Annotated in this window: 99 protein-coding genes, 3 tRNA genes and 1 riboswitch (1 of these 103 cut by a window edge); of the genes, 36 read left to right on the forward strand and 66 right to left on the reverse strand. The window is 73.2% G+C overall.

From position 1 onward, the window contains the following. The 23 genes from ACFU9E_RS15720 to hisC form a co-directional block, all read right to left on the reverse strand. On the reverse strand, nucleotides 1-1,447 hold a 1,447-nt coding region (locus ACFU9E_RS15720; protein WP_380715067.1), incomplete at its 3' end, for a phosphate ABC transporter substrate-binding protein PstS. 38 nt (nucleotides 1,448-1,485) lie between these two features. Further along, complete coding sequence (pstA, locus tag ACFU9E_RS15725) at nucleotides 1,486-2,772, reverse strand: phosphate ABC transporter permease PstA (protein ID WP_380689104.1); 1,287 nt, start codon at nucleotides 2,770-2,772, stop codon at nucleotides 1,486-1,488. Between the two features lie 71 nt (nucleotides 2,773-2,843). Further along, a complete protein-coding gene (gene pstC, locus ACFU9E_RS15730) occupies nucleotides 2,844-3,863 on the reverse strand; it encodes a phosphate ABC transporter permease subunit PstC (protein WP_380689106.1) in 1,020 nt (339 codons plus the stop codon). Nucleotides 3,864-4,024: 161 nt separating this feature from the next. Beyond that, entirely contained in the window at nucleotides 4,025-6,739 is a 2,715-nt protein-coding gene (locus tag ACFU9E_RS15735; RefSeq protein ID WP_380689755.1) for a hypothetical protein, read from the reverse strand. A 297-nt stretch (nucleotides 6,740-7,036) separates the two neighbouring features. Further along, nucleotides 7,037-7,636 (reverse strand): hypothetical protein, encoded by a 600-nt coding sequence (locus ACFU9E_RS15740; RefSeq protein ID WP_380690169.1) that lies wholly within the window; start codon nucleotides 7,634-7,636, stop codon nucleotides 7,037-7,039. Between the two features lie 185 nt (nucleotides 7,637-7,821). Then, a complete protein-coding gene (locus tag ACFU9E_RS15745) occupies nucleotides 7,822-8,868 on the reverse strand; it encodes a PstS family phosphate ABC transporter substrate-binding protein (protein WP_380690167.1) in 1,047 nt (348 codons plus the stop codon). Nucleotides 8,869-8,987: 119 nt separating this feature from the next. Further along, entirely contained in the window at nucleotides 8,988-10,049 is a 1,062-nt protein-coding gene (locus ACFU9E_RS15750; RefSeq protein ID WP_380683815.1) for a PstS family phosphate ABC transporter substrate-binding protein, read from the reverse strand. Nucleotides 10,050-10,427: 378 nt separating this feature from the next. Further along, nucleotides 10,428-10,835: a hypothetical protein gene (locus ACFU9E_RS15755; RefSeq protein WP_380683816.1), complete on the reverse strand. Its 408-nt coding sequence runs from the start codon at nucleotides 10,833-10,835 to the stop codon at nucleotides 10,428-10,430. Next, entirely contained in the window at nucleotides 10,825-11,247 is a 423-nt protein-coding gene (locus ACFU9E_RS15760) for a DUF1508 domain-containing protein (protein ID WP_380683817.1), read from the reverse strand. Before ACFU9E_RS15760 ends, ACFU9E_RS15755 begins: the two co-directional genes overlap by 11 nt. A gap of 232 nt (nucleotides 11,248-11,479) precedes the next feature. Next, the gene (locus ACFU9E_RS15765; RefSeq protein ID WP_380683818.1) at nucleotides 11,480-13,306 is read right to left on the reverse strand and encodes a GAF domain-containing sensor histidine kinase; all 1,827 of its coding nucleotides are present in this window, start codon (nucleotides 13,304-13,306) and stop codon (nucleotides 11,480-11,482) included. A gap of 66 nt (nucleotides 13,307-13,372) precedes the next feature. Further along, the gene (gene cydD / locus ACFU9E_RS15770) at nucleotides 13,373-16,864 is read right to left on the reverse strand and encodes a thiol reductant ABC exporter subunit CydD (protein ID WP_380683819.1); all 3,492 of its coding nucleotides are present in this window, start codon (nucleotides 16,862-16,864) and stop codon (nucleotides 13,373-13,375) included. Between the two features lie 4 nt (nucleotides 16,865-16,868). Continuing rightward, nucleotides 16,869-17,894, reverse strand: coding sequence for a cytochrome d ubiquinol oxidase subunit II (gene cydB, locus ACFU9E_RS15775; protein WP_380683820.1), 1,026 nt, complete (start codon nucleotides 17,892-17,894; stop codon nucleotides 16,869-16,871). A 31-nt stretch (nucleotides 17,895-17,925) separates the two neighbouring features. Next, on the reverse strand, nucleotides 17,926-19,470 hold the full coding sequence (locus tag ACFU9E_RS15780; RefSeq protein ID WP_380683821.1) for a cytochrome ubiquinol oxidase subunit I: 1,545 nt from the start codon (nucleotides 19,468-19,470) through the stop codon (nucleotides 17,926-17,928). Nucleotides 19,471-19,824: 354 nt separating this feature from the next. Next, complete coding sequence (locus ACFU9E_RS15785; protein ID WP_380715069.1) at nucleotides 19,825-21,237, reverse strand: oxygenase MpaB family protein; 1,413 nt, start codon at nucleotides 21,235-21,237, stop codon at nucleotides 19,825-19,827. Between the two features lie 97 nt (nucleotides 21,238-21,334). Next, nucleotides 21,335-22,231: an oxidoreductase gene (locus ACFU9E_RS15790; RefSeq protein WP_380683823.1), complete on the reverse strand. Its 897-nt coding sequence runs from the start codon at nucleotides 22,229-22,231 to the stop codon at nucleotides 21,335-21,337. 39 nt (nucleotides 22,232-22,270) lie between these two features. Next, nucleotides 22,271-22,882, reverse strand: coding sequence for a Uma2 family endonuclease (locus ACFU9E_RS15795; protein ID WP_380683824.1), 612 nt, complete (start codon nucleotides 22,880-22,882; stop codon nucleotides 22,271-22,273). A gap of 127 nt (nucleotides 22,883-23,009) precedes the next feature. After that, nucleotides 23,010-24,575 (reverse strand): sensor histidine kinase, encoded by a 1,566-nt coding sequence (locus tag ACFU9E_RS15800; protein WP_380715071.1) that lies wholly within the window; start codon nucleotides 24,573-24,575, stop codon nucleotides 23,010-23,012. Between the two features lie 20 nt (nucleotides 24,576-24,595). Further along, the gene (locus tag ACFU9E_RS15805; RefSeq protein WP_380690397.1) at nucleotides 24,596-25,351 is read right to left on the reverse strand and encodes a response regulator transcription factor; all 756 of its coding nucleotides are present in this window, start codon (nucleotides 25,349-25,351) and stop codon (nucleotides 24,596-24,598) included. Between the two features lie 293 nt (nucleotides 25,352-25,644). Then, nucleotides 25,645-26,244, reverse strand: coding sequence for a hypothetical protein (locus tag ACFU9E_RS15810; RefSeq protein ID WP_380689345.1), 600 nt, complete (start codon nucleotides 26,242-26,244; stop codon nucleotides 25,645-25,647). A 16-nt stretch (nucleotides 26,245-26,260) separates the two neighbouring features. After that, on the reverse strand, nucleotides 26,261-27,472 hold the full coding sequence (locus ACFU9E_RS15815; protein ID WP_380689347.1) for an ABC transporter permease: 1,212 nt from the start codon (nucleotides 27,470-27,472) through the stop codon (nucleotides 26,261-26,263). Continuing rightward, nucleotides 27,469-28,299 (reverse strand): ABC transporter ATP-binding protein, encoded by an 831-nt coding sequence (locus ACFU9E_RS15820; RefSeq protein WP_380689350.1) that lies wholly within the window; start codon nucleotides 28,297-28,299, stop codon nucleotides 27,469-27,471. Before ACFU9E_RS15820 ends, ACFU9E_RS15815 begins: the two co-directional genes overlap by 4 nt. Continuing rightward, a complete protein-coding gene (locus tag ACFU9E_RS15825; protein ID WP_380715073.1) occupies nucleotides 28,299-29,843 on the reverse strand; it encodes an efflux RND transporter periplasmic adaptor subunit in 1,545 nt (514 codons plus the stop codon). The genes ACFU9E_RS15820 and ACFU9E_RS15825 overlap by 1 nt, the downstream gene beginning before the upstream one ends. 281 nt (nucleotides 29,844-30,124) lie before the next feature. Beyond that, nucleotides 30,125-31,195, reverse strand: coding sequence for a histidinol-phosphate transaminase (gene hisC, locus ACFU9E_RS15830; protein ID WP_380683713.1), 1,071 nt, complete (start codon nucleotides 31,193-31,195; stop codon nucleotides 30,125-30,127). A gap of 333 nt (nucleotides 31,196-31,528) precedes the next feature. On the opposite strand from hisC, the gene ACFU9E_RS15835 reads away from it, so the two are divergent. Together ACFU9E_RS15835 and ACFU9E_RS15840 are read left to right on the forward strand one after the other, a co-directional pair. Next, the gene (locus ACFU9E_RS15835) at nucleotides 31,529-32,686 is read left to right on the forward strand and encodes a LacI family DNA-binding transcriptional regulator (RefSeq protein ID WP_380683712.1); all 1,158 of its coding nucleotides are present in this window, start codon (nucleotides 31,529-31,531) and stop codon (nucleotides 32,684-32,686) included. A gap of 147 nt (nucleotides 32,687-32,833) precedes the next feature. Further along, the gene (locus tag ACFU9E_RS15840; protein WP_380683711.1) at nucleotides 32,834-33,967 is read left to right on the forward strand and encodes a metallophosphoesterase; all 1,134 of its coding nucleotides are present in this window, start codon (nucleotides 32,834-32,836) and stop codon (nucleotides 33,965-33,967) included. Between the two features lie 113 nt (nucleotides 33,968-34,080). Here the strand turns inward: ACFU9E_RS15840 and ACFU9E_RS15845 are convergent, their stop codons facing one another. Next, the gene (locus ACFU9E_RS15845) at nucleotides 34,081-35,391 is read right to left on the reverse strand and encodes a hypothetical protein (protein ID WP_380683709.1); all 1,311 of its coding nucleotides are present in this window, start codon (nucleotides 35,389-35,391) and stop codon (nucleotides 34,081-34,083) included. Nucleotides 35,392-35,610: 219 nt separating this feature from the next. On the opposite strand from ACFU9E_RS15845, the gene ACFU9E_RS15850 reads away from it, so the two are divergent. Next, entirely contained in the window at nucleotides 35,611-36,006 is a 396-nt protein-coding gene (locus ACFU9E_RS15850; RefSeq protein WP_380683708.1) for a VOC family protein, read from the forward strand. A gap of 127 nt (nucleotides 36,007-36,133) precedes the next feature. On the opposite strand, the gene ACFU9E_RS15855 is transcribed toward ACFU9E_RS15850, so the two are convergent. Then, nucleotides 36,134-36,331 (reverse strand): type II toxin-antitoxin system VapB family antitoxin, encoded by a 198-nt coding sequence (locus tag ACFU9E_RS15855; RefSeq protein WP_380683707.1) that lies wholly within the window; start codon nucleotides 36,329-36,331, stop codon nucleotides 36,134-36,136. A 126-nt stretch (nucleotides 36,332-36,457) separates the two neighbouring features. Here ACFU9E_RS15855 and ACFU9E_RS15860 point away from each other — a divergent pair, with 126 nt between their 5' ends. Beyond that, entirely contained in the window at nucleotides 36,458-36,940 is a 483-nt protein-coding gene (locus ACFU9E_RS15860) for a nuclear transport factor 2 family protein (protein WP_380683706.1), read from the forward strand. A 33-nt stretch (nucleotides 36,941-36,973) separates the two neighbouring features. Here ACFU9E_RS15860 and ACFU9E_RS15865 read toward each other — a convergent pair whose 3' ends face one another. Beyond that, nucleotides 36,974-37,759, reverse strand: a complete 786-nt coding sequence (locus tag ACFU9E_RS15865) for a helix-turn-helix transcriptional regulator (RefSeq protein WP_380683705.1) — start codon at nucleotides 37,757-37,759, stop codon at nucleotides 36,974-36,976. Nucleotides 37,760-37,872: 113 nt separating this feature from the next. Here ACFU9E_RS15865 and ACFU9E_RS15870 point away from each other — a divergent pair, with 113 nt between their 5' ends. Both ACFU9E_RS15870 and ACFU9E_RS15875 read left to right on the forward strand, forming a co-directional pair. Continuing rightward, nucleotides 37,873-38,229, forward strand: coding sequence for a VOC family protein (locus ACFU9E_RS15870; protein ID WP_380683704.1), 357 nt, complete (start codon nucleotides 37,873-37,875; stop codon nucleotides 38,227-38,229). Nucleotides 38,230-38,246: 17 nt separating this feature from the next. After that, nucleotides 38,247-38,693, forward strand: a complete 447-nt coding sequence (locus tag ACFU9E_RS15875) for an SRPBCC family protein (protein WP_380683702.1) — start codon at nucleotides 38,247-38,249, stop codon at nucleotides 38,691-38,693. Nucleotides 38,694-38,772: 79 nt separating this feature from the next. On the opposite strand, the gene ACFU9E_RS15880 is transcribed toward ACFU9E_RS15875, so the two are convergent. Continuing rightward, entirely contained in the window at nucleotides 38,773-39,783 is a 1,011-nt protein-coding gene (locus ACFU9E_RS15880) for a DUF5937 family protein (RefSeq protein WP_380683701.1), read from the reverse strand. Between the two features lie 104 nt (nucleotides 39,784-39,887). Between ACFU9E_RS15880 and ACFU9E_RS15885 the strand changes: the two genes are divergently transcribed. Next, nucleotides 39,888-41,180: an MFS transporter gene (locus tag ACFU9E_RS15885; RefSeq protein WP_380683699.1), complete on the forward strand. Its 1,293-nt coding sequence runs from the start codon at nucleotides 39,888-39,890 to the stop codon at nucleotides 41,178-41,180. Between the two features lie 63 nt (nucleotides 41,181-41,243). On the opposite strand, the gene ACFU9E_RS15890 is transcribed toward ACFU9E_RS15885, so the two are convergent. The 3 genes from ACFU9E_RS15890 to thiC form a co-directional block, all read right to left on the reverse strand. Continuing rightward, on the reverse strand, nucleotides 41,244-41,396 hold the full coding sequence (locus ACFU9E_RS15890) for a thiamine biosynthesis protein ThiC (RefSeq protein WP_380683698.1): 153 nt from the start codon (nucleotides 41,394-41,396) through the stop codon (nucleotides 41,244-41,246). A gap of 45 nt (nucleotides 41,397-41,441) precedes the next feature. After that, nucleotides 41,442-41,960: a ferredoxin gene (locus tag ACFU9E_RS15895; protein ID WP_380683697.1), complete on the reverse strand. Its 519-nt coding sequence runs from the start codon at nucleotides 41,958-41,960 to the stop codon at nucleotides 41,442-41,444. A 96-nt stretch (nucleotides 41,961-42,056) separates the two neighbouring features. Then, entirely contained in the window at nucleotides 42,057-43,883 is a 1,827-nt protein-coding gene (gene thiC / locus ACFU9E_RS15900) for a phosphomethylpyrimidine synthase ThiC (protein WP_380683696.1), read from the reverse strand. Next, nucleotides 43,879-44,013: riboswitch (TPP riboswitch) on the reverse strand. (Overlaps the previous gene by 5 nt.) Nucleotides 44,014-44,175: 162 nt before the next feature. Here thiC and ACFU9E_RS15905 point away from each other — a divergent pair. From ACFU9E_RS15905 to ACFU9E_RS15935, 7 genes are all read left to right on the forward strand, one after another. Then, on the forward strand, nucleotides 44,176-44,382 hold the full coding sequence (locus ACFU9E_RS15905) for a hypothetical protein (RefSeq protein ID WP_350560485.1): 207 nt from the start codon (nucleotides 44,176-44,178) through the stop codon (nucleotides 44,380-44,382). 125 nt (nucleotides 44,383-44,507) lie between these two features. Continuing rightward, the gene (locus ACFU9E_RS15910; protein WP_380683695.1) at nucleotides 44,508-46,025 is read left to right on the forward strand and encodes a flotillin family protein; all 1,518 of its coding nucleotides are present in this window, start codon (nucleotides 44,508-44,510) and stop codon (nucleotides 46,023-46,025) included. A gap of 78 nt (nucleotides 46,026-46,103) precedes the next feature. Continuing rightward, nucleotides 46,104-47,117, forward strand: a complete 1,014-nt coding sequence (locus ACFU9E_RS15915) for a 3-oxoacyl-ACP synthase III family protein (RefSeq protein WP_380688311.1) — start codon at nucleotides 46,104-46,106, stop codon at nucleotides 47,115-47,117. Beyond that, a complete protein-coding gene (locus tag ACFU9E_RS15920) occupies nucleotides 47,114-47,854 on the forward strand; it encodes a glycosyltransferase family A protein (protein ID WP_380688313.1) in 741 nt (246 codons plus the stop codon). The genes ACFU9E_RS15915 and ACFU9E_RS15920 overlap by 4 nt, the downstream gene beginning before the upstream one ends. A 96-nt stretch (nucleotides 47,855-47,950) precedes the next feature. Then, complete coding sequence (locus tag ACFU9E_RS15925; RefSeq protein WP_380688315.1) at nucleotides 47,951-49,438, forward strand: class I adenylate-forming enzyme family protein; 1,488 nt, start codon at nucleotides 47,951-47,953, stop codon at nucleotides 49,436-49,438. After that, nucleotides 49,435-50,517, forward strand: coding sequence for a cytochrome P450 (locus ACFU9E_RS15930; RefSeq protein ID WP_380688317.1), 1,083 nt, complete (start codon nucleotides 49,435-49,437; stop codon nucleotides 50,515-50,517). Before ACFU9E_RS15925 ends, ACFU9E_RS15930 begins: the two co-directional genes overlap by 4 nt. 76 nt (nucleotides 50,518-50,593) lie before the next feature. Further along, entirely contained in the window at nucleotides 50,594-51,499 is a 906-nt protein-coding gene (locus ACFU9E_RS15935; RefSeq protein ID WP_380715075.1) for an NAD-dependent epimerase/dehydratase family protein, read from the forward strand. A 57-nt stretch (nucleotides 51,500-51,556) separates the two neighbouring features. Here ACFU9E_RS15935 and ACFU9E_RS15940 read toward each other — a convergent pair whose 3' ends face one another. From ACFU9E_RS15940 to ACFU9E_RS15950, 3 genes are all read right to left on the reverse strand, one after another. Next, complete coding sequence (locus ACFU9E_RS15940; protein ID WP_380684650.1) at nucleotides 51,557-51,757, reverse strand: DUF5326 family protein; 201 nt, start codon at nucleotides 51,755-51,757, stop codon at nucleotides 51,557-51,559. 254 nt (nucleotides 51,758-52,011) lie between these two features. Then, complete coding sequence (gene tenA, locus ACFU9E_RS15945) at nucleotides 52,012-52,683, reverse strand: thiaminase II (protein WP_380684649.1); 672 nt, start codon at nucleotides 52,681-52,683, stop codon at nucleotides 52,012-52,014. A 36-nt stretch (nucleotides 52,684-52,719) separates the two neighbouring features. Continuing rightward, the gene (locus ACFU9E_RS15950; protein WP_344338921.1) at nucleotides 52,720-53,037 is read right to left on the reverse strand and encodes a cupin domain-containing protein; all 318 of its coding nucleotides are present in this window, start codon (nucleotides 53,035-53,037) and stop codon (nucleotides 52,720-52,722) included. A 99-nt stretch (nucleotides 53,038-53,136) separates the two neighbouring features. On the opposite strand from ACFU9E_RS15950, the gene ACFU9E_RS15955 reads away from it, so the two are divergent. After that, nucleotides 53,137-53,511, forward strand: coding sequence for a phage holin family protein (locus ACFU9E_RS15955; RefSeq protein WP_380684648.1), 375 nt, complete (start codon nucleotides 53,137-53,139; stop codon nucleotides 53,509-53,511). 96 nt (nucleotides 53,512-53,607) lie between these two features. Here ACFU9E_RS15955 and ACFU9E_RS15960 read toward each other — a convergent pair whose 3' ends face one another. Then, on the reverse strand, nucleotides 53,608-54,027 hold the full coding sequence (locus ACFU9E_RS15960; RefSeq protein ID WP_380684647.1) for an SsgA family sporulation/cell division regulator: 420 nt from the start codon (nucleotides 54,025-54,027) through the stop codon (nucleotides 53,608-53,610). 215 nt (nucleotides 54,028-54,242) lie between these two features. Continuing rightward, the gene (locus ACFU9E_RS15965) at nucleotides 54,243-55,043 is read right to left on the reverse strand and encodes an IclR family transcriptional regulator (protein WP_380684646.1); all 801 of its coding nucleotides are present in this window, start codon (nucleotides 55,041-55,043) and stop codon (nucleotides 54,243-54,245) included. A gap of 328 nt (nucleotides 55,044-55,371) precedes the next feature. On the opposite strand from ACFU9E_RS15965, the gene ACFU9E_RS15970 reads away from it, so the two are divergent. Continuing rightward, nucleotides 55,372-55,899, forward strand: a complete 528-nt coding sequence (locus tag ACFU9E_RS15970; protein ID WP_380684645.1) for an NUDIX domain-containing protein — start codon at nucleotides 55,372-55,374, stop codon at nucleotides 55,897-55,899. 43 nt (nucleotides 55,900-55,942) lie between these two features. Here the strand turns inward: ACFU9E_RS15970 and ACFU9E_RS15975 are convergent, their stop codons facing one another. The 4 genes from ACFU9E_RS15975 to pdhA all read right to left on the reverse strand — a co-directional run bounded on the left by ACFU9E_RS15975 (nucleotide 55,943) and on the right by pdhA (nucleotide 61,111). Further along, nucleotides 55,943-57,343 (reverse strand): globin domain-containing protein, encoded by a 1,401-nt coding sequence (locus ACFU9E_RS15975; RefSeq protein WP_380684644.1) that lies wholly within the window; start codon nucleotides 57,341-57,343, stop codon nucleotides 55,943-55,945. A 299-nt stretch (nucleotides 57,344-57,642) separates the two neighbouring features. Further along, a complete protein-coding gene (locus tag ACFU9E_RS15980) occupies nucleotides 57,643-58,956 on the reverse strand; it encodes a dihydrolipoamide acetyltransferase family protein (protein ID WP_380684652.1) in 1,314 nt (437 codons plus the stop codon). 5 nt (nucleotides 58,957-58,961) lie between these two features. After that, nucleotides 58,962-59,972, reverse strand: coding sequence for an alpha-ketoacid dehydrogenase subunit beta (locus tag ACFU9E_RS15985; protein ID WP_380684643.1), 1,011 nt, complete (start codon nucleotides 59,970-59,972; stop codon nucleotides 58,962-58,964). After that, nucleotides 59,972-61,111, reverse strand: a complete 1,140-nt coding sequence (gene pdhA / locus ACFU9E_RS15990) for a pyruvate dehydrogenase (acetyl-transferring) E1 component subunit alpha (RefSeq protein ID WP_380684642.1) — start codon at nucleotides 61,109-61,111, stop codon at nucleotides 59,972-59,974. Before pdhA ends, ACFU9E_RS15985 begins: the two co-directional genes overlap by 1 nt. Nucleotides 61,112-61,274: 163 nt before the next feature. Here pdhA and ACFU9E_RS15995 point away from each other — a divergent pair, with 163 nt between their 5' ends. Then, nucleotides 61,275-61,721 carry an Lrp/AsnC family transcriptional regulator gene (locus tag ACFU9E_RS15995; RefSeq protein WP_355362418.1) on the forward strand — a complete coding sequence of 149 codons (447 nt, stop codon included), beginning with the start codon at nucleotides 61,275-61,277 and terminating at the stop codon, nucleotides 61,719-61,721. Nucleotides 61,722-61,745: 24 nt separating this feature from the next. On the opposite strand, the gene ACFU9E_RS16000 is transcribed toward ACFU9E_RS15995, so the two are convergent. Further along, nucleotides 61,746-62,327, reverse strand: coding sequence for a TetR/AcrR family transcriptional regulator (locus ACFU9E_RS16000; protein WP_380684641.1), 582 nt, complete (start codon nucleotides 62,325-62,327; stop codon nucleotides 61,746-61,748). Between the two features lie 124 nt (nucleotides 62,328-62,451). Between ACFU9E_RS16000 and ACFU9E_RS16005 the strand changes: the two genes are divergently transcribed. From ACFU9E_RS16005 to ACFU9E_RS16015, 3 genes are all read left to right on the forward strand, one after another. Beyond that, nucleotides 62,452-63,720, forward strand: coding sequence for a glycosyltransferase family 39 protein (locus ACFU9E_RS16005; RefSeq protein WP_380684640.1), 1,269 nt, complete (start codon nucleotides 62,452-62,454; stop codon nucleotides 63,718-63,720). Between the two features lie 151 nt (nucleotides 63,721-63,871). After that, the gene (gene paaN / locus ACFU9E_RS16010; RefSeq protein ID WP_380681559.1) at nucleotides 63,872-65,572 is read left to right on the forward strand and encodes a phenylacetic acid degradation protein PaaN; all 1,701 of its coding nucleotides are present in this window, start codon (nucleotides 63,872-63,874) and stop codon (nucleotides 65,570-65,572) included. Between the two features lie 193 nt (nucleotides 65,573-65,765). Further along, the gene (locus ACFU9E_RS16015) at nucleotides 65,766-67,259 is read left to right on the forward strand and encodes an FAD-dependent monooxygenase (RefSeq protein WP_380681557.1); all 1,494 of its coding nucleotides are present in this window, start codon (nucleotides 65,766-65,768) and stop codon (nucleotides 67,257-67,259) included. A gap of 52 nt (nucleotides 67,260-67,311) precedes the next feature. Here ACFU9E_RS16015 and ACFU9E_RS16020 read toward each other — a convergent pair whose 3' ends face one another. Then, complete coding sequence (locus ACFU9E_RS16020; protein WP_380681555.1) at nucleotides 67,312-67,878, reverse strand: CGNR zinc finger domain-containing protein; 567 nt, start codon at nucleotides 67,876-67,878, stop codon at nucleotides 67,312-67,314. A gap of 315 nt (nucleotides 67,879-68,193) precedes the next feature. Here ACFU9E_RS16020 and ACFU9E_RS16025 point away from each other — a divergent pair, with 315 nt between their 5' ends. The 4 genes from ACFU9E_RS16025 to ACFU9E_RS16040 all read left to right on the forward strand — a co-directional run bounded on the left by ACFU9E_RS16025 (nucleotide 68,194) and on the right by ACFU9E_RS16040 (nucleotide 72,487). Further along, nucleotides 68,194-69,216: a hypothetical protein gene (locus tag ACFU9E_RS16025; protein WP_380681553.1), complete on the forward strand. Its 1,023-nt coding sequence runs from the start codon at nucleotides 68,194-68,196 to the stop codon at nucleotides 69,214-69,216. Between the two features lie 199 nt (nucleotides 69,217-69,415). Beyond that, nucleotides 69,416-69,883, forward strand: a complete 468-nt coding sequence (locus ACFU9E_RS16030) for a VOC family protein (protein WP_380681551.1) — start codon at nucleotides 69,416-69,418, stop codon at nucleotides 69,881-69,883. 25 nt (nucleotides 69,884-69,908) lie between these two features. After that, entirely contained in the window at nucleotides 69,909-70,874 is a 966-nt protein-coding gene (locus ACFU9E_RS16035) for a pyridoxamine 5'-phosphate oxidase family protein (RefSeq protein WP_380715077.1), read from the forward strand. 245 nt (nucleotides 70,875-71,119) lie between these two features. Beyond that, nucleotides 71,120-72,487, forward strand: coding sequence for a peptidoglycan-binding protein (locus ACFU9E_RS16040; protein WP_380681547.1), 1,368 nt, complete (start codon nucleotides 71,120-71,122; stop codon nucleotides 72,485-72,487). 33 nt (nucleotides 72,488-72,520) lie between these two features. Here ACFU9E_RS16040 and ACFU9E_RS16045 read toward each other — a convergent pair whose 3' ends face one another. Further along, nucleotides 72,521-73,285, reverse strand: coding sequence for a TrmH family RNA methyltransferase (locus ACFU9E_RS16045; protein ID WP_355362438.1), 765 nt, complete (start codon nucleotides 73,283-73,285; stop codon nucleotides 72,521-72,523). Between the two features lie 5 nt (nucleotides 73,286-73,290). Beyond that, the gene (locus ACFU9E_RS16050) at nucleotides 73,291-73,968 is read right to left on the reverse strand and encodes a TetR/AcrR family transcriptional regulator (RefSeq protein WP_380681545.1); all 678 of its coding nucleotides are present in this window, start codon (nucleotides 73,966-73,968) and stop codon (nucleotides 73,291-73,293) included. A gap of 36 nt (nucleotides 73,969-74,004) precedes the next feature. Here ACFU9E_RS16050 and ACFU9E_RS16055 point away from each other — a divergent pair, with 36 nt between their 5' ends. Next, entirely contained in the window at nucleotides 74,005-74,274 is a 270-nt protein-coding gene (locus ACFU9E_RS16055; protein ID WP_380681543.1) for a hypothetical protein, read from the forward strand. Here the strand turns inward: ACFU9E_RS16055 and ACFU9E_RS16060 are convergent. From ACFU9E_RS16060 to ACFU9E_RS16080, 5 genes are all read right to left on the reverse strand, one after another. Further along, a complete protein-coding gene (locus tag ACFU9E_RS16060; protein ID WP_380681541.1) occupies nucleotides 74,271-76,445 on the reverse strand; it encodes an FUSC family protein in 2,175 nt (724 codons plus the stop codon). The two genes, ACFU9E_RS16055 and ACFU9E_RS16060, sit on opposite strands and share 4 nt — an antisense overlap. Before the next feature lie 5 nt (nucleotides 76,446-76,450). Beyond that, nucleotides 76,451-77,722, reverse strand: a complete 1,272-nt coding sequence (locus ACFU9E_RS16065; RefSeq protein WP_380681539.1) for an HTTM domain-containing protein — start codon at nucleotides 77,720-77,722, stop codon at nucleotides 76,451-76,453. After that, entirely contained in the window at nucleotides 77,719-78,495 is a 777-nt protein-coding gene (locus ACFU9E_RS16070; RefSeq protein WP_380681537.1) for a DUF5819 family protein, read from the reverse strand. The genes ACFU9E_RS16065 and ACFU9E_RS16070 overlap by 4 nt, the downstream gene beginning before the upstream one ends. A gap of 61 nt (nucleotides 78,496-78,556) precedes the next feature. After that, the gene (locus ACFU9E_RS16075) at nucleotides 78,557-78,814 is read right to left on the reverse strand and encodes a hypothetical protein (protein WP_380681535.1); all 258 of its coding nucleotides are present in this window, start codon (nucleotides 78,812-78,814) and stop codon (nucleotides 78,557-78,559) included. 18 nt (nucleotides 78,815-78,832) lie between these two features. Beyond that, nucleotides 78,833-80,014: a rhodanese-like domain-containing protein gene (locus tag ACFU9E_RS16080; RefSeq protein ID WP_380681533.1), complete on the reverse strand. Its 1,182-nt coding sequence runs from the start codon at nucleotides 80,012-80,014 to the stop codon at nucleotides 78,833-78,835. Between the two features lie 243 nt (nucleotides 80,015-80,257). Between ACFU9E_RS16080 and ACFU9E_RS16085 the strand changes: the two genes are divergently transcribed. Beyond that, nucleotides 80,258-83,059: a SpoIIE family protein phosphatase gene (locus ACFU9E_RS16085; protein WP_380681531.1), complete on the forward strand. Its 2,802-nt coding sequence runs from the start codon at nucleotides 80,258-80,260 to the stop codon at nucleotides 83,057-83,059. A gap of 206 nt (nucleotides 83,060-83,265) precedes the next feature. Here ACFU9E_RS16085 and ACFU9E_RS16090 read toward each other — a convergent pair whose 3' ends face one another. Next, complete coding sequence (locus ACFU9E_RS16090) at nucleotides 83,266-84,036, reverse strand: hypothetical protein (RefSeq protein WP_355362454.1); 771 nt, start codon at nucleotides 84,034-84,036, stop codon at nucleotides 83,266-83,268. Nucleotides 84,037-84,240: 204 nt separating this feature from the next. After that, a complete protein-coding gene (locus ACFU9E_RS16095) occupies nucleotides 84,241-86,010 on the reverse strand; it encodes a phosphatidylglycerol lysyltransferase domain-containing protein (protein ID WP_380681565.1) in 1,770 nt (589 codons plus the stop codon). 365 nt (nucleotides 86,011-86,375) lie between these two features. Here ACFU9E_RS16095 and ACFU9E_RS16100 point away from each other — a divergent pair, with 365 nt between their 5' ends. After that, on the forward strand, nucleotides 86,376-87,026 hold the full coding sequence (locus tag ACFU9E_RS16100; RefSeq protein ID WP_380681563.1) for a response regulator: 651 nt from the start codon (nucleotides 86,376-86,378) through the stop codon (nucleotides 87,024-87,026). Then, nucleotides 87,023-88,165 (forward strand): sensor histidine kinase, encoded by a 1,143-nt coding sequence (locus tag ACFU9E_RS16105; protein WP_380681528.1) that lies wholly within the window; start codon nucleotides 87,023-87,025, stop codon nucleotides 88,163-88,165. The genes ACFU9E_RS16100 and ACFU9E_RS16105 overlap by 4 nt, the downstream gene beginning before the upstream one ends. Before the next feature lie 102 nt (nucleotides 88,166-88,267). Here the strand turns inward: ACFU9E_RS16105 and ACFU9E_RS16110 are convergent. After that, a tRNA-Leu gene (locus ACFU9E_RS16110) sits at nucleotides 88,268-88,351 on the reverse strand. A gap of 418 nt (nucleotides 88,352-88,769) precedes the next feature. On the opposite strand from ACFU9E_RS16110, the gene ACFU9E_RS16115 reads away from it, so the two are divergent. The 6 genes from ACFU9E_RS16115 to pknB all read left to right on the forward strand — a co-directional run bounded on the left by ACFU9E_RS16115 (nucleotide 88,770) and on the right by pknB (nucleotide 97,328). Next, a complete protein-coding gene (locus tag ACFU9E_RS16115; protein ID WP_355362458.1) occupies nucleotides 88,770-89,636 on the forward strand; it encodes a DUF3662 and FHA domain-containing protein in 867 nt (288 codons plus the stop codon). Between the two features lie 13 nt (nucleotides 89,637-89,649). Continuing rightward, on the forward strand, nucleotides 89,650-90,195 hold the full coding sequence (locus tag ACFU9E_RS16120) for an FHA domain-containing protein (protein ID WP_380681526.1): 546 nt from the start codon (nucleotides 89,650-89,652) through the stop codon (nucleotides 90,193-90,195). A gap of 53 nt (nucleotides 90,196-90,248) precedes the next feature. Then, entirely contained in the window at nucleotides 90,249-91,910 is a 1,662-nt protein-coding gene (locus ACFU9E_RS16125; RefSeq protein ID WP_380681524.1) for a PP2C family protein-serine/threonine phosphatase, read from the forward strand. Between the two features lie 112 nt (nucleotides 91,911-92,022). Beyond that, nucleotides 92,023-93,444: an FtsW/RodA/SpoVE family cell cycle protein gene (locus ACFU9E_RS16130; protein ID WP_380681561.1), complete on the forward strand. Its 1,422-nt coding sequence runs from the start codon at nucleotides 92,023-92,025 to the stop codon at nucleotides 93,442-93,444. Continuing rightward, the gene (locus ACFU9E_RS16135) at nucleotides 93,441-94,898 is read left to right on the forward strand and encodes a peptidoglycan D,D-transpeptidase FtsI family protein (RefSeq protein WP_380681522.1); all 1,458 of its coding nucleotides are present in this window, start codon (nucleotides 93,441-93,443) and stop codon (nucleotides 94,896-94,898) included. The genes ACFU9E_RS16130 and ACFU9E_RS16135 overlap by 4 nt, the downstream gene beginning before the upstream one ends. A 261-nt stretch (nucleotides 94,899-95,159) precedes the next feature. Continuing rightward, the gene (gene pknB / locus ACFU9E_RS16140; RefSeq protein ID WP_380681519.1) at nucleotides 95,160-97,328 is read left to right on the forward strand and encodes a Stk1 family PASTA domain-containing Ser/Thr kinase; all 2,169 of its coding nucleotides are present in this window, start codon (nucleotides 95,160-95,162) and stop codon (nucleotides 97,326-97,328) included. A gap of 247 nt (nucleotides 97,329-97,575) precedes the next feature. Here pknB and ACFU9E_RS16145 read toward each other — a convergent pair whose 3' ends face one another. The 5 genes from ACFU9E_RS16145 to ACFU9E_RS16165 all read right to left on the reverse strand — a co-directional run bounded on the left by ACFU9E_RS16145 (nucleotide 97,576) and on the right by ACFU9E_RS16165 (nucleotide 101,571). Continuing rightward, nucleotides 97,576-98,451, reverse strand: coding sequence for a class E sortase (locus tag ACFU9E_RS16145; RefSeq protein WP_380687386.1), 876 nt, complete (start codon nucleotides 98,449-98,451; stop codon nucleotides 97,576-97,578). Nucleotides 98,452-98,503: 52 nt separating this feature from the next. Beyond that, complete coding sequence (locus tag ACFU9E_RS16150; RefSeq protein WP_380687378.1) at nucleotides 98,504-99,817, reverse strand: class E sortase; 1,314 nt, start codon at nucleotides 99,815-99,817, stop codon at nucleotides 98,504-98,506. Nucleotides 99,818-99,831: 14 nt separating this feature from the next. Then, entirely contained in the window at nucleotides 99,832-100,494 is a 663-nt protein-coding gene (locus tag ACFU9E_RS16155; RefSeq protein ID WP_355362470.1) for an aminodeoxychorismate/anthranilate synthase component II, read from the reverse strand. 55 nt (nucleotides 100,495-100,549) lie between these two features. Continuing rightward, on the reverse strand, nucleotides 100,550-100,732 hold the full coding sequence (locus ACFU9E_RS16160) for a hypothetical protein (protein WP_350560556.1): 183 nt from the start codon (nucleotides 100,730-100,732) through the stop codon (nucleotides 100,550-100,552). A 74-nt stretch (nucleotides 100,733-100,806) separates the two neighbouring features. After that, nucleotides 100,807-101,571 carry a DUF881 domain-containing protein gene (locus ACFU9E_RS16165; protein WP_380687380.1) on the reverse strand — a complete coding sequence of 255 codons (765 nt, stop codon included), beginning with the start codon at nucleotides 101,569-101,571 and terminating at the stop codon, nucleotides 100,807-100,809. A gap of 114 nt (nucleotides 101,572-101,685) precedes the next feature. On the opposite strand from ACFU9E_RS16165, the gene crgA reads away from it, so the two are divergent. Then, nucleotides 101,686-101,934 carry a cell division protein CrgA gene (gene crgA / locus ACFU9E_RS16170; RefSeq protein WP_355362474.1) on the forward strand — a complete coding sequence of 83 codons (249 nt, stop codon included), beginning with the start codon at nucleotides 101,686-101,688 and terminating at the stop codon, nucleotides 101,932-101,934. 363 nt (nucleotides 101,935-102,297) lie between these two features. On the opposite strand, the gene ACFU9E_RS16175 is transcribed toward crgA, so the two are convergent. After that, complete coding sequence (locus ACFU9E_RS16175) at nucleotides 102,298-103,209, reverse strand: rhomboid family intramembrane serine protease (protein ID WP_380687382.1); 912 nt, start codon at nucleotides 103,207-103,209, stop codon at nucleotides 102,298-102,300. A gap of 296 nt (nucleotides 103,210-103,505) precedes the next feature. Here ACFU9E_RS16175 and ACFU9E_RS16180 point away from each other — a divergent pair, with 296 nt between their 5' ends. Continuing rightward, a complete protein-coding gene (locus tag ACFU9E_RS16180; RefSeq protein ID WP_380687384.1) occupies nucleotides 103,506-104,192 on the forward strand; it encodes a DUF5324 family protein in 687 nt (228 codons plus the stop codon). Between the two features lie 72 nt (nucleotides 104,193-104,264). Here ACFU9E_RS16180 and ACFU9E_RS16185 read toward each other — a convergent pair. The 9 genes from ACFU9E_RS16185 to ACFU9E_RS16225 all read right to left on the reverse strand — a co-directional run. Beyond that, nucleotides 104,265-104,337: transfer RNA gene (locus tag ACFU9E_RS16185), tRNA-Ala, on the reverse strand. 190 nt (nucleotides 104,338-104,527) lie between these two features. Beyond that, nucleotides 104,528-104,656 (reverse strand): DLW-39 family protein, encoded by a 129-nt coding sequence (locus tag ACFU9E_RS16190; RefSeq protein ID WP_014137031.1) that lies wholly within the window; start codon nucleotides 104,654-104,656, stop codon nucleotides 104,528-104,530. Between the two features lie 256 nt (nucleotides 104,657-104,912). After that, nucleotides 104,913-105,284 carry a DUF6191 domain-containing protein gene (locus ACFU9E_RS16195; RefSeq protein ID WP_380715079.1) on the reverse strand — a complete coding sequence of 124 codons (372 nt, stop codon included), beginning with the start codon at nucleotides 105,282-105,284 and terminating at the stop codon, nucleotides 104,913-104,915. 140 nt (nucleotides 105,285-105,424) lie between these two features. After that, nucleotides 105,425-105,501, reverse strand: a tRNA-Ile gene (locus tag ACFU9E_RS16200). Between the two features lie 16 nt (nucleotides 105,502-105,517). Beyond that, complete coding sequence (locus ACFU9E_RS16205) at nucleotides 105,518-106,912, reverse strand: class I SAM-dependent methyltransferase (protein ID WP_380684283.1); 1,395 nt, start codon at nucleotides 106,910-106,912, stop codon at nucleotides 105,518-105,520. Nucleotides 106,913-107,191: 279 nt separating this feature from the next. Beyond that, nucleotides 107,192-107,917, reverse strand: a complete 726-nt coding sequence (locus tag ACFU9E_RS16210) for a DUF3566 domain-containing protein (protein WP_355362484.1) — start codon at nucleotides 107,915-107,917, stop codon at nucleotides 107,192-107,194. 158 nt (nucleotides 107,918-108,075) lie between these two features. Beyond that, entirely contained in the window at nucleotides 108,076-110,616 is a 2,541-nt protein-coding gene (gyrA, locus tag ACFU9E_RS16215; RefSeq protein ID WP_380684284.1) for a DNA gyrase subunit A, read from the reverse strand. A gap of 121 nt (nucleotides 110,617-110,737) precedes the next feature. Beyond that, the gene (gene gyrB / locus ACFU9E_RS16220; RefSeq protein WP_380684282.1) at nucleotides 110,738-112,768 is read right to left on the reverse strand and encodes a DNA topoisomerase (ATP-hydrolyzing) subunit B; all 2,031 of its coding nucleotides are present in this window, start codon (nucleotides 112,766-112,768) and stop codon (nucleotides 110,738-110,740) included. A gap of 250 nt (nucleotides 112,769-113,018) precedes the next feature. Continuing rightward, a protein-coding gene (locus ACFU9E_RS16225; protein ID WP_355362490.1) for a DciA family protein crosses the window boundary here: on the reverse strand, nucleotides 113,019-113,224 show its 3' end. The gene runs 316 nt beyond the window's last position; the window shows 206 of its 522 coding nt (coding positions 317-522); the start codon falls outside the window, past its right edge; the stop codon is at nucleotides 113,019-113,021.

Genomic DNA, 113,224 nt, shown 5'->3' on the forward strand with positions numbered 1-113,224 from the left:
CCGCAGCGCCGCCGGTCCCACCGCCGGTGGCACCGCCGGTGCCCGCGCCGCCGGCCGCCGCCCCGCCGGTGGTGGAGCCGCCCGAGGTGCCGCCGGGCTTCGTCTTGCAGTCCAGCGGGGCGCCCTTGGCGTCGCACTCGCTGGGCTGCGGAGCGGTCTTGAGGATGGTCAGCTCACCGGCGCTGTTGAAGGTCGGGTTGTTGCAGTTGGAGAGGGTGTTGGGGTCGACCGGGCTGGCGTTCCCGGGGATGCGGCTGGTCTGCAGCAGACCGCCGCGGACCAGGTTGCGCGGGATCGGCGAGTAGCCGAGCGAGTCAGCCTCGCCCTGGCCCTGGCAGAGCACGTAGGCGAGGAAGCGGCTCAGCGCCGAGCCCTTGTCGTTGCTGAACTTCGGCAGCGACTGGAGCGAGTTGCTGCGCGGCACGATCAGGTAGCTGTAGCTGGAGAGCGGGTAGGAACGCGGGTCCTTGTTGATGTAGACGCCGTCCAGGTTCTGCTGGAGGTAGTTCGGGTCTTCCGGCGAGGTGTTGTCGTCGACGCCGCGGATCTGGGCGGCGGTCAGCGCGACGGCCACGTTGGAGGCGGTCGGCAGGGTGTAGTACCCGGCCGGGTTGAGGACCTTCACGACCGGCCAGTTGCTGTTCTTGGCGAAGGCGTACTCGTCGTAGCCGATGGTGCCCTCGCCGGAGCCGGCCTTGATGTAGCCGGCGACGGTGTCCGAGCCGCTCTGCGCGGTCATCCGGCCGGCGCGCGGGAAGAACTCGGTGTACAGGCCGCAGCTCACCTTGTTGACCGACTTGCAGTACTCGTCCCACTGCTCGGGGTAGGTCCGGCTCATCCAGCGGGTGAACTGCGCGGTGGCGCCCGAGCCGTCGGAGCGGATCACCGGGGTGATCGGCAGGTTCGGCAGCTGCTTGCCGTAGTCCTCGGTGATCCTGGGGTCGTTCCAGTTGGTGATCTTGTTGGTGAAGATGTCCATGATGGTCTGCGTCGACAGCCGCAGGTCGTTGACCCGCTTGCCGCCCACCGTGAGGTGGTACATCAGCGCCGTGCCACCGGCGGTGATCGGAACATAGGAGTAGCCGTAGACGACCTTCTCCACGCCCGCCTCACCGGCGCGCTGGATGTCCTCGCCGGCACCGGTGTCGACGGTGGTGCGGAACGGCACGTCGGAGGCGCTGAAGTCGTTGCGACCGGTGTTCCACTCGGCGCGACCACGGGCGGAACCGACCGCGTTGAAGTCGATCTGGATGCCCTGCGGGCCGACGTCCTGGCGCCACTGGTCGATCGCCGGGAAGGCCCAGCTGGATCCGCTGGCGGTGAGCGCGACGGAGGCCGCGCTGGCCGGGACGGCCTGTCCCAGCAGCAGGGACCCGGCCGCTAGCAGGGTGGACAACAGCACGGCCAAGGGGCGTGCCAGGGGGCGGCTTGCGGCCTCCCGCGACATGGGGACTCCTCTGGTGCGGAGGGTGGTGGGTCGGAACATCAGTGCCCCCCGGTGGCGACGGCCGAGGTGGCGAGGCCGGGCTGGGCGGTGGGCCGGACGACGTGCGGCCCGGCGGCCTCGGGGGCGGCCGGCGCGGAGGCCCGGGAGGCGCGTTCGAGCCTGCGCTTCTGACGGCGACTCAGTTCGCCCGGGCCGCGCCCGCCGAGCACGCGCGCGGTGACGAAGAGGATCAGCACGACCGCCATCAGGGTCAGCGCGGCGGCGAAGGCGCGCGCGATCATCGCGTCGTACGGCAGCTTGACATAGCTCCAGATGTAGAGCGGCAGCGAGATCTGCGGGCCCTCGAAGGGGTTGGCGTTGAACCGCGAGGTGAAGCCCGCGGTCAGCAGCACCGGCGAGGTCTCGCCGACGGCGCGCGCCATGCCCAGCACCACGGCCGTCACCAGACCGCGCCGGGCGGTCGGCAGGACGACGTTCCAGACCGTGCGCCACTGGCTGCCGCCGAGCGCGTAGGACGCCTCGCGCAGGGTTCCGGGGACGAGGCGGATGACCACCTCGGCGGCCCGGGTGACGATCGGCATCATCATCACGGTCAGCGCCAGGGAGGCCGCGAAGCCACTCTTGTCGAAGCCGAAGGTGAGGATGACGATGCCGAGGATGAACAGGCCGGCGACGATCGAGGGCAGCGCCGTCATCGCCTCGACCAGGGTCCGCACCGGCCGGGCCAGCCGGCCCCCGATCTCGGACATGAAGACCGCCGCCGCGATGCCCAGCGGCACCGCGAACAGCGTGGCCAGGCCGAGCTGTTCGAGCGAGCCGACGACGGCATGGATGGCACCGCCGGAGGTGATCGGGGAGAGCGAGGCGGTCTTCTCCATCGACTCGGTGAAGAAGTTCGCGTGCTGGGCCGCCTGGTAGCCGCGCGAGGCGACGTAGCCGATCTGGTCCACGATCAGCGCGACCACGAGGGCGCCGGCGCTCCAGGCGACCACCGAGACCAGGCGCTCGCGGACCACCAGCGTGCCCCACTGCTGCCGGCCGAGGATGTAGTAGCCGGCCAGGAAGAGCAGGTACCAGCAGAGCACGAAGCCCAGCGCGCCGCTGAACGGCAGCACCCGCTCGTACAGCACCCAGTTCAGCCCGAGCGCGCCGACGAGCGCGCCGGCGACGGTGAACACGTCGTCGCGGGTGATGCCGCCGAGCTTCAGCTTCTTCTCCGGCAGCTCCGGCCCGGGGGGCCGGTCACCGGGGGCGTCCGCGGGGGACGCGCCGACGGGTGCGCCGGCGGGGGGCGCTTCTGTGGGCGCCTTGTCGAGGGTGGTCATCGGTGCGTCCCTTCACGGCGGAGCGGCAGCGGTCGGCGGGCCCGGTGGCGGGTTCTCTGGTGGGCCATGGATCAGTCCGCCGTCGCCGCGCCGGAGCGGGAGCGGCTGATCACGAAGCTCGCGGCCATGTTGACCAGCAGGGTGATGCCGAACAGCACCAGTCCGGCCGCCATCAGCGCGGAGAGCGACAGGGTGTCGGACTCGCCGAACCGCAGCGCGATCAGCGCGGAGATCGAGTTGGCGCCGTTCTCGAAGATGTGGCCCATGATGTCGAAGCTGGGCGAGATGATCAGCGCGACAGCGATGGTCTCGCCCATCGCGCGACCGAAGCCGAGCATCACCGCGCCGATCACGCCGCCGCGTCCGAACGGCAGCACCACCGTGCGCACCATCCCCCAGCGGGTGGAGCCGAGTGCGTAGGCGCCCTCGCGCTCGCCCTGCGGGGCCTGGGAGAACACCTCACGGCTCAGCGAGATGATGATCGGGATGATCATCAGCGAGACCACCACGCCCGCGATGAAGGTCGAGGAGGTGTAGGAGGTGCCGATGTCACCGGTCCGGACCTTCAGGAACGGGATCGTGTCGCCGAGGTGGTTGGACATCCAGCGGACGGTGCCGATGATCTGCGGCTGGAGGAAGAAGAGCCCCCACAGGCCGTAGACGATGCTGGGGATCGCCGCCATCAGGTCGACCAGCGAGATCAGCGTGGCCCGCAGCCTCGGCGGGGCGTACTCGGAGATGAAGATCGCCGTGGCCAGCGCCACCGGGACGGCGATCACCAGCGCGATCACGGCGATCAGGATGCCGTTGGGCAGGACGGAGGCGATGCCGAAGTTGTGTGCCTGGGTCTGCCACTTCTTCTCCGTGAAGAAGTCGAAGCCGACCGCGCGCAGCGCGTCGCCGCCGCGCAGGACCAGGAAGAAGGCGATCAGCCCCATGATCGCGAAGACCGAGAGGCCGGCCGCCCGCAGCAGGCCGCGGAACACCCGGTCGCCGTTGGTGGCGGGGGCGGTGATGGTGCGGGGTACGTCGGGGTCGGGCTGGCGTGGAGCCTCGGCGTGGGGTGCCGCGGGCTCGGCGGCGGCTGTCATGGTCTGCTCTCCGGCTCGGTGGGACCTGCTCGGTACAGGGATCGGTGGGCGGAAACCGCCGCCCCGGCGCGAGGCGCCGGGACAGGGGTGCCCGCCCCCGGGAAGGGGACTCGGCGGGGCCGGAACGGCGGCCCCGCCGAGTCCTCACGGGTCGGGCGGTGTCAGGGGCGGCGGCGGATCCGCGCCCACACGCTCCGGGTGGCGGCGGTCGCCCGCGCACCCGCCGGAGTTCCGCCCAGGAACAGCGCCGCCGGGCCGCCGACCAGCAGCACCGCGCCGCCGATCAGCGCGATGGGCAGCAGCAGCCGAGCCCCGCCGGAGCGGTCGGGAGACGGCGAGCCGGCCGCGACCGGGGCCGCCGCGAGCGGGCCGTTCTGGGCCGGGGCGCCGCTGGCCGCGCCGGCTCCGGTGGCTCCCGCACCCGGCGCGGTCGCGCCGCCGGCCGCGCCGGCTCCGGTGGCTCCCGCGGTACCCGCGGCACCGGTGCCCGGGAGGTCGGGGTCCAGACCGCTCGAACCGGAGCCGCCGGAGATCCCGGAGCCGCCGGACGTGCCGGAGGTGCCGTCGCTCACCGGGGTGCTGTCGCCGCCGGTGGTGCCGGTTGTACCGGTGCCACCCGTGGTGCCGCCGGTCCCCGAGGTCCCGGTGGTCCCGGTGGTGCCGGACGGGACCTCGGGGACGACGGTGCCGCCGGTACCGCCCGTGCCGCCCGTCGTACCACCGGAGCCACCGGTGGGCGTCCCGGGCTCGGGGTTCCCGCCCTCGGGCTCGGGCGCCGGGGGCTTCTGGTTGCCCGGCCACTTGCCGTCCTGGTCCGCCACGTGCTTGACGGCGTCCTGGGCCTGCGCCCGCTGCTCCTTGGTGAGGGGGAGGAAGCCCTCGGGCAGGCGACCCGGCTCGACGCCGAACAGTTGACCGGTGTCGGTGACCGTCCGCAGGAACTTGGTGATGTCGTCGGCCTTCTTCGCCGACAGCCCGCCCGTCGGCACCATCGCGTACTGCACGACGGCCAGCGGGTACGCCCGCTGGTCGAACGAGTACAGGGTGTTCGGCTCGCCGTAGGGCAGCAGCTGGGTGCCGGTCGCGGGGTCCACCGGCATGTCGCCCAGTGCCGCCTGGAGGCTGTTGAGCGTCGGTGCGACGAAGGCGCCGGCCGCGTTCTGCAGCGAGGCCTCGGGGAGGCGGTAGGCCTTCGCCTGGGCGCTGTCGAGGATCGCGAAGTTCATCCGCTTGCCGATCGGGCGCGCGTCCAGTCGCGGGTTCTGGCCGTTCTGCTTGTCCCGCTTGCGGGCGGTCGACTGCCCCTGCTGCAGGTAGCGCAGCACCTCACCGAGGTTGGTCTGCAGCGGGTTCCACTCGTACTGCTTCCAGTGCGCCTTCTCGTCGGGCAGCGGCGGCTCGCCCGGCTTCTGGGCCAGACCGGTGTCGTCCTCGCGGATCAGCTGGTCGATCGGGTAGCCCTGGTAGTCGGGCCGCATGTAGCGCAGGCTGACCCGGGTGCCCCAGGGGTCGCGCTCGCCCGCCATGAACCGGGCGGCGTCCGGGTCCCCGGCGATCCACGAGGTCAGCTGGTAGGTCAGGTCGTTCGCTGTTCCCAGCACGATCGGGCTGGAATTCTCCGGCCCGCCCTCGCAGCCCGGCCAGGCCTGGCCCGAGCCGGCCGGCAGCGGGTTGAGCTGGATGAACTCGGGGTCGGCGAAGATGCAGGCCGGGTTGCCGTCGACGGTGGGCGTGACGACGCCGTTCGCCTGGTAGGTCTGGGTGAGCAGCTTGGCGACCAGCCGGGCGTTCAGCTTCATGTCCCTGAACTGGCGTCCGCTGTTCGGGTCGTCCGCCCAGAACACGATCGAGATGCCGGTCGTCGAGAGCGGCGCGTAGACGTACGGCCGGGCCGGGGTCTCCCGGTCCGGGACCGCGGTCAGTCCGACGTCCACCCGTGAACCGCTCAGGAACGACTGCCGGGCCGCCGAGTCACCACCGGCGGGGGTGTACTGGACCGTCAGCGGGGCCTTCTTGTCGAGGCACAGACCGGCCACCCACTGCTGCATGGCGCGGTTGGAGAGCTCCTGGCCCGCGGCGACCACGTCGGGGGCCTGCATGTCGCACTCGTCCGGCGTGGCGGTGAACCTGATCGGGACGACCTTGGCGTTCTGCCAGGCGCACATCTCGCCGGCGGCCGCGCCCGTCGTGGGGTTGTTGTAGTTGGTGGTGCCCCAGTCCGACGCCGTGACCATGATGACGCCGTCGTTGTCGAACCCGTGGTCGGCGCAGTCCGGTTGGCCGCCGCGCATCTGGTACATGTCGACCGGGTCACCGCCGTAGTTGGCCTCGACCACGATGGAGCAGGCGTGCGTGGCGTCGCACCCGAGGTGCGGGCTCAGCCGCTTCGACCAGACCTCCATCGTGACCGCGCCCGAGCCGTCGGCACCGGTGATGCCCACCCGCATGTTCGACGGGAAGTCCGGGGTCGTCGTGCCCGCCTCCGGACGCACGTTCTCGAAGGCCTTGTCCGGGTCGGCCTCGAACAGGCTACTGCCGTAACAGTCAGTCACCTTCGGCTTGTCGCCGCGGCACTGGTAGACCCGGACCGGATAGAGCACGGCGTCGCTGCCGGGCTCGACGCTCGACGCCTGCGACCCGTCGTACCGGCTCACGCTCGGGGTGAAGCCGGTCCAGGAGACCTGGATGACCTGGTCCGTCAGGTTGTCGGCCTGGGAGACGGTGATGCTCCCGGCGTCGCCGTAGTCCATCTTGCCCGGGAGCCAGACCCTGGGCCCCGGGACCGTCACCGAGGATGCCGCCTTCGCCTCGGTGAGGGTGCCGAGGCCCACCGGCACCGTCACCAGGGCACCCACGACGGCCAGGACGAGTGTCAACGACGGTAGTCGTCGGCGCCACCGCCCTCGCGCTCTCGGATCGGGTACGCGGATTCTCATGGCGGGCACCTCCGGGATGTGCGAGCCGCTCGGGGCGGCACGAGGGAATGGTCGCGCTCGGCTGACGGCTCCGGTTGCCTACTATTCGGCCAGCCCTACATGGCCGGATTCGGTCGACCGGGTGTACGAGAACACAACGCGACTACTCCGTACCGGAGTTGGGAACTCCGCATGCGGCGGACCCGCGCCGAAGCGCGGGTCCGCCGTGATGCGCTCCCGGGTTCGGGGAACCCGAGGTCAGCTGCCCTGGGTGAAGGTCAGCGCGAGCGAGCCGATGGTCTGGCCGCCCTGGAAGAAGGTGGTGTTCAGCTTGGTGTCGAGGTACTGGGCGCCCGCGGCGTCGATCTTGAGCTCCGAGGAGTTCAGGGTCTGGGTACCGGCGCTGTTGGCGATCTGGGTGTTGCCGGCCGGGTCGAACAGCGACACCGCAGCGGTGCCGCCCACCGGGACACCGGTGATGGCCCAGGAGTCGACGCTGAAGTGCAGCTGCTTGAAGGTGGCGCTCTTCCCGGTGAAGACGTTGACGAAGAGCAGACCGCCACCGAGCTCGATGTCGCCGTAGTAGCCGGCCAGGTTGGCCGCGCCGGCGGTCACCGGGAAGGTGGTGCTGATGCCGGTGGCGCTGTCGTACGAGGGAGCCGCGGTCGGCAGCGGGATGACGACGATCCCGTTGAGGGCCTGGTCCTTGAGGAAGGTGGTGCTGGAGTTGACCACCGCGCTGCCGGTGGACGGCGTGCTCGCCAGGGTCGTGTCGGCAACGGCCGCACCGCTCATGCCGGTCACGGCAAGAACGACGGCGGCACCGGTGGCGGCGAGGCGGGCGCGGGTACGGGACATGCTGAACTCCTTGGGAGAGGTGAAAGGTTGTGCTGGTGGCGCAGGCGGCCGATGGGCGCCGCCTCGACGGACGACCGGCCCCGCACTGCCCGGCGGGGAACGGTGTCCGAAGCTTTCGGTGGTGCGGTCGGATCGCCGGGGCGAGGTGCTCCCGTACCTCGCCCTCCGCACGATCGGCCGGTGGATCAGATGTGGGTCGTGGAGCCGCAGGCACCGGCCGGCAGGACCAGGAACCCGTAGCTCCTGGTGTCGGCCTGGCCGGCCGAGCTGCAGATCCAGCCGGTGACGCCGAAGATCTTCCGAAGAGCCTGACCGTGGGTGTCGGTGGCGTTCCAGTCGGAATCACGGACCACGTCGTAGAGGACCCGTCCGTAGACGGTCGCGGCGAAGCTGGGGTTGATCGTCCGGCCGGGCGTCACGGGGATGATGCCGTTGATGTTGCGGACGGTCAGCGGACCCGCGCTGTCGGTCGCCGTCCCGCGGCCCAGGTACGCCTGACCGATGAAGTGGCCGACGGAGTAGGGGAACACCGCGTCCTGGTCGTTGAGCGCCGGGTCGGTTCCCTGGTTCTCCTCGGGCCCGGAGACGACACAGGCGCCGGGGGAGAGGGGGACACCGCCGCCGAGGGCCTTCAGGAAGAAGGCGCGGGTGCCGGAGGAGGGCGGCGGCAGGAAGGGCTTGATGGTGGCGTTCGGCCAGGTGGCGTCGATGTCGGACCACTTGGTTCTGACGCAGGTGTAGATGTCCTTCAGCTGCGCGGTGGTGAGGTTGGCCGGCGCGTGGCCGCCCGCCTGGGCGGCCCAGCTCACGGCGTCCTTGGCGAAGGCGACGAACAGGTCGCTGGGCAGGTCGCCGGCCTGAGGGCCGCGGTCGGACCGGACGAAGTCGATGGCACTCGGCCACGCGTGCTGGGCCGCCAGACCGGTGCCGACGTCGATCGGCCGGCCGATCTGCGGGGCGCCCTGCTTGAGCGTGATCGGCGAGGGGCCCGTGGCGTCGAAGCTGTAGAGCCGGGGCGAGGTGGTGTCACCGGCGCTCGCGAGGGCGGCGTTGTAGTCCGTGGAGAACTGGTTGAACAGCGGCCCGGTGGTGTGCGAGCCGACCCCGACGATGTCCTGCGGGTTCGGCACGAGGGGCGGGGGCGGGTCCGCGAGGGCGGTGCCCCCGGTCAGACCGGCCGCCGAGCCCGCCAGGGTGGCGACGGCGAGCAGCTTGGCAATGATCCTGCGCATCTCGTGTCAGCTTCCTTTCGGCGGCTCTCGGGTGGGCCGGCGGCCACGGGCACGAGGCCCGTGGCCGCCGGATGGTGCGGGTTCAGCAGGTGGTGCGGGGTGACGCGGGGTCCGGTGGATCAGACCGTCGAGCCGCAGGCGCCGGCCGGCAGGGCCAGGAAGCCGTAGTCCTTGACGATCGCGGCGCCCGCGGTGCTGCAGATCCAGCCCGAGGTGCCGAAGATGGCGCGCAGGGCCTGGCCGTGGGTGTCGGTGGCCGCCCACTCGGTCTGGCGGACCACGTTGTAGATCACGCGGCCGTACGCGGTGGAGGCGAAGGACGGGTTGATGACGTGGACGGCCGGGGTGCCGGACAGGACGACCGGGGTGACGCTGTTCACGTCACGGATGGTCAGCGGGCCCTGGGCGTCGGTGCCGGAGGCCTTGCCGTTCCAGACCTGGCCGATGTAGTGGGCGACGGAGTAGGGAACGATCGCGTCGTTGTCGTTCAGGACCGAGTCGGTGCCCTGGTTCTCCTGGGTGCCGGAGACCACACAGGCGCCCGGGTTGACGGCGGTGCCGCCACCGATCGCCTTCAGGAAGAAGGCACGCGTGCCGGAGTCGGCCTGCGGCAGGAAGGGCTTGATGGTGGAGTTCGGCCAGGCCGTGTTGATGTCGTGCCAGTTGGTCTTGGCGCAGGTGAAGATGTCCTTCAGCTGGTCCGTGGTCAGGCTGGCCGGCGCGTTGCCACCGTTCTTGGCCGCCCAGGACACGGCGTCCTTCGCCAGGGTGACGAAGGTGTCGCTGGCCTGGTCGCCGGTCTGGCGGCCACGCGAGGAGCGGGCGAAGTCGACCGTGGTGCTGGTCTTCTGCTCCAGCTGCTTGATGCCGGCGCCCGAGCCGTTCGGACGGGTGAAGTTGGCGTCCGCACCGGTCTTGGTGAGGATGGTGGCGGAGCCGGTGGCGTCCCAGCTGTACAGACGCGGGGAGGTGGTGTTGCCCGCGGCGGCCAGGGAGGCGTTGTAGCCGGCCGAGAGGCCGTTCAGGACGGCCTGGGTGGTGTCGGAGCCGACACCCACGATGTCCTGGGCGGCCGGGGTGACACCGGTGGCCGGGTCGGCGACGGCAACGCCGCTCGCGACGGTGGCGACCGAGGTGGCGATGGCGGCGGCGGCGAGCAGCTTGGCAGCGGTCTTGCGCATGTTCCTGTTCCTCCGGTGGGAGAGACGTACATCGCTTGCCCGGGTACTGGTCGTCAGTCCCGGGGCCGTTGAGCCGCGTCCGCGGCGGCCCGTTCCGGCAGTGCCGATCCTGTCGGTCGGCGCGGTTCCGTCGGAAGGGCCGACAGCCGGCGCCGGCAATTGTCGATTTCTCGGTTCGGAGAGGTTTAGCAACAGGTCAGCACGGCCGTGGAGGGGTGGAAAGTCGCAGGTCAGGGGCCGGTGACGTTCTTCTCCAGGTGGCGGCTCGGGGGGTTGCCGGATACCTGCGCTTCACCGGAAGAGGGGGAAACCGGGTCCGCGCCGGGGACAACGCGAGAAGCCGCCCGAAGGCGGCTGGGGGCGGCGACGGACGGACCGTCAGAACGGCCAGGTGTCCTCCCGGCCGGGGCGGCGCAACTCCTGCCCCAGCCGCTGGAGTCCGGCCAGGAAGCCGGTCACGCCGGCCTGGCACTGATCACGCCGCAGGTATCCGCGGGCGCTGCGGGCCACCGGTCCGGCGGCGTCGGCGGCCCCCGGGCGGGTGGAGCGGACCGGCAGGAAGGCCGTCCACACCCACAGACGCGCCTCGGACTGGCCGACGGTACATCGCAGCGAGGTCCGCTCGATGATCAACTCTCTGACCGCGTCGGCGAGTTCGTGCTCGCCGCGATAGGTGCGCACGCCGACGCCGAGCTGCCGCCCGTTCGCCGCGCGCAGCGCCCAGGACAGCGAGCGGTCGCCGACCGGAACGGTCAGCAGGCGCGGCCCGCGCCGGTCAGCGGACATCTGAGGTTCTCAACGACGGCCCCCGTTCGGAGAGTTCGGTACGTTCCAGGGCCGGCTGCTTGGCCAGCAGCACGACGAACCGCCGGAAGGCGTTCTGGCAGGTGGCGTACCGCTCGTAGGCGCGGCTGGACCGCACCTCCGGCAGGCTGCGCGAGCCGGGGATCACCCAGACCCAGCCGATGCCGTCCCGGACGTGCGTGATCCGGGCCGTGAGCCCCTCCGCGGCGGCCCGTAAGCCGTCGAAGCCGCGCTCCGCGTCCCCGGCCGTCTCGTACGCGGCCGGAGTGACCGCGACGACGCGTCCGTTCGGTGCTTTCAACTGCCAGCGGTACCGCCCGTCCGGCGCCCGTTCGGCCCGGAACCCCCCACGACTTGCCCCTGCTGCGGTGTGACCGCGGCTCGACGCGTCCACTGCTCCCCCACCGTCCGGTTCCTCTCCGAGACGGGAGTAAAGCTATGTGTGCACACGAGAGCGCCGGAAGGGCACGAAATACACAACTTGCTCCGTTGGCCGGGAAGTTCTCTCTCGTTAAACTTTCACCGGGTGCACACCAACTGCGCGCCAACCGACCCCGCGCCGGATCCCCGTCGTTCACGAACCGTTCGAAGAGCCATGAGGGCGCACCCATCGACCGGACGGGTGTTCACAGCCGCGCCGTCCACCGCACCCTGGTCCCCCGGCCGTACGGGCCGGGCTCGTGCCAGGCGTCGCCGCCGAGCGCCTCGGCGCGCCGCGCCAGGTTGCGCAGTCCGCTGCGCCGCCCGCCCGCGGGGATGCCGACGCCGTCGTCGGTGACGGTCAGCAGCACGCCGGGCCGGCCGCCCCGGTCCAGCGACTCCGGATCGCCGCCGACCGGGCGCCCGCCGTCGTCCAGGTGCACGGTCGCGTCGGCCTCGACGCCGACCCGGGAGGCCCGGGCGTGCCGGGCCGTGTTGGACAGCATCTCCCGCAGCGCGGCGAGCAGTTGACGGCCGGTCTTCTCGCCGACCAGGCTCTCCACCGGACCGACGAAGGAGACCGAGGGCTTGAAGCCGAGCGCCGCCGCGGTCTGGCTGCACTCGCGCAGCACCCGGGTCCGCAGCGTGTCGGCCGCGTCACCCTGATCGCCGTGCTGGAGCGCGTAGATCGTGGTGCGGACCTCCTGGATGGTGGCGTCCAGCTCGTCCACCGCTTCGCCGATGCGGACCTTCACCTCCGGCACGACGGCCCGCCGGGCGGCGCCCTCCAGCATCATGCCGGTGGCGAACAGCCGCTGGATGACGAGGTCGTGGAGATCCCGGGCGATCCGGTCGCGGTCCTGGAAGACGGCGAGCCGCTGCTGGTCGCGCTGCCCCTCGGCGAGCCGCAGCGCGAGCGCGGCCTGCGAGGCGAAGGTCTCGGCCAGCTGCTTCTCCGCCTCGGAGAACGGCACCGCGCCGCGCGAGCGCCAGACGCAGAGCCCGCCGAGCACCCGGCCGGCGGCGACCATCGGCACGGCCAGCGAGGGACCGAAGCGGCGGGCGAGCCGGATCACCACGGTCGGGTCGGTGGACATGTCGTCGAGGTGCACGCTCTCCCGCTGGAGCAGCCGGGAGGCGAAGCTGTCCGACGGCAGCAGCTCGCCGCGGACGAACTCGGCGTCCTCCCCGGAGGCGTGGGCGACCCGCATCCGGACCGTGCCCGAGTCCCCGTCCGTGACCGGCAGCAGGATCATGCCCAGCGCGGCGTCCGCCAGCTCCCGGACCTGCTCGGCGGCGACGTTGAGCGCCACCTCCGCCTCGTCGGTGGAGAGCAGCGCCGTGGTGACGGCGGCCGCGCCGGCGATCCACCGCTCCCGGCGCCGGCCCTCCTCGTAGAGGCGGGAGTTCTCGATCGCGACCCCGGCCGCGGCGGCCAGCGCGTGCACCACCTGCTCGTCCTCCGGGGTGAAGGCGCCGCCGCTGCGCTTCTCGGTGAGGTAGAGGTTGCCGAACACCTCGTCACGGATCCGGATCGGCTCGCCGAGGAAGGTCCTCATCCCCGGGTGGTGCGGCGGGAAGCCGTAGGAGCGCGGGTCGGCGGTGAGGTCGCTCAGCCGCAGCGGCTCGGGCCGGTCGATCAGCGCGCCCAGGATGCCGCGGCCGACCGGCAGCTCGCCGATCTCGCGGACGGTCTCGTCGTCGACGCCGACGTGGATGAAGTCCTGCAGCCCGTGGCCGCCGGGTGCGACCACCCCGAGCGCGGCGTACCGGGCGTCCACCAGCTCGGCCGCGCCGGCGGCGATCCGGTGCAGTGTCGCGTGCAGGTCGAGCCCGGCGCCGACCGAGACCACCGCCTCCAGCAGCCGCTGCATCCGGTCGGTGACGGCGGCGGCGGACTGCAGCCGCTCGGACACCTCGGTGACCAGCGTGTCCAGCCCGAGCGAGGAGATCTCGGGCACCCGGTGCGGGGCCTGGTCGGGCTCGGGCTCACCGGGGGTGGCGGCGTCGGGCGGCTCTGGCGTGGGGTCCATGAGGAAGAGCGTAGTTTGTACGCTTTTAGACATAAGGAACGACGCGAGGGCGGCGGTCCGCTCCGGTTATCCGACCGCGGTCGTCAGCAGGCCGTCGGCCTCCCGCTCCCGGGCGTGCATGGCGCGCAGGCGGCCGGCCGGGAGGGCCAGCAGCTCGGACCAGCCACCGCGCTCGACGACCCGGCCGGCGTCCAGGACGATCACCTCGTCGACCGTGGAGTCGTCGAGACCGGCCAGGCGGTGGGTGATCAGGACGGTGGTGCGGCCGGCGGTGGCGGTGAGCAGGTCCGCGGTGAGGGCATCGGCGGTGGGCAGGTCGAGGTGCTCGGCGGGCTCGTCCAGGACGAGCACCGGGAAGTCGGCGAGCAGCGCCCGGGCGAGCGCGAGCCGCTGGCGCTGACCGCCGGAGAGGGCGGCGCCGTGCTCGCCGACCATGGTGTCCAGGCCGTCCGGCAGGGTCTCGGTGAAGTCCAGCAGCCGGGCGGCGGCGAGGGCGGCGCGCAGCTCGTCCTCGTCCGCGTCCGGCCGGGCGAGGCGGAGGTTCTCGCGCAGCGAGCTGTCGAAGACGTGCGCGTCCTGGGCGCAGAGCCCGATCACCCGGCGGACGTCCTCCCCGGCGAGTTCCCGGCTGTCCACCGCCTGCGGGCGGCCGGCGGCCAGCACCACGCTCCCGGCGTCCTGGTCGAGGAAGCGCAGCAGCGCCTGGGCGAGGGTGGTCTTGCCGGAGCCGGACGGGCCGACCACGGCGATCCGCCGGCCCGGGGCGAGGTCGAGGTCGACGCCGGACAGCGCGTCGGCCTCCTGGCCGGGGTGGCGGGCGGTCAGCCCGCGGACGGCGATCGGCAGCGGCTGCTCTGGCAGGGCCTTCGGCGCGGCGGGCTCGGCGACGGCGGCGGGCGCGTCCAGCACCTCGGCGAGCCGCTCCGAGGCGGCCAGGCTGCGCCGGCGGGCCTGGACAGCGAGCGGCATGCCGGTGACGGCCTCGAAGGCGGCCAGCGGGGTGAGCACCACGACGGCCAGGCAGACCGGGGCGAGCGCCCCGGACTCGACGCCGCGCAGGCCGACGGCCGCGGCGGCGGCCACGGTGAGGCCGGTGAGCAGGGTGATCAGCCCGGTGCCGAGCGCGGCGGTGGTGGCCGAGCGGGCGGCCAGCCCGGTCAGCGCGGTGTCGGCGGCGCGGACGGCGGTGAGCCGGGCGGGCAGCGCGCCGGCCACGGTGAGCTCGGCCGTCCCGCTGAACGCGTCCAGCACGGTGGTGGCGAGCCGTCCGCGCGCCGGGGCCTGGCAGCGCTCGGCGGCGGCCGACCAGCGGGCGGTCAGCGCGGGCACCACCAGGCCGGCGAGCAGCAGGCCGGCGCCGAGCACCAGACCGGCGGCGGGCAGGAAGGCGCCCATCGCGACGGCGGCGGCCAGCGAGACCACCGCGGCCACCGCGGCGGGCAGGCGCCAGCGCAGGTAGTGGTCCTGGACGGCGTCGACATCGGCGACCAGCCGGGAGAGCAGGTCGCCGCGCCGGAACGCGGGCAGCGCGGCCGGGGCGAGCGCGGTGAGCCGGCGGTACACCGCGGCCCGCAGGGTGCCGAGGGTGCGCAGCACGGCGTCGTGCGAGACCAGCCGCTCGGCGTAGCGGAAGACGCTGCGGCCGATGCCGAAGGCGCGCACCGAGGTGACGGCCATCATCAGGTAGAGGACGGGCGGCATCTTGGAGGCGTAGGAGATGAGGTAGCCCGAGGTGGCCATCAGGGCGACGGCGCAGCCGAGCGCGAGCGCGCCCAGCAGGACGGACAGCGCGAGGCGGGGCCTGGCCGCGTCCGGACCGGGCGCGGGCGCGTCCTCCGGGGCCGGCGGGGTGGGCCGGCCGCGGTGCGCGAGCACCGGGACGGCCGCCGGGGAGGCCGGGGGAGCGGCGGGGCCGTCCAGCCGGACCCGCCGGTCGGCGGCGGCCAGCAGCGCGGGCCGGTGGGCGACCAGCAGCACGGTGCGCGCCGGGTCGGCGGCCAGTGCCCGCACGGTGTCCACCACGGCCGCCTCGGAGGCGCCGTCCAGGTTGGCGGTGGGCTCGTCGAGCAGGACGAGCGGCCGGTCGTCGGCGAGCAGCACCCGGGCGAGCGCGAGCCGCTGGCGCTGGCCGGCGGAGAGCCCCGCGCCGTCCTCGCCGAGCGGGGTGTCCAGCCGGGTGACGAAGTCGAGGGCGTGGGCGGAGCGCAGGGCCGTCCACAGCTGGTCGTCGGTGGCCTCGGGCCGGTAGAGCCGCAGGTTGTCGCCGACGGTGCCGGCGAACAGGTGCGGGTGCTGGGGCACCCAGGCGATCTGCCGCCGCCAGCTCCCCGGGTCCAGGTCGGCCAGGTCGTGGGTGCGGCCGTCGGCGGCGGCGACCCGGACGGTGCCGGCGTCCGGGGCGGTGAGCCCGAGCAGGACGCCGAGCAGGGTGGACTTGCCGGCGCCGGACGGGCCGGTGAGCGCGACCGTCTCGCCCGGGCGCAGCACCAGCGCGGCGCCGTCCAGGGCGGGCGCGGTGCGGTCGGGGAAGCGCACGGTGAGGCCGTCGGCCTCGACGACGGCCCCGGCGAGGTCCGGCGCGGGGGCGGTGCCGGCGGCCGGCAGCGGCGTCTCCAGCACCTCGAAGATCCGGTCGGCGGCGGTCAGGCCCTCGACGCTGGAGTGGTAGAGCGCGCCGACCTGGCGGATCGGGAAGTAGACCTCGGGGGCGAGGATCAGGATCAGCAGCCCGGTCTCCAGGTCGAGGCCGCCGTTCACCAGCCGGAAGCCGATCGAGACGGCGACCAGCGCGACCGAGAGGGTGGAGAGCAGTTCCAGGGCGAAGGAGGAGATGAAGGCGATCCGCAGGGTGCGCAGGGTGGCCCGGCGGTAGTCGGCGGTGATCCGGGCGATGGTGGCGGCCTGGGCGCGGGCCCGGTTGAAGACCTTGAGGGTGGGCAGCCCGGCGACCACGTCCAGGAAGTGGTGGGAGAGCCGGGCGAGGGTGGTCCACTGGCGGTCCATCCGGGCCTGGGTGGCCATCCCGATCAGCACCATGAACAGCGGGATCAGCGGCAGGGTGCCGGCGATGATCGCGGCCGAGGTGACGTCGGCGCCGACGATCCGCAGCAGCACGGTGACCGGCACGACCACGGCGAGCGCCAGCTGCGGCAGGTAGCGGGCGAAGTAGTCGTCGAGCGCGTCGACGCCCCGGGTGGCGAGGGCGGTGAGTTCGCCGGTGCGCCGGCCCGCCAGGTGGGCCGGGCCGAGCGCGGTGGCGTGGTCGAGCAGCCGGCGCCGCAGGGTGGACTTCACCCGGGCGACGGACCGGTGCGCGGTGAGTTCGGTGAGCCAGCCGACCAGCCCGCGCCCGATCGCGGTGAGCACCAGCAGCGCCAGCGGCGCGGTGAGCTCGTCGAGCCCGGTCCGCTGCTGGAAGCCGCGGACCACGAGCTCGGCGATCAGGCCCGCCTGGGCGACCACCAGGGCCGCGTTCGCCGCGCCCAGCAGGACGGTCCCGGCGAGGAAGACCCGGGTGGTGCGGGCGTACCCGAGGAGTCGGGGGTCGACCGGCTTCACGGCGTCAGGCCTTTTCGAGGGCGGCGGCCGGGTCGTGCCCCGGGATGTGCTGGACACCGATCCGCTTGCGGAACACCCAGTACGTCCAGCCCTGGTAGAGCAGCACCAGCGGGGTGAAGACCACCGCCACGATGGTCATCAGCTTGAGCGTGTAGGCCGAGGAGGCCGCGTTGCTCACGGTCAGGCTCCAGTCCGGGTTGAGCGTGGACGGCATGACGTCGGGGAAGAGCGAGAGGAAGAGCATGGCCACGGCGGCCACGATCGTCACACCCGACAGGACGAACGCCCAGCCCTCGCGGGCCACCTGGTTGGCGGCGAGCGCGCCGACCAGCGCGAGCACCGCGACCACCAGGGCGGCGAGGCTCCAGCCGTTGCCGTGGTCGGCCTGGGTCCAGATCAGGAAGACCGCGGCGAGCGCCGCCGTCGCCAGGCCGGTGCGCAGGGCGGTGGCCCGGGCCCGGTCGCGGATCTCGCCGACCGTCTTGAGCGCGGCGAACACCGAGCCGTGGAAGACGAACAGGACGAGCGTCACCAGGCCGCCGAGCAGCGCGTACGGGTTGAGCAGGTCCCAGAAGCTTCCGACGAAGTTCTTCTGCGCGTCGATGTCGACACCGCGCACGATGTTGGCGAAGGCGACGCCCCAGAGGAAGGCCGGGATCAGCGAGGTCCAGAAGATCGCCTCCTCCCAGTTGCGCTGCCAGCGCGGCTCGGGCCGCTTGGCCCGGTACTCGAAGGCGACGCCGCGCACGATCAGGCAGACCAGGATGATCAGCAGCGGGATGTAGAAGCCGCTGAACAGGGTGGCGTACCAGTCCGGGAAGGCCGCGAAGGTGGCGCCGCCGGCGGTCAGCAGCCAGACCTCGTTGCCGTCCCAGACCGGGCCGATGGTGTTGATCAGCACCCGCCGCTCGGTGGTGTTCCTGGCCAGCGTCTTGGTCAGGACGCCGATGCCGAAGTCGAAGCCCTCCAGGAAGAAGTAGCCGATCCAGAGGACGGCGATCAGGACGAACCAGACGTCGTGAAGTTCCATGGTGTGTCGGTCCTATCGATCCTCGGGGGCCTCAGTAGGCGAAGGCGAGCGGCTTGTCGGCGTCGTCGTCGGCGGCCGGGCCGCGCAGGGACGGGTCCTTGGCGGGCGGCTGCTCGTCGGTGGCCGGGCCGGCCTTGGCGTACTTGACCAGCAGCTTGACCTCGATGACGGCGAGGATCGCGTACAGCGCGGTGAAGGTGGTCAGCGCGCCGATCTGGGTGCCGATGCCGACGTTGGGCGAGACGGCGCTCGCGGTGGTCATCAGTCCGAAGACGGCCCAGGGCTGCCGGCCCATCTCGGTGAAGATCCAGCCGAAGCTGTTGGCGATCAGCGGGAAGCCCATGGTGAGGATGCCGATCCGCCAGCTCCACTTGGTGAGGAAGGGGCCGAGCTCCTTCGTCGGGGTGAGCATCAGGCGCGGCACCTCCTCGTCGCCGGTGCGGAACTCCGGTGCCAGGAAGCGCTTCTTCCGGGTGGTCCAGAGTCCGATCAGGCCGGCCACGAAGGAGGTCATCCCGAAGCCGATCATGAGGCGGAAGCCCCAGTAGGTGACGAAGATGCTGGGGATGTAGTCCTTGGGGTCGCCGCCGTACTTGGCGGCCTCGGCGGCGGCGGTGTCGTTGATGCCGGGGACGGAGGAGCTGAAGTCGCTGTTCGCGAGGAAGGACAGCGCCGCGGGGATCTCCAGCTCGACCGAGTTGTGGCCCTTGCTGACGTCGCCGACCGCGAAGATCGAGAACGGCGCGGGGGCCTTGGTGTCCCAGAGCGCCTCGGCGGCGGCCATCTTCATCGGCTGCTGGCGGAACATGACCTTGGCCAGCTGGTCGCCGCTGAGCGCGGTGCCGAGGCCGGCGACGACGGCGAGCACCAGGCCGATGCGCAGCGAGGTGCGCATCGCGGCGACCCGCTTGGGGTTGGCGCCCTCCGGCTTGCGCTTGGCCTTCCAGAGGTGGAAGGAGGCGATGCCGACCACGAACGCCGCACCTGTGAGGAAGGCCGCGGTCAGGGTGTGCAGGACGACGGTGACGGTGGTGTCCTGGAACAGCACCCGCGCGATGTCGTTGAGCTGGGCCTTCCCGGTGACCGGGTCGACCGCGTAGCCGACCGGGTGCTGCATCCAGGAGTTGGCCGCCAGGATGAAGTAGGCGGAGAGCACGGTGCCGAGCGCGACCATCCAGATGCAGGCGCAGTGCAGCTTCCTCGGCAGCTTGTCCCAGCCGAAGATCCACAGGCCGATGAAGGTCGACTCGAAGAAGAAGGCGATCAGCGCCTCCATCGCGAGCGGGGCGCCGAAGACGTCGCCGACGAAGCGGGAGTAGTCGGACCAGTTCATGCCGAACTGGAACTCCTGGACGATGCCGGTGACCACGCCCATCGCGATGTTGATCAGGAAGAGCTTGCCCCAGAACTTGGTGGCGTGGAAGTACTTCTCCTTGTCTGTCCGCACCCACGCGGTCTCCAGCCCGGCGACGATCGCGGCGAGGCTGATGGTGAGCGGAACGAAGAGGAAGTGGTAGACGGTGGTGATGCCGAATTGCCATCGCGCGATGGTCTCGTGAGCGATTGCCAGTTCCACGTCGCCCTCTCTCCAACCGACCCTGTCGAGGTCATATTTCAGGACAAACTTCATCTATAGCCGGAGACCGCTGCTCAAGCGCGCAAGCTTGTCCGCTTGTGAACGTGAACACGTTCACAAGCATCAGTATCCACCACTCTTACAGGTGATTCACCGGCGGGGTGGGGTTTGACCGGCAGCGATGCCGTGGGCACAGTCTGCGAAGGGCCCCGTCGGACCACAACGAGCGACCGGGCGCGCGCCGCGGAAAATCTGGACGATCCGTACATTGACAGCCACCGGATCCTCCAAGGCGGCCCCATTCGGGCCCCCTCCCCCGAGGCCGTGCTCCGGGCCTGCTGGGCCTTGCCGGTCCTAGGCCCGGCCGAGGAGCTGGGTGCCGGGGGCGGAGGGGGCGCGGGCGGTGAAGAAGTCGACGAAGCCGCGCAGGAACTCGGCCACCGTGATGACGCCGTCGCCGTCGGTGTCCAGACGGCGGAAGCCGTGCGAGAGCTCGGCCGGGTGCACCCGGCGGCCGTCGAACAGCACCCGGTACTCGGCGAAGTCCAGCAGGCCGTCCCCGTCGGTGTCGACCGCCGCGAAGACGGCGCGCAGCGCGGGCAGCAGGCCGCCCTCCAGGTAGGCCGGGTCGCGGTCGCAGCCGGCCAGCGTCGCGGCGACGTACTCGTCCCGGCTGATCCGGCCGTCGCCGTCGGTGTCCATGGTCGCCCGCAGCTGCTCCCACCACGCCTCGAACGCGGCGTGCACCCGGCCCTCGCCCTCCTCGGAGAGCTCCAGCTGCCAGCAGACGTTGTGCGCCATCGCCTGCAGGTCGCGGGCGGTGAGCAGGCCGTCGCCGGTCTGGTCGAGGACCTCCCGGAAGAAGCGTTCCAGCCGGGGCGGCCGGGTGTCCTGGCGCGGCATCCGGCGGGGCCGGGACGGCGGGCGCACGCCCGGGGCGCGGTAGCGGTAGCGGTCCGGCAGGCCGGTCAGCACCGCGCGGCCGCCCCGGTGCAGCAGCCCGGACAGCAGCGCCCCGCGGCGGGTGCGGACCAGGCCGAACCGCTCCCGGTAGACCGCCGGGAGGTCCGCGACGGTCAGCTCGGTGACCACCCGGGCCACCAGCGACCGCAGCACCCGCCAGCCCACCGGCCCGAGGAAGCGCAGCCGGCGCGGGCAGGGCGCCTCGTGCAGCATGTCGTACAGCAGGTGCCGCGCCGTCCCGGTGAACTCCAGCCGCTCGACGGTCGTCCGCCGCAGGTAGCCGGGCAGCTCGGCGACGGTGGCGGGCAACTCCCCGGCGGGCAGCCCGAACACCGCCGCGATCTCGGCGAACTCCCGGTACAGCGAATCCAGTTCGTCCGGCGTGTACGGATCCCCGCTCAACTCCCGCATGGCGGCGACCGCTTCGAAGAGGGTGAGCAGCACCCAGGCCCGGGTGGCCGGGTCGTGGGCGTCGTACGCCCGGCCGTCCTCGGTGGTGCCGCGGATCCTCCGGTGCGCCCGGTCGAGCCGCTGGACCTCGCGCCAGAGCTGCTCCTGGTCCGCCTGGAACAGCCGGCGCCCGCTGCCGAGGGTGTGCTCGATCCGGCGCCAGGGGTGGCCGCGGTAGGTGGAGTGCTCCTCCATCCCGGCCGCGACCACCGGATGGGAGGCCTGGAGCACCAGCAGCCGCCAGGCGACGAGCACGATCCGCCACTCCGAGAGGTCCCGGCGGAAGGACACCTCGGAACGTGCCGCCGAGGGTGCCGACGCCGTTGCCGCTGCCGACGCTGCTGACGCTGCCATCCGGGAATCTCCTGGGAGTTGCGGGACCTTCGCGTACGGGCGGGGCCCTTCCCGGCCGTCCGGCGGGGAAACCAGACGCTGGATTGGTCAGACAGTCCTACATAGCAGCTGCTGTCAATTCTGCGAGGTCCGCCAGGTCCGCCGCGTCCAGGCGCAGCGCGGCGGCGGCGGTGTTCTCCTCCAGGTGCGCCGGCAAGGAGGTGCCCGGAATGGCGAGGATCGCCGGCGAGAGCGCCAGCAGCCAGGCCACCATCACCTGGGCCCGGGTGGCGCCGTACCGCTCGGCGACCCGGCGCAGGGCCGGGTGGTCGGGCACGCCGGTGCCGCCCAGCGGGTAGAACGGCACGAAGGCGATGCCCCGCTCGGCGCAGTCGGCCAGCAGCCGGTCGTCGGCCTCGTCGTGCTCCAGCACGCTGTACTTGTTCTGCACCGCCACCACCGGGGCGAGCGCCTCGGCCTCGGCCAGCTGCGCCGCGTCCACATTGCTGACGCCCAGCTGCCGGATCAGCCCCTGCGCGCGCAACTCGGCCAGCTCGGCGAAGGGTTCGGCGATCGAGGACTGGCTGGGCATCCGGCGCAGGTAGACCAGGTCGAGATGGTCCACGCCGAGCTCGCGCAGATTGCGGTGGACGGCCGCGCGCACGCCGTCCCGGTCGGCCGGGTCCATCCACGACCCGTCCGGTTCCCGGCCGGGGCCGACCTTGGTGGCGATCACCAGCTCGTCCCGGTAGGGGTGCAGGGCCCGCCGGATCAGTCCGTTGGCGGAGACCTCGCGGAAGAAGTAGAACCAGGCGGTGTCGATGTGGTCGATGCCCAGCTCCAGCGCCCGGCGCAGCACCCGCAGGCTCTGCTCGGGGTCGCAGGCGGGGCCGCCCCAGTCGCGGGAGGGCAGTTTCATCGCGCCGAAGCCCATCCGGGACACCGGCAGCTCGCCGCCGAGGAGGAAGGAGCCGGCCGCGGAGGCGTCGGGGACGGGGACATGAGTGGTCGTCATGATCACCATCCTCCCCCGGAAAGCGCTCCGCCGAGCGGGTCAGTCCTGCCGGCCTCCGGTGATCTCCGGACCGATCGCGAACCCCTTCGCCGGTCCCTCCGGGATCACCGCCTCCTCACCGTACGGCGTCCGCTCGGAGCGGGCGTAGGCACCCCGATCGGGGTCGGGGCCGGTGAGGACGGTGACGGCACCGCCGTCGTCGTAGTCATCGATGATCACGTACACGGGGATGCCGGCGGTTGCGTACGCACGATGCTTGAGGACGCGGTCGCGCTGGCGGTTCTTGTGGCCGGGGGAGACGGTCTCGACCATCACGGCGACGCCGGAGGCGAGGATCCCCAGGCCCTCGGGGTGCACGATCTCCTCAAGATCGTCCGGCGCGACGTAGATGTCGGGAATCGTGACCTTGAGACCGCTGATGACGTTTCCGTCGTTTCCCGGAGCCCATCCGGTGCCCCGCAGATGGTCATGGAGGGCGAGAAGCATCCGCCGGTTGATCATCATGTGCCGGGCCCCGCCCGCAGGTGACATCTCGATGGCTCCTTCGATGATCTCCGCGTGGAAGCCCTCGGGAACCTCCATCGCCTTCCACACCTGCCACAGCGCCTGGTCCAGGTCCACGACGGTCTCCTCGGCTACGAGCGCGAACATTGAGACACCCCTCATTCCCGTCCAGTGTGATCAGCCCGCGCGGTCCCGCACAAGCCACGGCCGTACCCTCACACGCCGTCGGCCGATGGCGGGGGTGAGCGAGCGAGGTTCACTCGATCAGGGGGTTTCAGCCCTGGTGGGGGAGTTCCAGGCGGAAGGTGGCGCCGGTACCCGGGGCGGTGTGGAGGGTGAGGGCGCCGCCGTGGGCGTGGGTGAGGGCGGTGGCGATGGCGAGGCCGAGGCCGGCGCCGCCGCGGCGGTCGTTGCGGCTGCGGGAGGCGTCGACGCGGTAGAAGCGGTGGAAGACCAGGGCGGCCTGGTCGGCGGTCAGGCCCGGGCCGGAGTCGGCGACCTCCAGGAGGCACTGGCCGCCGTCGGTGCCCACGCCGATCCGCACCGGGGTGCCGGGCGGGGTGTGCTTGACCGCGTTGCCGACCAGGTTGGTGACCACCTGGCGCAGCCGCGCCTCGTCGCCGAGCACCGGCGCCGGCCCCGGCGGGCCGCTGCCGGCCGGTCCGGTGAGCGCGACCGGGCGGCCCGGGTCGAGCGCGGTGAGGTCGTGCAGGGCGTCGGCCGCGAGCGTGCGCAGGTCCATCGGGGCGAGGTCGAGCGGGCGCTCCTCGTCGAGCCGGGCGAGCACCAGCAGGTCCTCGACCAGGGCGCCCATCCGCACCGCCTCGTTCTCGATACGGTCCATGGTGCGCGCCACGTCGGCCTCGGACGGCAGGGCGCCCATCCGGTACAGCTCGGCGAAGCCGCGGATGCCGGCCAGCGGGGTGCGCAGCTCGTGCGAGGCGTCCGCGACGAACCGCCGCATCCGGGCCTCGGACTCCGCGCGGGCGGCGAACGCGGACTCGATCTGCGCCAGCATGCCGTTCAGCGCGATGGACAGCCGGCCGACCTCGGTGTGCGGCGGCAGGACGGGCATCCGGTGCGAGAGCTCGCCGGCGGCGATCCGCTGGGCACCCTCCTCGATCCGGCGCAGCGGCCGCAGACCGGCCCGCACCGCGAAGAGGCCCAGCGCGGCGATCAGCACCAGGACGGCGCCGCCGATGCCGAGGAAGGCGGTGCGCAGCCGGGCGACGGTGCCGTCGACGTCCTCCCGGGAGACGGCGACCATCACGTACGCGGAGGTGGGCGTGGGCGCGGCGAAGACGCTGGCCACCGGGGCGCTCTGCCGCTGGACCGGTACCACCAGCACCCGCCAGCGGTCCCGGCCGCGGCGCTGGTCGGGCAGGTCGAAGGGGGTGTCCGGGTCGACCTTGGCCGGGTCGAAGCCGGCCAGCTGCGGAGCCGGGTCGTTCTCGGAGACCGGCTGGCGCACCACGAACTGCACCTTGCCGTCGGCGGACAGGTACTGGACCAGGTACTGGCTGGGCAGGGTGGCCAGGTACTGCGAGGAGCCGCGCTTGCCGGTGACCGAGAGCTGCTGTTGCTGCTTGGCGTCCGGCCAGTTGAGCCGGGACGGGGCCCGGTGGGCGAGCGGCTCGCCGTAGCGCTCCAGTTGTTCGTCGAGCCGCTGCACCAGCTGGTGGCGGACGGTGCCGAGCACCACGGTGTCGCTGATCACCAGCCCGGTGGTGACCAGCGCGAGCGCGAGCACCAGCAGCCGGGCGCGCAGCGACAGCCGCACGCGGCGGCGCGGCCGGGCCGGGCCCGGCGGCGCCGCGGTCCCCACCACGGCGGTCTCCACGGCGGACGGCTCCGTGCCGCTCAACCCTGCGGCGGGCGGCGCAGGGCGTAGCCGATGCCGCGCACGGTGTGGATCAGCTTGGGCCCGTGGGCCGGACCGGAGTCGAGCTTGCGGCGCAGGTAGGAGATGTAGGACTCGACGATGGACAGGTCGCCGCCGAAGTCGTAGGCCCAGACGTGGTCGAGGATCTGCGCCTTGGAGACCACCCGGCCGACGTTGGCCATCAGGTAGTGCAGCAGCTTGAACTCGGTCGGGGAGAGCGCGACGACACCGCCGCCGCGGGTGACCTCGTGGGCTATCGGGTCGAGGACGAGGTCGGCGACCATCAGCCGGCCGTCCTCGGCCGGTCCGCCGGAGCGGCGCAGGATGGCGCGGATCCGGGCGATCAGCTCCTCCAGGCTGAACGGCTTGGTCACGTAGTCGTCGGCCCCGGCGGCCAGGCCCTGCACCTTGTCCCCGACGCCGTCCTTGGCGGTGAGCAGGAGCACCGGCAGGTGGTCGCCGGGGTGGCCGTGGGCGGGCCCGGCGATGAGGCCGCGGCTGGTCTGCTCGCGCAGCCGCTCGACGACGGTGAAGCCGTCCAGGTCGGGCAGCATCACGTCGAGCACGACCAGGTCCGGACGGTCCGCGGCGACCAGCCGCAGCGCCTCGGCACCGGTCGCGGCCGACGCCACCCGGAAGCCGGAGAAGCGCAGCGAGGCGGACAGCAGCTCGCGGATGTTCGGTTCGTCGTCGACGACGAGGAGGTAGGCCTCCCCCTGGCCGCCGCTGTTCACCGCCGGAGTTCCTGGTGTCGACACAGTGCCTTGCACGGGGGTTCCGCCTCCCGGTCGGACGATGGCGTTCAGCTCGAGGCTAGCCCGGGGAGGCTATGGGCCATCGATGAATGTTGGATTAACACCTTATCGGGCGGTTTCCTGTGGACAGCCCCGCAGGGCGGGGCTGGATGGTGTGCGCACGGCCTCCACCCCGGACCACCGGGCCCCCGGAACGGTGGAGCGGAAGGGGTGCGCGGCCCGGCCCCGGGGAGGTGGGGCCGGGCCGCGCGGGTGTCCGGGGAGCGGCCGGGTCAGCCGGTGGAGGCGGGGCGGGAGGGGGCGGACGGGCCGGGGCCGAAGCCGGTGGCGCCCTCGACGAGCTGGGTCGCGGCGTAGCCGCCGTCCCCGGCCGGGGTGCCGATCACGGTGACGCTCTGGCCGGGCTGCAGGTCGCCGACCTTGCCCTCCTTGTTGAGCTGCACCTTGGTGCCGTCCCCGGTGGTCACCTTGATCGTGTTGCCGTTGGCGTCGGTGAGGTAGACGGTGCTGCCGTCCACGGCCTTGACCGTGCCCCGGGTGCCGTTCTGGCCGCCCTGACCGCCCTGGCCGTTGCGGCGGGTGCCGTTGCCGTTGCCCGGGTAGCCGGACGCGCCCGCCCGCGGCTGCTGCGCGCCGGAGGCGGTGGTCCGCCCGGACCCGGCGGCGCGGTCGGAGCCCCGGTCCCGCTGGTACCAGGCGCCGCCGGCGAACGCCGCCGTGGCGATCACCGCCCCGGCCAGGGCGAGCGGCAGCCACGGCAGCCGGCGGCGCGGCGGCGCGGCCAGCTCGGCGCTGACGTCCCGGGCGTCCGGCGCGGTGGAGAGCAGGGCGACCTGCTCGGCGGGGGTGCGCGGCTCGATCTCGTTGCTCATGGTCTGCGGTCCTTGCTCACTCGTGGCGGAGGGCGTCGATCGGGCGCAGCGAGGCGGCCCGGTTGGCGGGGTAGCTGCCGAAGAACAGACCGATGGCGACGGCGATCCCGAACGCCCCGAGCACCGACTCGGGGATCACCACCGGCTCGATGCCGACGATCCTGAAGTGCGCGCCGGCGATCCCGGCCAGCACCCCCAGCCCGGCGCCGACCACCGACAGCAGGGTGGCCTCGGTGAGGAACTGCCCGAGGATCACCCCGCGCGGGGCGCCCAGCGCCTTGCGGATGCCGATCTCCCTGGTCCGCTCGGTGACCGTGACCAGCATGATGTTGGTGATGCCGATCCCGCCGACCAGCAGCGAGATCGCGGCCACCGCGCCGAGCAGCACCGTGAAGGTCCTGGTCGTCGACTCGCGGGTGCTGAGCAGCGAGGCCTGGCTGCTGATCCGGAAGTCCGCCCGGCTCGGGTCGGCGATCGCGTGCGCGCCGAGCAGGACGCGGGTGATCTCGGCCTGGGCCGCCGCCGTGTCGTCCGCCGAACCGGCCTGGACCAGGATCTGGTTGACCGAGCCGAAGCCGGTGAAGGCGTTCTGCACCGTCGGCAGCGGGGCGATCAGCACGTCGTCCGGGTCGGTGAAGCCGGTGCCGCCCTTGGCCCGCAGCACGCCGACCACAGTGAACGGGGTGCCGCCGACGGTGATCGCCTTGCCCACCGGGTCGGCGCCGGCGAACAGCTGCTTGGCGGTGGTCGCCCCGAGCACCGCCACCTTGCGGGAGGCCAGCACGTCGTCCTGGGTGAAGTACTCGCCGTGCTCGATCCGCTGGTTGGCGGTCTCGAAGTACGCCGGGTAGGTGCCGACGATCGAACCGGGGCTGTAGGAGATGTCCCCGTACAGCGCGGTGCCGCTCGCCGTCACCACCGGCGCCACCGACCGGACCGCCCTGGCGTCCGCCTCGGTGGCCAGCGCCCTGGCGTCGGCGACGGTCAGCTTCCTGGCGGTGCCGGCGGAGCGCGCGCCGCCGGTGGCGGAACCGGAGGTCACGGTCAGCGCGTTGGTGCCGAGCGAGGTGATCGACTCCTTGACCGCGACCGAGGAGCCGTTGCCGACGGCCAGCAGCAGGATCACCGAGGCCACGCCGATCAGCACCCCCAGCATGGTGAGCGCGGAGCGCACCTTGTTGGCGGCCAGGCCGCCGGCGGCGAAGCGGAGCGTCTGCCAGAGGATCACGCCGGCACCCCCGCCCGGAGCAGCGCGGGGGGCGGCCCGTCCACCGGGGCCTGCCGGACGTCGGCGACGATCGCGCCGTCGACCAGCCGCAGCACCCGCTTGGCGTGCCGGGCGACCTCGTCCTCGTGGGTGATCAGCACGACCGTGCGGCCGGTGGCGTTGAGGCCGTCGACGAGCGCGAGCACCTCCTCGGTGGAGCGGCTGTCCAGGTTGCCGGTGGGCTCGTCGGCGAGCAGCATCGCGGGCGCGGTGACCAGCGCCCGGGCCACCGCGACGCGCTGCTGCTGGCCGCCGGAGAGCTCGTTGGGCCGGTGCCCGGAGCGCTCGGCGAGGCCGACCAGGGAGAGCGCGGCGAGTGCCCGGCGGCGGCGCTCGGCGGCCCGCACGCCCGCGTAGGCGAGCGGCAGCTCGACCTGGGCCAGCGCGGTGGTGCGGGGGACGAGGTTGAAGGACTGGAAGACGAAGCCGATCTTGCGGTTGCGGACCAGCGCGAGCTGCTGCTCGTCCAGGTGGCCGACGTCGATGCCGTCCAGCAGGTAGCGGCCGGAGGTCGGCACGTCGAGGCAGCCGAGGATGTTCATCAGGGTGGACTTGCCGGAGCCGGAGCTGCCCATCACGGCGACGTAGTCACCCTGCTCGACGTCCAGGTCGACGCCCAGCGGGGCGCCGGTGGCCGGGTCGTCGGGGCCGCGCAGCGCGTGCACGGTGGCGTCGCCGTGGCCGTAGGACTTGGTGAGGCGGCGGATCCGGATCACCGGGGCCGGCGCGGCGGGGAACGGGTGGGGGTGGGCGTCGGTACGGGCGGGGGCGGGGAGGCGGTGGGGCATCAGCGGCCACCGCCCCGGCCGGCGCCCGTGCCACCGGCACCTCCGGCAGCGCCGACGGCGCCGCCGATGCCGGCCACCCCCGCGCCGCCGGTTCCCGTACCGCCTCCCCGGTTGCCGTTGCCGCCCTGGCCGCCGTTCACGCCCGGGAAGGAGCCGTTGGGGAAGCCGTTCGACCCGCTGGTGGAGGCCAGTTCGACCTTGTCGCCCTCGGCCAGCCCGGAGACCACCTGCACGGTGGTGTCCCCCTCGACGCCCACCTCGACGGTGACCCGCTCGGTGCTCCCGTCCGGGTGCACCACGGTGGCGGTCCGGCTCGCGCCGGTGCCGGACAGGGCGGCGGTCGGCAGCGACAGGGCGTCGTCCGCCTCGCCGGTGACCACCGAGACGGTCGCGCTCAGCCCGGTGCGCAGCTTGCCGGTGTCCCCGGAGAGCTGCAGCGTCGCCGCGTACTGGACGGCGGCCGAGCCCCCGCCGGAGCCGCTCACCGGCAGCGGGCTCACCGACAGCACGGAGGCGTTGAACCTGCTGTCGGACTGCGCGTTGAGCGTGACGGTGGCGGCCTCGCCCTTCTTCAGCTTGAGCGAGTCCAGCTCGGAGAAGTTGGCGGTGACCTGCATCCCGGTCGGGTTGGTCAGCACGATGAAGCCGCTGGGGGCGGAGGAGGCGCCCGTGGACGACTTGGCGCCCGCAGAGGAGGACGAGGAGCCGCCGGTCGATCCGACGGTGTCGCCGACCCGGCCCGCCACCGAGGCGACCGTGCCGTCCACCGAGGCGGTGAGCGTGGTGCCGGCCAGCGCCGCCTGGGCGTTGGCGAGATTGGTCTGCGCGGTGGCGAGCTGCTGCTCGGCCTGGGCGACCGCCGCGTCGTCGACCTTGGTGGTGGTGATGGTGGTGGTCTGCGGCTCGGGGACGCCGGCCGTCGCCGCCGGGACGGTGGCCCGCGCGGACGGGCTGGTCTGCGCGGACGGTCCGGTCTGCGCGGACGGGGCGGCCGTCGCCGAGGGACCGGCCGCCGCCGGCTGGTCGGCCTGCGGGGCGGACGCGCTGCTCCCGTCCGCCCCGCGGCCGCCCGACCCGCCCGCGCCGGAGGACCCCGACGTGCCGGACGAGCCGTTGGCCCTGGCCGGCAGCTGCTGCACGGTGGTCGTGGTGACCCCCGCGCGCGCCTTGGCCAGGTTGACGGTGGCGGTGTTCAACGCGGCCTGCGCGGCGTCCACCTGCTGCTGCGCCGCGGTGGTGTCGACGGTGGCGAGCACCTGCCCCTTGGTCACCGTGTCACCGACGGCCACCTTGACGGCGGTGAGCCGCCCGCCGGTGGTGAAGTCCTGGGCCGCGTCGGTGGGCGACGCCAGGGTGCCGGTTCCGGACACCGTGGCCAGGACCGTGCCCTTGGTGACGGTGGCCGTCCGGACCGGGGCCTTGGCGGCCGCCGTGCCGGTGCCGTCGTCCAGCACGGTGTACGCCAGGGCGGCGGCACCGAGCAGGGCCACGCCGAGCGCGGAGTTGACGAGGACGGCACCTCGCCGTCGCGGGAACACCTTCATGGCGGACAGCTTCCCGGGGCGCTCTTGCACCGTCCTGGACACCGGCTGGGAGGTGGCTGACCGGCCGAACCGGGCATATGGTCACGCTCCGCCCGGCGTCGGCCGACGGCTTGGCGGACACCAGGGGAAGCGTTGACCGTTCTCCCAGCCGGCTCCCAGGGATCCCCAGGCACTCCTGATCCGCCGCGAACCCGAAGGCGCGGCGGGAGACGGCCCGGAAACGCCGCGGCGGAGCGGGCGGCCCCACCGGCCTCCCGCTCCGCCGCGAACCGGAAAGGGGGTTACAGCTCCTTGCGGAACGCCTCCGCCACCGCGAGGAAGATCGAGTTGCCCTCGACCTCGCCGATGGAGATCCGCACGCCCTCCGGGAACGGCCGGACGATCACCCCGGCCTCGGCGCACGCCGCCGCGAACTCCGCGGAGCGCTCGCCCAGTTCGAGCCAGACGAAGTTGGCCTGCGAGTCCGGGATCTCCCAGCCCTGGGCGCGCAGCCCGGCCACCACCCGGTTCCGCTCCTCGACCAGCGCGTCCACCCGGACCATCAGGGCGTCCTCGGCGCGCAGCGAGGCGACGGCCGCGTCCTGGGCGAGCTGGGTGACGCCGAACGGCACCGCAGTCTTGCGCAGGGCGGCCGCGACCGGCTCGTGCGCGATGGCGAAGCCGACCCGCATCCCGGCCAGGCCGTAGGCCTTGGAGAAGGTGCGCAGCACGCAGACGTTCGGGCGGTCGCGGTAGAGGTCGATGCCGTTGGGCACCTCGGGGTCGCGGATGAACTCGATGTACGCCTCGTCGACGACGATCAGCACGTCGGACGGGACGGCGTCCAGGAAGCGCTCCAGCTCGGCGCGGTGGATCACGTTGCCGGTGGGGTTGTTGGGGTTGCAGACGAAGATCAGCCGGGTCCGCTCGGTGACCGCGGCGAGCATCGCGTCCAGGTCGTGGTCCCCGCCCGCGGTGAGCGGCACCGGGACCGGGGTCGCGCCGGCGATCTGGGTGATGATCGGGTAGGCCTCGAAGGAGCGCCAGGCGAAGACCACCTCGTCGCCGGGGCCGGCGGTGGCCAGGATCAGCGACTGGGCGACGCCGACCGAGCCGGTGCCGGTGGCGATGTGCTCGGCCGGCACGCCGAAGCGCTCGGCGAGCACGGCGGTCAGCTCGGTGGCGGCCATGTCCGGGTAGCGGTTGAGCTTGCCGGCCGCCGCGACCGCCGTCTCCAGGACCCCGGGGAGCGGCTCGTAGGGGTTCTCGTTGGACGACAGCTTGTACGCGTCGGCACCGGCGGGCTTGCCCGGCTTGTACGTGGGAATGCCGTCCAGGGTCGGCCTGAGGCGAGGGCCCTGTGCTGCGGTCACGGTCGGTCTCCTTCTGTTCTTCCGCTGCGTTCGCCCGTCACGGTCGGGATCGCCGCCGTGCCCGGGATTCGGAAACGCACCCGGTCCACCCCGGTCGGGTGCCTTGAACGATACCGATCCGCGCTCACCCGTAGGAGTGAGATGCCCGGTCGGGTTACAGGTGCAGATCAGCCATTCTGCTGGGTTCCTTTGGCACATGTCAGAGGTAAACCGGCTGGTTTCGTACGGGGATCGAAGGGGCGCGCACGGGCTCACTCATGGAGAAACGTATCTCCATAGGCTCCCAATGCGCCGGTCACAGACCCTTGTCAGGAGCCATACGATCGGTCCGCCATGACAGCAGCAGCCAACCAGAGCGGTCGGCGACCCACCACCTCACGGCGTCTGGAGCGGGCCGGCATCCGGGATGTGGCAGCAGCCGCCGGAGTGTCGATCACCACCGTCTCCGACGCGCTGAACGGGAAGGGCCGCCTGCCCGACGAGACCAGAAGCCGGGTGCGCGAAGTCGCCGAGCGCCTCGGCTACCGCCCCTCGGCGGCCGCCCGAACCCTGCGCACCGGACGTTCCGGCCTGATCGGGCTGACCGTCACCACCTACGGCGAAGAGCCGTTCACCTTCACCGAGTTCGCCTACTTCGCCGAAATGGCCCGGGCCGCCACCAGCGCCGCCCTGGGACGCGGCTACGCGCTGGTGGTGCTGCCCGCCTCCTCCCGGCACGACGTCTGGGGCAACATCGCCCTGGACGGCACGGTCGTGATCGACCCGCCCGACCAGGACCCGCTGGTCAGTGAGCTGTACCGGTCCGGGGTCCCGGTGGTCAGCGACGGCAAGCCGGGCAACTGCCCGGTGACCGCCTGGGTCGACAACGACCACGAGGCCGCCGTGCTCGGCATCCTCGACCACCTCTCCGAGGCCGGCGCCCGCCGGATCGGCCTGCTCACCGGAACCAGCACCGACACCTACACCCGGCTCTCCACCGAGGCCTACCTCGGCTGGTGCGCCAAGGTCGGCCAGGAGCCGGTCTACGAGACCTACCCCGCGCACGACCCGGCCGCCGGCGCCGTCGCCGCCGACCGGCTGCTCGCCCGCCCCGACCGTCCGGACGCCGTCTACGGCCTCTTCGACCCCAACGGAACCGACCTGCTCGCCGCCGCCCGCCGCTACGGCCTGCGGGTGCCCGACGACCTGCTGCTGGTCTGCTGCAGCGAGAGCGACGTCTACGCCACCACCGAGCCGCCCATCACCACCCTGTCGCTCAAACCCCGGCGGATCGGCACCACCGTGGTGAACCTGCTGATCGACGCCATCGAGGGGGTGGACTCCGGCACCGGCGTCGACATCGCCCGGCTCTTCCCGCCCCGCTTCCGCACCGCCGGCACCGGCCCGCCGCCCGGCACCCTGATGCCCACCGAACTCATCGTCCGGGCCTCCTCCCAACGGCGGTGCCCGCGCACCACGGTCAGCCCGCCCCGCCCGCCGGGCGAGGTGTGACCCCGGGCCGCACGGCTCGCACGTGCGGCCCTCCCCCGTACCGAGTCAGGACAAATCGGACCTGACGGGCCGACCGGCTGACGCTCCGGAGGATTGGATACCCACCAGGTGACGACGCCGGGAGAGTGGTCTTCCTATGATGGGCGAATGACACCCGAGGACCGCTTCCCCGGGCCTGAACACCCGGACCCAGGCCCCCGCCACCAGCCGGACCTCGACGTGCTGCCGTACGGCACCTATTACGAACCGGAACCCGTCGCCGACTACTCCGGGGGCGGGTACGAGGCCGAGACCTACAGCGGCTACGGCGGCGCCCGCTACCTCGAACAGCACTGGCCCGCCGACGGCCCCGAGCACGGCCACACCGTGCACGCCCCCTCCGGCGGCGACGACCCGCCGACCATCGAGCTCGGCCCCCCGCTCGCCGAACCCGGTGTCCCCTACCACCCGTACCCGGCCCCCGGCCCCGGCGAGCCGCCCGGCCCGCTCTACGTGGTCGGCGACGTGCACGGCTACCTCGACGAGCTCCGCGCCGAGCTGCGCCAGCAGGGCATCATCGACGCCGACGGCCACTGGTCGGCCGGCCGCTCCCGGATCTGGTTCCTCGGTGACTTCACCGACCGCGGCCCGGACGGCATCGGCGTCATCGACCTGGTCATGCAGCTCGCCGCCGAGGCGGCCGCGGCCGGCGGCTACTGCCGCGCCCTGATGGGCAATCACGAACTGCTCTTCCTCGGTGCCGCCCGGTACGGCGACGAACCGGTCCAGTCCACCGCCGGCACCGCCTCCTTCCTCGCCGCCTGGCGGCTCAACGGCGGCCAGCAGAGCGACCTGGAGCGCCTGGAGGCGCACCACATCAGCTGGCTCTCCCGGCTCCCGGCGATCGCCCTGGAGGACGGCCACCTGCTGCTGCACTCCGACACCACCGCGTACCTGGAGTACGGCGAGTCCATCGCCGAGGTCAACGACGCCGTGCACGTCCTGCTCGCGGACGAGGGCGTCGACGAGTGGTGGGACTGCTTCCGCCGGTTCACCAAGCGGTTCGCCTTCCGCGGCGACGCCGGGCCGATGGCCGTCCGCGAGCTGCTGGACGCCTACGGCGGGGCGCGCGTCGTGCACGGGCACAGCCCGATCCCGTACCTCACCGGCGCGGTGCACGCCGACGACGGCATGCCGCCGCAGGTGCCGGGGCCGTACGTGTACGCGGACGAGCTGGCCGTCGCCATGGACGGCGGCGTGACGATGGAGGGCCGGCTGCTGGTCTCCCGTCTGCCGGTCTGAGCCGCGGGGCGGCCGGGACCGGCCGGGACGCGGCGCACGGCGCGGAACGCGACCTGCCCCGGAAGGCGGGGCCTTCCGGGGCAGGTCGGCCGACGCGGGTCGGCCGGAACGGGTCAGCCGCGGCGGGCGCGGCGGGCCAGCGCGACGGCGGCGGCACCGACCGCCAGCAGCGCGGCGGCGATGCCCACCGGGACGGCGGGGTCGGAGCCGGTGTCGGCCAGCTCGCCCTGCGCGGTGGCGGCGGTCTTCGTCGGGGAGGGCTTGGCGGCGGCCTTGACCACCGACGGGGTGGCGGTCGGCGTGGCGGTCGCACTCGGGGCGGCCGTGCTCGGCGCGGCGGTCGGGGTCCTGCTCGGCGTGGCGCTCGGGGTCTTGCTCGGCGTGGCGCTCGGCGTGGCGCTCGGCACCGGCGCGTTCGGGTTCACGCAGTCGGGCGCGCCGTCGACCGGGGTCGTGGCGAGCGGCTGGGTGGTCCAGAAGAGCATCGGGCCGGCGCCCGGGAAGTAGCCGAAGCCGAGCCTCGGGTCCGAGGGGTCGAGCTTGAAGTTCCTGCCCAGGGTGATCCGGGCGTTGAGCACCTTGTCGTCGACCGGGCCGGTCGCCCACTTCGCCACGTCGACGGTGCCGTCGCCCATGCCGACCGCGCCCAGGTCCACCCGGTGCCAGCTGCCGTCCTTGGGGTCCTGGACGTCCACCTCGGCGTCGCAGCGCGCCGGACCGTCCATCGATCCGACGCCCTGGCCCGCCCACAGGAAGAACGAGGCCGTGGTGAGGTGCCAGTCGAACTTGTTGGCGGTCTTGATCGAGACCTTGAACGGGTGCGGCCTGCCGTCGGCGGGGATCGACTTCGGCAGCCCCTCGATGGTGGTGGTGAGGCCGTTCACCTTGGCCACCCGGCCGGTGCGCGCCACCCACTCCTCGGCCTGGCCGCCCTTCCCCAGTCGGGGACCGATGAAGGCCTCCACCCCGAAGTCCGTCGCCGGACCCTCCTGAGCGGACTGCACCAGCTTGAACCGCAGCTTGAAGGTGCGCTCGGAGTGCGGCTGCACCTCGACCGCGCCTCCGGTGAGGTCGGCCGCGGTGCCCTCGTGGCCGCCGGTCCTCCCGCCCAGGTCCTGGGCCATCAGCTTGACCGGCTGCCACGCTCCGGAGGCCCCGTCGGCGTACTCGGCGACGATCTCGTCCAGGCCGATCATCTGGGAGCCGAAGTAGACCAGCACGTGCTCGTCGGCGGAAAGCTGATCGGTGTCGTTCTTGACCGTCACCGACCCCTCGGACCAGCCGCCGCCGGGCTCGACGGAGTCGAATCCGTCCATCCGGATGGTGTGGGCCGGGTCGTTGCCGGCGGCCTGGGCAGCGGGAGCGGTCAGCGCGATCGGCGACGCGACCAGCGCCGCCGCCATGAGCGCATGGCGAATTCTCACATTTACCTCAATGGTCCGAAATGGCCGCGAGATCCGGCGGCCGCGCGGGGTTTCCCACCGCGTGGAGGCGCAGACTATCCGATCACCGGATCAGGATGTCAACCAACTAATTCGCGGCAGAAATTCGATACAAGTCGACAAAAGCGGCCTTGATCACGGCGGCCGCGCGGCGGATCGTGGAAGGTGTCGGCAAAGCGCCCCTCCCCGACTGGAGCCACCATGACCCTCCTCCGCGTGAAGGCCCTCGACCACCTCGTCCTCAACGTCCGCGACGTCGAACGTTCGCTGGCGTTCTACCAGGGCCTGCTCGGCCTGGAGCCGGTCCGCGTCGACGAGTGGCGGGCCGGCAAGGCCCCCTTCCCGTCCATCCGGATCACCCCCGAGACGATCATCGACCTGATGGCCCGACCGCGCGGCGATTCCAACGTCGACCACATCTGCCTCACCGTCGACCCGCTCGACTGGCAGGAGGTCCTCGACGCCGGCACCTTCACCGTCCTGGAGGGCCCGGTCCGGCGCTACGGCGCCCGCGGCAACGCCACCTCCGTCTACGTCCGCGACCCGGACGGCAACACCGTCGAACTCCGCTGGTACCCCGAGGACGCCGCCCGATAGGCCACCGGCGGCGAAGCGGACGGAATCCCCTGATTCCCCTGGCCGCCCATCAGCCCGGGACATCGCGGACGCCGCGTTGAAGTGGAGTCCGCGAGGTACCGGATCACTCCGCTCCCCGCTCTCCGCGTCATGGAGCCGCTGCCGGCCCTCGTAGTCCCACTCCTCGGCAGCCCGCATGTGCCGGGCACGCCTGGCAGCACGCTCGTGCCCTCTCGGCGTACTCACGGAGAGCGGCGTTCACCACGTCCTTCTCGGTCGCGCCCCCGGAGAAGCGAAGAGCCTTCGCCAAAGCGTCATCGTCCAGATCGGTGGTCGTCACGCTCATATATTCCTCCGATATATAAGGCCAACAACACCTTTGAATACAGCAGTCGCCGGACCGGCCCCGTACCGGACGACGACGTCGGAAATCCGCCAGTGCCGGGGCCTGCCCGGGCCTAGCCTCGCGGGCATGTCACAACGCAGCCGCGACATCGTCCAGCACGCCTGGAAGGCGTTCGCCAGCCACGATGCGGACCGGATCTCCGCCGTCTTCACCGAGGACGCCGAATGGCTGGCACCGGCCGGGAACGCGACGGCCGTCGCACTGGACTGCCCCAGCCACATGATCGGCCGAGAAGCGATCGCACGCTTCCTCGCCGAGGACTTCGGCCGGTTGTTCGCCCGGGACGTCGACGTCACGTTCCGCGGCTTCCACGTCGACGGCGACCGCGTCGTCGTCGAGGAGACCATGACCGCGACGCTCGCCAACGGCAACCACTACACCAACGACTACTGCCTCGTCTTCGAACTCCGCGACGGCCTGATCCACCGCGTCCGCGAGTACATGGACACCGCACGCGGCCACCGCATGGTGTTCGCCCCCGCCGAGCAGGATTCGGCGGGCGTGGAGCCGTCGCCGGACTCGTCGCCGGACTCGTCGCCGGTCTTCTGACCGGTCTTCAGCACACGGGGGCTTCCGCCGCTCTCATGACGCGGGCGAACCGGGGACGAGCAGACGGCGCAGGGCGGTGGGGGTGTGTCCCACGTGCTCGCGGATGGTGCGGGTCAGGTGGGCCTGGTCGGCGAAGCCGAGCTGTGCCGCCAGGTCCGCGAGAGCGGGTGCGCCCTCGGCGAGTCGGTCCATGGCCCGGGTGACCCGTACGCGGTTGCGGTAGCGGGTCAGTGGGACGCCCATCTCCCGTGAGAACAGCCGGCTCAGCCGGTAGGGCGACACCCGCAGCAGCGCGGCCAGGTCACAGAGTCGCCCGGCCTCCGGAGCCTCGTCGTTGATCGCCTCACGTGCCGCCGCCACCAAGGCCCGGTCGGCCGGTCCCGGGCGTACGGTCGGCTCGCCGGTCACCACGGCGACGAGACCCAGCAGCTCCTCCGTCAGCGCGTAGTCGATGTCACCGGTGCCCGCCGCGGTGAGGAGACGACGGTGGGCGAGATCGACGCGCGCGTCCACGTACAGCGTCGTCGCGGCGAGCGGGCGCCCCAGGAGGGAGGGATCGAAGCCGACCGATGTGCAGACGTCGCCGCCGGCCGGGTGCGCGAAGCGTTCCTCCTCGCCCGGCGCGCCCAGGTAGGCCATGGTCGGGTCCAGATCGGCATCGGCGCCGTCGGCCCATCGCCGGAACCTGCCGCGCCGTACCAGCACCAGGCGGTGGTCGTCGCGCGTCTCCGGCTCCGACCACCGGACGTGGTCGGAACGGCACCCCACCACGGTCACGGTGAACTCGGGCCGGACGGCGAGGGTCGAGGCGGACAGCATGCTGCGCACGGTACGCGCCGGGTACGACAGGACGGCCCGCAAGGATCTTCAAGACCTCCGGTGCCACCGCCCCGGATGCTTGGGGTCACGTGATGACACGAAGGGAGCCACCCATGGCCGTCCACGCGGAACTCACCGCGATCACCATCGACTGCGCCGACCCCCGGGCACTCGCCGACTTCTACCGGAAGGTCACCGGCTGGGAGATCGCCCAGGCCGACGACGACTTCGTCTACCTGGGCCAGGGGCCGGTCCAGCTGGCCTTCCAGGGGGTCGCCGACTACCGGGGACCGGGCTGGCCCGACACCGCCAAGCACGCCCACCTGGACTTCAGGACCGCCGACCTGGAGGCCACGGTCGAGGAACTGCTCTCGGCGGGAGCGACCCTGCCCGAGTTCCAGCCCGGGGGAGGCGAGTGGACCGTTCTCGCCGACCCCGAGGGACACCTGTTCTGCGTCACCGCGGCCTGACCGGGAGTCGATCGCACATGGCCTCCGTCCACGAGGAATTCACCGTCGACGCCCTCCCCGAATCGGTGTGGGCGGTGCTCAGCGACTACGGTGCGGTGCACGAGCGCCTGGCGCCCGGGTTCGTCGTCGACACCCGCCTGAGCTCGGACACCCGCACCGTCACCTTCTCCGACGGCACGATCGTCCTCGAACGGCTCGTCGACCTCGATCACGAGGCGAGGCGGGTCGCCTACACCGTCATCGGCGGGACCCTCCACCCGTCCCACCACCACGCCTCCATGCAGGCTCTGCCGGAAACCGGGGGCCGGACGAGATTCGTGTGGCACATCGACGTGCTCCCCGACACGCTGGCCGCGACGATCGCCGAGTTCGTCGCGCACGGATCGACGGTCATCCGCCGCACCCTGGAGGCCGCGCCGCCGTCCCGGCCCGGACCAGGACCCGCCTCGGCCCCGGCGTCGTAGCCGGACTCGACGGCGGTGGAGCCGTCGCCGTCGCCGTGCTCGTCGCGGACCTTCCGACTGATCTTCATCGAGGAGGGTTTCAGCCGGAAGGCGGCACGTCCGCCTGGTCCCGCCGGGTCTCCGCAGCGGCCACCAGGACTTCCGCCGCCTCTGTGCGGACGTACAGCACGTACCGGCCGCTGCGGTGTGCGTCGACCAGGCCGGCGGTGCGCAGAGCGGTCAGCTGCTGGGAGACTCCTCCGGCGGTGATCCCGGTGCGGCGGGCCAGGTCGGTCGTCGAGGCGGGGGCGTCGAGCTCGGCCAGCAGGCGGGCCCTGGACCGGCCGATGACCGCCGCCAGGGCCCGCGGGGCGGCGGATCGCCGTTCCCAGAGCGTGGCGACGCCGCGCGGCGGATAGCGCAGGGTGGGTTGCCAGTTCGGGCTGATCACGGAAAAGACCCGGGGCCAGACGAACACCGACGGAACAAGGAGGAGCCCGCGCCCGCCGAGGTGCCGGCTGCCGCGGACATGGTGGTGCCCGACGTACAGGGTGTCCTCGTCCCAGGCCACGCTGGACGCCAGGTCGCCCAGCAGCCGGTCCGCTCCGTGCTCGGCGAACAGTCCGGCCCGGTGGAGCACGTCACCTTCCAGAAGAGAGCGCATCCGGGGCCAGTGCGGCGCGAGTGCGATCTCCCAGTAGCCCTCCACCAGTTCGGCGAGTTCGCCGAGACCGCGGCGCGGGTCGCCGCGCAGCCGATCGATCCGCTCGGAGCGCGGCGCACGTGGGCCGCCGAGGCCGGACCGGACCTTCTCGGGTGGCGTCGCGCGCAGAACGGCAAGCTCAAGTCCCAGATCGGCGACCGAGGTTGTCGGTGGTGGTGCGATGAAGACCGGGATCGACCGGGGCGGGTCCGGGACCAGATCGGCGAGCAGGCGCCAGTCCAGCCCCGAGGCGGCCAACCGGGGACGGACCTGATCGATCCACGGGCGGTGCAGCGGGTGCTCGGCCGGATGCTTCAGCACCCTGACACTGGCCACCACCTCCCACAGCGGCGACAGGGCGAACCGGGTGCGGGCCAGATCGCGGACGGAGAACGCCAGGTCCAGCACGGTGCGGCCCCCTCTGCGGCGGAAAGACCCGGCGCCCGGCGGGTCAGGATTCAGCCCAGCCTAAATTCCTCGCCCGCCGGGCGGCGCGGCGGGAGCCTCACTCCATGACCAGCCATGAGATCGCCCACGGGCCGGACACGGCCGCAACCACTCCCGATCCGCCTCCTTCGGTCCTCCGGAGCCCGGACTTCCGCCTGCTCATCGGCGCCGCCACGGTCAGCAAGCTCGGCACCGCGGTGAGCTCCTTGGCGATCCCGCTGACCGCCGTCCTGACCCTGCACAGCTCGGCCGGAGAGGTCGGCCTGCTGGCGACGCTGAGCACCCTCGCCTTCCTCCTGATCGGCCTGCCGGCCGGTGCCTGGGTGGACCGGATCCGCAAGCGACCCGTGATGATCGCCGCCGACCTGGCCAGGGTCGCGCTGCTCGGGTCGGTGCCGGCCGCCTGGCTGCTCGACTGTCTGACGATCCAGCAGCTCTACCTGGTGGTCCTGCTGGTGGGCGCGGCCACGGTCCTCTTCGACGTGGCCGCGCTGAGCCAACTGCCCGACCTGGTCGGGCGGGACCGGCTCACCCAGGCCAACGCCCACCTGGTGACCGTGGACGCCCTCTCCCAGATCGGCGGGCGGAGCGTGGGCGGCTTCCTGGTGGCGCTGCTGTCCGCTCCCGCAGCGGTCGTGGTCGACGCGGCCAGCTACCTGGGGTCGGCGATCCTCCTGCTGCGCATCCGCCGGGCGGAGCCGCGACCGCAGCACCGGCGCGACGCCCGCCTCGGCGGCGAGATCCGGGAGGGCCTGCGCTTCGTGTTCGGCCACCCGACACTCCGGGCCGTCGCGCTCGCCGGAGCCTGCACCAACCTGTCCATCCAGCTCTGCCAGACCATGCTGCCGGTGCTGTTCACCCGTGAACTCGGCCTCTCCGACGGTGTCATCGGCCTGTACTTCGCGGCCGGTGGCCTCGGCGTGTTCATCGGTTCGCAGTCGGCCCGCCGGCTGGCGCACCGACTCGGCGCGGGTCGGGTGCTGTGGCTGATGGGCCTGGCCGTCGCGCCGTTCGGCGCCCTGCTGGCGCTGGCCGATCGCGGCCCGGCCCTCTGGCTCGCCGCGGCGGCCTGGCTGATCACCACGTGCAAGGTCGGCATCGACAACGTGATCACGGTCAGCTTCCGCCAGAGCGTGACACCGGACCACTTGCTCGGCCGGATGAACGCCACCATGCGGGTCGTCCTGACCGGCTCGCTCGCCGTCGGCGCCGCCCTGGCCGGCCTGCTGGGCGAACTCGCGTCGGTCCGCACCGCCCTGTGGGTCGGCGCGGCCGGGCTGGCCACGGTCTGGGTCCCGATCTTCTTCTCACCGCTGCGCACCCGGCGCGAACTGTCCGGCCCCGACACCCCGCGGTGAACGGCTGCCCACGACGAAGCGCCGCCCCGAGGTCCACCGGGGCGGCGCCACGAGGACGGTGCGTCAGTCGGCCATCGGCAGGTAGACCTTGTTGCCGTGGGCCTTGAACTCCGCGGACATGGCCTGCATGCCGGCCTCGGCCTCGGCGTCGTAGCCGGACTCGACGGCGGTGGAGCCGTCGCCGTGCTCGTCGCGGATCTTCTGACTGATCTTCATCGACGACAACATCAGCCCGAAGCCACCACATCAGAGCGTTGTCAACTACAGCTGGGGCAGTTGGTCGTCGGGGGCGGGAGACCTGCCTTCCTCCAGCCAGTAGAGATAGATCCGCAGGTCCATCGCGAGGCCACCGGCAATGTAGGACTCGTAGTCCCGGACGGCGGCTCGTAATTCCTGCCGGGCCCAGTCGATGCCGTCCCAGTCGTGCTCGGAAAGGTACTGCGTGATCCGACCGCGGTCACGCCACCACTCCCGGACCGCCTCCGGCGTCCAGTGTGCGTCACCGTCGCAGCCGTAGCCGAGGAACGGGTCGCAGTCGGCCGCCTCGACCAGCCGAGCGACCTCCGCCGAGGTCCGGGGCTGGCGGTAGACGTACTCGGTCAGGTACTCGCCCCCGTAGAGGACGTGTTGGGGCGCGGAGATCCGGCCCGTCCGGCAGGTGTCGGTCTCGCCTCCGTAGAAGGGCCCGGGAACGTTCAGCCAGAGGCGGTCCTCCCAACTGCCTCGGAACGCCTCACGGTTCTCGCCGAGTACAGCCTCGGAATCGAAGTAGAGCGTCACGGGCCGAGCATAGGACGGCCTTCAGCCCGGCCACAGGGGCTGTGGGCAATGGAGCGCCGCCCCGAGGTAATCGGGGCGGCGCTCAGGTGTCCTGTGTCAGTCCGCCATCGGCAGGTAGACCTTGCTGCCCTGGGCCTTGAACTCGTCGGACATGGCCTTCATGCCCTCGACCGCCTCCTCGTCGTACTCCGGCGAAGCCTGCCCCTGGCCGAACTGCTCATTGATGCTTTTGCTGATCTTCATCGAGCAGAACTTCGGGCCGCACATCGAGCAGAAGTGGGCGGTCTTGGCGGGCTCGGCGGGGAGGGTCTCGTCGTGGAAGGCGCGGGCCGTCTCCGGGTCGAGGGCCAGGTTGAACTGGTCCTCCCAGCGGAACTCGAAGCGGGCGTCGGAGAGGGCGTCGTCCCAGGCCTGGGCGCCGGGGTGGCCCTTGGCGAGGTCGGCGGCGTGGGCGGCGATCTTGTAGGTGATGACGCCGGTCTTCACGTCGTCGCGGTTGGGCAGGCCCAGGTGCTCCTTGGGGGTGACGTAACAGAGCATCGCGGTGCCCCACCAGGCGATCATCGCGGCGCCGATGCCCGAGGTGATGTGGTCGTAGCCGGGCGCGACGTCGGTGGTGAGCGGGCCCAGGGTGTAGAAGGGGGCCTCGTCGCAGATCTCCTTCTGGAGATCCATGTTCTCCTTGATCTTGTGCATCGGGACGTGGCCCGGGCCCTCGATCATCACCTGGACGTCCCTGGCGCGGGCGATCCGGCCCAGCTCGCCGAGGGTCTGCAGTTCGGCGAACTGGGCCTCGTCGTTGGCGTCGGCGATCGAGCCGGGGCGCAGGCCGTCACCGAGGGAGAAGGTGACGTCGTAGCGGGCGAGGATGTCGCAGAGTTCCTCGAAGTTGGTGTAGAGGAAGTTCTCCCGGTGGTGCGCCAGGCACCAGGCGGCCATGATCGAGCCGCCGCGCGAGACGATGCCGGTCTTGCGGCGGGCGGTCAGCGGCACGTAGCGCAGCAGCACGCCGGCGTGCACGGTCATGTAGTCGACGCCCTGCTCGCACTGCTCGATGATCGTGTCGCGGTAGACCTCCCAGCTCAGCTCCTCGGCCTTGCCGTCGACCTTCTCCAGCGCCTGGTAGAGCGGCACGGTGCCGATCGGCACGGGGGAGTTGCGCAGGATCCACTCGCGGGTGGTGTGGATGTTGCGGCCGGTGGAGAGGTCCATGACGGTGTCGGCCCCCCAGCGGGTGGCCCAGGTCATCTTCTCCACCTCCTCCTCGATCGAGGAGGTGACGGCGGAGTTGCCGATGTTGGCGTTGATCTTCACCAGGAAGTTGGTGCCGATGATCGCCGGCTCGACCTCGGGGTGGTTCACGTTGACCGGGATGACGGCGCGGCCGCGGGCGACCTCGTCGCGGACGAACTCGGGCGCCAGGCCCTCGCGCAGGGCGACGAACTCCATCTCGGGCGTGACGACGCCGCGCTTGGCGTACCCGAGCTGGGTGACGGCGGCTCCGTCGCGGCCGCGCAGCGGGCGGCGCGGGCGGCCGGGGAAGACCGCGTCGAGGTTGCGCAGGTCGCCGCCGCGCGGCGAGGTGTGGCGGATGCCGTCGTCCTCGGGGCGCGCCTCGCGGCCGTCGTACTCCTCGACGTCGCCGCGCTGACGGATCCAGGCCTCGCGCAGGGCGGGCAGGCCGCGCCGCACGTCGGGCTCGTAGTCCGGGTCGGTGTACGGCCCGGAGGTGTCGTACAGCGGGACGGTCTTCCCGTTGGTGAGCACGACCTCGCGGTACGGCACGCGCAGATCGGGGCGGGACCCCTCGCGGTGGGCCTTGCGCCAGGCCGGGGCCGGGTAGCCGCTGCCCGCGCTGGTGACGGCGCCCTCGGGGCCGGACCGGGGCCGGGCAGACTGCGGCTGTGCCTCAAAGCTGGTCATCGGACCTCAAACTCCCTACGCCGGCATTACCCGGTCAGGTTCCTGCGGTCGACGCAGCCGCCGGTCCGTCCATCGACGTCCCGTTCAGCGCCCTCTCAGCCCGGTGCTCCGAGCTCCCGCGTCCGCAGGCGGTGTTGCCCGCGCATGACGTCCAACACCGTAGCGAGCCGATCGCCGGAGGTCCAGAGCGGGTCCGGGAGGGGGAACGTCGAGGTCCGGACGGTGAACGGGGGGCGCGTAGCCGCCGCTGCGGGCAGACTGGCTCCGTAGCGGACGAGGCGAGGAGGCCGGCGTGGTCGGGAGCACGGGGCGGGTCACCGGGGCGGTTGGCGCGGGGCTGGTCGGCGAGGTGATGGTGCACGTGCCGGAGCGTCAGGGCACCGAGGCGTTCCTCGCCTACCTGGCGGTGCCGGGCGAGCGACTGACGGTCGGCACACCGGTGGTGGTGATCGAGTACCAGCCGCCGAGGACGGTGTACGTGGCGCCGATCGGGCCGTGACACGCCGATGACCCTCCGGTGACGACCTTGTGACGGCCAGTCATGTCACTTCCCTTTCCCCCGGATCGGCCGGGGCGGACAATCCGACTCGGCGCATCTCCTGCGCTCGAAGGGGGAGTTGAACCATGGGACTCATCATCGCCGGGGCAGCCGTCGCGGCACTGATCATCGGGGTCACGCTCTTCAAACTCATGTGGCGGGTGGCCGAGCCGAACGAGGCGCTCATCATCTCCGGCTCCCGGCACCGCACCGAGGGGGTCGGCGACGGTCTGGGCTTCCGGATCGTCACCGGGCGCGGCACCCTCGTCACCCCCGGCCTGCAGGGGGTCCGGCGGCTCTCGCTGGACCTCAACGAGGCGGAACTGAACGTCGAGTGCGTCACCACGCAGGGCATCCCGGTCCGGGTGAAGGGCGTGGTGATCTTCAAGGTCGGCGACGACGACGTCTCGATCGCCAACGCCGCCCGCCGTTTCCTGGACCAGCAGAAGCTGATCAGCCAGCGCGTGCACAACGTCTTCGCCGGCCACCTGCGCTCGATCGTCGGCGGGCTCACCGTCGAGGACATGATCCGCGACCGCGAGCGGCTCACCGGCGAGACCCGGGCCGCCTCCGGGCTGGAGATGGAGAAGCTCGGGCTGATCATCGACACCCTGCAGATCCAGGAGATCATCGACCCGACCGGCTACATCAAGAACCTCGCCATCCCGCACGCCGCCGCCGTCCAGCGGGACGCCAGGATCGCCCAGGCCGAGGCGGACCGGCTGGCCACCGAGGCCGAGCAGGAGGCGGCCGCCCGCAAGGCCGAGGCGACCCGCAACAGCGAGATCCAGCAGTCCTCGTACCAGGCCGAGATGGACACCGCCACCGCCCGCGCCCGGCAGGCCGGACCGCTGGCCGACGCCGCCGCCCGGCAGCAGGTGGTGGTCCAGGAGACCCGGGTCGCCGAGTTGGAGGCACAGCGCAAGGAGCAGCAGCTGCAGATCGACGTGCGCAAACCCGCCGACGCCCGCGCGTACGACACCCGCACCAGCGCGGAGGCGGCCCGCGACGCGCGGATCTCGGCCGCGCAGGCGCAGGCCCGGGAGACCGAGCTGGCGGCGACCGCCGAGGCCAGCCGGGTGCGGGTCGCGGCCGAGGCGGACGCCGAGGCCACCCGGGTGCGTGGCCTGGCACAGGCCGAGGCGACCACCGCGACCGGACAGGCGGAGGCGTCCGCCGCCGAGGCGCGCGGTCTGGCCGACGCCGCGGCGGCGCGGGCGATCGGACTGGCCCGGGCGGAGGGCATCAAGGCCCGCGCCACCGCCCTCGCCGAGAACCAGGACGCCGTGGTGGCACAGGAGTTGGCGGAGCAGTGGCCGCAGATCGTGCGGGCCGCCGCGGAGTCCTTCGGCAACGTCGAGCACATGGTGCTGCTCAACGGGGCCGACGGGATGGGCGAGTTGTTCGCCAAGGCGCTGGCGATGGGCGGCACCGGGCTCGGACTGGCCCGCCAGCTGCTGTCCACCGTCGGCCCGGACGGCGCCGCCGCCCCGGCGACCGCCGCTCCGACGGCCGTCCCGGTTCCGGTGGACGCGGTGCCGGTGGACGCGGTGCCCGTGCCGGTGGACGCGGTGCCGGTGGACGCGATCCCCGAGGAGGACTGAGCGGTTGGGTAGCCCGGTCCGCCCGCCTGAGTACCCGTACTCAGGCGGGCGCGGCCGGGCTCGCCGGACGATGGGGCCATGCAACCAGCAGCCATCGCGCGGATCGGCATCACCGCCGCCGGAGCCCAGCTCCCCGCCCGCCGACTGACCTCCCGGCAACTCCAGGACGAGATCACCGCCGGCGGCCGGCTGTGCCTGCCGGAGCGGACCCTGGAGAAGGCCACCGGCATCCTCACCCGGCACTTCGCCGCCGACGGCGAGTACGCCTCCACGCTGGCCGTCGGCGCCGCCCGGCGCGCCCTGGACGCCCGTGGGCTGCACCCGCTCGACGTCGACCTGCTGCTCTTCGCCTCCGCCACCCGGGACGTCGCCGAGCCCGCCACCGCCCACCTCGTGCAGGCCGAACTCGGTTCCCGTGCCCACGCGTTCGACGTCAGCAACGCCTGCAACAGCTTCCTCAACGGCATCGACCTGGCCCGCGCGATGATCCTGGCCGGCCGGGCCCGCCGGGCCCTGGTGGTCACCGGCGAGACGCCCAGCCGGGCGATGCGCCGCGACCCGGGCGGGGCGGAGGAGTTCCGCGACGGCTTCGCCGGCTACACCTTCGGCGACGCGGGCGCTGCCGTGGTCGTCGAGGCCGTCGAGCGCGGCGGCATCCTGGACGTCGAGACCGAGACCGCCTCCGAGCACTGGCGGATCGGCGGCATCCCCGGCGGCGGCTCGCGCCACCCGCGCGGCGACGAGTACAGCTACTTCCGGGGCGGCGGAAAGGAGTTGCGCGGGGTCTTCGAGAAGATCGGGCTGGACATCCTGGCCCGGGTGGCCGCCCGCACCGGCTTCGGCTGGGACGACTACGCCCGGGTGCTGGTGCACCAGGTGACCGTCCCCTACCTGGAGCGGTTCGTCGAGGCCACCGGGGTGCCGGAGGAGAAGCTGGTGGTCACCGTGCCCGAGCTCGGCAATGTCGCCAGCGCCACGATAGGCATCCAACTCGACCGAATACGAGGTGAGTTGACTCCTGGCGACAAGGTGCTGATGCTCGGCCTCGGTGGCGGCGTCAGCCTGATGACGATGGTCTGGGAGGCGTCGTGACCGCGCTGTGGGTGATCGTCCCCGCCTACCGGGAGGAGGCCCGGATCGGCGGCACCCTGGCCGCCCTCGCCGCCCAGCGGGACCGGGACTTCACCCTGCTGGTCGCCGACAACGGCTCCACCGACGGCACCGTGGCGGCCGTGCGCGCCTTCGCCGCCCACGCGCCGTTCCCGGTCGAGGTGCTGGTCGAACCGGAGAAGGGCGTCGGCTCCGCCGTCGACACCGCGTTCCGGCACGCCATCGCGCACGGCGCCACCCTGCTCGCCCGCACCGACGCCGACTGCCTGCCCGAGCCCGGCTGGACGGCCGCCGCCCGGGCCGCGATGCTCGGCGGCGGCGGGCTGGTCTGCGGCCGGGTCACCGCCCGCCGGGACGAGCACGGGCCCGCCGGGCGCGCCGTCTTCCTGGTGCTGGTCGCGCTCGGGGCGTTCTTCGGCCGGATCCGGCCCGCGCACCGGCGCCGGCACGGCTACCTCACCCGGTACCGGATGCACGCGGGCAACAACATGGCGATCACCGCCGAGCTGTACCAGGCGGTCGGCGGCATGCCGCGCCGGCCCTCGCCGACCGACCGGACATTCATCAACCGGGTCCGCCGGCACACCACCGCGATCGTCCACCGCCGCGACATGGTGGTGCAGAACTCGACCCGGCGGATCCGCGCGTACGGGGTGGTCGGCACCGCCCGCTGGTACCTGGAGCGCGGTGCCGGCGCCCGCGCCGTCGACGTCCGCTGACCGTTGCCCGCTGCCCGCAAAAACGGCCTCCCAAAAACGGCCCACCGAAACCCGACCACCGAAACCCGACCACCCGCCGAAACCCGAGGACAGCCCGTGCTCGACCGGCTCGCCCACGCCCTGCGCACCGTCCACCCCGACCGCCCCGCCGTCCTGCGCCACACCCGGCTGGGCGCCACCCGGGTCCGGATCCGCCGCGGCGAACTCGCTGACCTCGCCGACAACTACGCCGTCGCCCTGAACGCCCGCGGCCTCGGCGAGGGCACCACCCTGGGCGTCGCCGTCCGCCCAGGCCCGCGCGCCCTCGCCGTGCTGATGGCCGCGCACCGGCTCGGCCTGCGCACCGCCGTCCTCGACCCCACCGCGGGCCCCGACGTCCTGGCCGCCCGGCTCGCCCTGGCCCGGCCCGACCTGGTGCTCGCCGACGCCGCCGCCCAGGCGGTGGCCGGCTGGGCCGCGCCGCTCGCCCGCCGCGCCGACCTCGCGCTGCCCCCGCTGGACACCCTCGGCCCGGTCGCCACACTGGGACGCCGGCTGCCCGGCTGCGCGCCCCGGCTGCACACCAACCCCTTCGGCGCGTCGGTGCCGAGGGTCCCCGGACACGGCACGCCCGGGCACGACGCCGACGCCGTGATCGTCTTCACCTCCGGCACCACCGCCCGCCCGCGCGCCGTGGTGCACTCCCGCAACGGCCTGGCCGCCGGGCTGAGCACCGTCACCGAACTGGTCGACCCGCGCCCCGGCACGGTGGTGCTGGGCGGCACCTTCTTCGTGCTGGTCCCGGCGCTCACCGCCGGCGCCGCCGTCGCCCTCCCGGCCCGCGAAGCCGCCGCGCTGGCCCGCCAGCTCGACCGGCTCGCCCCGGCCCACAGCTACCTCACCCCGCCGCAACTGCGCGCCGCGCTCGCCGCCGGGGCCCGCTTCACCGGCCGGGTCTGGACCGGTTCGGCGCCCGCCGACGCGGCCCTGCTGCGCCGGGTCAAGCAGGCCGGGGCCGAGCAGGCCTGGGGCGTCTACGCGCTCACCGAGCTGTTCCCGGCGGCGGCCGTCGAGGAGGCCGAGAAGAGCGCCTTCACCGGTCCCGGCGACCTGGTCGGCGCGCCGCTGCCGGGGATCCGCACCGCGCTCGGCGAGGCCGGCGAACTGCTGCTCACCGGCCCCGGCGCCCGCCACCGCCACCTCGGCGAGGAGCCCGAGCCCTGGGTGCGCACCGGCGACCGCGCCACGCTCGCCCCGGACGGCCGGATCGTGCTCGCCGGCCGGCTCAAGGACATGGTGCTGCGCCGAGCCGAGAACATCTACCCCGGCCTGTACGAGCCCGCCCTGCACCTGCCGGGCGTCGAACTCGCGGTGCTGGTCGGCGTCCCGGACGGACAGGGCGACGAGCGGCTGGTCGCGCTCGTCCAGCCCTCGCCCGGCACCGACCCCCGCCGGCTGCGCGGCGCGCTGGCCGGTCCGCTGGACCGGATGGGCTCGGCCCGCCCGGACGCCCTGCTGTTCGGCGAGGTGCCGCTGGCCGGCCGCTCCCGCAAGCCCGACCGGGCGGCCGCCTCGGCCTACTGCGCACGGGAGTTGGCGACATGACCGGCGCGAGAGGCCCGGCCCTGCACCCCGGGGCCCGGCGCCGGGACCGCCGGGTCTATCTGCGCAGCCACCCGCTGCTGTTCGCACTGCTCGCCGCCACCCGCCGCCGCCCGGTGGCCCGGCTCGGCCGCACGGTGCTGGTGCACGGCGCCGAGGCCTACCGTGAGGCGCTCACCCGGATCCCGCTGGACCGCACCGCGCCCGGCACCACCGGCGGCGCGGCGGCCGAACTCGCCCACGGCGGCGTGCTGTTCGACCAGGATGGTGCCGATCACCGCTCCGCGCGAAGGGAGTTGGCCGCCGCGCTGGACGCATCGGCGGTGGAACGGCTGCGCCCGCACTGGCAGGCGGTGCTCGCCGCCCGGGTCCCCGCGCTCGTCACCGGCGATCTGGAACTCGTCGCCCTGGCCAGCGAGTTGGCCGGAGTGACGGCCGCCGGGCTGACCGGCGCGAGCGGCTGCCCGCACACCCTGGCCCGCGCCGCCACCGAGGCCGCGGCGGCCACCGCCCGCGACCACCTGCCCGGCCCCCGCCCACGCGGCGCCGCCCGGACGGCCGCCGTCCGCGCCGCCGAACTCGCCGCGCTGCTGCCCGCCCCCCGGGACGCGATGGTCGCGGTGGCCGCCGTCAACACCACGGTCGCCGCGCTCCCCCGGGCCGCCGCCTGGTGCGCCGACGCCGGTCTCTGGCCCTCGGTGGACGCCGCCGGCGCGCCCGCGCTGGCCGCCGAACTGCTCCGGCTCACCGCCCCCTCGCCGCTGCTCCCCCGGGTGGCCGCCGCCGACGCCGAACTGGCCGGCCGGACCGTGCGCGGGGGCGACCGGCTGATCCTGGTCGCCCGGCACGCCGCCGGCGCGCACCGCCGCGGACCGTCCCCCGGACCCGCCGCCACCCAGGCGGTCTTCGGCGCCGGCCCGCACGCCTGCCCCGGCGCCGGGGTGGCCCGCACCCTGCTCGCCGACCTGCTGCTCGCGCTCGCGCCGTACGCCCCCGTGGTCACCGCGGCCCGGGCCGACCGCCGGGCCGCCCTGCCCGGCTGGGCCGTGCTCACCGTGCGCGCCACCCGCACCCCCGCCTGAACCCCGCGCCCCCGGCCGAACCACCCCGAGCGCCCGGACCACCCGATCCACCCCGAACCACCCGAGGAGACCTCCGATGCGGATCGCCGTCACCGGCGCGAGCGGCTTCTGCGGCTCACACGTCGTCCGGGCCGCCGTCGCCGCCGGCCACGAGGTGCTCTGCTACGGCCGCCGCCCCGGCCCGGCCGGCCGTCACGTCCCCTGGGACGCCACCGCCGGGCGGCCGGACTTCGGCGGCGCCGACGCGATCGTGCACTGCGCCGCCGCCGTCGCCGACCTGCCCCCGGGGGCCGGGGCCGAGGCCGCCCAGCACGCCGTCAACGTCACCGGCACCGAGCACCTGCTGCGCGCCGCCGGGGACCGGCCGCTCGCCTGGGTCTCCAGCGCCAGCGTCTACGACCCCCGGCCGGTGCGCACGGCCGTCCAGGAACACCACCCCACCGAGGCCGGCCACCTCAACGCGTACGGCCGCACCAAGGCCGCCGGGGAACGGCTCGCGCTGGCGGCGGGCGCCGTGGTGCTGCGCCCGCGCGCCGTCTACGGCCCGGGCGACCCGCACCTGGTGCCCCGGCTGCTGGCGCGGGTGCGGCACGGCCGGCTGCTGCTGCCCGGCGGCGACGTCCGGCTCAGCCTCACCGCCGTGCAGAACCTCGCCGACGCCTGCCTGTCCGCGGTCGGCGCGGGCCGCACCGGTGAGCGCCCGTGGACGCCGGTCGCCTACAACATCGCCGACGCCCGGCCCTACCGGCGCGACGCGGTGGTGCGCGCGGTGCTGGCCGCGCACGGGGTGGACGCCCGGATCCACCACGTCCCCGCCCCGCTGGCCCGGCTGGCCGCCCGGACCGGACGGCTGCCCGGCCTCACCCCGTACGCGGTGGACCAGCTCTCCCGCGACGTGGTGCTGGACCTCTCCCGCGCCCGCTCCCAGGGCTGGCGACCGCACCGGGACCTCGACGCCTTCCTGCGCGAGACCACCGCCTGAGGAAACGCCCGGCGCCCGCGTCCCCCACGGGGGCGCGGGCGCCGGGCCACGATTCCGCTAGTTCTTGGCGGCCTTCTTCACCAGGACCACCACGGCGGCGGCGATGCCGACCACCACCAGCGCCTTGACGGCGAAGGCCAGCAGCGCGCCGACCACGCCGAAGACGAACATCAGCAGGTTCCAGACCAGCACCAGTACCAGCACCGGCACGACGATGTTCCGCACCCACGAGGGCAGCGACTTCCAGAGCTCAGCCATGTCCGTTCCTTCTCTCCCCAAGGGGTCGGCTGCCGTCCCGGTGCCGCATCCCGTTCGCTTTCGGTACTTCGATCGTACGGTGACGCGAGGGACGGAACGAGGCCCAACGGCCCCGAGAGAACCCGGAGATCCCCCCGACCCCGGACCTCGGGTGAACCCCCGCCCCGACCTCGGGGAACGTCCCCGACCCGACCCCCGGCACGTTCCCCGGGACAGTGCCCGGCACGGTCCCCCGCACGGCCCCGCGGCGGTGCTCAGACCGGCCAGGTCTCCCCGCGCCAGGCGGCGTCCCAGAACATCCACTCGTAGCGCGAGGTGGTGACGAAGTGCTCGGTCACCCGGCGCCGTTCGGCGGGGGAGATCTCCTCACCGAGCCGGTCGGTCAGCGCCAGCACCCGCCGCACCACCGACTGGAACGCCTCGTCGCCGTAGGTGGCGATCCACTTGGCGTACAGCGGGTCGGGGGAGCCCTCGGCGAGCAGCCGCTCGCCGACCCGGGCGTAGATCCAGTAGCAGGGCAGCACCGCGCCGACCGCCTCCGCGAAGGAGCCGCCGTACACGGTGGCGAGCAGATAGCTGGTGTACGCGCGGGTGGTCGGCAGCACCGGCTCGGCGGCGGCGCCCTCGGCGGTGTCGCCGAAGGCGTCCAGGAACTCGGCGTGCATCCCCTGCTCGGCGGCCAGCGCGCCGATCGCGTCGTCCGCGAAGGCCCGCACCTCCTCCTCACCGGGCGCCTTGGCCGCGCAGACGGCCAGCGCCCGGGCGTAGTCGCGCAGGTAGTGCGAGTCCTGGACGACGAAGTGGCGGAACGCCTCCCGCGGCAGGGTGCCGTCGGTCAGGCCGGCGAGGAAGGGGTGGGCGAGGATCTCGGCGTAGACCGGCTCGATCGCCGCCCAGAGTTCTTCGGTCAGGCTCAGGCTGCTCATGCCCCGACCCTAACCGGAGGTCCACCGCGCCCGGGTTCAGTCCTCCGGCGGCGAGAAGACCACCAGCACCCGCAGTTCCTCGGTGATGTGGTGGAAGCGGTGCGGCGTCCCGGCCGGGACGTAGACGACGGTGCCCCGGCCCACCGTCGCGGTCTCGTCCCCGACGGTCAGTTCGGCCCGGCCGCTGATCACCTGGTAGATCTCGTCCTGGGCGTGCGCGGTCTGGGTGTCGGTGTCGCCGGGGGAGAGCGCGTACAGGCCGGCGGACATTCGCGGCTCGCGCAGGAAGCGCAGGTACGCACCGTCGTTGGCGGCGCGTTCGGCGTCCAGGCGGTCCAGCCGGAACAGCTTCATCGGGGCACCCTCCTCGTGCGGCCTCGGGTCACCGGCATTCAACACCACCGTGCCGAACGGAACCTCGCCTCCCCTTGACCGACCTGGGACGCTGGCCCCATGAAGGGTTTCGTCATCAAGACACTGATCAACGCGGCGGCCATCTGGGTCGCCGCCTGGATCGTCTCCGGGATCACGCTCACCGGGGACGACTGGCAGCACAAGACGCTCACGGTGCTCGCCGTGGCGCTGGTGTTCGGCGTGGTCAACTGGCTGATCAAGCCGGTGGTGCAGCTGTTCTCGCTCCCCCTGTTCATCCTCACCCTGGGCCTGTTCACCTTCGTGGTGAACGCGCTGATGCTCTGGCTGACCTCCTGGGCCTCGGACAAGCTCGACCTGGACTTCCACGTCGACGGGTTCTGGTCCGCCCTGTTCGGCGCGCTGATCGTCAGCCTGGTGTCCTGGGGCCTCAGCCTCGCCCTCGACGAGGACTGAGCGGTATCCGTGCCGGCCCGTGCGGAAGGGGCCCGTACCCGGTGAACCACCCGGGTACGGGCCCCTTTCGATGCGCGTGCCGCGTCCTCCGGCGGCTCACCCGGCGTTCTCGTGCAGGATCAGCGCGAGCTGGGCGTCGAGGTCCCCGGCCGCGGCCTCCTCGCCGATCGGCACCAGCCGGTCGGTGCGCGCCAGGAAGGCGATCAGCGGCGGCGCGGCGCCGCACAGCACGGCGTCGCCCTCGGGGGAGCGCAGCACCAGACAGACCTCGCCCAGCTCCCCGCCCACCGGGTGGATGTGCACATCGCCCTCGCCGGACGGCCGGGCCAGCCCGTCGAGCAGCAGGTCGCGGGCGAAGACCCAGGTGACCGGCTCGTCGCCGGGCAGGTGGAAGGTGAAGCCGACCGCGTAGGGGTCGGCGGGGTCGTAGTCGAGGTCGACCACGATGCTGAGGGTGAACTCGGACGAGACCACGAGGTTCATGGTCAGGTGGCCCTGGACTGTGCTGTGCTGCATGGCACCGACACCTCTCGTTGTGCCCGGCCGCGCGTGGGTGAGGGTTCGCGGGTACCGGACAGGGCTGTTGGCTGACGGGGGAGGGATTTGCGTGCGCTACGTCCGACCTTCATCGTCCCCGTTTGCGGACGTAGTGGACAAGATGTGCTTTTTCAAATGGTGAACGAGCGGGATTGACCGGCCCGGTCCCGGGCCGGCCCGGCCCGCCGGGGCGGTCAGAGTACGAACGACGGTGTCATCGCTCCGACGCTGCGCCGCAGTTGGCCCGCGACCGCGGCGAGCCGGTCGGCCTGCTCGACCGGCAGCGAGAGGGCCATCGTGGCCACCACCGAGCCCACGGTGATCGGCACGGCCGCACAGACGGTGCCGATCGCGTACTCCTGCCGCTCGACCACCGGCATGGTGTGCCGGACCCCGGCGATCCGGCGCAGCACGGCCGACTCGTCGACGAGCGTGGACGGGGTGAGGCCCACCGGAGGGTGGCGGGCGAGGTGGTCGCGCCGGGCCTCCTCGGGGAGCTGGCTCAGCAGGCACTGGCCGATCGCGTGGGCGTGGGCGGTGGCCCGGAAGTCGGCCCACGGTTCGACGGCCGCCTGGTGGGCGCCGTCGACGGAGTCCACCACGGTGACCTCGCCGTCCTGGTAGAGGGCGAAGTAGACGGCCGCGCCGAGTTCCTCGCTTAACCGCTCCATCCGCTCCCGCAGCCCGTGCCGCTCGCTCTGCCGGTCGTCGGCCCGGACGATGGCGTCGACCGCCTCGCCGTAGAAGAAGCGCCCGTCGGCCCGCCGCAGGTAGCCCTCGTGGGCCAGGGTGCGCAGCAGGTGGTACGCGGTGCCGAGCGGGAGGCCGGCGGCGCGGGCGAGCTGCTTGGCGGTGGCCCCGTGGCGGAACCCGCCGACGGCCTCCAGCAGGCGCAGCGCCCGCTGGACGGAGGAGATCAGGGTGGGCTGCCGCTCCAGGCGCGAGGTCCGCGCCGGCCGCGCCGGTGTCGACGTGCGCTCCGCGATCCGATCCATGGCCACAGCCAGCCCCCAGCCCGAGACATGACACAGAAGAGCATGCGGAGTGAATCACTCCGATTCGCCCGATAGTGGCCCATTGCAGCACAGGCGCGGCAAGGTGGCAATGACTCTCACACGATTCAATCGGTAAAATCCTTTGAATCAAAGGTCATCTGATCGCAAAATCTAACTTTCGAAGAGCCGTTTAACGTTCATCTTTGCTATCCAAGATCTTTCGTCACTACGAACCGATCACGGACGGACGCACCCGTGGGCGGGCCGCGTTTCGGGGGCACCGGGCCGCGGGAGACTCCCGCACAACGCTCCAGCCCCGGAGGTCGCCATGCGCACCCCGCCCCGCCCCGTCGTCAAGCGCACCGCCCGGGCGATCCTGCTGGAGGTCGACCCGAACGACCCGTACGGACCGGCCTCGCTGGTACTGATCAAGCGCACCCGGCCGGGCTCCCCGCATCCGTACTGGCTCACCCCCGGCGGCGGCGTGGAGCGCGACGACCGGACCGTGGTGGACGCCCTGCACCGCGAGGTGGACGAGGAGCTCGGCGGCAAGGTGGTCGACGTGGTCCCCGCCTTCGTGGACACCATCAGCCACACCCACCACGACGACGGCACCCTGCTCCACCCGCACGGGGTGAAGGTCCAGCACTTCTTCGTCTGCCGGCTCGCCTCGATGGACCTCGACCGCCGGCACGGCCCCGAGGTCGACGAGCCCAACGGCGACTACGACGTGGTCCGGGTGCCCTTCACCCGTGAAGGCGTCACCGCGGTCAACGTGGTGCCGCCGAGCCTTCGGGCCTACCTGGCCGCCAACATCGAGGGCATCCGCGCCCTGCTCGCCCCCGACCTCGGCTGACGCCGGTCGCCTCGCCGGGCTGCGATCGGCGCGTGCGGCCCACTCACCTCGCGGCCAGGTCGTGCCGGATCCGCTCCACCGGCAGACCGGCCCGCAGCAGCACCCCACTCGTCCGCCGGACCATCGCGGGCGGCCCGGCGAGGCAGGCCGTCCGTCCGGTCCACGGCCCGAACCGGGCCACCGCCTCCGGGAGTTCCCCCGCCAGCAGACCCGCCGCGGCCGACTCGGCCGTCCCGGACCCCGGGCCGGACAGCACCGGGCGGACCGCCAGCCAGCGGTGCCGCCGCGCCAACTCCCGCAGCCCGTCAAGTTCGTACAGCTCGCCGGCGCGCCGGGCGCCGTAGAACAGCTCCACCGAGCGGCCCGCCGCGCCGTACCCGGCCGCCTCCTCGACCAGCGCCCGCAGCGGCGCGATCCCGGTGCCGCCGCCCACCAGCAGCAGGTCGGCGCCGTCGGCGTGGTCCAGGGTCATCCCGCCGGCCGCCGGGCCGAGCCGCAGGACGTCCCCCGGCGCGGCCCGGTGCACCAGCGCGTTGCTCACCCAGCCCGCCGGCACCGCCTTGACGTGGAAGGTCAGCAAGCCGTCCGGCCGGGGCGCGGAGGCGAACGAGTAGTGCCGCCAGACCCGCGGCCACCAGGGCGTCTCCAGGCTGGTGTACTGCCCGGCCCGGTACGGGTAGGCCTGGTCGGGGCGGACGGTGAGCACCGCGACGTCCGGGGTGCGGCGCTCATGGGCGACCACCTCGCCCTGCCACCAGGGCGGCGAGCTGCGGGCGTCCTCCTCGGCGGCCTCGATCATGATCGAGGAGACCAGCCGGTAGACCCGGCGCCAGGCCAGTTCGGTCTCGGCGGTCCACCGGCTGCCCGTGTACCTGGCCAGGGTGGCCACCAGGCACTCGCCGACCGGGCCGTAGTGGCCGGTCAGTGTGCCGTACCGGCGGTGGACGCAGCCCAGCGCGCGCAGCTGGGTGCGCAGTCCCTCCGGGTCACCGGCGCCGCGGGCGGCCATCAGCAGGGCGCGGAACAGGCGGTCGCGCTGGACGTCCATGGCGGCCGGGAAGAGCGCCCGGATCTCGGGGTGGCCGAGGAAGACCAGCGCGTAGAAGTGCGCGGTGGCCCGGTCGGCGACCGGCTCGACGACCGCCAGACTGGTCCGGATCAGTTCCAGGTCCCGGGCGGTGGGGGGCAGTTCGGCCGAGGTGCGGGGGTCCGGTGCGGGCGGCAGCGGGGCCGGCGGCACCGGGGCGAGGGGCGGGACGGCCCAGTTGAGACCGGGGGCGCTGGTGAACAGCGGCTCGATCACCGGAGCCGGCGCGGCGGCGTCCGGACGGCTCGGCGCGGGCACGGCGGGCGGCCGGACCGGCATCGGCGGCACGGCCGTCGGCACGACCGGCGGGGTGACCGGGGCCGCGGCCGGCGGCAGGTCCGGGGGGTCCGACGGCATCGGCGGGACGGCCGAGGCCGCCGCCGAGCCGTGCCCGGTCCGGACCAGGAGTGTCCTGCGGGATTTCACCGCAACGTTTCGTGTACCCAAGAGAATCGTTTCGCCTCCGGCCGGCCTTCGCCACCACCTGGCTTGTCTCGATTGACGCCCAGGAAGCGTGACACGCCCGGAGTGCTCATCCCACGAATCGCGCGAAGCCCGGACACCCGCCCCCGGGACGCGCTACTCTCCCCCGCCCCGGGTCGCCCCGGGTGGCGACTCCACCACCCGGGGGGCCCTGCCCGACCCGCCCGACCCGCTCAGAGCTGCCGCAGCAGCAGGCCCGGCTGCTCGACGCAGTCCGCGACGAAGCGCAGGAACCCGCCCGCGGTACCGCCGTCACAGACCCGGTGGTCGAAGGTGAACGACAGCTGGGTCACCTCGCGCACCGCCAACTCGCCCTGGTGGACCCAGGGTTTGGCGACGATCCGGCCGACCCCGAGCATCGCCGCCTCCGGGTGGTTGAGGATCGGGGTGGAGCCGTCCACCCCGAACACCCCGTAGTTGTTCAGGGTGAACGTGCCACCGGTCAGCTCGGCCGGGGCGATCGACCCGGTCCGCGCCGCCTCGGTCAACCGGCCCAGCTCGACGCCGAGTTGCTCGGTGGTGAGGCGCTGCGCGTCCCGCACCACCGGGACGACCAGCCCGCGCTCGCCCTGGGCCGCGAAGCCCAGGTGCACCGACGGGTGCCGCCGGATCCCCGAACCGTCCTCGGTGACACTGGAGTTGAGTTCGGGGAAGCGCTCCAGCGCGACGGTGCAGATCCGGGCGAGCAGCGCCGGCACGCTCACCTTCGGCCCCGGCGCGGCGTTCAACTGCCGGCGCAGAGCCATGAGTTCGGTGGCATCGACATCCACCCAGCAGGTCGCGGCGGGGATCTCCCGGTGGCTGCGGCCGAGCTTCTCGGCCACCGCCTTGCGCAGCCCGCGCAGCGGAACGACCTCCCCGACGGCGGACGGCGCGGACGGCGCCGGCGCGACGGCGGGCGCGACGGCGGGCCCGGCGACCTTCGCCGCGACCGCCCGTTCGACGTCCGCCCGCATGATCAGCCCCTCCGGCCCGCTGCCGGTGACCGCCGCCAGGTCGACACCCTGCTCCCGGGCCAGCCGCCGCACCAGCGGCGAGATCACCGCCGGCACGGCCGACCCCCGCACGGCCGCCGGGGCAGCCGGGGCAACGGGAGCGGCCTGGACAGCGGGAGCGACCGGAGCCGCCACCGCGGTCCCGCCGCCGACCCGTCGCCGCCGTCCGCCCCGCGCCGTTTCGGCGATCCCGTACCCGACCAGCGGCCGCTCCACCTCCGCCGCGAGCGGCTTCTCGCCCTCGCCCGGCGACACCGCGACCGTCACCAGCGGCGCGCCGACCGCGACCTCCTGGCCCACCTCGCCGAACAGCGCCGTCACCACCCCGCCGTACGGGCAGGGCACCTCCACCACCGCCTTGGCGGTCTCCACCTCCACCACCGGCTGATCGACCGCGATCACCTCGCCGACCTCGACCAGCCAGCGCACCACCTCCGCCTCGGTGAGTCCCTCACCGAGGTCGGGCAGGGTGAACTCGCGCACGACGGGCATCATCCTCAGTCCTCCCACTGGAGCCGGGCGACCGCGTCCAGGATCCGGTCCACCCCGGGCAGGTGGTGGTGCTCCAGCATCGGCGGCGGGTACGGGATGTCGAAGCCGGTGACCCGCAGCACGGGCGCGGCCAGGTGGTGGAAGCAGCGCTCGGTGACCCGGGCGGCGATCTCCGCACCGGTGCCGCCGAAACCGCCGGCCTCGTGCACCACCACGGCCCGGCCCAGCGAGCGCACCACCCGGCAGACCGTCTCGTCGTCGAACGGCACCAGGGTGCGCAGGTCCAGCACCGCGAGGTCCCAGCCCTCGGCCCGTGCCACCTCGGCCGCCTCCAGGCAGACCGGCAGCGAGGGGCCGTAGGTGATCAGCACCGCGGAGGTGCCGGTACGCCGCAGCACCGCCCGACCGACCGGCTCGACCGGCGCGGCCGGGTCGAACTCCGCCTTGCCCCAGTACATCCGCTTGGGCTCCAGGAAGACCACCGGGTCGTCCGAGGCGATCGAGGCCCGCAGCAGCCCGTAGGCGTCGGCCACCGTCGCGGGGGTGACCACGTGCAGGCCCGGGGTCGAGGCGTAGTAGGCCTCGGAGGCGTCGCTGTGGTGCTCGACGCCGCCGATGCCGCCGCCGTAGGGGATCCGGACGGTGATCGGCAGCGGCAGCCGGCCGGCCGTGCGGTTGCGCATCTTGGCCACGTGCGAGAACAGCTGTTCCAGCGCCGGGTAGGCGAAGGCGTCGAACTGCATCTCCACCACCGGCCGCAGCCCGTACATGGCCATGCCGACGGCGGTGCCGAGGATGCCCGCCTCGGCCAGCGGGGTGTCCAGGCAGCGGTCCGCGCCGAACTCGGCGGTCAGTCCGTCGGTGATCCGGAAGACGCCGCCGAGCGCGCCGACGTCCTCGCCGAGCACGTGCACCGTCGGGTCCTCGCGCATGGCGTCGCGCAGCGCCGAGTTGAGCGCCTGCGCCATGCTGGCGGTCCGGACGCCGGTGGGGGCGGGGGTGGCGGCCGTCGTCATCAGTGCTGCACCTCGGCCTCGGCGGCCAGCTCCTCGGCCAACCGCGCCGCCTGCTCGCGCAGCTGCGGGGTCGGCTCGGCGTACACATGGGCGAACAGGGACATCGGGTCGAGCTCCGGGTCGGCGTGGAACTCGGCGCGCATCCGGGCCGCGAGCGCCTCGCCCTCGTCGGCCGCCTCCCGCACCAGGGCGTCGTCCAGCACCCCCAGCTCGCGCAGCGCCCGCTCCATCAGCAGGATCGGGTCGTGCTCGCGCCAGGCCGTGACCTCGGCCTCGGTCCGGTAGCGGGTGGCGTCGTCGGCGTTGGTGTGCGCCTCGGCCCGGTAGGTGAGCGCCTCGATCAGGGTCGGGCCGCCACCGGTCCGGGCCCGCTCGACGGCCTCGGCCAGGACGCCGTGCACGGCGGGCGCGTCGTTGCCGTCCACCAGCCGGCCGGGCATCCCGTAGCCGACGGCCTTGTGGGCCAGGGTCGGGGCGGCGGACTGCGCGCTCAGCGGGACGGAGATCGCGTACCCGTTGTTCTGCACCAGGAAGACCACCGGTGCCTGCAGCACGGCGGCGAAGTTCAGCGCCTCGTGGAAGTCGCCCTCGCTGGTGCCGCCGTCGCCGAGCATCGCCAGCGCGACCACCGGGTCGCCGCTCAGCCGGGCGGCGTGCGCCAGTCCGACGGCGTGCGGGCCCTGGGTGGCCAGCGGGGTGCAGAGCGGGGCGGTCCGGCTGGCGCGCGGGTCGTAGCCGGTGTGGGCGTTGCCGCGCAGCAGGGTGAGCGCCTCCAGCGGGTCCACGCCGCGCGAGACCACGGCCAGGGTGTCGCGGTAGCTGGGGAACAGCCAGTCGCGCTCGCCGAGCACCAGCGCGGCGGCGACCTGGCAGGCCTCCTGCCCGGTCGAGGCCGGGTAGACGGCGAGCCGGCCCTGCTTGGTGAGGGTGGTGGCCTGCTGGTTGTACCGACGGCCGACGACCAGGCGGCGGTACAGCTCGCGGAGCAGGGCGGGGTCGTACTTCTCCAGTGCGGGGGTACCGAGGACGCGGACGGGAGCGGGGTCCGGGAGCAGCGGGGCCGGGTCGGTGCGCGGGGCGGTGGCCCCGGGCAGCCAACCGGGCACCGCCGGGTGGTGTCTGTGGTCGAGAACGGTCATCTCGGGCACCTCCAGGGGTGGCGGGGGCTCCCTACCGATTGTTCGGTCGTCTGTTCATCTTGACCAGAAGCGTGCGAAGGTGGTGGACAATCGGCCCGGGTGGCGGTCGACTGGTGGCAGTGCGTCCAATCGGTGGGGGTGGGGGGTCATGTCGGCTGAACAGATGTCCAGACTCGACCGGGTCGACCGGTCGATCCTGCGGCTGCTGCAGCAGGACGGCCGCGCCTCGATCCGCTCGGTGGCCGAGCGGGTGCACGTGTCCCGGGCGAACGCGTACGCCCGGATCTCCAGGATGGTCGAGGACGGCGTCATTCGCGGCTTCACGGCCAGGGTGGACCACGAACGCGCAGGTCAGGGCGCGTCCGCCTACATCACCCTGAAGATCGTGCAGAACTCCTGGCGCACCGTGCGCGAGCAGCTGCTGGCGCTGCCCGGGGTCGCGCACATCGCCCTGGTCGGCGGCGACTTCGACGTCCTGCTGCTGGTGCACACCGCCGACAACCACGCCCTGCGGGAGCTGGTGCTCAACCGGATCCAGTCCATCCCGCAGGTCCTCGGCACCCGCACCATGCTGGTCTTCGAGGAGACCGACCAGGTCCCGCCGGACTGACCCGCCCGGTTCGGCGGGCCCTGTTCAGCGGGCCCGCAGGCCGTCGAAGGCCAGGTGGACCACCGCGTCCGCGATGCCGTCGGCGGCCTTGCCCGGCCGGTACCACTCCACGATCGAGTTGATCATGCCGAAGAGCAGCCGGGTGGCCAGCCGCGGCTCGACGTCCGTCCGCAGCGCGCCGTCCGCCACCGCGGCCCGCACCAGCTCGGCCACCTGGTGGTCGAACTCCCGGCGGCGCTCCAGCGCCCACTGCTCGGTGGCCGTGTTACCGCGTACCCGCAGCAGCAGGGTGACGTAGGGCAGCTCCGTCAGGAGCACCTCGGTGGTCCGCCGTACGACGTGCTCCAGCCGCTCCACCGCCGGCCCGTCGACCGCGCCCGGCTCGGCCAGGATCGCGAACAGTCCGTCCAGCGCCCGCCCGACGGCGAGCCGCAGCAGTTCCTCCTTGCCGCGCACGTGGTGGTAGATCGACGACTTGGAGATCCCGGCCGCGCGCGACAGGTCCTCCATCGAGGTGCCGTCGTAGCCGCGCTCGTTGAAGACGTCGACGGTCACCGCGAGCAGGGACTCCACGGTGTAGGCGGTGCGCGTGGTGTGATCGGCCATCCTCCGAGTATCCCCGCCCGCCCCGGTGCGGCGGCGTCCGGGTGCCCTGGTCCACACCAAATCGCGGGCCCACGCCCTAGACTCGGCGGACGATCCGTCCGTGGCCGACCAGGTGGGGTAGTCGATGAGCGCAATACCGGCAGTCGAATCCGATCTGCCCGAGCAGCGCAGCGACGGATCGGCGACCGGCACCACGGCCGACTGGCGCGACCGCGCCCGCGACCTGGTGCTGCGCTTCGGCCCGGCCGTGTGGTGCTACGCGGTGCTGAAGCTGGTCGGCTTCACCGTCTTCATGAAGCTGCTCTCCTTCTCCGGCGACTACCTGGAGAAGCACCCCCGGTTCGGCGGCGGCGCCAACCCCTGGGACGTGCTGGCCAGCTGGGACGGCTGGTGGTACCAGCAGGTCGCCCAGTTCGGCTACCACCCGGCGCTGGTGCCGGTCCCCGGCGGCACCCCGGGCTTCACCATCGAGCAGAACTCCGCCGCCTTCTTCCCGCTCTACCCCGGCCTGATGCGGCTGGTCTCGGAGATCAGCCCGTTCGGCCTGTACGGCGCCGGGATGCTGGTCTCGGTGGTCGCCTCGCTGTTCGCCGCGGCCGGCATCTACGCGGTGGTCGACAAGCTGGCCGGCCCGCGCGCCGGCGTGATCGCGGCCGGGCTGTGGGCGATCGCCCCGGGCTCCGGCGCCGAGTGGGCGCTCTACTCGGACTCGCTGTTCATAGCGCTGGCCGCCTGGGCCTGCTACTGCGTGATGACCAAGCAGTGGGTGGCGGCCGGGGTGATCACCCTGATCGCGGGCCTCAACCGGCCCACCTCGGCGGCGCTGATCGGCGCGGTCGGCCTGGCCGCGCTGGTGGAGCTGTACCGGCGGGACAGCGGGGTGCTGCGCCCGCTGACCGGGCTGCTGCTGGCCCCGCTCGGACTGCTCGGCTACGTCGGCTGGGTGGGCTGGCGGATGGGCGACTGGGGCGGCTACTTCACGCTCCAGCGCGACGCCTGGCTGCACTACTTCGACTGGGGCCAGGGCACCTGGAACGCGATCCGCGGCGTGCTGCTGGGCCGCAACGACTACCCCTTCGCCTACCACACCTCGGACATGCTGGCGACGCTGCTGGTGCTGAGCCTGCCGGTGCTGATCGTGCTGCTGGTCCGGCTGCGCCCGCCGCTGGTGCTGACCGCGTACACCCTGGCCACCATCGTCTCGGTGCTCGGCAGCCTGGGCATCTTCGGCAACACCTCGCGCTACCTGCTGCCGGCCTTCCCGCTGCTGATAGCGCTCGCGGTGGCGATGCGCAGGCTGAGCTGGCCGGTGCTGGCCGGGGTGCTCGGCACCGGCGCGGTCGCCTCCGGCTGGTACGCCGGCTACGTGATCTTCGAGCTCGGCATCCCGTAGGCCCCGCCGCCACCCGCTGCCACGACCGGCCGGGGGCGCGTCCGTGATCGGACGCGCCCCCGGCCTTTGTTCACCGTTCGCCCTCTTGAGCCGACCGATCGTTCGGTTACTCTGTGACGTGTCCCGTCCTCCCCTCTGAGGAGCGCACACCATGTCCGCAGCGGTCACCCACCCCCACGTCGCCGAGCTCGTCGAACGCCACCGGGCCACCCTGGAGGCCGCCGTCGACGCCGCCGCCGAGCGCGACTACTGGTCGCCCTACCCCGAGTTCCCCAAGGCCTACGGCGAGAGCGCCGCCGCGGACGGCAGGGCCGCCTTCGAGTCGCGGCTGAACCGGCCGTTCGAGCTGCCCGGCCACCCCGTCGACGGCGACCTGGTCGGCGGCGAGGCCTCCCCGTACGGCCTGGAGCTGGGCATCGGCTACCCGCACGCCGGCCCGGACGCCCTGATCGCCGCGCTGAGCGCCGCCCGGCCGGCCTGGGCCGCCGCCGGTCCGCTCGCCCGCGCCGCCGTCTGCCTGGAGATCCTGGCCCGGATCAACGCCCGCTCGCACGAGTTCGCCAACGCCGTCATGCACACCACCGGCCAGGCCTACGCGATGGCCTTCCAGGCCGGCGGCCCGCACGCCCAGGACCGCGGCCTGGAGGCCGTCGCCTACGCGTACACCGAGCAGACCCGGCTGCCGGAGAGCGCCGGCTGGACCAAGCCGCAGGGCAAGCGCGATCCGCTGGTGATGACCAAGGAGTTCACCGTCGTCCCGCGCGGCCTGGCGCTGCTGGTCGGCTGCAACACCTTCCCCACCTGGAACGGCTACCCCGGCCTGTTCGCCTCGCTGGCCACCGGCAACCCGGTGCTGGTCAAGCCGCACCCGCGCGCCGTCCTCCCGCTGGCGCTCACCGTCGAGGTCGCCCGCGAGGTGCTCGCCGAGGCCGGCTTCGACCCGAACACGGTCTGCCTGGCCGTCGAGCACGAGGGCGGCACCGTGGCCGCCACCCTGGCCGTGCGCCCGGAGATCAAGCTGATCGACTACACCGGCTCCACCGCCTTCGGCGACTGGCTGGAGGAGAACGCCCGGCAGGCCGAGGTGTACACCGAGAAGGCCGGCGTCAACACCGTGGTCGTCGACTCCACCGACGACTACAAGGGCATGCTGAACAACCTGGCCTTCTCGCTCTCGCTGTACAGCGGCCAGATGTGCACCACCCCGCAGAACCTGCTGATCCCGCGCGGCGGCATCGGCACCGACCAGGGCGCCAGGTCCTACGACGAGGTGGTCCGCGACCTCGCCGCCGCCATCGAGGGCCTGCTCTCCGACGACGCCCGCGCCACCGCCGTCCTCGGCGCGGTGGTCAACCCCGGCGTGCTGCAGCGCTCGGCCGCCGCGGCCGGCGGCGAGTACGGCGAACTCGCCCTCGCCCCGCGGGCGGTGGAGCACCCGGAGTTCCCCGGCGCGACGGTCCGCACCCCCGCGCTGGTCAAGCTGGACGCCGACAAGCCGGACGACCGCGCCGTCTACCGCGGCGAGTGCTTCGGCCCGGTCTCCTTCGCCGTCGCGGTCGAGAACACCGCCGCCGCGGTCGAACTGCTGCGCGACACCGTCCGCAGCCGGGGCGCGATGACCGCCTCCGGCTACACCACCTCGCCCGAGGTCGAGGCCGCCCTGGTGGAGGCCGCCCTCGACTCCGGCGTCTCGCTCTCGCTCAACCTCACCGGCGGGGTGTACGCCAACCAGACCGCCGCCTTCTCCGACCTGCACGGCACCGGCGCCAACCCGGCCGCCAACTCCGCCTACTGCGACGGCGCCTTCGTCGCCAACCGGTTCCGCACCGTGGAGATCCGCCGCCACAGCTGATCGCCCGCTCGCCTCCGGGCCCTCCGACCCGCTGCGGCTCGGGGCGGGCGCCCTCGGACGTGTGCTCGCCCCCGGTCCCCGGCCACTCGCCGGGGACCGGAGATTCACAACGTCACGCCCGGGAAGCGATGATGGAGGCGGGGAAACGCCACACCCGGCGTCCATCCGCTGTTCGAGCACCGGGAGCTGACACATGACCGAGAAGCAGACCGTCACCGACGTCATCGTGGTCGGCGCCGGACCGACCGGCCTGCTGCTGGCCGGCGACCTCGCCGCCGCCGGGGTGGGCGTCACCGTCCTGGAGAAGCGCGCCTCCGAGTCCAACCTCACCCGGGCCTTCGCCGTGCACGCCCGCACCCTGGAGCTCCTGGACGCCCGCGGCCTCGCCGACGAACTCATCGCCACCGGCCGACCGCTCGGTCACCTGCGGCTCTTCAACAAGCTCCGGGTCGAGCTCACCGACCTCCCCACCCGCTTCCCCTTCGTCCTGATCACCCCGCAGTACCGCACCGAACAGCTGCTGCTCGACCGGGCCGTGAAGGCCGGCGCGACGATCGTGCGCGGCGCCGAGGTGACCGGCCTGCAGCAGGACGCCGACGGCGTCACCGTCGAGACCGTCGAGAACGGCGCCGCCACCACCCGCCGGGCCCGCTACGCGGTCGGCGCCGACGGCGTGCACTCCACCGTCCGCGAGCTGCTCGGACTGCCCTTCCCCGGCGAGTCGGTGGTCGACTCCGTACTGCTGGCGGACGTCCGGCTGGAGCGCGAGCCCGACGAGGCGGTCAGCGTCGGCGCCAACGAGCACGGCTTCTCCTTCCTGGTGCCGTTCGGCGACGGCTGGTACCGGATCATCGCCTGGGACCGCGCCGAGCGGTTCACCGACGGCACCACGCCCCCGCTCGACGTGCTCGCCGACATCGCCCGCGACACCCTCGGCGAGGACTTCGGCCTGCACGACGTCCGCTGGAGCTCCACCTTCCACAGCGACGAGCGGCAGGTGCCCAACTACCGTTCCGGACGGGTCCTGCTGGCCGGCGACGCGGCCCACTGCCACTCCCCGGCCGGCGGTCTGGGCATGAACACCGGACTGCAGGACGCCGCCAACCTCTCCTGGAAGCTCGCCGCCGCCGTCCGCGGCCGGGCCACCGACGCGCTGCTCGACACGTACCAGACCGAGCGCCACCCGGTCGGCCGGGCGGTGCTGCGCACCTCCGGCGCGCTGATCCGGCTCGCGCTCGCCCAGTCGGCCGCCACCCGGGCGCTGCGCGGCGCGCTCGCCTCGATCGCCGAGCACGTCGACCTGGTCGTGGAGCGCGGCGCCCGCACCATCTCCGGCATCGGCATCGCCTACCCGGCGCCCAAGGACGCCCACCCGCTGGTCGGCAAGCGCGTCCCGGACCTGCGGCTGACCGCCCTGGAGCAGCCCCGCGAGGGCGGTCCGGCCGCCCCGCAGCGGCTCTACGAGGCCCTGCGGGCCGGCGAGTTCGTCCTGGTCAGCAATGACGAGGTGACGGCCGCCGACCCGTGGGCGGACCGCCTGGTCACCGCCGCCCCGGCCGATCCGCACGGCAAGCTGCGCGACACCGTGCTGCTGATCCGCCCGGACGGCTACGCCGCCTGGGCCGCGGTCGACCCGGGCGCCGGCGAGCTGCGCGCCGCGCTCACCGAGTGGCTCGGCGAGGCCTGACCCACCGGCCCGACCCCACCCAGCCCGGCCCCGGGGCTCCACGGCCCCGGGGTCAGGCCTTCGCCTTCTCGTAGTGCCGGGCCGCCTTCGCCCGGTTGCCGCACACCGCCATCCGGCACCAGCGGCGGCGGCCGTTCTGCGAAGTGTCGAAGAAGTGCAGGATGCACGCCTCGTTCGCGCACTTCCTGATCCGCCGCGGTCCCCGGGCCAGCAGCCCCAGGAAGTCGTCCACCACCAGCCAGGCGGCCAGCCGGTGCGGCTCGTCCACCTCGACCCGGTCCACCGGCCCGGCCGCCGAGGCCTCCCGCCGCACCCGCCCGTGCCGCAGCACCACGTCGAGACCGGCCAGCTCGACGGCCCCGGGCAGCCGGCCGGCGTCCAGTTCGCGGACCGCCGCCGCCAGCGCCTCCCGGGCCTCCAGCAGGGCGGCCAGCCCGGCCGGGTCCGCCGCGCACCGCCCGGCCAGTCCGGCCGAGGAGAGCCAGATCGCGTGGCCCCCGGGCGCGGCGAAGAGGTCGTTGACCGGCACACCGGCCCACCGGGTGTTCAGCAGGTCGAGCGCGAGCGGCTCGCCGAGCAGCGGGCGCGGGTCCCGCAGGTCTGCCGTCCGCTCCGTCATCGTCGCTCCCTCGCTGCCTCGCCCTCGAACGGTCCCCGAGTCTACGTCCGGCCCCGTCCGGGCGGTTCCTGGCCGGAACAGGACAGTGGACCGGCCGGATCGCGCCGCCCGCCCGGGGAAAGGGCGGTGTGTTTCCGTACTGTTTCAAGATCGCTCACTCGGCGGTCCACCCCCCGTGACCACTGTCATACGCACGACTGATGACGTAGCCTCTCGACCGTGCATAGGGTTCCCCACAGCTCGGCGAGGCCATTGACGGCGCGTTCCGGCGCCGCACCGGGTCTGCCGAACCCGCTCGGTGGGGAAGGTAACCACATGGCCTCACAGCACCCCCAGGACGCACGACTCAGACTGGTCGGGCCGCGCCAGGACACACCCGCGCCCACCCCCCGGCCACCCGCTCCGCCGCTGTCGCCCGCCCCGACGCCCGGGCGCCCGAGCCCCACCGGTGGCTTCGCCGACACCCTGCACGTGGCGATCGAGGCCAGCGGCCTCAGCCTGGACCGGATCCGCGCGGCACTCGCCCAACGGGGCGTCAGAGTCAGCGTCACGACGTTGAGTTACTGGCGGCGCGGACGCAGCCAGCCCGAGCGGGCCAGCTCGCTGCGCGCCGTGCACCTGCTGGAGGAACTGCTCGGTCTGCCGCACTCCACGCTGTCCGCGCTGCTCGGCCCGCCGCGTCCGCGCGGCCGCTGGGCGGCCAACGCCAGCACCAGCCATCTGCGGCTGGAGGACGTCTGGCCGGGCGAGCAGGAGATCTCCGAGGTCTTCGCCGAACTGGACGCACCGCCGGCCGGCGAGTTGGAGCGGCTCTCGGTCCACGACTCGTACTACGTCGACGCCGACCGCCGCGGCAATCTGATGCGGATCCGCCTGGTGGTGCGCGCCACGGTGGCCGGGGTGACCCGCTGCCTGGTGGTCCACAAGGCCGACGAGGAGGCGACCGGCTGTCCGGAGCTCACCGACGTGCGGCACGGCCGGCTCGGCCGGGTGCGTCGCCGCCCGGAGTCCGGACTGATCGTCGGCGAGGTGATGCTGGACCGCCCGCTGGGCCTCGGTGACAGCACCGTCTTCGAGTACGAGGTGGCGATCCCGTCCGGCGGCGCCGAGACGACCGAGTACAGCCGCCGCTTCGCCACGCCGGTGCGCGAGTACGTGCTCCAGGTGCACTTCGACCCGACGACCGTGCCGGTGCACTGCGAGCGCTACGACCGCGACCCGGGGGCGGACGTCGACCGCCGCCGCGAGCAGCTCTGGATCGGCGCCTCGGCCAGCGCCCATGTGCTCGCCCCCGACCAGCAGCCGGGCCACGTCGGCGTCCGCTGGGAGTGGGAGTAGCCGCACCGCGGCCCGGCGCCCGCGCGCCCGCTCCCTCGCACGGCCCCTCCGCATCCTTGTCATGGCACAGCCACGCCCGGAAAACCTAACCATTGAAAACGCCAACACTGGTTGACCCTCCTTCGATCTAACCACTACCGTCATCCATAACGGTTAAGTGCGGCGCCCGGAGGCGTCCTGACCAGGGGAGTGATCAGGCATGTCCGGCACCATCAGCAGCACCCTGCAGACCGGCCACGTGGGGCTGAACGTCACCGATCTGACCCGCTCGACCGCGTTCTACCGGCGCGTCCTCGGCCTGGAGCTGGTCAACGAGGGCACCGATCCGGAGCGCCGCTTCGCCTTCCTCGGCCGCGACGGCCGCCCGGTGCTGACGCTCTGGCAGCAGAGCGAGGGCTCCTTCCCCACCGGCGCGCCCGGCCTGCACCACCTCTCCTTCCAGGTCGACTCGCTCGACGAGGTCCGCGCCGCCGAGGCCCTGCTGCGCGAACTGGGCGCCTCCTTCACCTACGACGGCGTCGTCCCGCACCGCGAGGGCGCCGCCTCCGGCGGGATCTTCTTCACCGACCCGGACGGCATCCGGCTGGAGATCTACACCCCGGCCGGGGTCGACGCCACCGGCGCCCCGGCCCCCACCGAGTCCGCCCCGACCTGCGGTTTCTTCTAACCGCACGCCGAGGGAGGCACCCGCGATGAGCACCGGCGGCCAGGCCCACCGATCCGGCCCGTCCCACCGACCCGGGCCGTACCACCCCGGCGAACGGGCCGTGCAGCACCGGGCCGGCCGGACGGACCGCGCCGACCACTCCGGCCGCGCCGTCGGCAGCACCATCCCGGCCGTGGCCGCCCGCTTCCTCACCGAGCGGCGGGTGCTGGTGGCCGGCGCGGCCGACGCCGACGGCCGGCTCTGGGCCACCCAGCTCAGCGGCCCGGCCGGCTTCCTGCGGGCCGCCGACGAGCGGACCGTGACGGTGGCCGCCCGGCCGGCCGGGGAGGACCCGCTGGCGGCCGCCCTGGCCGGCCCCGCCGAGGTGGGCACCATCGCCCTGGACCCGGCCGGCCGGCGCCGGATGCGGGTCAACGGCCGCTCCGTGCCGGACGGCCGGGGCGGCCTGGTGATCAGCGCCGACCAGGTCTACGCCAACTGCCCGAAGTACATCCAGCGCCGCCACCCGGCGGACCGTCCGGAGGCCGGCGCCCCGCGCCGGGTGGCGGCCGGCTCCGCGCTGAGCACCGCCCAGCAGCTGTGGCTGAGCACCGCCGACACCTTCTTCGTCGCCACCGCCGGGCCGGACGGCGCGATGGACGCCTCGCACCGCGGCGGCGACCCGGGCTTCCTGCGGGTACTCGGACCGGACCGGCTGCGCTGGCCCGACTACGCGGGCAACAGCATGTTCATGACGCTGGGAAACCTGGAACTCGACCCCCGGGCCGGGCTGCTCGTCCCGGACTGGGAGACCGGCGGCGCGCTGCTGATCACCGGCGAGGCCAGGACCGACTGGTCCGGACCGGCCGCCGCCGGCCTGCCGGGCGCCGAGCGCGTGGTCGACCTGGCCGTCACCGGCGTCGTCGAACTGGCCGACGCCACTCCGCTGGCCTGGACCGGGCCCGAGTACTCGCCCGCCAACCCGCCGGGCGCCCGACGGTCCGTCTCCTGACCGCCCGCCATGTCCCGGCCGGGGAGTGCCCCCCAGCGCCCCCTACCGCCCTCTCCGACACCGCGCCACCGACCGGGCGCCGAACGGCCGTCACCCGTTCGGCGTAATCCGCCATGGCGCCCGGCGGTCCGCTTTGGGACTTTGGTCCCGATAACAAGCGGTGTGTCCCTGGGAAGGAGCGTGCTGTCACGCCGTCAGCGGCGCGACCCGCACCGTCCCCCACCAGGAGAAACAAGAGGCGGAGTATGACCCGAACAGACCAGTCGGCCCCCCTGCTGGAATTCGACGAGATAGAGCCGGACGACGACTGCATATGCGGGGGCTGCTGCGCCCGCCGCCGGGCCCGGATGCGTTCCGCGCCGGTGCACGAGGGCGGACACGCGGCGGCCCGTAGCGTCCGCCGTCGGGCGGCCGTGCTGATGGCCGCCGTCGGCACCGCCCTGGGCGGCGGCGCGGCCGGTGCGGCCACCGCCGTCGCGGCCCCGGCACCGACCCCGAGCCCGGGCGGCCCGGCCGCCCCGCGCAGCGAGACCCCGCAGGGCGAGGTCAGCGGCCTCTACGGCGAGTCCCCCACCACCCGCTCGTTCGCCGCCCCGCGCGCCACGGCGGCGCCGGTCACCCGGGCCCAGATCATCGAACGGGCCCAGCGCTGGGTCGACCAGAAGGTCCCGTACAGCATGAGCCGCTACTGGTCGGACGGCTACCGCCAGGACTGCTCCGGCTTCGTCTCGATGGCCTGGGGGCTGGGCAGCAGCCAGACCACCTGGACCCTGCCGGACTTCGCCGACCGGATCACCAAGGCCGACCTGCAGCCCGGCGACATCCTGGTCTACAACAACCCGGCCAGCCCGCAGTCCGGTTCGCACGTGACGATCTTCGGCGGCTGGACCGACTCCTCCCGCACCCGCTACATCGCGTACGAGCAGACCCCCCCGAACACCCTCAAGCGCTCCACCCCGTACGCGTACTGGAACAACTCCGCCTCCTACGTCCCGTACCGCTACAAGGGGCTCTCCACCTCCAACGGCGGCAGCAGCGGCGGCGGCTCCGCGTCGACGGCCTTCCCGGGTGCCGGCGCGTTCGGCCCCGGCGCCAACAACGCCGACGTCACCAGGCTCGGCCAGATGCTGGTGCAGCGCGGCGGCGGCCGGTTCTACAGCGAGGGCCCCGGCCCGCGCTGGGGCGAGGCGGACCGGCGGGCCACCGAGGCCTTCCAGCTCGCCCAGGGCTGGCGCGGCAGCGAGGCGGACGGCATCCCGGGCAAGGCCACCTGGGACTACCTGGTCAACGGCAAGGGCCGCGACATCGACGGCGGCACCGGAGGCACCGGCGGCACCCCGCAGCCGCCCCCGCCGGTGAACCCCGGCACCGGGGTGCCGGCCTTCCCGGGCGCCGACAAGTTCGGCCCCGGCGCCAACAACGACTTCGTGCGCCAGCTCGGCGAGCAGCTGGTCCGCAAGGGCTACGGCGCCTCCTACACCCAGGGCCCGGGCCCGCGCTGGACGGAGTCCGACCGCCGCAACGTCCAGGCCTTCCAGGAGGCACAGGGCTGGCGCGGCGCCGAGGCCGACGGCTACCCCGGCCCGGACACCTGGAGGCGACTGTTCTCCTGACGCCCGGTCATCCGGTCCGTCCCGGCCGCCGGTTCACGCCGGCGCGCCGGGCGGGCGCCCGGACATCCAGTGGAACAGCCCCATCGCCACGCTGGTCGCCAGGTTGAAACTGGAGACGCCGGGCCGCATCGGCACCGCGACCAGTTCGTCGGCCCGGGCCTTCAGCTCCGGCGTCACCCCGTGCCGCTCGGTGCCGAAGGCGAGCACCGCGTCGTCCGGGAAGGCCGTCGCCCGGATGTCCGCGCCCTCCGGGTCCAGCACGTAGAGCGGGCCGGCCGGCAGCTCCGGCAGGGTCAGCCGCTCGACGGCGGTGGCGAAGTGCAGGCCCGCGCTGCCGCGGAGCACCGCCGGGTGCCAGGGGTCCAGTTCGCCGGTGGTGACCACCCCCGCGGCGCCGAAGCCGGCCGCGAGCCGGATCACCGCGCCGACGTTGCCCAGGTTGCGCGGGTTCTCCAGCAGCACGACGGGGGCCGGACGGGGCCGGACTGCCAGCGCGGCGCGGTTCGCCTCGGCGGTGGGCCGCACCGCCAGCGCGATCACCCCGGTCGGGTGCAGCCGGGGCGCGAGGGAGCGCAGCGCGTCCGCCGGCAGTTCGGCCGCCAGCGCGTCCAGCGCGGGAGCCACGTCCGGGGCGAGTTCGGCGGCGAGCGCCAGCAGCGCCGCCCGGTCGGCGGTCAGCACCTGCCGGACGGCGCCGCCGAACCGCAGCGCGTGCTTCAGCGGGTGGAACCCGTCCAGCAGCACCGTTCCCGGCTCCTCGGCCCCGGCCCGCCAGGCCCGCAGCAGTTCCTCGTTCATCCGGCTCACTCTGCCACTCCGGTGGGGGCCGTCCCGGTGGGGGACGGTTCGCCCGGCCGTCCGGCGGCCGCGATCACCTGCTCGAACGACAGCGGCGCCCTGCCGCTCTCCCCGCCGCCGGTGTCCCCGGCGCCCGGCCGCAGACCGGCCAGCGCGAGGTCCAGGTGCCGGTGGACGAGCGTGCCGTCGGCGTCCAGCGCGGCCAGGCCGCCCGGCAGCGGCCGGGAGACCCGTACGCAGAGCAGCACCAGGTCACCCATCCCGACGTCCGCCCGCAGCTGCCCGGCGTCCTGGGCGGCGTGCAGCAGGGCCTCGACCTCGGCGACCGCGCGGGAGCGGACGGCGACCAGGTCCGCGTCGACGACCAGCCGCTCCAGCAGCACCACGATCGCCGCGCCCATCCGCAGGTCGGCGGCGGCGTGCGCGAAGCGGCGCAGCGCCCGGAAGGGGTCGGGCTCGGCGGCCCGGGCCTGTCCGGCGGCCTCGGCGAGCCGGGCCAGCAGATCGGTGACCAAGGCCCTGACCAGGGCCGTCCGGTCGGGGAAGCGGCGGTAGAGGGTGCCCGGCCCGACGCCGGCCCGGCGGACCACCGCGTCCAGCGGGGCGTCCGGGCCGCGTTCCAGGAAGACCTCGCAGGCGGCGTCCAGGATCCTGCGCCGGCTGCGTTCCGCGTCTGCCCTCATGGCCCAACCCCTTAACCGGAGAACTTTCCTCCTCCTATGCTAGCGCCGGCAGAGCCGTCGACACCGCGGTCTTCCTCACCTGGTGGCAGGGCCGACCGCGGGCCCCGGACCGGCCCCCTGCTCGCCGCCGACCCCGGGCACCACCCGGCCGACTCCACCGGCGGCACGGTCGAGATCGTCGAGACGGTCGGCGGGGGCCCGCTCCGCTTCCTCCTGCGCTTCCACCCGTCCACCGGCCACCGGTGGCACTTCGCCTGCGGGTTCGCCGACCGGCTGGAGGCCGCGGCCTCGGCAGAGACCGCCTAGCGCCCGGTGGGCTCCGGCTCGCGCAGCCCGACGGCGGCCGCCGTGCCGCCGCCGCGCAGCGCCCGTTCGAGGTCCTTCAGTGCCTGGAGCAGCAGCCGGGTGCCGGAGCGCACCACGTCCCGCTGCACCCCGGCCGGCTCCTCGGCGAGCCGTCGTTCCAGCCGCTCCTGGGCCTCCCGGACGGCACCGAACTCCACCGGCTGACCGGTCAGCAGCGCACCGGCCGCCAGCGCCGTGGCCAGCCGCAGCTCCTCGGCGAACTCGGCCGCCCCCGGCACCGGTTCGGCGTCCGCGCCGGGCAGGTGGGCCTCCAGCAGGACGGCGACCCGCCCGAGGTGGCCGACCGCCGCGCGCGACCGGTCCAGCTGGCGGCGGCTCACCCCGGGCAGCCCGGAGGCGTGCCGGCCGGGCTCCGCGTCGGCCCGCTGCATCGCCTGGAGCAGCTCCGAGCGCGCCTCCCGGGAGTCCAGCAGCGCCGAGCGGACCTCCCGTCCGCGCGGCGCCGCCGGCCGCTCGTAGACGGCGACCACCTCGGCCGCGTACCGCCCGGCGGCGGCCAGCCACTCGGCCAGCCGCTCGCCGAGCCGGGCGGTCTGCCAGGTCGGGAAGAGCGCGTAGACGAGCAGCGCCACCGAGCCGCCGAGCAGCGTGAGACCGACCCGCTCCACCGCCGTGGCCAGCGGGTTCCCCTCCTGGAGGCCGAGCAGGAAGACCACGTAGGAGGAGATGCAGGTGGTGATCACCGCGTAGCCGGTGCGGAAGGTCAGATAGGCGCCGCCGATCGAGACCACCGCCAGCGCGGCCAGCACCCACTCCCCGGGCCGGGCCAGCTGCACCACCAGCGTGGAGGCGGCCACGCCGACGACCGTCCCGGCCAGCCGGGCCACGCCGCGGCTGTAGGTCTGCGCGAAGTCCGGCCGCATCACCATCGCGGCCGTCATCGGCGCCCAGTAGCCGTGGTGGAAGCCCACCAGCCGGGCCAGCAGATAGGCGACGGTGACCACGCCGGACAGCCGGACGGCGTGCTGGAAGACCGCCGAGTGCGGATGGAACTGCCGCCGCACCGCGCGCAGCGCCGTCGGCAGCATCTTGACCAGCGGCGGCTTGCGCAGAGCCCCGCCGGGCTGCATGACGGGGGTGTCGATGGTGTCCTCGGAGCCGCGGTCCAGCGCGTCGGCGGCCTTGCGGAGCAGTCCGGCCAGCCGGCGCGCGGCCCGGCGGGCGGCGCCGCGCAGCTCCGGGCCCTCGGTCCGGGCGACCAGCGTGAGCGCCGGGCCGAGCGCTGGGGGTCCCCCCGGCCGAGGGCTGGGGGACAGCCGGACCGGCTCGCCGGTGCGGATCGCCCGGGCCAGCGCGTCCATCGCCTCGGCGGAGGCGGCCAGCACCTCCCGGGCCCGGTCGCGCTCCGGGCCCTCCTCGGGGGCGCCGACCTTGGGATCGGCGATCGCCGCCAGGGTGGGCCGGATCCGCTCGGCGAGGCCGCGCAGGCCGCGCAGTTCGGCCGGCCGGTGCCGGTCCTGCCAGGGCGTCAGCGCGGCGGCGTGCCGGGCCTCCATGAAGGGCTCGGGGTCGATGTGCGCGGTCGGGTCCTGGCGCAGCCGGCGCGCGTAGTCGGCGAGCTCGGCGTAGGTGTCGGCGAGCGCCTCGCGCTGGGCGGTCCAGCTGCCGATCGGCCAGACGGTGATGACCAGTGCCTGGACGGCGCCGCCGAGCGAGCAGACCAGCCCGTGACCGAGCGCGGTGAGCGGGCTGACCGGCAGTTGGACGACGATCAGCATCACCGAGAGCGTGTTGGCGGCGACCACCCCGGCGGTCGGCCCGATCGCCCAGGCGAGCCCGGCGCCGAAGGCCCAGACCGCCAGCAGCGTCGGGAACAGCCCGGTCACCCCGGCCGCCAGGTAGCCGAGGCAGGTGCTGACGCCGAGTCCGATCCCGGCGGCGACGGCCAGCGTGGCCCGGGGCCGGAAGCTGCGCTGGAAGGTCGCCGTCCCGGCGATGAACGCGCCCATCGCGGCCGAGGTGGCGAGCCGGGCGTCGCCGAGCGCGAGGGTCGGGAAGAGCACCAGGGCGACGGCGACCGCCCCGCGCAGCGCCCGCTTGGGGTCGGTGAGCGTCCGGTCGATGGTCAGTCCGGTCCGCGCGGTGTCTCGAAGCGCGGCGAACCAGGACATAGCGGTCAGCTTAGTGGGGCTCTCCACGGCCGGATCCGCGCGACCCGCTCCCCGGCCCACAGCAGCGCCGCCGTGGGCAGGAACACCGCGTCCGCCGCGATCATCGCCAGCGAGAACACCGGCAGCCCGAGCAGCACCGCGATCCCCAGGTGCTCGGCCATCATCACCACCAGCAGCACGTTCTTGATCCGCCGGTTCACCAGCGTGAACGGGAAGGCCACCTGGAGCAGCACCGTCCCGTAGGTGATCAGGAACACCGGCAGGAGCATCCCGCCGACCAGCGCGGACAGCCCCGGCCAGGGCGTGAAATAGTCCAGGTGCAGCGGGTAGTGGAGCGCGGTGCCGTCCTGCCAGCGCGAGCCCTGCACCTTGTACCAGCCGGCCGTGGCGTAGATCAGCACCACCTCGACGGCGATCACCAGCATCGCGCAGTTGTGCACCATGGTCGCCAGCGCGTCCAGCACCGCCCGGATCTCGCCCCGCGGCGCCAGCCGGTCCACCAGCCACCAGAGCCCGGCCACCGCCCAGAGCAGCCAGAACAGCGCCCCCCAGCCGACGTACGGGAACGCCGGGACCGTCCAGTCCAGGCTCGTCCCCGCGAAACCGCCCAGCTGACAGACCAGCAGCAGCGCCCCGAGCAGAGCCCAGAGCTGCACCCCGAGCGCCCCGCCCCGCCCGGACCGGGCCCGCCGGGCGTCCAGCGACCACACCTCGGCGCACCGGGTGAAGACCAGGTAGACCGCCATCAGGTGGACGATGTTGTCGCCGCCGTCGCCGAGGAAGACGTTGCGGTTCTGCAGCGACAGCACGGTGACCAGGAACAGCACGGTGGCCGCCCGGGTGCGCCAGCCGAGCAGCACCGCCAGCGCCGACAGCACCGCCAGGTGGTAGACCAGCTCGAACCAGAGCCGCCCGTCGAACCAGGGCAGCACGGTCAGCGCCCCGTTGTCGGCCAGCAGCTGCCGGGCCAGGTCCGCCGACCAGGGCGAGGTGTCGCCGTACAGCAGCCGCCGGTTGGGCCACTCGCGCAGCAGGTACGCCAGCCAGACCAGCCCGAAGCCGATCCGCACCGTCGCCGCCTGGTGGCGCCCGAGAACCCGGCCGGCGAAGACCGCGAACACCCGCGCGGCCGCCCCGGCCAACCCGGCCGGCCCGGTCAGCCAGGCCGGCCCGACCGGACCCGGCCGCGGACCGCCCTCGGCGGCCACCGGTCCGGACTGACGCGGGATCCCCTCACGCAGCCGCTCCGGCGCCCCGGCCGGCGTCGTACCGCTCACCGCAGCCCCCGCAGGTCCTCGTCCGCCACCGGCCACCAGGGCAGCTCACGCACCTTCGGCGCGGGCGGCGCCGCCTCCCCGCTCCACTCCGGCGGCGCGACGGTGCCGGTGGTCACCCGCAGCTCGACCGCCACCACCGGCCGCCCGTCCACGCTGCTCCCGATCCGCTGCACCGCGATCCGCTTCAGGTACTGCTCGGCGAGCCGCCCGCGCTCCGTGGTCGGCGACTCGTCCTGGGCGCTGTGCGAGCCGTCGTAGAAGTCCCAGGCCCGGCGCAGCAGGTTCTGGTCGGCGTGACTGGGCGCCGGATTGCCCCGGATCGCCGCGATGTCCTGCGCGGTCAGCCCCACCCACCCGTGCACCACGGCCTCCCCGTCCGGCGTCGCCGTGCGCACCCGGGCGTCCACCGCGACGTTCTGCTGCAGCGGGTTGGGCGCGAACAGCTTCCAGTTCTGCTCGAACTCCGGGTAGATCAGGCCGTCCAGCTGCTCCCGGTACTCCCGGGAGAGCGGATTGGCGGGCGCCACGTGCAGGAAGACGGCGCCGAGGAACAGCCCGGTGGCCGTCACCAGCAGCACGGCGGCCGCGCCCAGGACGACCCGGGCGGGCGTCGACCAGGCCCGGCCGACGGGCGGCGCCTGGGTGCTCTCGGTGGTCCCAGTGGTCTCGGTGGTCTCGGTGGTCCTGGTGCTCTCGGTGCGTTCGGCGTCCTCGACGTTCTCGGCGTGCTCGACGTGATCAGCGTGATCGGCGTCCTCGGCACTCTCGGCCATGAACTCCCCCGGGACGGGTGGGGCCGGCACCGCGCCGGCCCGGTCGCGCGCCCATCCTGCCCTACTCGCGCCGCCCTGCGGAGCCCCCGGACCCGGCCGGTCCGCTCCGACGGCGCCGCCGCAGCACCACCGCCACGACGGTCAGCCCGACCGCCGCACCGGCCGCGCCCACCGTGATCGCGGCCACCGGGTGGCCGGTCGCCGCCAGCACCTGGCCGGCCACCGCGAGCAGCAGCCCCGGCACCACCGGCCACGGGTACCGCAGCGCCCGCGGCACCTCCCGGGCCCCCTCGGGCCGCCCCTCCGGCTCGCTCCGCACGGTCCCCCGCCCTCCCCGCTACAGGACGAAGGCGTCCTGCCCGTTGCCGCTCACCATCGGGCGGCCCGCGCCGTCCCAGGCGTACATCCCGCCGTCCACGTTGACCGCGTCCCGGCCGTTCTGCACCAGGTACTGGACGACCTGCGCGGAACGCCCGCCGACCCGGCAGAGCACGTACAGCTTCTCGTCCGGCAGCTCACCGATCCGCGCGACCACCTCGCCGATCGGGATGTGCAGCGCGCCGTCGACGTGCCCGGCATCCCACTCGTCCTGCTCCCGGACGTCCAGCAGGGCGGCGTCGGCGGGTACGGCGGCGGCGTCGATGGTGGGGATCTGCGCGAACATCGTCTGGTTCTCCTGGGCGTCGGGATCGGCCCCGCCATTGTCCCCCACCGGGCCCATCAGCCGCTCCAGCTCTGCCTGCTGGGCGGCGGCCTTGGCCAGCAGCTGCTCGGCCAGCTCGGTCAGCAGCCCGTCCGGGTCCTGCGGGGCGAGCGCCAGCAGCTCGCCCATCGCGCTGCGCTCCAGCCGGACCTGCTCGGTGGCGAGCTCGCCGATCCGGCCGGTCAACCACTCCAGCCGGCGGCGCAGCCAGCCGAGCCGGTCGGGGGAGTCGACGGCGGGCGCCGCCTCGGGCGCGGTGGACCACTCGGCGGCCAGCGCCTCCAGCGCGCCGGTGTCGCCGTAGGCGTAGGCCTCGTTGACCCTGGCCAGGAACGCCGCCCGGCGCTGCTGCTCCTCCGGGTCGGTGGACAGGTCCGGGTGGGCGCGGCGGACCAGCTCGCGGTAGATCCGCTGGGCCTCCCGGCCGGGCCGCACCCGCGTGGGCGCGGCGGGCGGCGGCGGGGCCTGCTCCGGCCCGTCGGACTCCGACCGGCCCTGTTCCCGGACGCTGTCGAAGAGCGCGTCCAGGTCCGGCAGGTCCTCGACCCGCTGCCGCGCCTCGCGGGCCCGCAGCAGGTCCCGCGGATCCCCGGTGCGGGCCGCCACCGCCTCGGCGAGCAGCGCGTCCAGCTCGTCCAGCCGGGCGTACAGCGGCCCGAGCAGCTGGTGGTGGATCAGCGCGAAGTTGTCGATCTCGACGCGCAGCGTCCGGACGTCGACGTCCATCGTGAGCCAGGCGAGTTCGGCGGCCTCGACCCGCTCCTCCAGCTCCTGCTGCTCCGGATCGGTCCAGCGGACCGGGATCTGCGCGGTCACCTCTCGCCTCCTCCTGCGTGCCGTCCTGCGACCCTACCGTCCGCCCGCGCGCCGCCGCCGCGAGGCGGAAGGGGAGTGCGGACCGGCGCACGACATGTGACACGCAACTGATACCGAGGAATCTCCCCGTTTTGGTATCGACTCCCGGCCCGTCCGTGCTTCGCTGGTATCCGCACAGCATGCCTTCCACCGGAGAAACGGCCGTCTCCCGACATGGCGGCCAGGCGGGAGCAGACCGAATCCATGGTGGACGATCCCAACTCCACACCGCGTCCGCCGGGCACCGACCCGGTGCCCGGCACCGCACCGGGCGACCAGCCGTCGAGGGTGGTCGCCCTGGTCCGGCTCGCCCTCGTGCTGGTCGACCGCGGCGGGCGGGTCGCCCAGTGGAGCCGGGCCGCCGAGGAACTCTTCGGACACCGCGCGGAAGCCGTCCGCGACCGCCCGGCCGCCGGCCTGCTGCCCGCCGCCGAGCCGCGCAGCGTCCCCGGCCCGGCCGCGCTCCCGGCCGCCGGCCGCCGCCGGGACACCTTCGCCACCCTCGCCGAGCTGACCGCGGCCGGCGCCGCCTGGGCGGGACAGCTTCCCGTGGTCGACCGCGAGGAGCACCTGCGGGACGTGCTCTGGTGGGCCTACCCGGTGGACGGCCCGGCCGGCGGACTGCTGGCCCTCGCGGCCGACGCCCGCCCGCTGCGCTCCACCGGCCCGAGGCTGGCCGTCGGCGAGCGGCTGCTGCCGTTCGCCGCCGCCCCCGGCGCGCTGGGCGGCTTCCACCGGCTCTCCGCCGCGCTGACCACGGCCGGCCGGCCCGTCCCGGAACCGCTCGCCGCCCTGCTGCCCGGCTCCGCCGAACGCCGCGGACCGCTGCTCGCCGCCCTGGCCCGCGCCGGGCTGCCCGCCCTCCGGCTGGACCCGGCCACCGTGCTGCCGCTGCACCCGGCCGACCCGGCGGCCGGCACCGCGCACGCCGCGGCCGGGATCGGCCGCCGCTACCCGACCGCGCAGCAGCGCACCGCCCGGCTCGGTCCGCCGCCGCAGCCCGAGCAGTCCGCGCCCGGCCGCCGCCCGGCCGCACCGCTGCCCGCCCAGCGCGAGTCCGCCGCCGCACAGGCCGGTGCCCAAACCGCCGCACCGGCCGCCGACCGGACCGGCGCTCCGGCCGTGGCCGGCCCGACCGTCACCGGCCTCGGCACACAGGCCGCCGGCCCGGTCGTCCCGGCCCCGCCGAGAGGAGGCACCACCATCGAGCAGACCACCGTCGGACCGCCCGCCAACGGGCACCGGCTCCACCCCGGCGAGCCGGCCACCCCGCCGCCCGCCGTCCCCGTCACCGTGCCGCCGCCCGCCCCCGCACCGACCGGCGGCCGACTCGGCCCGTTCCTCACCAACGGCCACGCCGGCGAGCAGCTGGCCCTGCTCAACGAGGTCGGCGGCAAGGTCGGCACCACCCTCGACCTCGGCTTCACCGCCCACGAGCTGTGCCGGGTGCTCGTCCCCCGGGTCGCCGACTTCGCCTGCGTCGACCTCGTCGACGGCCTGATCTCCGACTCCGAGCTGCCCGAGGCCCGCCCGGACGACGACACGATGCTCCGCCGGGTGGCCCTCGCCCGCAACGAGTCCACCGGCCAGTGGGACCACGTGCTCGCCGAGGGCTCGCTGGTCGCCATGCCCCGCCGCACCCCGCCCGGCATGGCCCTCCAGCTCAACCAGCCCGTACTGGTCCCGGTGGTCACCCGGGACGTCGCCGTCGACTACGCCGCCGCGCTCGGCGGACCGGAGCTCGTCCCGGTGGTCTCCGGCCGCTCGATGCTGGTGGTGCCGCTCTCCGCCCGCGGCACCGTGCTCGGCATCCTCAAGCTGCTCCGGCTCCCCGACCGCGGCCCCTTCGACGAGTGCGACGCCGCCACCCTCAAGGAGCTGGCCGCCCGGGCCGCGCTCTCGCTCGACAACGCCCGGCTGCACCGGGCCGAGGCGCGGGTCGCCACCACCCTCCAGCGGTCGATGATCCCGACCCGCCCGCCGCAGATCCCCGGCGTCCAGATCGCCCACCGCTACCTGCCCGGCGACTCCCGGGCCGAGGTCGGCGGCGACTGGTTCGACGCCATCCAGCTGCCCGGCAGCCGGGTCGCCCTGGTGGTCGGCGACGTCATGGGCCACGGCCTGCACTCGGCCGCCGCGATGGGCCGCTTCCGCACCGCCATGCAGACCCTCGCCGCCCTCGACCTGCCGCCCGGCCAGCTGCTGCGCCACCTGGACAACCTGGCCCACAAGCTCGGCGACGACCACCTCGCCACCTGCCTGTACGCGGTCTACGACCCGATCAACCGGACCTGCGAGCTGGCCAGCGCCGGCCACGTCCCACCGGTCCTGGTCCACCCGGACGGCACCGGCGAACTGCTGGAGATCCCGGCCGGCGCCCCGATCGGCGTGGGCGGGGTCCCGTTCGTCGCCAAGACCATCGACGTCTCGGACGGCTCGATGCTGGTGCTCTGCACCGACGGCCTGGTCGAGGTGCGGGGCGGCGACATAGGAGCCGGGCTGGCCGCGCTCTGCGGCAACCTGATCGACCCCACGCAGAGCCCCGAAGAGGCCTGCGACGTGGTCCTGGACCGGCTGCACTCGGACGACCGCAAGGACGACGTCGCGCTGCTGGTGGCCCGCTTCGACGGGGTCCCGCCGAGCGAGGTCGCCACCTGGGACCTCACCGTCGACCAGCGCGAGGTCGGCCGGGCCCGGGCCCTGGTCCGCGAGCAGCTCGCCGCCTGGCACCTGGAGTCGGTCAGCGACACCGTCGTGCTGCTGGTCAGCGAGCTGGTCACGAACGCCGTCCGGGTCGCCCGCGACCGGGTCCAGCTCCAGCTGATCCGGGTCGACAAGCTGCTGGTCGAGGTGAGCGACGACAACCACAACCTGCCGTCGCTGGAGCCCGCCGAGCAACTCGGCGAGACCGGCCGCGGCCTCACCCTGGTCACCAAGCTCGCCGACAGCTGGGGCACGGCCCGCAAGGCGGTCGGCAAGGTCGTCTGGTTCGAGCTGCCCCTCTGATCGGAGCCCACTCGCCTCCGGGCCGCTGGGTGCCGGCGCCGACGGTCGGCGCTCCAACGCTCCTCCTTCGTCGCGGCGTCCTCGCTGCTCCCTTTCGGCACCGGCGGCGGCCCTTCGGCTCGCGGGCTGCGTGCTGGGGTGCGCAGGGCGGCGTGCCGGCGTGCGCAGGGCGGCGTGCTCGGGTGGGCGTTCTCGGGTGCGTCTGCTCAGGCTCCGGCGGGAGCGCGGCGGCGGGTCTCGGCGGCCGCCTCCAGCGAGGCGGTGGCGGTCGCCACCACGTCGGCCGCCCCGACGCCGGCCAGCACCCGCGGCCAGAAGTCCCCGAAGACCTCCACCGACACCGCGATCAGCAGCGCCGCGATCACCGCGACCACGTGCTCCATGCCCGCCAGGTTCGGCAGCACGACCGCCTCGCCGACCATCAGCGTCACCACCAGCCCGGCGGTGAACCAGGCCCGGCAGCGGAACGCGATGCAGATCGCCAGCGCCACCACCGCGGCCGACGGCCCGGTGTCCCGCACGTAGGCGACCCACTTCGGGAACCCGAAGAGGTGGTCCGGCCCGATCGCCACGCCGACCCGGGCGAACAGCGTCCCGGCCAGCGTGCAGGTGTAGGCCACCACCAGGGTCAGCCGCCGGCCGAGCACGATCTCGGCGATCCCGAAGACCACGAAGACCTGCGCCAGCGCCCCCCACACCGGCAGGTCCAGGGCCGGCACGTACAGCGACAGCGGCGTCCGCAGCAGCGAGACGTCCAGCGGCAGCGCCGCCTTCACCACCCCGATCCTGGTGACGAAGTGCTCCCCGCCCGGCAGGTGCTGGACGATGCTGAACAGCAGGATCAGGCAGGTCGCCACGGTGGCCAGCGGGACGGCCGCGAACTTCTTGCGGACCACCTGCTCCCGGACCGTGCCGAACAGCGTTCCCCACTCGGCGACAGCGGCCTCTCCGGCAATAGCCAGCGGCCCCTTTCGCACGCCCCCCGCGTGGGTCCTCCGCATCACAACCGGTTCTCCAAATCCCCGTTGGCGCACGCGCCTTCCCGACTACTCCCACATTAGAAGCCGCTATACGAATCCACATCGGCATTTGTGCCGATCCCCGTCATCCTCAGGGGGGAGGAGCCACCCCGAAATCCCCCCATCCGGGCGACCGGCCCCCTCCGCCCCCCGGCGGAGGGTCTACCCCTTCCCGCCCCGTGCCGCCACCGGCACGCGGGGCGCCTCGGCGGCGGGCGGCCCCTGGTGCCGGCGACGGAACAGCGCGGGCAGGCTCGGTGCGGTGATGAAGCCCTCGGCCCGGGCGCTGGCGATGCCGATCCGCGGGATCTCGCTGCTCTTCTCGAAGAGCAGATAACGCGGCTCCCAGATCGGCCGGTACTTGGCGTTGGCCCGGTAGAGCGATTCGATCTGCCACCAGCGCGAGAAGAAGCCCAGAACGGAACGCCAGAGCCGCAGCACCGGCCCGGCGCCGAGCTTCGAGCCGCGCTCGAAAACGGAACGGAACATTGCGAAGTTCAGGGACACCCTGGCCAGATTCACCTCGCGGGCGCGCTGGAGGAGTTCGATCACCATGAACTCCATCAGGCCGTTCTCGGTGTCCCTGGCCCGGCGCATGAGGTCCAGCGAGAGCCCGTCGGCACCCCACGGCACGAAGCTGAGCAGGGCCTTCAGCTCGCCGTCGGCGTCGTGGCACTCCAGCATCACGCAGCGCCCGTCACCCGGGTCGCCGAGCCGGCCCAGCGCCATCGAGAAGCCGCGCTCGGTCGCGCCGTCGCGCCACTGGTCGGCCTTGGCGACCAGGTCGGCCATCTCGCTCTCGGGGATCTCCTCGTGGCGGCGGATCCGCACCGTGTACCCGGCGCGCTTGACCCGGTTGTAGGCCTGGCGGACCACCCGCATCGCCCGGCCGTCCAGCGAGAACTCGTCCAGTTCGACGATCGCCTCGTCGCCCAGCTCCAGCGCGTCCAGGCCGTGCCGGGCGTAGATCACACCGGCCTCCTCGGAGGCGCCCATCACGGCCGGCGCCCAGGCGTGCTCGCGGGCCTCGGCCAGCCAGGCGTCGATCGCGCCCGGCCAGGCCTCCGGGTCGCCGATCGGGTCGCCGGAGGCCAGCGAGACGCCGCCGACCACCCGGTAGGCGATCGCCGCCTTGCCGCTCGGCGAGAAGATCACCGCCTTGTCCCGGCGCAGCGCGAAGTAGCCGAGCGAGTCCCGCTCGCCCTGCTTGTCCAGCAGCACCCGCAGCCGCTGCTCGTCCTCCGCGCTGAGCAGCTCGGTGCCGCGCGGGCTGCGGAAGGCCACGTAGAGGACGAGCAGGAAGAGCACCGCGCCCATCGCGTTGATGACCGCGTTCACCCAGGTCGGCGCGTCGATCACGGAGCGCAGGTGCTCGGAGGGGGTGATGGTGATCATCCGGCCGACCGAGTAGCGGAACATGTCCCAGAAGCCCGCGGTCGGCAGATTGTTGGTCAGCGCGACCAGCGCGGCGCCGACCACACCGCCGAAGCCCAGGCCGGCCACGAAGGTGGCGGCGGCGGTCTTCGGGTTGGAGCGGTCGCCCTTGGAGGTGAACTCCTTCCGTCCGACCAGCAGCGCCAGCACGAAGCCGCAGGTCAGGACGGTCGAGACATAGTTCAGCGGGTGCCGGTCGAAGCCCTCGCCGGGCAGCGACATGGCGATCAGGTAGAGCAGGGCGAACAGCCCGGCCAGGGCGAGGTTGAAGATCCAGGCGGCCCGCTTGCGGCGCCGCATGGCGATCGCGAGGAAGATCGACAGCACCGCGCTGCTCAGGCCGGCGGTCATCAGGTAGGGGGTGAAGTACTCACCCTCGTTGTGCGTCTCGACCTGGTCGCGGAACGGCTCCAGCAGCACCGTGACGAGGTTCAGCAGGGCGATCAGCCGCAGGTACCAGACCGTCGCCGAGGCGGCCCGCGGGCGCCAGCGCGCCATCACGGCGCCGGGGACGGACCCGGACCCGGACCCGGTGGGGGAGGTGGACGGCTCCGGCTTCACAGTGGACGACACAGCTCAATTCCAAACGATCAGGTGGTGGGTCGCATCCGCACACGGCCCGGCTGGACGCCCACCTCGGCCGCAGGCCGACTGAGCGGCAGCCAATTCCATGGTTCCCCACTCAGCGTGAGAATCGCGTGAACCAGGTAGCCGATTCACACCCCCGCCGTTCGGCGGGGGTGCGCCGGGCCCGGGGCCCGGCGAAGCCGCCGGTCAGGCCCTACCCTCGATTCCAGTCATGCGGACCGGCCCCGGCCCGGCCGCCGAACCGAGGAGGGACCATCACCACCACCCGCGTGCTGATCGTGGACGACGAGATCCTGGTCCGGTCCGGGCTGGGCCTCATCGTCGGCTCCGCTCCCGACCTGGAGGTGGTCGGCGACTGCTCCGGCGCGCAGACCGAGGAGCACGTCCGGCGGCTGCGTCCGCACGTGGTGCTGCTCGACATCCGGATGCCCGACCTGGACGGCATCTCGGTGCTCCGCCGGCTGCGGGCGCTGCCCGACCCGCCGGCCGTGGCGATGCTCACCACCTTCGACACCGAGGAGTACATCGGCACCGCGCTGCGGGCCGGCGCGGCCGGCTTCCTGCTCAAGGACACCGCCCCGGAGCAGCTGGTGCACGCCGTCCGGGTGCTCGCGGCCGGCGGCAACATCCTCTCCCCGACCGTGACCCGCACCGTGATCGGCGGCTACGTGGACGGCGGCGGCCCGGACGCCGAGGCCGCCGCCCTGGCCCGCACGCTGACCGGCCGGGAGCTGGACGTGCTGGCGCTGCTGGGCGAGGGCCTGTCCAACGCCGAGATCGCCGACCGGCTGTTCCTGGGCACCGGCACCGTGAAGGACCACATCAGCGCGATCCTCGGCAAGCTCGGAGCCGCCAACCGGGTCCAGGCGGCGGTGATCGCCCACCGGGCCGGGCTGGTCCGCCCGAAGCCGAGCGACGGGGCATGAGCGGCGAGGCCACCGCCGCCCGACGCCTCCTGCCCGGGTTCGCCGCACCCTGGCTGATGCTCCTGCTGCCCGCCCTCTACTCGCTGGTGGACGCCGCCCTGGTGGCCCGGGACGCCCCGCCGTGGCAGACCCTGCTGTCGGTGCTGGCCGCCGTCGTCCTGCCGTGGCGGCGGCGCTTCCCGGTCACCGTGCTGCTGCTGACCATGCCCGGCAGCTACTTCGACGACATCTGGCTCGCCCCGATCACCGCCGTCTACACGGTGGCCGCGGAACGCCCCCGGCCCCGGGTGGTGGTACCGTGCGCCACCCTGTTCGCCCTGGTCGAGTTCTTCCACTGGCCGGTCTCCGAGCAGAACTTCACGATCAGCCGGGACACCGCGCTGTACGCCATCCAGTCCGTGATGCTCGCGGCCGGGCCGGCCGCCACGGGTCTGCTCTCCCGGACGAGGCGCGAGCTGGCCTCCCGGCTGGACGAGCTGACCCGCGGCCAGGAGCGGGAGAGCCGGCTGCTCGCCGAACGGGTGCTCAGCGAGGAGCGCGGCCGACTCGCCCGGGAGATGCACGACGTGGTCTCGCACCAGGTCAGCCTGATCAGCATCCAGGCCGGCGCGCTGCAGGTCTCGACCCCGGACCAGGCGGCCGCCGGCGTCGCCCGGACCATCCGCGAACTGTCGGTGCGCACCCTGGAGGAGCTGCGCCAGATGGTCGGGGTGCTGCGGGCCGGCGGGCCGCGGATGGACACCCCGCTGGCCCCGCAGCCCAGGCTGGCCGATCTGCCCCGGCTGATCGAGGAGAGCGGGCTGGCCGCGGACGCCGAGCTCGTCCCGGGCGACCGCCCCTGGCCGGAGGCGGTCGAGCGGGCCGCCTACCGCACCGTGCAGGAGGCGCTCACCAACATCACCAAGTACGCGCCCGAGGCCGCGGTGCACGTCAGGATCCGGGCCCGCGGGCGGCGGCTGCGGGTCGAGGTGCGCAACGACGCGCCGCCGGTGCGCCCCGTACAGATCCTGCCGGGCGGCGGCCACGGCCTGGTCGGCCTGCGCGAGCGCGCCCAGCTGCTCGGCGGTTCGCTCACCGCCGGTCCGACCCCGGACGGCGGCTTCGAGGTCCGCGCGGACCTTCCGGCCCCCTCCTCCTGACCCGACCGGGCAGGAGGACCGGCCCCGGGGCCGGCGGGGGCACCGGAGGGCGGGAGGGAACAAAAAAGCCCCGCAGATCCGAAGATCTGCGGGGCTTCGCTGTGCGCGAGGGGGGAGTTGAACCCCCACGCCCTTTCGGGCACTGGAACCTGAATCCAGCGCGTCTGCCTATTCCGCCACCCGCGCATGGGTGTTTTCACCGCTTGCCGGTCGATCAGCCGTTCCGCTCGGTACCATGTGGCCTTCGCGGTTCTTCGATCGGGCCACCCGGTGGGCGCCCCTTCCGACATGGAAAACAGTAGCACGACCTGCGGGTCACCTCCGAATCCGTTCCCCGGGGCCCCCGAGCGCATCCGAACGGATGCCCGGCGAACAGGCGAGCGACAGGTGGCGGCCCCACGCCGGACGGGTGGCCCTGGCATGTTGCCGCCCGGATGCGTCACCCTGTGTGTCCGAGCCCACCCCCGGGCACCACGTGGTCCGGGAACCGTACGGATGGCCCCGGCGTGGATACGATCAGTACGGAAGTACCGCAAGTAGGCGTGACCGGATCCCCGGGAACCGGTCGGCAGGCAGGCGAACGAACCCTGGAAGGGGGTGCCCCATGGGAGTGCTGAAGAAGTTCGAGCAGCGACTCGAGGGTCTCGTCAACGGCACCTTCGCCAAGGTGTTCAAGTCCGAGGTCCAGCCCGTGGAGATCGCCGGCGCTCTGCAGCGTGAGTGCGACAACAACGCGAGCATCTGGAACCGCGACCGCACCGTCGTGCCCAACGACTTCATCGTCGAGCTCAGCCCGCACGACCACGAGCGGCTGAGCCCCTACTCCGGACAGCTGGGCAACGAGCTCGCCGGCATGGTCCGCGAGTACGCGGAGGCGCAGCGCTACAGCTTCATGGGCCCGCTCCAGGTGAACCTGGAGAAGGCCGACGACCTCGACACCGGCCTGTACCGGGTGCGCAGCCGCACCCTCGCCGCCGAGGAGCCGCAGCAGCAGGCCCCGGCGCAGCCGACCCAGCCCGGCTACGGCCGCCCGCCGGCCGCCCAGGCCCCCGGCGCGCCGTGGCAGCAGCCCGGCGCCGCGCCGTACGGCGCGCCCCCGCCGCCCACCGCGCCCCCGGCCATGCCCCCCGGCCCGCCCGCACCGGCCGGCGGCAATGTGCGCCCGTTCCCGGGCGCCGGCCACGGCACCTCGGTCCGCCGCTGGATCGAGGTCAACGGCGCCCGCCACCAGATCACCGGCAACGCCTGCGTGCTCGGCCGCTCCACCGAGGCGGACGTCCGCATCGACGACCCCGGGGTCTCCCGCAAGCACGCCGAGATCCGCCCCGGCACGCCCGCGATGGTGCTGGACCTGGGGTCCACCAACGGCATCGTGGTGGACGGGCAGCACACCCAGCGCGCTACGCTCCGCGACGGCTCTCGAATCGTCGTGGGCTCCACCACCATCGTCTACCGACAGGTCGAAGGGTAGAGCGGGCGCGGTTATGTCAGAACTGACCCTCACGGTCATGCGGCTGGGTTTCCTGGCCGTGCTGTGGCTGTTCGTGATCGTCGCGGTCCAGGTGATCCGCAGCGACCTGTTCGGGACCCGGGTGAACCCGCGGGCCTCCCGCCGGAGCAGCGGTGGCGCCACCGCTGCGACCACCGCCGGAGCGGCCCCGGCCGCCGGGCGCGCCCCGCAGGGCCAGCCGGCCCCGGGTGGTCCGCCGACCCAGGGCGGCGGTCGCCGCCGCGGCGCCCCGACCCAGCTCGTCGTGGTCCAGGGCTCGCTGGCCGGCACCACGGTCGCGCTGCAGGGCCAGACCATCACGCTGGGCCGCGCCCACGACTCCACCATCGTGCTGGACGACGACTACGCGTCCTCCCGGCATGCCAGGATCTATCCCGACCAGACTGGGCAGTGGACGGTGGAGGATCTAGGCTCCACCAACGGCACCTATCTGGACCGTCAGCGCCTGACCGCGCCGACCCCGCTCCAGCCGGGCATGCCGATCCGTATCGGCAGGACCGTCATCGAACTGCGGAAGTAGTAGCGCATGAGGGACAGCATCCCGTCCATGACCCAGAGGGGGGCACAGGTCGCATGACCCTGGTGCTGCGCTTCGCCGCCGGCTCCCACAAGGGACTGATCCGGGAGGGGAACGAGGACTCCGGCTATGCCGGCCCGCGGCTGCTGGCCGTGGCCGACGGCATGGGCGGCGCGGCGGCCGGCGAGGTCGCGTCCTCCGAGGTGCTCGGCTCGATCGTCCGGCTGGACGAGGACGAGCCCGGCGCCGACCTGCTGACCCTGCTCGGCGACGCGGTCCAGGGCGCCAACGACCGGCTCCGCCAGATGGTCGAGGAGGACCCTCAGCTCGAAGGCATGGGCTGCACCCTCACCGCGATGCTCTGGACCGGCCGGCGGATGGGCCTGGTGCACGTCGGCGACTCCCGCGCCTACCTGCTGCGGGACGGCGCGCTGGCGCAGATCACCCAGGACCACACCTGGGTGCAGCGGCTGGTCGACGAGGGCCGGATCACGCCCGAGGAGGCCGAGACCCACCCGCAGCGCTCGCTGCTGATGCGCGCCCTGGACGGCCGCGGCCAGGTCGAGCCCGACCTGTCGATCCGCGAGGTCCGGGCCGGCGACCGCTACCTGATCTGCTCCGACGGCCTCTCCGGCCCGGTCAGCCACCAGACCCTCCAGGACACCCTGGGCAGCTTCTACTCGCCCGAGCAGACCGTGCAGGAGCTGATCCAGCTCGCACTGCGCGGCGGCGGCCCGGACAACATCACCTGCATCGTGGCGGACGTGCTCGACGTCGGCGCCACGGACACCCTGAGCGGCCAGTTCAACGACGTGCCGGTGGTGGTCGGCGCGGTCGCCGAGACCCCGCCGTCCTCGACCGCCGCCGACCGCTCGATCGCGGACACCCCGGCCGGCCGCGCCGCCGGACTCGGCCGCGGCCCGCAGGGCGCCTTCGGCCCCGCCGAGGGCTACGGCGCCGGCTACCCCGACGGCCAGGGCGGCTTCGGCCCGGCCGAGGGCTACCCGGACGGCGGCGAGCCCGCGGTCTACGGGACCGAGGACTTCGACGACGAGCCGCCCCGGAAGAAGCGCAGGAGCCGGGCGCTGACCTTCTCGCTGGTCGGCCTGGTCACCGTGGGCCTGCTCGGCGCGGGCGGCTTCTTCGGCTACCAGTGGACCCAGAGCCAGTACTACGTCGGCGCCGAGGGCGACCACGTCGCCGTCTACCAGGGCGTCAACCAGAGCCTGGCCGGACTGAGCCTGTCCTCGGTGCACACCCCGTACAAGGACATCGAGCTCAAGTTCCTCCCGCAGGACCAGCGCACCCACGTCACCAACACCATCTCGGCGACCAGCCTCGGCGACGCCGACGACAAGGTGAAGAAGCTGGGCGAGCAGGCCGCGTTCTGCCGCAAGGTCGCCGACGTCCGGGCCGCCGCCGCCAACCCGCCCGCCCCGGGCACCGTCCCGGTGCCCGGCGGCCAGCAGCCGGCCCAGCAGGCCGCCGGCACGGTCGCGACGCACGCCGGGTTCGTGACGGCCACGACGCCGCCCAGCCCGTCCGCCACCGGCCGCGCCCCGGCCGCCGGTGTCCCCACGCCGACCCCGACCCCGAGCGCCACCGCCCCGGCCGCCGTCCCCAGCCAGAACGCCGCGGCCCCGGCCGCCCCGCAGGGCGACCTGCCCGGCCTGACCGACGAGGAGCGGCAGCGCGCCGACTCCTGCCCGAAGCCGTGATGGACGCGACCCGACATAGGCCCCTCCGGAGCGGGCCGGCCGGCCGTCAGGGAGCGGCTAAAACGTGAGTACATCCGATGTGAGCAGCGGCGCCGATCGCCGGGACACCGGCGTGCCGGCCGACCGCGCGTCCTCGCGGCGCCGCCGCAACACCACCATCTCGCCGCAGGCGACGCCCAACCGGCGCAACACCGAGCTGGCGATGCTCGCCTTCGCGGTGGCACTGCCCGTCCTGGCGTACGCCAATGTGGGCCTGGCGATGGACGGGAAGCTGCCGGCCGGCATGCTCGGCTACGGCCTGGGCATGGGCGCCCTCGCGCTGATCGCCCACCTGCTGATGCGCAGGTTCGCGCCGTACGCGGACCCGCTGATGCTGCCCATCGCCACCCTGCTGAACGGGCTCGGCGTGGTGATGATCTGGCGCCTGGACAAGGCCGGACCGCTGCTGAAGAGCAACTACCCGGCGGCCGCCAACCAGCTGATGTGGTCCGGCCTGGGCATCGCGTTCTTCATCGTGGTGATGGTCTTCCTGAAGGACCACCGGGTCCTCCAGCGCTACACCTACATCTCGATGGCGGTCGCCCTGGTCCTGCTCGCCGCGCCGGCGTTCTTCCCGGAGCGCAGGGAGGACTTCGGCGCCAAGATCTGGATCCGGATGGGCTCCTTCTCGATCCAGCCCGGTGAGTTCGCCAAGATCATCCTGACCGTGTTCTTCGCCGGCTACCTGATGGTCAAGCGGGACGCCCTGGCGCTGGCCAGCCGCCGCTTCATGGGCCTGTACCTGCCGCGCGGGCGCGACCTCGGCCCGATCATCGTGATCTGGCTGCTCAGCCTGCTGATCCTGATCTTCGAGAACGACCTCGGCTCGTCCTTCCTGTACTTCGGCCTCTTCGTGGTGATGCTCTACGTCGCCACCGAGCGGACCAGCTGGATCGTCTTCGGCCTGCTGATGTCGGTCGGCGGCGCGGTCATGGTGGCCTCCACCACCAGCCACGTGAAGACCCGCATCGACGCCTGGCTCGACCCGATGGCCGCCTTCGGGCCGCACCCCCCGCAGAACTCCACCGAGCAGATCGGCCAGGCGCTGATGTCCTTCGGCTCCGGCGGGGTGACCGGCACCGGGCTCGGACAGGGCCGGTCCTGGCTGATCGGCTTCGCCGCCAAGAGCGACTTCATCCTCGGCTCGTTCGGCGAGGAACTGGGCCTCACCGGCATGATGGCGATCTTCATGCTGTACGCCCTGCTGATCCAGCGCGGCCTGCGCACCGCGGTCGCCGCCCGCGACCCGTTCGGCAAGCTCCTCGCCGTCGGCCTCTCGTCGGCGATGGCGCTGCAGGTCTTCGTGGTCGCCGGCGGTGTCACCGGACTGATCCCGCTGACCGGTATGACCATGCCGTTCCTCGCCCAGGGCGGTTCCTCGGTGGTCGCCAACTGGGCGCTGGTCGCGATCCTGCTGAAGATCAGCGACAACGCCCGCCGACCCGGGGTGGAACCCACTCCGACACCCGAGATCCAAGGGGGCAACGCCTCGTGAACAAGCCGATCCGCCGGGTATCGATCTTCTGCCTCGTGCTGATCCTGGCCCTCATGGCGCGCACCAACTGGGTCCAGGGCGTGCAGGCCGACGCCTGGGCGAGCAACAAGTACAACAAGCGCCAGGACTACGACCGCTACGCCTACCCGCGCGGCAACATCATCGTCGACGGCCAGCCGATCACCCAGTCCACCTTCGTGAACGGCCTGCGCTACAAGTACAAGCGCTCCTGGACCGACCCCCTGATGTACGCCCCGGTGACCGGTTACTCCTCGCAGGCCTTCCAGTCCAGCCAGCTGGAGCAGCTGGAGGACGGCATCCTCTCCGGCAGCGACGACCGGCTGTTCTTCCGCAACACCCTGGACATGCTGACCGGGGAGCAGAAGCGCGGCGGCGACGTCGTCACCACGATCAACTCCAAGGCCCAGAAGGCCGCCTTCGACGGACTCGGCAACAAGAAGGGCGCGGTCGTCGCGCTCGACCCGAAGACCGGCGCGATCCTCGCCCTGGTCTCCACGCCCTCCTACGACCCGGCCAGCTTCGCCGGCAACACGGAGGCGGACGGCAAGGCCTGGACCGACCTCAACGCCGACCCCAACAAGCCGATGCTCAACCGGGCGCTGCGCGAGACCTACCCGCCCGGCTCGACCTTCAAGCTGGTCACCGCGGCGGCGGCGTTCGAGAACGGCCTGTACCAGAACATCGACGACCAGACCCAGACGCCGGACCCGTACACCCTGCCGGGCACCAACTTCGTGCTGAAGAACGAGTCCGACCAGGAGAGGTGCGGCAACGCCACCATCAAGTCCGGCATGGACCAGTCCTGCAACACGGTGTTCGCCAAGATGGGCGCCGACCTGGGCAAGGACAAGATGCGGGTGCAGGCCGAGAAGTTCGGCTTCAACAGCACCGTGGACACCCCGATCCGCTCGGAGAAGAGCGTCTTCCCGTCCAACTCCACCCCGGACGGCACCGCCCAGGACTCGATCGGCCAGCACGACACCCAGGCCACCCCGCTGCAGATGGCGATGGTCTCCGCTGCGATCGCCAACAACGGCACGCTGATGCAGCCCTACCTGGTCGCCGAGGAGCGCTCCGCCTCGCTGACCACCATCTCCAAGCACACCGACAAGCAGTTCTCCCAGCCGGTCAGCCCGGCGACCGCGAAGAAGCTGCAGGACCTCATGGTCTCGGTGGTCGAGAACGGCACCGGCAGGAACGCCAGGATCCCCGGCCTGACCGTCGGCGGCAAGACCGGCACCGCCCAGCACGGCGAGGGCAACGCGGGCCTGCCGTTCGCCTGGTTCACCTCCTACGCCAACGCCCCCGACGGCCGCTCGGTCGCGGTCGCGGTGGTCGTCGAGGACGGCTCGAACAGCCGTGACGGCATCAGCGGCGGCCGGCTCGCCGCGCCGATCGCCAAGTCGGTGATGCAGGCCGTCCTGGGCAAGTGACCGCATGCGTCCCGGGGTGAGGGAAATGTCACGATCGGCGGCCCTGTCCGGATACCGGTCTGGTATCGGCCTGCCGTCGACTCGGGCCGCGCACGGTCGGACCGGTAGCGTATCCGCAGCAACGGGTGTGCCCGTTGCCGTCCGCGCGGTGCCGGAGGGTCCTGACCGCAGAACCACCCGGGGCCCGGACGGCGTCACACGGAGCGTGCGGGGACACCTACGTCACAACCTCACCGGCGGGTGAGGGAGAGGGTCGGATCTATGGAAGAGCCTCGTCGCCTCGGCGGCAGGTACGAGCTCGGCGGCGTCCTCGGACGCGGCGGCATGGCCGAGGTGTACCTCGGCCATGACACCCGGCTCGGCCGCTCCGTCGCCGTGAAGACGCTCCGGGCCGACATGGCCCGTGATCCGTCGTTCCAGGCCCGCTTCCGCCGTGAGGCGCAGTCGGCGGCGTCGTTGAACCACCCCGCGATCGTCGCCGTGTACGACACCGGCGAGGACTACATCGACGGCATCTCCATCCCTTACATCGTGATGGAGTACGTCGAGGGCTCCACCCTGCGCGAGCTGCTGCACTCCGGCCGCCGGCTGCTGCCGGAGCGCGCGCTGGAGATGACCATCGGCATCCTGCAGGCCCTGGAGTACTCGCACCGGGCCGGCATCGTGCACCGCGACATCAAGCCCGCCAACGTCATGCTCACGCGGCAGGGCAACGTCAAGGTGATGGACTTCGGCATCGCCCGCGCGATGGGCGACGCCGGCATGACGATGACGCAGACCTCCGCCGTCATCGGCACCGCCCAGTACCTCTCCCCGGAGCAGGCCAAGGGCGAGCAGGTGGACGCCCGCTCCGACCTCTACTCCACCGGCTGCCTGCTCTACGAGCTGCTCACCGTCCGTCCGCCGTTCGTCGGCGACTCCCCCGTGGCGGTCGCCTACCAGCACGTCCGGGAGGAGCCGCAGCCGCCGTCCGTCTTCGACCCCGAGGTGCGCCCCGAGGTCGACGCGATCGTGCTCAAGGCGCTCGCCAAGGACCGCGACTACCGCTACCAGACCGCCGACGAGATGCGCGACGACATCGAGCGCTTCCTCGACGGCCTGCCGGTGGCCGCCGCCCAGCAGGCCGCCGCGTACGGCATGGGCGCCGGGTACGGCTACGACCAGAACGGCTACCCGCAGCAGCACGACCCGTACGGCCAGACCAACGTCCTGCCGCAGCAGGCGCCCGGCGGTCCGACCACCGTCCTGCCGCAGGCCGCCCCGGGCGGCTACCCCGCCCAGCCGCAGGCCGGCGGCTACGACGACGGCTACGGCCAGACCTACGCCGGCGCCCAGGGCGGCGGCAACGACGGCTACGACGACGGTTACGGCCGCGGCGGCCGGCGCGCCGAGGAGCCGCCGAAGAAGAGCAACACCTCCTGGATCGTGCTGGCGGTCGCCGCCGTGCTGGTCCTGGTCGGCACCTTCTTCGTCGCCCAGGCGATGTTCGGCGACAAGAAGGGCGACCAGAAGAAGGAGGCGCCGACGGTCTCGGCGCCCAGCCTGCTCGGCAAGAGCCTGGCGGACGCCAGGACGGCCGCCGTCCAGGCCGGTCCCAAGCTGGTGGTCACCGAGGGCGAGAAGATCGCCTGCCCGGACAGCAACATCAAGAAGGACCAGGTCTGCACGCAGAACCCGGCCGCCGGCACCCAGGTGGCCGAGGCCGCCACGATCACGGTGCAGCTGTCCTCCGGCCCGGCCAAGGCGACCGTGCCGAGCGTGGTCGGCAAGACCAAGGACCAGGCCCTCAAGGCGCTCGGTGACGCCGGCTTCGCCAACGTCTCGACCGACTACAAGGACGACGACAACGCCCCGCTGGACCAGGTCATCGCACAGGACCCGGCGGGCGGCGGCGCCGACCCGACCGCCCCGGTCAAGCTGACCGTCTCGCAGGGCAAGGCCAAGATCAACGTACCGAGCGTGGTCGGCCAGCAGAAGGAGGCCGCGGAGGCCGCCCTGACGAGCGCCGGTTTCCAGGTGGACTCCTCGAAGACCACCCAGACCAACGACCCGACCAAGGTCAACACGGTGGCCTCGCAGAACCCGGCGGGCGGCAAGCAGCCGGCCAACACCAAGATCACGCTGACCATCTTCAAGGCGCCGGAGAAGGCCACCGTCCCGCCGCTGCAGAACGTCGCCCTCAAGGACGCCATCAAGACCCTGGAGGGTCTGAACCTGAAGTACAACGTCGCCCAGGGCCCGCAGGACCCGAACGCGATCGTCCTCGCCTCGAACCCGAGCGCCGGGACCCAGGTGGACCCGGGCACCACGGTCATCCTGATGACCAAGGCGGTGGACCCGCCCAAAGGGAACGACCCCCCCACACTCCCCGGGATCCCCGGCCTCCCCACCCCCTCGAACACCAAAGGGGGACCCAACGGCAACAACTAAGCCCTGGTTCCCCTGGTTCTGAGCCCCTCGGGGCGGGACCGGCCGGGTGAAAGTTGTTCCGGACAGCGGCGAGGGCCCGTCGACGGTGTCGACGGGCCCTCGGGCGTTCCCCCCGGGCCTTCCCGGGTGCACCGGGTTTCCGGGGGCCACCGGCGCCTCCTGGGGGCTCCTGGGGGCTCCTGGGGCCTCCTGGGGCCTCCTGGGGCCTCCCTGGAGGCGCCGGTGACCTCAGCGGCCCCAGCGGCCCTCAGCCGCGCCGCAGCTCGGCGGGCGGGGTGCGCTTGGCGTCCATGTCGTCCACCCGCACCAGGCTCCCCCACACCGCCATCCGGTAGCGCGAGGTGTAGACCGGGGTGCAGGTGGTCAGCGTGATGTACCGGCCGGGCTCGGTGTAGCCCGAGCCCTTGGGCACCGGGGCGACGATGCCGGTGTCGAACTTGGAGGTCTCCGGCAGGGTGCTGTCGACCCGGTAGACGTACCACTTGTCCCGGGTCTCGACGACGATCGGGTCGCCCTTCTTGAGCGCGTCCAGGTCGTGGAACTTCGCCCCGTGGCCGTCCCGGTGGGCGGCCAGCGCGAAGTTGCCGGACGCGTCCCAGGGCATCGCCGCGCGGTACGGCTGCTCGTAGACCCCGGCGACGCCCTCGGCCAGGGTGTCCGTGTCGGTGCCCATCCGGATCAGCACCTGGTAGTTCCGCCCCATCGCGGGGACGTGCAGGAAGCCGACGCCCGCGCCCGTCGACCGACCGGAGCCGCCCGACCCGGTGCCGCCCCCGCTCCCCGGCTGCGCACCGCCCACCGTCGGATCGTCCGGGGCGGCCGAGGCACCGGGAACGGCGGGGTCGCCCGGCGCGGCGGTGGCGGAGCCCCCGGCCGGGGGAGCGATCGGTCCGCCGGCCGCCCAGGAGTCGCGCAGCTGGTCGGAGGCCGCGGCGGCGGAACGGTCCGCCAGCACGTCGGTCCACCAGAGCGAGTAGCCGACGAACAGCCCGAGCACCAGACCGAGGGTGATCAGCAGCTCGCCGAAGACCCCCACCACGGCCAGCGCCCGCCGCCGCCCGCGGCGCGGCCCGCGCCCGTCCCCGGACTCCGGCCCGGCCCCCGGGAAGGCCTCCTCGGCCACCGCTTCGGTCTCCTGGGTCACATCTCTCCCCTTGCTACTCGCCCGCTCGCGGTCAGCCTCCCGTGAGGGCGGCCGGCTTGCCCTGGGTGCGCGGCCGTTCCTCGATCATCTTGCCAAAGACGATCAGCCGGTACTTCGAACTGAACTCCGGCGTGCACGTGGTCAGCGTGATGTACCGGCCCGCCCCGCTGTACCCGGCGCCGTTCGGCACCGGCTTGATCACGCTCACGTTGGACGGCGGGGTCTCCGGGATGCCGCCGGTGACCTCGTAGGTGTAGTACGCGGTCGCGGTCTCCACCACGATCTTGTCGCCCTTGCCGAGCTGGTTGATCCGCCGGAACGGCTCGCCGTGGGTGTTGCGGTGCGCGGCCAGCGCGAAGTTGCCCGCCTTGTCGGCCGGCATGCCGGTGCCCGTGTAGTGCCCCACCAGGCCCTTGTCGAGCACCGCGCCCTTGGCGGTGCCCTCGGCGATCGGGAACTTCTGGCCGAGCTTCGGCAGATGGATGATCGCGAAGCCCTTGCCGGGCTCGAACGTCTCCGGTTTGGCCGGATCCGGTGCCGGCTGTCCGGCCGCCGGGGCCGGGGCGGCGGCGTCGAACTGCTCCTCCAGCTGGCTGCGGGCCCCGTCGGCGGCCGCGTCGGCCTGCACATTGGTCCACCAGAGCTGGTACGAGACGAAGAGCAGCATCACCAGGCCGAGGGTGATGCACAGCTCGCCGAGGAACCGGGCGAGGACCACCGCCACCGATTCCTTCGGCCGGGGCCGGTCCCCGGCCGCGGTCCGGGTGCCCGAGCGGCGCCGTCCGCGCCCCTGCGCGGCCCGCCGGCGCTCGGCCCGCCCGCCGGCGGGAACGGCCGGCCGCGGTTCGGCGGCCACCGCGTCCATGGTGACCGTCTCGGCGGCGGCGAGCACCTCTCGTTCCGTCCCGGGCGCGTCCGGGCTCTCCAGGTGCAGCCGGAGCGTCTCCTCGGCCCGCGCGGGCGCGACGGGGGGCGCGGCCTGCTCGTAGACGCCCCAGCCGTCCTCGGCGTCCTGCGGCCCCGCCCAGCCCTGGTGCTGGCCCTGCTGGGCGGGAATGAAGCCGCCCTGCCGGAGCTGCTGCTCCTGGTACGGGTCGTACCCCTGGTACTGGCCCTGCTGGTACGGCCCCGGCGGGTACTGCCCGCCGTACGGGCCCTGCGGCGCCTGCGCGCCGTACTGACCGCCGTACTGGTCCTGGTGGCGGCCGTACTGCTCCTGGTGACCCTGGGGGTCCTGGTGACCCTGGTGACCCTGGTGGGGGTACTGCTGCGGGTACGGCCCGCCCTGGTACGCGCCGCCGCCCCGCGGGTCCGCCTCCGGCTGGTGGCGTCGCTCCGGACGCACCGCGGTCACCCCGCTCAGCCCCGGCCGATCACCGGGGCGAGCCCGGCGGACCGGTCGACGGCCTGCGGGTCGCCGCACTCGGCCAGCCAGTTGGCGAGCATCCGGTGGCCGCCCTCGGTGAGCACCGACTCCGGGTGGAACTGCACGCCCTCCACCGCGAGGTCGCGGTGGCGCAGCCCCATGATCACGCCGCTCCCGGTGCGCGCGGTGACCACCAGCTCGTCCGGCACGGTGCCGGGCTCGACCGCCAGCGAGTGGTACCGGGTCGCGGTGAGCGGCGAGGGCAGGCCGGCGAACACCCCGCCGTCCTCGTGCTCGACCGGCGAGGTCTTGCCGTGCAGCAGCTCGGGCGCCCGGCCGACCACGGCGCCGTAGGCCACCGCGATGGACTGCAGGCCCAGGCAGACGCCGAACACCGGAAGTCCGATCCGCGCGCAGTGGTGCACCATCTCGATGCAGACGCCGGCCTCCTCGGGGGCACCCGGGCCGGGGGAGAGCAGCACCCCGTCGAAACCGGCGTCGCCGTCGCGGCGCACCGCGTGCTCGACGGTCACCTCGTCGTTGCGGACCACCTCGCAGGTGGCACCGAGCTGGTAGAGGTACTGGACCAGGTTGAAGACGAAGCTGTCGTAGTTGTCGACGACCAGGATGCGGGGCGGGGTCGGCCGGGAGGTCATGGGCGCGCGTTCTCCGGTGGGTGCGGGGACTGGGGCGGGGGGCGGAGCCGCCGGGTCAGCCGACGGCGCCGTCGCCGCCGTCTCCGTCCACTGTGACGTCACCGAAGGGCAGGAGCGGTTCCGCCCACGGGAAGACGTAGGTGAAGAGGAGGTAGACGATCCCCAGCACGAGGAGCACCGAGACGACGGCCTTGACCAGGGTGTTCCCCGGCAGATGACGCCAGATCCAGCCGTACATGGTGCTCCCTCGACGCAGCGGACTGGGGTCAAGACTAGACCCCGGGTCGCGGCTGCCAGGCGCGTCCCGCCGCTCTACTGCTGGCCGGTGGCCGCGCGGAGGTCCGCCGTTCCCGAGTAACCGGGCAGGGCGAGGTCCCCGCTCTCCTGCACCTTCCAGCCCAGTCCGTACGCCTGTACGTACTGCTGGTAGTTGCGGATCGTCGGGTCCGCCTCCACCGCGGCGCGCAGCGCGTCGGTCCGGCCGACCGCCCTGACCACGTACGGCGGCGAGTAGACCCGGCCCTGGAGCAGCAGGGTGTTGCCCACGCAGCGGACGGCGCTGGTGGAGATCAGCCGCTGGTCCATCACCTGGACGCCCTCGGCGCCGCCGCGCCAGAGCGCGTTGACCACGGCCTGGATGTCCTGCTGGTGGATGACCAGGTCGTTGACGTCCGGCTCGCGCACGCCGGGGATGCGCGCGGTCGCGTTCGGCGGGGCGTCGTTGAGGGTGACGGTGAGGCCGGGGCCCTGGAGCGGGTCCAGGGCGGCGGCCTGCTCCAGGGCGGTGAGCTGCGCGGCGTCGGCCGGGCTGCGGCCCTGCTGGCCGGTGAGCTGCTGGGACCGCTCCTGGAGCTCGGCGAGCTGGGCCTGGGACTGCTGGTTCTGCGCGCTGCGCTGCCTTATCACGTCGGACAGGCTGAGGAGCGAGTTGTCGGTGCGCAGGTCGGTGCCGCGCGCGGTCTGCGCGCTGATGTAGAAGAGCAGTCCGGCGAGCGCGAAGACGGCGCAGGTCAGGGCACGTCCGACAATTCGGGTGCCGGAGGCGCGGGTACGGGCCGGCCGAGGGGGAATCGACAAATTAGGCACCGTACCCTTATCTCCTTCGGACCCGCCGAACCACTACGCTAACGGACGCCGCCACACCACCGTGAACCCCTGCGCGGTCACAGCGCATCGACAGGAGAGCTCCTCGTGCCGAAGTCTCGACTCCGCAAGAAGTCCGACTACACCCCGCCGACCACGGCGACGGTGAAGATCAGTTCGGGCCGCAGCTGGGTTGCGCCGCTGATGTTGGCGATGTTCCTGATCGGTCTGATCTGGATCGTCACCTACTACGTGACCAGCGGCAGCTGGCCGGTGGAGAGCTGGCGGAACTGGAACATCCTGGTGGGCTTCGGCTTCATCGCGGCGGGTTTCGGCGTCTCCACCCAGTGGAAGTGACGCCGGGGCTGCTGCCCTGAGCTCCTTCACCGCCGCCCCGGACGGCTCGACCCGGGGCGGCGCCCCGGTGTGCCCGGACGGTCGACTTCCGCCGTGCTTCCGCGCTCGGTAATCCGATTACCACGCTTATCCACATGGTTATCCACACTGGGGAAAAGTCACTCGGGCCTGTGGATAACTCGCGCCGGGGGCGCTTTCCACACCGCCGCGCGCCCTTCTCGCGAAGGCCGGATCCGCACAGCAGGACACGCGTAGAACAGCCGTTCACGGCCGGTCGTTCGCACAGCCTGTGCACAACCCCGCACATGCTGTGGACAACCGTGCGGACGCCGGGCGCCCGTACGGACGGTCCGGGCCGGCGGTTCACCCGCCGTAGGCGGCCATCCCGGCGAGCACCATCGCCAGCACCAGACCGGCCACCCCCGCCAGCGTCAGCCCCTGGACGGCCGCCCGGCGGCCGCGCGGGGCGTACATCAGTCCGGCCGCGGTCAGCATCCCGGCGATCAGGCCGCCGAGGTGCGCGCGCCAGTCGATCCCCTGGACCGAGAAGGTGACGATCAGGTTGAACACCAGCAGCGCGACGATCGGCCCGAGCGGGGCCCTGACCCGGCGGTAGAGCACCACGGTCGCGCCCAGCAGGCCGAAGACCGCCCCCGAGGCACCCAGCGAGCGCATCCCGTCGCCGGCCAGCAGGAAGGCGAAGGCACTGCCGGCCAGCCCGGAGAGCAGGTAGAGCGCGAGGAAGCGGACCCGGCCCAGCGCCGCCTCCAGCTGCGGGCCCAGCACCCAGAGCACCAGCATGTTGGTGGCGATGTGCCAGGGCGCGGTGTGCAGGAAGACGGCGGTCAGCAGCCGGTACCACTGGCCCGGGCCCTCGGCGACGCCGGAGGCGAACGGGTAGTAGTGGTCGGGGGCGAAGCTGCGCAGTTCGAGGTCGAAGGCCAGCCAGGGCGTGAGCACGTAGCCGGCGAGGACGAAGACCACCAGGTTGATGCCGATCAGCGCCTTGGTGACCAGCGCTCCGTCCGTGGCCGGGCGTCCGCCGAAGCGGGTGGTCGCCCGCCGGACCTGGCGGCCGCCCTCGCTGACGCAGTCCGGGCAGTGGAAACCGACCGAGGCGTTCACCATGCACTGCGGGCAGATCGGCCGGCCGCAGCGCGAGCAGCCGATGCCGGTCTCCTGCTCGGGGTGCCGGTAACAGCGGGACAGCCCGTTCCCGCCGCCCGCCGGGCCGGGGGTCGGGTCGATCGGCGGCCTCGGCTCGTCCGGGAGCATCGGCTATCCCCTTCTGCCACGACTTGCTGCGACGACACGTACGCGCTCCCGGCGGGGACCCGCCGGAACCGCCAGCCTACTGCGGCCATACCCCCGACCGGACGGCCCATTCGCCCCCGACCGGTACCGCCGCCCGCCGCACCCCGGCCCCAACCCGGCACGCCGCCCCCTCCACCGCACCCCGGTCACGGCACCCCACCACCGGCCCACTCCGGCATGCCATCGGACAAATCCGGATGCATGATCAGCATTCAGGTGGATATGTGCACAAAGGACGCCACCAGGAGGAGAGACTCGTGACCCCTTTGGACTCGGCCCGAGCAACGGCCGGCAACTTCGCGGACAACGCCCGGCAGCAGGCCTCCCAGGCCGCCCACACCGTCCGCGTCCAGTACGACCGGCACATCGCCCCCCAGGTCGGTCACGCCTTCGCCAGCCTGCCACCGGAGGCCCAGCAGAACGCCCTGAAGGCCCTGCACCGCACCCAGGAGGCCGCCCTGGCCGCCCGCCACTCCGCTTCCCGGGCGGCCTGCCAGGCGCGCTCCACGGTCGCCCCCAAGGTCGTGCACGCCGTCGAGGAGGCCCGCGCGGCCGTCGGCCCGGTCGCCCACGAGGCCCAGACCCGCGGCGCCGCCGCGCTGACCGCCATGCGGGGCAACGTCACCTCGGCGGAGATCAGCGAGCTCGCGGCCCGCAACGCCCGCAAGTCGTGCCGGGCCGGCTGGGCGACCGGGCTGGCCGTGGCCGGGGTGATCGCGATCGTCAGCGGCATCGCCACCTGGCAGTGGTGGCGGCACCGCAGCAACCCGGAATGGCTGGTGGAGCCTCCGGCCGACGCCCGCCCGGCCGACGCGCGCGCCACGGGCCCCGGCACCGGCCCGGCCACCCCGGTGAACGGCTCGCCGGAGGCCGGCGGCACCGCCGCGGCCGACACGCCCACCGAGGACCGCTCCGAGCCGCGGGACCCGCGCGAACCGCACTGAGAACGCGGATCGGCCGCTGACCAGGATTCAGGTCAGCGGCCGATCGCCGTCCTCACGCGGTGGAGGAAACTGTGGAGCTTAGGAGACTCGAACTCCTGACATCTGCCTTGCAAAGGCAGCGCTCTACCAACTGAGCTAAAGCCCCGGGGCGGCACCGGACGCACCGCCGGACACTAGCGTACCCGGTCCCGGCACGAATCCGGTGCCCCGTCCCGGCACTCCTGCCGTGCGGGGCCGGAACCTCCGGCCGGCCCGGTCACCCGACCGGGCCGGCCGGCCCGGGAGGCGCCGCGCGGCGCCTCCGAAGACTGTCGATCGTCAGATCGTCGGTGGCCTCAGCGACCGGCCGGGACCGGGTCGGTGGCCTCGGTCCACAGGTCCTGCTCGGCGCGGTCCGCCTGGACCTGACGGTAGACAAAGAAGCCGCCGAGGGCGACCAGGGCGACCAGGAGAAGCTTCTTCACCGCGGGACCTCGTCCTTCTTGCGTTGACGGACTCAGCAGCCGTGCGCCGATCGTTCCGATCGGGCCGACGAGTCCGTGGTTTGTTACGAGCACGAACGGGCGGTCGGTGTGCCGGACTGCCCTTGCGGCCGATGATACACACCGGTGTCCCAATCGTGACCAGCGACCGCTGCCTCCAACCGACCCGTCCGGCCGGAGGATTGACGCCACACCTCCTGTCGTACGGTCGGCCCGGCGCAGAGCCTGCGCAGAGCCGTCACCCTTCCCGCCCACCCGCCGGGGAACCGGCCGGTGAACCGGGCAGTGGAGCGGGCGCGGAACCCGTCGGCGCCACCACCACCGCCACCCCGGACGCCAGGTCCACCCGGGTGCGCGGCGGCGCCCCGTCGTCCTCCTCGTCGCGCAGCATCAGGCTGCTCTGCCGTTCGTCGAGCTGATGCTGCTTGCCGGCCGCGAACTGCGCGTGCAGCTGCTCGAAGCCGGTCGCCGAGATCTGCCCCTCCCGGCCGGTCCCCCGCCACGGCACCAGGCGCGACCGGCGCGCCTTGAGCGCCAGCTGGTCGACGAACGCCAGCACCACCAGCAGACAGACCAGACCGGGGATGGTCATCGCGAACAGCAGACCCATCGCGTCACCGCCTCCACCGTCGGACACCGCCGGGCGGGCCCCGGCCCTCCACCGGTAGAACACCCGGCCGCCGCCCGTGGTTCCGGGAATCCGACGGAAAACGCCGAAGGGCCCGGAGCATCGCTCCGGGCCCTTCGCGGTGGTGGGGCTAACAGGACTTGAACCTGTGGCCTCTTCCTTATCAGGGAAGCGCTCTAACCGTCTGAGCTATAGCCCCTTGCCGCACTGAAAGATTAGCGGACCGATCCCCGATCCCCCAAATCCGTTGCGGCCGGGCCCGCGGCGGGGTCCTCCGGGACGGGCAGGTCGGAGGCGGTGCCGCGGGCGGCCAGCCACTCCGCGCGGGTCGCCGGGAGGTGTGCCGCGCCCTGGACGGAGGTGCGCACCGCGAGGATCTGGTTGACCCCGATCCGGTTCTCCTCGAAGGCCAGCGCGGAGGCCGCCATGTAGAGCCGCCAGACCCGCGCCCGGCCGCGCCCCACCAGCCCGACCGCCTCCGTCCAGCGCGCCTCCAGATTGGCCACCCACTCACGCAGGGTCAGCCCGTAGTGCTCACGGAGCGACTCGACGTCGCGCACCTCGAAGCCGGCCTCCTCCAGCCGGGAGACGGTGGAACCGACCGGGGACAGTTCGCCGTCCGGGAAGACGTACCGGTTGATGAACGGGCTGGGCCGGTACCGCTCGCCGGGGTGGTCGGGGCGGCGGGCGATCTGGTGGTTGAGCAGCCGGCCGCCGGGCACCAGCAGCCGGTACAGGCCCTCCGCGTAGACGCGGTACTGGGCCTCGCCGACGTGCTCCGCCATGCCCACGCTGGAGATCGCGTCGAACGGGCCGTCCTGGATCTCCCGGTAGTCCTGGAGGCGGATCTCCACCCGGTCCGCCAGCCCGGCCTCCTCGACCCGCCGCCGGGCCAGCGCGACCTGCTCCTCGGAGATCGACACGCCGACCGCCGTCACCCCGTAGTGCCGGGCCGCGTGCAGCAGCAGCGAGCCCCAGCCCGAGCCGACGTCCAGCAGCCGCATCCCGGGCCGCAGGCCGAGCTTGCGGCAGATGAGGTCCAGCTTGGCCTCCTGCGCCGCCTCCAGGCTCTTCGCGGCGGGCTCCCAGTAGGCGCACGAGTAGACCATCGACGGGCCCAGCACCAGGCCGTAGAAGTCGTTGCCGACGTCGTAGTGGTGGTGGATCGCCGCGCGGTCGCGGCCGCGGCTGTGCAGCCGCCCGCGGCCCGCCGGGGCCTCCTCCGGCGGCGGCACCGGCTCGGGCCCGAGCACACCGGCCCGCAGCAGCGCGCCCATCACCCGGCGGCCCCTGGCGCCCAGCACGTCGCCGGGGCCGAGCCGCAGCGTGCGGATCTCCGGGCGCTCCGCGAAGTGCGCCACGGCCCGCAGCACGTCGTACAGCTCGGTGTCCGGGGCGACCTCCAGGTCCCCCGAGACGAAGGCGCGGACCAGGCCCAGCTCCCCCGGCTGCCAGAGCAGCCGGCGCAGCGCGCGGCGGTTGCGCAGCACCACGGTGGGCGCGCCCGGCGGTCCGGCGACGCTGCCGTCCCAGGCCCGCACCCGCAGCGGCACGGGGACCCCCAGCAGTCCGTCCAGAGCCTCGACCAGCCGCTTTGCGAGCTCCGCCATCGCGCGCCTTCCGTCCTGCCGTGCCGAAGAGCAGTCGTCCCGGACCCGTCCGGTGGGAACCGGGGAGGCCTGCGCCGGCCGGGTGACGCGGAACGAGCGGACCCAGCTAAGCCCACCGCGACCCCGGCCCGTCCGGGCGGCGCGCCGCCCCCGACGGCTGTCACCCGAAATGCCGACGGGCCCCACCGGCTGCAACAACCGGTGGGGCCCGCTGATTCCGTCCGCGAACGGAAGGTCCCCGCGCACGGCGGGAACTGATCCCGGGTCACGCCGGGGGGATCAGTCCTCCTCGGCCAGGGTGAGCTCGATGCCGCCGGTGAAGCCGGCCGCCGCGTTGTAGATGAACGCCGAGAGCGTGGACAGCGCGGTCAGCAGCACCACGTCGACCACCGCGATCAGCGAGGTGAAGGTCATCACCTTGCCGAAGCCCACGTAGTCCATGATGTTCACGCCGCCACCGTTGGTGTCCGAACCGGTGACGTCCTTCAGGGTCTTGCCGAGCGAGTCGAAGACGCCGAGCGAGTCCAGCGTCATCCACAGCACCGCGGCCGCCACGATGATGATGATCCCGACCGCCAGCGACAGCAGGAAGCTGACCTTCATGACCGACCACGGGTCGGCCTTGGTCACCCGCAGCCGGGCCTTCCTGGTCCGGCCCAGGCTGCCGCCGGAGGCCGGCGCGGCGGCCGGACGGCGGGGGCCCGCGGCGGGCGTCCCGCCGGGCGGGGTGTTGCCGCCGCCGACCCGGGTGCCCCGGGGCGGGGTCGGCTGCCCCTTGGCGTAGGTGGTCGGCTGCGAGAAGCCGCCCGGTGCCGGTGCGCCCGGCGGCGGGGGCGTCTGACCGCCGTACGTACCGCCCTGGCCCGCTCCGCCGACCGGCGGCATCAGCGAGGTGGACGCGGCCGGGTGCTCCGGCGGCTGCGGCCCGCCGTACCCCCCGCCGCCCTGTGCTGCGCCCGGACGGCCGCCGGCGGCGCCTCCCGCAGCACCCGTGGCTCCACTCACTGGTCCTCCCGCACTTCCCACCAGGACGGACGCGCCGCCCTGCTTCGTCACTCGTCATCCAGCGCCCGGCGGGATTGCCCGGAACTGGTCGGCGGCCGGTACCGCCACGCCGTGTACGGATGTACGGACGTGACGGTACCGGCCGTCGTGGTACGAGGTCAGGCCTGGGCGGTGTCCCCGCCCGTTGCCGTCCCCGCACCCTCGGCCACCTCGGTGGACTCGGTACCCGCCACCTCGTCCTCCGCCGACTCCTCGTCCTCGGCCTCCGCGTTGCGGGCCATGCCCACGACCGCATCGCGCTTACCCAGGTTGATCAGTTGGACGCCCATGGTGTCACGTCCGGTTTCACGAACCTCGGAAACCCTCGTACGGATCACTCCACCGGACAGGGTGATGGCCATGATCTCGTCGGTCTCGTCGACGACGAGCGCGCCGACCAGCGAGCCCCGGCCCTCGACGATCTTCGCCGCCTTGGTGCCGTAGCCGCCGCGCCCCTGGACACGGTACTCGTCCACACCGGTGCGCTTGGCGTAGCCGCCGTCGGTCGCGGTGAAGACGAAGGTGCCCGGACGGACCACGTTCATCGACAGGAGTTCGTCGTCCTCGCGGAAGGCCATGCCCTTGACGCCGGAGGTGGCGCGGCCGGTGGAGCGCAACGCCTCGTCGGTGGCGGTGAAGCGGATCGACTGCGCCTTCCTGGAGACGAGCAGCAGGTCGTCCTCGGCGGAGACCAGCTCGGCGCCGATCAGCTCGTCGTCCCGGCCCTCCTCGTCCTGGCGCAGGTTGATCGCGATCAGGCCGCCGGAGCGCGGGGAGTCGTAGTCCTTGAGCAGGGACTTCTTCACCAGGCCGGCCCGGGTGGCGAGGACCAGGTAGGGCTTGTCCTCGTAGGTGCGGACGGCCATCACCTGGGCGATGTGCTCGTCCGGCTGGAAGGCCAGCAGGTTGGCCACGTGCTGGCCGCGGGCGTCGCGCCCGGCGTCCGGCAGCTCGTAGCCCTTGGCGCGGTAGACCCGGCCCTTGTTGGTGAAGAACAGGATCCAGTTGTGGGTCGTCGTCACGAAGAAGTGGTCGACGATGTCGTCCTGCTTGAGCTGGGCGCCGCGCACGCCCTTGCCGCCGCGCTTCTGCGAGCGGTAGAGGTCGGAGCGGGTGCGCTTGACGTAGCCGCCGCGGGTGATCGTGACGACGATGTCCTCCTCGGCGATGAGGTCCTCGATGGAGAGGTCGCCGTCGGAGGGGATGAGGGTGGAGCGCCGCTCGTCGCCGTACTTCTCGACGATCGCGGTGAGCTCCTCGGAGATGATCCCGCGCTGGCGGGTCGGCGAGGCCAGGATCGCGTTGTACTCGTCGATCCTGCGCTGCAGCTCGTCGTGCTCGTCGGTGATCCGCTGGCGCTCCAGGGCGGCCAGCCGGCGCAGCTGCATCTCCAGGATGGCGTTGGCCTGGAGCTCGTCGATCGCGAGCAGCTCCATCAGGCCGGTGCGGGCCGCGTCGGCGCTCGCCGAGGCCCGGATCAGCGCGATGACCTCGTCGATCATGTCCAGGGCGCGCAGCAGGGCGCGCAGGATGTGGGCGCGCTCCTCGGCCTTGCGCAGCCGGAAGGTGGTGCGCCGGACGATGACCTCGACCTGGTGGTTGACCCAGTGCCGGATGAAGGCGTCCAGCGACAGGGTGCGCGGCACGCCGTCGACCAGGGCCAGCATGTTGGCGCCGAAGTTGGTCTGCAGGTCGGTGTGCTTGTAGAGGTTGTTCAGCACGACCTTGGCGACCGCGTCGCGCTTGAGCACGATCACCAGGCGCTGGCCGGTGCGCGAGGAGGACTCGTCGCGGACGTCGGCGATGCCGGCGATCCGGCCGTCCTTGACCAGGTCGGCGATCTTCAGCGCGAGGTTGTCCGGGTTGACCTGGTAGGGCAGCTCGGTGATCACCAGGCACTGCCGGCCCTGGATCTCCTCGACCTCGACGACGGCACGCATGGTGACCGAGCCGCGGCCGGTGCGGTAGTAGTCGTCGATGCCGCGGCGGCCGACGATCAGCGCGCCGGTCGGGAAGTCCGGGCCCTTGATCCGCTCGATCAGGGCGTCCAGCAGCTCCTCGTTGGAGACCTCGGGGTTCTCCAGGTACCAGAGCGCGCCGGAGGCGACCTCGCGCAGGTTGTGCGGCGGGATGTTGGTGGCCATGCCGACCGCGATGCCGGTGGCACCGTTGACCAGCAGGTTGGGGAAGCGCGCGGGCAGGACGGTGGGCTCCTGCGAGCGGCCGTCGTAGTTCGGCGCGAAGTCGACGGTCTCCTCGTCGATGTCGCGCATCATCTCCATCGCCAGCGGCGCCATCTTGCACTCGGTGTAGCGCATGGCCGCGGCCGGGTCGTTGCCCGGGGAGCCGAAGTTGCCGTTGCCGTCCACCAGCGGCATCCGCATCGACCACGGCTGGGCCAGGCGGACCACGGTGTCGTAGATCGAGGTGTCGCCGTGCGGGTGGTAGTTGCCCATCACGTCGCCGACGACGCGGGCGCACTTGTAGTAGCCCTTCTCGGGGCGGTAGCCGCCGTCGTACATCGCGTACAGCACCCGGCGGTGCACCGGCTTGAGGCCGTCGCGCACCTCGGGCAGGGCCCGGCTGACGATGACGCTCATCGCGTAGTCGAGGTACGAGCGCTGCATCTCGGTCTCTAGCTCGACCGGCTCGATCCGCAGGGCGACCGCGTTGGCGGCCTCGGGGGTCTCGGGCTGCTCGCCTTCGGGACGGTTGTCGTCGACCACTGGTGGTCAGTTTCCTTTCACGCGGACTGGTACGTGCGGGGCCTGCGGGCAGGCGTCACACGTCCAGGAAGCGGACGTCCTTGGCGTTGCGCTGGATGAAGGAACGGCGGGCCTCGACGTCCTCGCCCATCAGGATCGAGAACAGCTCGTCGGCGCGGGCGGCGTCCTCCAGGGTGACCTGGAGCAGCAGGCGGTGGGCCTGGTCCATGGTGGTGACCCGGAGCTCCTCGGCGTTCATCTCGCCGAGACCCTTGAACCGCTGGATCGCGTCGTCCTTCGGCAGCCGGCGCCCGGCGGCCACGCCCGCCGCGATCACGGCGTCGCGCTCGCGGTCGGAGTAGACGTACTCGAAGTCGTCCTTGCCCCACTTGATCTTGTACAGCGGCGGCATCGCCAGGTAGACGTAGCCGGCCTCGACCAGCGGCCGCATGAAGCGGAACAGCAGGGTCAGCAGCAGGGTGCGGATGTGCTGTCCGTCGACGTCGGCGTCGGCCATCAGCACGATCTTGTGGTACCGCAGCTTGGACTCGTCGTAGTCCTCCTGGATGCCGCAGCCGAAGGCCGAGATCAGCGCCTGGACCTCGGTGTTCTGCAGCACCTTGTCGATCCGGGCCTTCTCGACGTTCAGGATCTTGCCGCGGATCGGGAGGATCGCCTGGATGCGCGGGTCGCGGCCCTGCTTGGCCGAGCCGCCGGCGGAGTCACCCTCGACGATGAAGATCTCGCACTCCGCCGGGTCCTTGGACTGGCAGTCGCTGAGCTTGCCGGGCAGCGAGGCGGACTCCAGCAGGCCCTTGCGGCGGGTGAGGTCGCGGGCCTTGCGGGCGGCGACGCGCGCGGTGGCCGCCTGGATGGACTTGCGGATGATGTCCGCGGCCTCGTTGGGGTTGCGGTCCAGCCAGTCGTTCAGGTGCTCGTGGACGACCTTCTGGACGAAGGTCTTCGCCTCGGTGTTGCCCAGCTTGTCCTTGGTCTGGCCCTCGAACTGCGGCTCGCCGAGCTTGACCGAGATGATCGCGGTCAGACCCTCGCGGATGTCCTCGCCGGAGAGGTTGTCGTCCTTCTCGCGGAGCAGCTTCTTGTCCCGCGCGTAGCGGTTGACCAGGCCGGTCAGCGCCGCGCGGAAGCCCTCCTCGTGGGTACCGCCGCCGTGGGTGTGGATGGTGTTGGCGAAGGAGTAGACCCCCTCGGTGTACGAGGAGTTCCACTGCATGGCGATCTCCACCGAGATCGCCTTGTCCTTGTCCTCCGCCTCGAAGTCGATCACCGAGGGGTGGACGACCTCGCCCTTGCGGGAGTTGAGGTGGGCGACGAAGTCGGCGATGCCGCCGTCGTACTTGTAGGTGACCGAGAGCGGCTTGCCCTCCTCGTCGACGTGCTCGGGGCGCTCGTCGGTGAGCCTGATGGTCAGGCCCTTGTTGAGGAACGCCATCTCCTGGAACCGGCGGGAGAGCGTCTCGAAGGAGTAGACCGTGGTCTCGAAGATGTCCGGGTCGGCCCAGAAGGTGACGCTGGTGCCGGTGCGCTCGGTGGCCTCGTGCTGGGCCAGCGGGGCGGTCGGGGTGCCGGCCTTGTACTCCTGGGTCCAGCGGTGGCCGTCGGTGTGGATCTCCACCGCGAGCCGGGTGGAGAGCGCGTTCACCACGGAGACGCCGACGCCGTGCAGACCGCCGGAGACCGCGTAGCCGCCGTTGCCGAACTTGCCGCCCGCGTGCAGGACCGTCAGCACGACCTCGACGGCCGGCTTGCCCTGGCCCGGCATGATGCCGACCGGGATGCCGCGGCCGTTGTCGACCACGCGCACGCCGCCGTCGGCCAGCAGCGACACGTCGATGGTGTCCGCGTGGCCGGCCATCGCCTCGTCGACGGAGTTGTCCACGATCTCCTGCACCAGGTGGTGCAGGCCTCGCTCACCGGTCGAGCCGATGTACATGCCGGGGCGCTTGCGGACGGCGTCGAGGCCCTCCAGCACCTGGATGGCGCTCGCGTCGTACGACCGGTCGGACTGGTCGGTCTGGTCTGGGGTCTGGCTGGGGTTGCCGGAATCGGCCACGAAGCGCCCTCTCTGGCACAGCGCGGGCCGCATCCCCGCTCCCTCTGCGGGCGGGCGTGCGACCACGGCGTTTCGACTCGGTTGCCACTAGCAACAGTGTTTGCCCTTCAGTCTACCGGTACGACTGACATCGATGGGCGTTTGGCAGCCTCTGAGGGCAGAAATGCCGCCCTGAATCCCCTCGGGACATGTCCCGATACTCGACCGGGGGGCTCAGACCGCCTGGCAGGGCCGTCAGGGGTTCCGGAGGATCACGGTCCGCTCCGTCCCGCGGCCCTCGGGCCTATCCCCAGGTGTCCCCGGGGCCCTTGCTGCCGGGGGCGCGCAGCCGGCCGTAGCCGCGCACCGGGGCGGCGGGGCCGAGCACCTTGATGGTGCGAACCGTGCCGTGGCCCAGCTCGTGGTTCAGACGGGCCACCAACTGCCGCGCCAGCCAGCGGAGTTGAGTGGCCCACGCGGTGGAGTCGCACTGCACCGTGAGCACCGCGG

Origin of the sequence: Kitasatospora sp. NPDC057595 (assembly GCF_042800875.1) — a bacterium.
Taxonomy (GTDB): Bacteria; Actinomycetota; Actinomycetes; order Streptomycetales; family Streptomycetaceae; genus Kitasatospora.

Bases quoted from the DNA above. Each gene is read 5' to 3' on its own strand.
- ACFU9E_RS16195 (WP_380715079.1), bottom strand. From the start codon at position 105,284: ATGGGTCTGCTGTTCGCGATGACCATCCCCGGTCTGGTCTGTCTGCTG.
- ACFU9E_RS16020 (WP_380681555.1), bottom strand. From the start codon at position 67,878: ATGACGGAGCGGACGGCAGACCTGCGGGACCCGCGCCCGCTGCTCGGC.
- ACFU9E_RS15855 (WP_380683707.1), bottom strand. From the start codon at position 36,331: ATGAGCGTGACGACCACCGATCTGGACGATGACGCTTTGGCGAAGGCT.
- ACFU9E_RS15810 (WP_380689345.1), bottom strand. From the start codon at position 26,244: ATGAGCAACGAGATCGAGCCGCGCACCCCCGCCGAGCAGGTCGCCCTG.
- ACFU9E_RS16125 (WP_380681524.1), top strand. From the start codon at position 90,249: ATGACCCTGGTGCTGCGCTTCGCCGCCGGCTCCCACAAGGGACTGATC.
- ACFU9E_RS15820 (WP_380689350.1), bottom strand. From the start codon at position 28,299: ATGCCCCACCGCCTCCCCGCCCCCGCCCGTACCGACGCCCACCCCCAC.
- ACFU9E_RS15970 (WP_380684645.1), top strand. From the start codon at position 55,372: ATGCGCACCCCGCCCCGCCCCGTCGTCAAGCGCACCGCCCGGGCGATC.
- ACFU9E_RS16055 (WP_380681543.1), top strand. From the start codon at position 74,005: ATGCTAGCGCCGGCAGAGCCGTCGACACCGCGGTCTTCCTCACCTGGT.
- ACFU9E_RS15915 (WP_380688311.1), top strand. From the start codon at position 46,104: ATGCAACCAGCAGCCATCGCGCGGATCGGCATCACCGCCGCCGGAGCC.
- ACFU9E_RS15960 (WP_380684647.1), bottom strand. From the start codon at position 54,027: ATGCAGCACAGCACAGTCCAGGGCCACCTGACCATGAACCTCGTGGTC.
- ACFU9E_RS15940 (WP_380684650.1), bottom strand. From the start codon at position 51,757: ATGGCTGAGCTCTGGAAGTCGCTGCCCTCGTGGGTGCGGAACATCGTC.
- ACFU9E_RS16070 (WP_380681537.1), bottom strand. From the start codon at position 78,495: ATGGCCGAGAGTGCCGAGGACGCCGATCACGCTGATCACGTCGAGCAC.
- ACFU9E_RS16085 (WP_380681531.1), top strand. From the start codon at position 80,258: ATGGTGGACGATCCCAACTCCACACCGCGTCCGCCGGGCACCGACCCG.
- ACFU9E_RS16000 (WP_380684641.1), bottom strand. From the start codon at position 62,327: ATGGCCGATCACACCACGCGCACCGCCTACACCGTGGAGTCCCTGCTC.
- ACFU9E_RS16115 (WP_355362458.1), top strand. From the start codon at position 88,770: ATGGGAGTGCTGAAGAAGTTCGAGCAGCGACTCGAGGGTCTCGTCAAC.
- ACFU9E_RS16095 (WP_380681565.1), bottom strand. From the start codon at position 86,010: ATGGCGCGCTGGCGCCCGCGGGCCGCCTCGGCGACGGTCTGGTACCTG.
- ACFU9E_RS15850 (WP_380683708.1), top strand. From the start codon at position 35,611: ATGACCCTCCTCCGCGTGAAGGCCCTCGACCACCTCGTCCTCAACGTC.
- ACFU9E_RS16175 (WP_380687382.1), bottom strand. From the start codon at position 103,209: ATGCTCCCGGACGAGCCGAGGCCGCCGATCGACCCGACCCCCGGCCCG.
- ACFU9E_RS15950 (WP_344338921.1), bottom strand. From the start codon at position 53,037: ATGAAGCTGTTCCGGCTGGACCGCCTGGACGCCGAACGCGCCGCCAAC.
- ACFU9E_RS15875 (WP_380683702.1), top strand. From the start codon at position 38,247: ATGGCCTCCGTCCACGAGGAATTCACCGTCGACGCCCTCCCCGAATCG.
- paaN (WP_380681559.1), top strand. From the start codon at position 63,872: ATGTCCGCAGCGGTCACCCACCCCCACGTCGCCGAGCTCGTCGAACGC.
- ACFU9E_RS15865 (WP_380683705.1), bottom strand. From the start codon at position 37,759: ATGCTGTCCGCCTCGACCCTCGCCGTCCGGCCCGAGTTCACCGTGACC.
- ACFU9E_RS16045 (WP_355362438.1), bottom strand. From the start codon at position 73,285: ATGAACGAGGAACTGCTGCGGGCCTGGCGGGCCGGGGCCGAGGAGCCG.
- pstC (WP_380689106.1), bottom strand. From the start codon at position 3,863: ATGACAGCCGCCGCCGAGCCCGCGGCACCCCACGCCGAGGCTCCACGC.
- ACFU9E_RS15785 (WP_380715069.1), bottom strand. From the start codon at position 21,237: ATGGCAGCGTCAGCAGCGTCGGCAGCGGCAACGGCGTCGGCACCCTCG.
- pdhA (WP_380684642.1), bottom strand. From the start codon at position 61,111: ATGACCGTTCTCGACCACAGACACCACCCGGCGGTGCCCGGTTGGCTG.
- ACFU9E_RS15995 (WP_355362418.1), top strand. From the start codon at position 61,275: ATGTCCAGACTCGACCGGGTCGACCGGTCGATCCTGCGGCTGCTGCAG.
- ACFU9E_RS15755 (WP_380683816.1), bottom strand. From the start codon at position 10,835: ATGTCCGCTGACCGGCGCGGGCCGCGCCTGCTGACCGTTCCGGTCGGC.
- ACFU9E_RS15825 (WP_380715073.1), bottom strand. From the start codon at position 29,843: ATGAAGGTGTTCCCGCGACGGCGAGGTGCCGTCCTCGTCAACTCCGCG.
- ACFU9E_RS15765 (WP_380683818.1), bottom strand. From the start codon at position 13,306: ATGGACCCCACGCCAGAGCCGCCCGACGCCGCCACCCCCGGTGAGCCC.
- ACFU9E_RS15965 (WP_380684646.1), bottom strand. From the start codon at position 55,043: ATGGATCGGATCGCGGAGCGCACGTCGACACCGGCGCGGCCGGCGCGG.
- ACFU9E_RS16160 (WP_350560556.1), bottom strand. From the start codon at position 100,732: ATGTACGGCTGGATCTGGCGTCATCTGCCGGGGAACACCCTGGTCAAG.
- ACFU9E_RS16205 (WP_380684283.1), bottom strand. From the start codon at position 106,912: ATGGCGGAGCTCGCAAAGCGGCTGGTCGAGGCTCTGGACGGACTGCTG.
- ACFU9E_RS16035 (WP_380715077.1), top strand. From the start codon at position 69,909: ATGAGCACCGGCGGCCAGGCCCACCGATCCGGCCCGTCCCACCGACCC.
- tenA (WP_380684649.1), bottom strand. From the start codon at position 52,683: ATGAGCAGCCTGAGCCTGACCGAAGAACTCTGGGCGGCGATCGAGCCG.
- ACFU9E_RS15835 (WP_380683712.1), top strand. From the start codon at position 31,529: ATGACAGCAGCAGCCAACCAGAGCGGTCGGCGACCCACCACCTCACGG.
- gyrB (WP_380684282.1), bottom strand. From the start codon at position 112,768: ATGCGGCCCGCGCTGTGCCAGAGAGGGCGCTTCGTGGCCGATTCCGGC.
- ACFU9E_RS15745 (WP_380690167.1), bottom strand. From the start codon at position 8,868: ATGCGCAGGATCATTGCCAAGCTGCTCGCCGTCGCCACCCTGGCGGGC.
- ACFU9E_RS16155 (WP_355362470.1), bottom strand. From the start codon at position 100,494: ATGACCTCCCGGCCGACCCCGCCCCGCATCCTGGTCGTCGACAACTAC.
- ACFU9E_RS16030 (WP_380681551.1), top strand. From the start codon at position 69,416: ATGTCCGGCACCATCAGCAGCACCCTGCAGACCGGCCACGTGGGGCTG.
- ACFU9E_RS16005 (WP_380684640.1), top strand. From the start codon at position 62,452: ATGAGCGCAATACCGGCAGTCGAATCCGATCTGCCCGAGCAGCGCAGC.
- ACFU9E_RS16015 (WP_380681557.1), top strand. From the start codon at position 65,766: ATGACCGAGAAGCAGACCGTCACCGACGTCATCGTGGTCGGCGCCGGA.
- ACFU9E_RS15935 (WP_380715075.1), top strand. From the start codon at position 50,594: ATGCGGATCGCCGTCACCGGCGCGAGCGGCTTCTGCGGCTCACACGTC.
- ACFU9E_RS16060 (WP_380681541.1), bottom strand. From the start codon at position 76,445: ATGTCCTGGTTCGCCGCGCTTCGAGACACCGCGCGGACCGGACTGACC.
- ACFU9E_RS16040 (WP_380681547.1), top strand. From the start codon at position 71,120: ATGACCCGAACAGACCAGTCGGCCCCCCTGCTGGAATTCGACGAGATA.
- cydB (WP_380683820.1), bottom strand. From the start codon at position 17,894: ATGGAACTTCACGACGTCTGGTTCGTCCTGATCGCCGTCCTCTGGATC.
- ACFU9E_RS15980 (WP_380684652.1), bottom strand. From the start codon at position 58,956: ATGCCCGTCGTGCGCGAGTTCACCCTGCCCGACCTCGGTGAGGGACTC.
- ACFU9E_RS15795 (WP_380683824.1), bottom strand. From the start codon at position 22,882: ATGTTCGCGCTCGTAGCCGAGGAGACCGTCGTGGACCTGGACCAGGCG.
- ACFU9E_RS15910 (WP_380683695.1), top strand. From the start codon at position 44,508: ATGGGACTCATCATCGCCGGGGCAGCCGTCGCGGCACTGATCATCGGG.
- ACFU9E_RS16120 (WP_380681526.1), top strand. From the start codon at position 89,650: ATGTCAGAACTGACCCTCACGGTCATGCGGCTGGGTTTCCTGGCCGTG.
- ACFU9E_RS15750 (WP_380683815.1), bottom strand. From the start codon at position 10,049: ATGCGCAAGACCGCTGCCAAGCTGCTCGCCGCCGCCGCCATCGCCACC.
- ACFU9E_RS15740 (WP_380690169.1), bottom strand. From the start codon at position 7,636: ATGTCCCGTACCCGCGCCCGCCTCGCCGCCACCGGTGCCGCCGTCGTT.
- ACFU9E_RS15870 (WP_380683704.1), top strand. From the start codon at position 37,873: ATGGCCGTCCACGCGGAACTCACCGCGATCACCATCGACTGCGCCGAC.
- thiC (WP_380683696.1), bottom strand. From the start codon at position 43,883: ATGACCAGCTTTGAGGCACAGCCGCAGTCTGCCCGGCCCCGGTCCGGC.
- ACFU9E_RS15885 (WP_380683699.1), top strand. From the start codon at position 39,888: ATGACCAGCCATGAGATCGCCCACGGGCCGGACACGGCCGCAACCACT.
- ACFU9E_RS15860 (WP_380683706.1), top strand. From the start codon at position 36,458: ATGTCACAACGCAGCCGCGACATCGTCCAGCACGCCTGGAAGGCGTTC.
- ACFU9E_RS16105 (WP_380681528.1), top strand. From the start codon at position 87,023: ATGAGCGGCGAGGCCACCGCCGCCCGACGCCTCCTGCCCGGGTTCGCC.
- ACFU9E_RS15890 (WP_380683698.1), bottom strand. From the start codon at position 41,396: ATGAAGATCAGTCAGAAGATCCGCGACGAGCACGGCGACGGCTCCACC.
- pknB (WP_380681519.1), top strand. From the start codon at position 95,160: ATGGAAGAGCCTCGTCGCCTCGGCGGCAGGTACGAGCTCGGCGGCGTC.
- ACFU9E_RS16050 (WP_380681545.1), bottom strand. From the start codon at position 73,968: ATGAGGGCAGACGCGGAACGCAGCCGGCGCAGGATCCTGGACGCCGCC.
- ACFU9E_RS15790 (WP_380683823.1), bottom strand. From the start codon at position 22,231: ATGACGACCACTCATGTCCCCGTCCCCGACGCCTCCGCGGCCGGCTCC.
- pstA (WP_380689104.1), bottom strand. From the start codon at position 2,772: ATGACCACCCTCGACAAGGCGCCCACAGAAGCGCCCCCCGCCGGCGCA.
- ACFU9E_RS16025 (WP_380681553.1), top strand. From the start codon at position 68,194: ATGGCCTCACAGCACCCCCAGGACGCACGACTCAGACTGGTCGGGCCG.
- ACFU9E_RS15955 (WP_380684648.1), top strand. From the start codon at position 53,137: ATGAAGGGTTTCGTCATCAAGACACTGATCAACGCGGCGGCCATCTGG.
- ACFU9E_RS15985 (WP_380684643.1), bottom strand. From the start codon at position 59,972: ATGACGACGGCCGCCACCCCCGCCCCCACCGGCGTCCGGACCGCCAGC.
- ACFU9E_RS15975 (WP_380684644.1), bottom strand. From the start codon at position 57,343: ATGCCGTCGGACCCCCCGGACCTGCCGCCGGCCGCGGCCCCGGTCACC.
- ACFU9E_RS15840 (WP_380683711.1), top strand. From the start codon at position 32,834: ATGACACCCGAGGACCGCTTCCCCGGGCCTGAACACCCGGACCCAGGC.
- ACFU9E_RS15930 (WP_380688317.1), top strand. From the start codon at position 49,435: ATGACCGGCGCGAGAGGCCCGGCCCTGCACCCCGGGGCCCGGCGCCGG.